This is a genomic window from Vibrio sp. 1F255 (genome assembly GCF_041439145.1).
GTDB lineage: Bacteria > Pseudomonadota > Gammaproteobacteria > Enterobacterales > Vibrionaceae > Vibrio > Vibrio crassostreae_C.
In genome coordinates this window covers 1-84580 of the sequence record NZ_JBGONQ010000025.1, presented here as the reverse complement: position 1 = coordinate 84580, position 84580 = coordinate 1, and the positions used below count along the sequence as shown (strand labels likewise).

Annotated in this window: 58 protein-coding genes and 2 pseudogenes; 34 read left to right on the top strand and 26 right to left on the bottom strand. The window is 44.4% G+C overall.

Annotation, left to right across the window (positions count from 1 at the left end):
- Together ACED41_RS14595 and ACED41_RS14590 are read left to right on the top strand one after the other, a co-directional pair.
- Nucleotides 1-18817: tandem-95 repeat protein (locus ACED41_RS14595; protein WP_371725188.1), on the top strand; the 18817-nt coding region annotated here is incomplete at its 5' end.
- A gap of 209 nt (nt 18818-19026) precedes the next feature.
- Complete coding sequence (locus ACED41_RS14590; RefSeq protein WP_017072193.1) at nt 19027-19380, top strand: hypothetical protein; 354 nt, start codon at nt 19027-19029, stop codon at nt 19378-19380.
- Nucleotides 19381-19588: 208 nt separating this feature from the next.
- On the opposite strand, the gene ACED41_RS14585 is transcribed toward ACED41_RS14590, so the two are convergent.
- From ACED41_RS14585 to ACED41_RS14565, 5 genes are all read right to left on the bottom strand, one after another.
- Nucleotides 19589-20485, bottom strand: coding sequence for an RNA polymerase sigma factor RpoD/SigA (locus tag ACED41_RS14585; RefSeq protein WP_017060509.1), 897 nt, complete (start codon nt 20483-20485; stop codon nt 19589-19591).
- 414 nt (nt 20486-20899) lie between these two features.
- A complete protein-coding gene (locus tag ACED41_RS14580) occupies nt 20900-21232 on the bottom strand; it encodes an Hpt domain-containing protein (RefSeq protein ID WP_017060508.1) in 333 nt (110 codons plus the stop codon).
- Nucleotides 21226-22815 (bottom strand): response regulator, encoded by a 1590-nt coding sequence (locus tag ACED41_RS14575; RefSeq protein WP_017064673.1) that lies wholly within the window; start codon nt 22813-22815, stop codon nt 21226-21228. The genes ACED41_RS14580 and ACED41_RS14575 overlap by 7 nt, the downstream gene beginning before the upstream one ends.
- Before the next feature lie 289 nt (nt 22816-23104).
- Nucleotides 23105-24655, bottom strand: coding sequence for a DHA2 family efflux MFS transporter permease subunit (locus ACED41_RS14570; RefSeq protein WP_017060506.1), 1551 nt, complete (start codon nt 24653-24655; stop codon nt 23105-23107).
- Nucleotides 24656-24658: 3 nt separating this feature from the next.
- Nucleotides 24659-25723, bottom strand: coding sequence for an HlyD family secretion protein (locus ACED41_RS14565; protein ID WP_017072190.1), 1065 nt, complete (start codon nt 25721-25723; stop codon nt 24659-24661).
- Between the two features lie 128 nt (nt 25724-25851).
- Between ACED41_RS14565 and ACED41_RS14560 the strand changes: the two genes are divergently transcribed.
- A complete protein-coding gene (locus ACED41_RS14560; RefSeq protein WP_017060504.1) occupies nt 25852-26763 on the top strand; it encodes a LysR family transcriptional regulator in 912 nt (303 codons plus the stop codon).
- A 160-nt stretch (nt 26764-26923) separates the two neighbouring features.
- Here the strand turns inward: ACED41_RS14560 and ACED41_RS14555 are convergent, their stop codons facing one another.
- From ACED41_RS14555 to ACED41_RS14535, 5 genes are all read right to left on the bottom strand, one after another.
- Complete coding sequence (locus tag ACED41_RS14555; protein ID WP_017060503.1) at nt 26924-27781, bottom strand: polysaccharide lyase family 7 protein; 858 nt, start codon at nt 27779-27781, stop codon at nt 26924-26926.
- A gap of 247 nt (nt 27782-28028) precedes the next feature.
- The gene (locus ACED41_RS14550) at nt 28029-30377 is read right to left on the bottom strand and encodes a glycoside hydrolase (protein ID WP_371725187.1); all 2349 of its coding nucleotides are present in this window, start codon (nt 30375-30377) and stop codon (nt 28029-28031) included.
- 103 nt (nt 30378-30480) lie between these two features.
- Nucleotides 30481-31293, bottom strand: coding sequence for a DUF2861 family protein (locus tag ACED41_RS14545; RefSeq protein ID WP_371725186.1), 813 nt, complete (start codon nt 31291-31293; stop codon nt 30481-30483).
- The gene (locus ACED41_RS14540) at nt 31293-31940 is read right to left on the bottom strand and encodes a response regulator transcription factor (protein ID WP_371725185.1); all 648 of its coding nucleotides are present in this window, start codon (nt 31938-31940) and stop codon (nt 31293-31295) included. Before ACED41_RS14540 ends, ACED41_RS14545 begins: the two co-directional genes overlap by 1 nt.
- The gene (locus ACED41_RS14535; RefSeq protein WP_017066450.1) at nt 31918-33327 is read right to left on the bottom strand and encodes a DUF3404 domain-containing protein; all 1410 of its coding nucleotides are present in this window, start codon (nt 33325-33327) and stop codon (nt 31918-31920) included. Before ACED41_RS14535 ends, ACED41_RS14540 begins: the two co-directional genes overlap by 23 nt.
- Before the next feature lie 243 nt (nt 33328-33570).
- On the opposite strand from ACED41_RS14535, the gene ACED41_RS14530 reads away from it, so the two are divergent.
- On the top strand, nt 33571-34104 hold the full coding sequence (locus ACED41_RS14530) for a YbhB/YbcL family Raf kinase inhibitor-like protein (protein WP_017060498.1): 534 nt from the start codon (nt 33571-33573) through the stop codon (nt 34102-34104).
- Between the two features lie 56 nt (nt 34105-34160).
- On the top strand, nt 34161-34958 hold the full coding sequence (locus ACED41_RS14525) for a helix-turn-helix transcriptional regulator (protein ID WP_371725183.1): 798 nt from the start codon (nt 34161-34163) through the stop codon (nt 34956-34958).
- 14 nt (nt 34959-34972) lie between these two features.
- Here ACED41_RS14525 and ACED41_RS14520 read toward each other — a convergent pair whose 3' ends face one another.
- Nucleotides 34973-36166 (bottom strand): MFS transporter, encoded by a 1194-nt coding sequence (locus tag ACED41_RS14520; protein WP_371725182.1) that lies wholly within the window; start codon nt 36164-36166, stop codon nt 34973-34975.
- Between the two features lie 132 nt (nt 36167-36298).
- Between ACED41_RS14520 and ACED41_RS14515 the strand changes: the two are divergent.
- From ACED41_RS14515 to ACED41_RS14485, 7 genes and pseudogenes are all read left to right on the top strand, one after another.
- Nucleotides 36299-36928: pseudogene (locus ACED41_RS14515) on the top strand (D-serine ammonia-lyase); the annotation flags it as partial.
- 209 nt (nt 36929-37137) lie between these two features.
- Entirely contained in the window at nt 37138-37938 is an 801-nt protein-coding gene (locus ACED41_RS14510; protein ID WP_065583740.1) for a hypothetical protein, read from the top strand.
- A 226-nt stretch (nt 37939-38164) separates the two neighbouring features.
- Entirely contained in the window at nt 38165-38626 is a 462-nt protein-coding gene (locus ACED41_RS14505; protein WP_029235242.1) for a hypothetical protein, read from the top strand.
- 356 nt (nt 38627-38982) lie between these two features.
- Complete coding sequence (locus ACED41_RS14500) at nt 38983-39846, top strand: delta-class carbonic anhydrase (RefSeq protein ID WP_017072180.1); 864 nt, start codon at nt 38983-38985, stop codon at nt 39844-39846.
- Nucleotides 39847-40080: 234 nt separating this feature from the next.
- Complete coding sequence (locus ACED41_RS14495) at nt 40081-40707, top strand: LysE family translocator (RefSeq protein WP_017066602.1); 627 nt, start codon at nt 40081-40083, stop codon at nt 40705-40707.
- A 226-nt stretch (nt 40708-40933) separates the two neighbouring features.
- Nucleotides 40934-41788: pseudogene (locus tag ACED41_RS14490) on the top strand (DUF1254 domain-containing protein); the annotation flags it as partial.
- A 413-nt stretch (nt 41789-42201) separates the two neighbouring features.
- Nucleotides 42202-42765, top strand: a complete 564-nt coding sequence (locus ACED41_RS14485; RefSeq protein ID WP_081008980.1) for a type II secretion system protein — start codon at nt 42202-42204, stop codon at nt 42763-42765.
- A gap of 97 nt (nt 42766-42862) precedes the next feature.
- Here the strand turns inward: ACED41_RS14485 and ACED41_RS14480 are convergent, their stop codons facing one another.
- Nucleotides 42863-44245, bottom strand: coding sequence for an MATE family efflux transporter (locus ACED41_RS14480; RefSeq protein ID WP_371725181.1), 1383 nt, complete (start codon nt 44243-44245; stop codon nt 42863-42865).
- A 413-nt stretch (nt 44246-44658) separates the two neighbouring features.
- Here ACED41_RS14480 and ACED41_RS14475 point away from each other — a divergent pair, with 413 nt between their 5' ends.
- The 3 genes from ACED41_RS14475 (at nt 44659) to ACED41_RS14465 (ending at nt 46999) form a co-directional block, all read left to right on the top strand.
- Entirely contained in the window at nt 44659-45252 is a 594-nt protein-coding gene (locus ACED41_RS14475) for a hypothetical protein (RefSeq protein WP_017060488.1), read from the top strand.
- Nucleotides 45253-45392: 140 nt separating this feature from the next.
- Entirely contained in the window at nt 45393-45827 is a 435-nt protein-coding gene (locus tag ACED41_RS14470; protein WP_017060487.1) for a hypothetical protein, read from the top strand.
- 338 nt (nt 45828-46165) lie between these two features.
- The gene (locus ACED41_RS14465; RefSeq protein ID WP_371725180.1) at nt 46166-46999 is read left to right on the top strand and encodes an alpha/beta hydrolase; all 834 of its coding nucleotides are present in this window, start codon (nt 46166-46168) and stop codon (nt 46997-46999) included.
- 145 nt (nt 47000-47144) lie between these two features.
- On the opposite strand, the gene gcvP is transcribed toward ACED41_RS14465, so the two are convergent.
- From gcvP to ACED41_RS14450, 3 genes are all read right to left on the bottom strand, one after another.
- Nucleotides 47145-50024 carry an aminomethyl-transferring glycine dehydrogenase gene (gene gcvP / locus ACED41_RS14460; protein WP_371725179.1) on the bottom strand — a complete coding sequence of 960 codons (2880 nt, stop codon included), beginning with the start codon at nt 50022-50024 and terminating at the stop codon, nt 47145-47147.
- Nucleotides 50025-50113: 89 nt separating this feature from the next.
- A complete protein-coding gene (gene gcvH, locus ACED41_RS14455; RefSeq protein ID WP_017072176.1) occupies nt 50114-50494 on the bottom strand; it encodes a glycine cleavage system protein GcvH in 381 nt (126 codons plus the stop codon).
- A 51-nt stretch (nt 50495-50545) separates the two neighbouring features.
- The gene (locus tag ACED41_RS14450) at nt 50546-51838 is read right to left on the bottom strand and encodes a serine hydroxymethyltransferase (RefSeq protein ID WP_371725178.1); all 1293 of its coding nucleotides are present in this window, start codon (nt 51836-51838) and stop codon (nt 50546-50548) included.
- A gap of 440 nt (nt 51839-52278) precedes the next feature.
- On the opposite strand from ACED41_RS14450, the gene ACED41_RS14445 reads away from it, so the two are divergent.
- From ACED41_RS14445 to ACED41_RS14435, 3 genes are all read left to right on the top strand, one after another.
- Nucleotides 52279-52902, top strand: coding sequence for a helix-turn-helix domain-containing protein (locus ACED41_RS14445; RefSeq protein ID WP_371725177.1), 624 nt, complete (start codon nt 52279-52281; stop codon nt 52900-52902).
- A gap of 447 nt (nt 52903-53349) precedes the next feature.
- Nucleotides 53350-54483 carry a glycine cleavage system aminomethyltransferase GcvT gene (gene gcvT / locus ACED41_RS14440; protein WP_136973503.1) on the top strand — a complete coding sequence of 378 codons (1134 nt, stop codon included), beginning with the start codon at nt 53350-53352 and terminating at the stop codon, nt 54481-54483.
- Nucleotides 54484-54762: 279 nt separating this feature from the next.
- A complete protein-coding gene (locus ACED41_RS14435) occupies nt 54763-55824 on the top strand; it encodes a trypsin-like serine protease (RefSeq protein ID WP_136981868.1) in 1062 nt (353 codons plus the stop codon).
- A 100-nt stretch (nt 55825-55924) separates the two neighbouring features.
- On the opposite strand, the gene ACED41_RS14430 is transcribed toward ACED41_RS14435, so the two are convergent.
- The gene (locus ACED41_RS14430) at nt 55925-56251 is read right to left on the bottom strand and encodes a hypothetical protein (RefSeq protein ID WP_371725176.1); all 327 of its coding nucleotides are present in this window, start codon (nt 56249-56251) and stop codon (nt 55925-55927) included.
- A 200-nt stretch (nt 56252-56451) separates the two neighbouring features.
- Between ACED41_RS14430 and ACED41_RS14425 the strand changes: the two genes are divergently transcribed.
- Entirely contained in the window at nt 56452-56769 is a 318-nt protein-coding gene (locus ACED41_RS14425) for a helix-turn-helix transcriptional regulator (protein ID WP_017059843.1), read from the top strand.
- Between the two features lie 93 nt (nt 56770-56862).
- Here the strand turns inward: ACED41_RS14425 and arfB are convergent, their stop codons facing one another.
- Nucleotides 56863-57273, bottom strand: a complete 411-nt coding sequence (gene arfB / locus ACED41_RS14420; protein WP_017059842.1) for an alternative ribosome rescue aminoacyl-tRNA hydrolase ArfB — start codon at nt 57271-57273, stop codon at nt 56863-56865.
- Nucleotides 57274-57360: 87 nt separating this feature from the next.
- Between arfB and ACED41_RS14415 the strand changes: the two genes are divergently transcribed.
- Nucleotides 57361-57966, top strand: coding sequence for a beta-phosphoglucomutase family hydrolase (locus ACED41_RS14415; RefSeq protein ID WP_102427960.1), 606 nt, complete (start codon nt 57361-57363; stop codon nt 57964-57966).
- A 63-nt stretch (nt 57967-58029) separates the two neighbouring features.
- Here the strand turns inward: ACED41_RS14415 and ACED41_RS14410 are convergent, their stop codons facing one another.
- From ACED41_RS14410 to ACED41_RS14395, 4 genes are all read right to left on the bottom strand, one after another.
- Nucleotides 58030-59934: a diguanylate cyclase gene (locus ACED41_RS14410; RefSeq protein WP_371725175.1), complete on the bottom strand. Its 1905-nt coding sequence runs from the start codon at nt 59932-59934 to the stop codon at nt 58030-58032.
- A gap of 237 nt (nt 59935-60171) precedes the next feature.
- On the bottom strand, nt 60172-61920 hold the full coding sequence (locus ACED41_RS14405) for a formate--tetrahydrofolate ligase (protein WP_371725174.1): 1749 nt from the start codon (nt 61918-61920) through the stop codon (nt 60172-60174).
- Nucleotides 61921-62214: 294 nt separating this feature from the next.
- Nucleotides 62215-63519, bottom strand: coding sequence for an inosine/guanosine kinase (locus ACED41_RS14400; RefSeq protein WP_017069885.1), 1305 nt, complete (start codon nt 63517-63519; stop codon nt 62215-62217).
- Nucleotides 63520-63648: 129 nt separating this feature from the next.
- Nucleotides 63649-64128, bottom strand: coding sequence for a CreA family protein (locus tag ACED41_RS14395; RefSeq protein WP_371725173.1), 480 nt, complete (start codon nt 64126-64128; stop codon nt 63649-63651).
- Nucleotides 64129-64376: 248 nt separating this feature from the next.
- Between ACED41_RS14395 and ACED41_RS14390 the strand changes: the two genes are divergently transcribed.
- The 3 genes from ACED41_RS14390 (at nt 64377) to ACED41_RS14380 (ending at nt 67769) form a co-directional block, all read left to right on the top strand.
- The gene (locus ACED41_RS14390; RefSeq protein WP_371725172.1) at nt 64377-64871 is read left to right on the top strand and encodes a hypothetical protein; all 495 of its coding nucleotides are present in this window, start codon (nt 64377-64379) and stop codon (nt 64869-64871) included.
- A 60-nt stretch (nt 64872-64931) separates the two neighbouring features.
- On the top strand, nt 64932-66740 hold the full coding sequence (locus tag ACED41_RS14385) for an HD domain-containing phosphohydrolase (protein ID WP_102333464.1): 1809 nt from the start codon (nt 64932-64934) through the stop codon (nt 66738-66740).
- Between the two features lie 303 nt (nt 66741-67043).
- Complete coding sequence (locus tag ACED41_RS14380) at nt 67044-67769, top strand: HAD-IA family hydrolase (RefSeq protein WP_017059834.1); 726 nt, start codon at nt 67044-67046, stop codon at nt 67767-67769.
- Nucleotides 67770-68177: 408 nt separating this feature from the next.
- On the opposite strand, the gene ACED41_RS14375 is transcribed toward ACED41_RS14380, so the two are convergent.
- Together ACED41_RS14375 and ACED41_RS14370 are read right to left on the bottom strand one after the other, a co-directional pair.
- Nucleotides 68178-69602, bottom strand: coding sequence for a methyl-accepting chemotaxis protein (locus tag ACED41_RS14375; RefSeq protein WP_017064641.1), 1425 nt, complete (start codon nt 69600-69602; stop codon nt 68178-68180).
- A gap of 148 nt (nt 69603-69750) precedes the next feature.
- Nucleotides 69751-70974 carry an aromatic amino acid transport family protein gene (locus ACED41_RS14370; RefSeq protein ID WP_017059832.1) on the bottom strand — a complete coding sequence of 408 codons (1224 nt, stop codon included), beginning with the start codon at nt 70972-70974 and terminating at the stop codon, nt 69751-69753.
- Nucleotides 70975-71420: 446 nt separating this feature from the next.
- On the opposite strand from ACED41_RS14370, the gene ACED41_RS14365 reads away from it, so the two are divergent.
- The 3 genes from ACED41_RS14365 (at nt 71421) to ACED41_RS14355 (ending at nt 73695) form a co-directional block, all read left to right on the top strand.
- Nucleotides 71421-71549, top strand: coding sequence for a hypothetical protein (locus ACED41_RS14365; RefSeq protein ID WP_017059831.1), 129 nt, complete (start codon nt 71421-71423; stop codon nt 71547-71549).
- A 205-nt stretch (nt 71550-71754) separates the two neighbouring features.
- Nucleotides 71755-72366, top strand: a complete 612-nt coding sequence (locus ACED41_RS14360) for an ACP phosphodiesterase (RefSeq protein ID WP_371725171.1) — start codon at nt 71755-71757, stop codon at nt 72364-72366.
- A gap of 57 nt (nt 72367-72423) precedes the next feature.
- Nucleotides 72424-73695: a DEAD/DEAH box helicase gene (locus ACED41_RS14355; protein ID WP_371725170.1), complete on the top strand. Its 1272-nt coding sequence runs from the start codon at nt 72424-72426 to the stop codon at nt 73693-73695.
- Between the two features lie 115 nt (nt 73696-73810).
- Here ACED41_RS14355 and ACED41_RS14350 read toward each other — a convergent pair whose 3' ends face one another.
- Nucleotides 73811-74554, bottom strand: coding sequence for a TetR/AcrR family transcriptional regulator (locus ACED41_RS14350; protein ID WP_017064637.1), 744 nt, complete (start codon nt 74552-74554; stop codon nt 73811-73813).
- A 150-nt stretch (nt 74555-74704) separates the two neighbouring features.
- Here ACED41_RS14350 and ACED41_RS14345 point away from each other — a divergent pair, with 150 nt between their 5' ends.
- The 3 genes from ACED41_RS14345 to ACED41_RS14335 are packed head-to-tail and all read left to right on the top strand — an operon-like array spanning nt 74705 to nt 79904.
- Entirely contained in the window at nt 74705-75793 is a 1089-nt protein-coding gene (locus ACED41_RS14345) for an efflux RND transporter periplasmic adaptor subunit (RefSeq protein ID WP_017064636.1), read from the top strand.
- On the top strand, nt 75793-76848 hold the full coding sequence (locus tag ACED41_RS14340) for an efflux RND transporter periplasmic adaptor subunit (RefSeq protein ID WP_371725169.1): 1056 nt from the start codon (nt 75793-75795) through the stop codon (nt 76846-76848). The genes ACED41_RS14345 and ACED41_RS14340 overlap by 1 nt, the downstream gene beginning before the upstream one ends.
- Nucleotides 76845-79904 (top strand): efflux RND transporter permease subunit, encoded by a 3060-nt coding sequence (locus ACED41_RS14335; RefSeq protein ID WP_371725168.1) that lies wholly within the window; start codon nt 76845-76847, stop codon nt 79902-79904. The genes ACED41_RS14340 and ACED41_RS14335 overlap by 4 nt, the downstream gene beginning before the upstream one ends.
- Before the next feature lie 206 nt (nt 79905-80110).
- Here the strand turns inward: ACED41_RS14335 and ACED41_RS14330 are convergent, their stop codons facing one another.
- Complete coding sequence (locus tag ACED41_RS14330) at nt 80111-80848, bottom strand: EAL domain-containing protein (RefSeq protein WP_371725167.1); 738 nt, start codon at nt 80846-80848, stop codon at nt 80111-80113.
- Between the two features lie 575 nt (nt 80849-81423).
- Complete coding sequence (locus tag ACED41_RS14325; RefSeq protein WP_029236415.1) at nt 81424-82059, bottom strand: hypothetical protein; 636 nt, start codon at nt 82057-82059, stop codon at nt 81424-81426.
- 252 nt (nt 82060-82311) lie between these two features.
- On the opposite strand from ACED41_RS14325, the gene ACED41_RS14320 reads away from it, so the two are divergent.
- The 5 genes from ACED41_RS14320 to tnpB all read left to right on the top strand — a co-directional run.
- Nucleotides 82312-82557 (top strand): DUF2164 domain-containing protein, encoded by a 246-nt coding sequence (locus ACED41_RS14320; RefSeq protein ID WP_017059821.1) that lies wholly within the window; start codon nt 82312-82314, stop codon nt 82555-82557.
- A gap of 153 nt (nt 82558-82710) precedes the next feature.
- The gene (locus tag ACED41_RS14315; protein WP_017059820.1) at nt 82711-83250 is read left to right on the top strand and encodes a cytochrome b; all 540 of its coding nucleotides are present in this window, start codon (nt 82711-82713) and stop codon (nt 83248-83250) included.
- Nucleotides 83247-83816 (top strand): YceI family protein, encoded by a 570-nt coding sequence (locus tag ACED41_RS14310; RefSeq protein WP_017059819.1) that lies wholly within the window; start codon nt 83247-83249, stop codon nt 83814-83816. Before ACED41_RS14315 ends, ACED41_RS14310 begins: the two co-directional genes overlap by 4 nt.
- 166 nt (nt 83817-83982) lie before the next feature.
- Nucleotides 83983-84300: a hypothetical protein gene (locus tag ACED41_RS14305; protein ID WP_017037717.1), complete on the top strand. Its 318-nt coding sequence runs from the start codon at nt 83983-83985 to the stop codon at nt 84298-84300.
- On the top strand, nt 84297-84580 hold a 284-nt coding region (tnpB, locus tag ACED41_RS14300; RefSeq protein WP_371725165.1), incomplete at its 3' end, for an IS66 family insertion sequence element accessory protein TnpB. The genes ACED41_RS14305 and tnpB, both read left to right, overlap by 4 nt.

The window sequence follows — 84580 nt, the reverse complement described above, 5'->3', positions numbered from 1 at the left end:
AGAAGACGGTACTTTACTGTTCACAGACGCGGATCTGCTTACAGGCGCGACAGACGTTGAAGGTGATAACCTGACGGTTGAGGGCATCACTTATGAAGGCACTGATGGCGTACTGACTGACTTGGGTGAGGGATCATATAGCTTTGCTCCAAACGAAAACTTCAATGGTGATGTGAGCTTTAGCTTCGATGTGTCAGACGGTACCGATACCGTGTCTGCAAACATTGATGTTAGCGTGACTCCTGAGAACGATCCGCCTGTTGCGGGCTCAACGTCCTACACGGTGAATGAAGATAATTCGATTACCATTTCTGATGCACAACTATTGGCAACATCTTCAGATATTGAAGGTGATGTATCGATAGACAGCGTGACTTACTCTGGTAGCGACGGTGTCCTCGAAATCAATGGTAACGGCACTTACACCTTCTCGCCAAATGAGAACTTCAGCGGTGAAATTGCACTGGATGTGGTTGTTGCTGATGAAGATGGTGCGACCGACTCAACGACCGCGGGCATCAATGTTCTTGAAGTGAACGATCCGCCGGTTGCAGGCCCTACGTCTTACACCATTGATGAAGACTCAGTACTTACCTTCAGTGAGTCTCAAGTGTTGCTTAACGCCTCAGATGTAGAAGGGGATGTTGATCTTGTTGGTATTAGCTACGATGGCCCTGAGGGTATCTTCTCAGTAAATGGTGACGGCACTTGCAGCTTCGCTCCAAATGAGAACTTTAATGGCCAAGTTCAGCTTGATGTCACCATTCGTGATGAAGATGGTGCAGAAGTGGAAACCGTCATCAATGTTGACGTATTACCAATCAATGATGCGCCAGTGTCTGGTGATTTGGCTTACAACGTTAACGAAGATGGTTCAATCACACTGAGCCAAGATCAGCTGTTGTCTCAAGCGTCCGATGTAGAAGGCGAAGATCTAACCGCAAGTGACTTAACAGTTGGTGGTGATGCGACGGTTGTAGCTAACGATGACGGCAGTTTCACGATTACGCCAGATGAAAACTTCAACGGTGACATTGATATTCAATTCAACATCACTGACGGTACTGACACGGTTCAAGCAACCGCCGATCTTACTGTTAACCCAGTTAATGACTTGCCGGTTCCTCAAGACCAACAATTCAGTATCGCAGAAGACGGTACGCTTCAATTTACAGACGCCGACTTACTTACCGGTGCCACCGATATTGATGGCGACGACTTAACCGTTGAAGGTATTAGCTATACAGGTGGTGATGGCGTACTGACCGACCACGGTGATGGTACTTATACCTTTGCGCCAAATGAAAACTTCAATGGCGATGTGAACTTCAGTTTCGATGTGTCTGATGGCACAGAAACCGTTAGCGCTAACATTGATGTGAGTGTGACTCCTGAGAACGATCCGCCAGTTGCGGGTTCAACCTCATACATGGTCAATGAAGACAATGCCATCACAATTTCTGATGAACAGTTGCTAGCTAACTCTTCGGATATTGAAGGTGCGGTGTCGGTTGATACTGTGACTTACAGTGGCACTGATGGTGTGTTCCAAGATAACGGCGATGGCAGCTATACCTTCCTTCCTAATGAAAACTTCAGCGGTGATATCAGCCTTGATGTGATTGTTGCAGATGAAGAAGGTGCAATTGATGAAACCACAGCAGGTATTACCGTTCTTGAAGTGAACGATCCACCAGTTGCGGGTCCAACGTCATACACCATTGACGAAGATTCGGTTCTGACGTTCAGTGAATCTCAGATTCTTGTGAATGCTTCGGATATCGAAGGCGATGTAGAACTTGTTGGCATTAACTACGATGGCTCTGACGGTATCTTCACTGTAAATGGTGATGGTACATGCAGCTTTGCACCCAACGAAAACTTCAATGGTCAGGTTCAACTGGGTGTGACCATTCAAGATGAAGATGGCGCAACGGTTGAAACACACATTAACGTTGATGTATTGCCAATCAATGATGCGCCAGTATCGGGCGATTTGGCTTACACCATCAATGAAGATAGCTCCATCACGCTAAGCCAAGAGCAATTGCTAGCAAGAGCAGGTGATATCGATAGCGATAACTTAGAAGCTATCAATCTATCTACTGATGAAAATGCGACCATCCAACACAATGATGATGGCAGCTACACCATCACACCGAACGCAGATTACAACGGTGACCTAGATCTGAACTTCGATATCATCGATAACGATGGTGGTTCAGTTCAAGTTGGCCTAGACATTACCGTGAATCCGGTTAATGACTTGCCACAAGCGCAAGATCAACAGTTCACGATTGAAGAAGACGGTACGTTACTCTTCACCGATGCTGACCTGCTTGAAGGTGCGTCGGATATTGATGGTGATGAACTGTCGATTGAAAACGTACTCTACACAGGTGCAGATGGTGTTCTTAGCGATAATGGCGACGGCACATATAGCTTTGCTCCAAACGAGAACTTCAATGGTGATGTTCAATTCTCATTCGATGTCTCTGACGGTACTGATTCAACATCAGCTGTTATTGATGTCAGCGTAACGCCTGAGAATGACCCACCAGTAGCGGGCTCAACATCGTACACAGTTCAAGAAGATGGCCAAATCACGATCAGTGATGAGCAATTATTGGCAAACTCTTCCGATGTAGAAGGTGATGTTTCACTGTCTGGAGTATCGTACTCCGGTGATGACGGCTCTTTTGTTGATAATGGCAATGGTACTTACACCTTTACGCCAAATGAAAACTTCGATGGTGATATTTCACTAGACGTTGTTGTCGTTGACGAAGACGGTGCAACCGCAACCACAACCGCTGGCATCGATGTTATCGCTGTGAATGACGGACCTGAAACTTCGGGAATTCAGGCTGAAGTCGATGAAGATAATTCAATCACCATTACTCAAGAGCAGTTACTCGCTAATGCGACCGATGTTGAAGGTGATGAGTTAACGGCATCTAACCTACAAACCAACGATCCAGATGCGACAATTGTTACTAATGACGATGGTTCATTCACTATTACGCACACAGAAAACTTCAATGGTGAGTTGGACTTCACATACAGCATCAGTGATGGTGAGAATGAAGTTCTGACGACACTCGACTTGACGGTTAACCCTGTCAACGATGCGCCAGAAGCGGGCGATGAAATCTTCATCCAAGCGCAAGAAGACCAAACAGTTGGTGTGACACTTCGTGAAGAACCAGCACTACGTTTAGACCAAGCGCCAGAAAACGGCATCATTGAAGCAAATGTTAATGACGAATGGGTGGTACTGGAAGTAGGACAAGAAGTTCCTGCAGATACCGAAGTGCGCTTTGTTCCAAGTGAAGATGCTCTTGCTGAAGGTACACACACCACACAAATCGGTACGTTTGACGATAACGCGAGTGTGGATGATTGGGGTACAGAAGTTGACCCTTATACGCGTGAGTTCTCAGATGGTGACTTAACGGTAACTGTTCAAAGTAACGATGACCCTCTTGGTGCCTGGAATGGCAACACCCACATTGGTCATGGTATCGGTGATACTGACCGCCAAGGCTTAAGTGGTGATGAGAAACTGACGGTTTCAGTTGAAGGTCAAGACATCAATGAAATCAGTTTCCACCTAGATGGTTTGGGTGGCTGGTTCATGGAAGAGTCTCGTCACTTTACAGAAGTAGAAATCAAAGCGTTCAATGAGGATGGCGACCTAATTGACTCGATGACTTACCACAAAGAAGACCGTGGTACTTTCGAGACAGATTACACGCTAACGGTTGATCAACCAGTGTCCTACTTTGAGCTCGGTACCGTGCAAGGTAATGGTACTTACGTCGTTCAAAACATGACAGTGTCACAAACTTGTCATGATGAAGCGGTGTTTACATCGATTGGTGTAGATGGCTCAGAGATTACTGAAACGGTTGAGTTGAATATCCATGCGGGTGACAACGAAATCGAGTTAACGGCTGATCTTCCGAATATTACTGTCGATACCGATGGTTCTGCCCAGTTTGCTTCGGTTGTGATTACCGAAGAGCAACTACTGGCGCAAGCATCTGATATTGATGGCGACGACCTTGATATTGAAAATCTAGAGCTAGTGGGTGAAAACTCAGAGCATGCAACACTCACCGATAATGGTGATGGCACTTGGACGGTAACACCGGATGAAAACTTCCATGGTGAAATCGAACTTGGTTACCAAGTTACCGATGGTGAGCTGACAGACAGCAATATCATCAATATCAATTTCGAATCAGTAAATGATGCGCCAATCGTTTCTGGCCCGATTGTTCTATCGACAGATGAAGATGAAGGTATCACGTTCAGTGCAGATGACTTGCTAGCGAACACCACAGATGTGGAAGGCGATACGCTGTCTATTTCTGACATCACTTACGGTGGTGATAACGGTGAGCTAGTTGATAACGGCGATGGTACGTTTACCTTCATGCCGAATGAAAACTTCAATGGTGAAATCGACATCGACTACAAGGTGTTTGATGGAACTGATGAAGTTGCAACGCATCTAGACCTAACGGTCGTACCAGTCAATGATGTGCCGGTTCCGGGTGAACCATTGCACACCCAAATGCTTGAAAACGGCTCCATGATCATCGAAGCGAAAGACCTATTGTCTGGTGCTACCGATGTTGATGGCGACATTCTTCATGTCGAAAACCTATTACTTGCAGACCAAACGCAAGGTACGTTAACGGATAACGGTGATAATACCTTTACCTTCGAACCTGCAGAAGACTTCTACGGTGAAGTGAATCTGACTTTCGATATCAGTGATGGCCAAGCAAGCGCACCAAGTACAGCAAGAGTTGACGTTGAAATTGTCAATGAAGGCCCAGAGGTTGGTGGTCCAATTGAAGCCGCTGTTGATGAAGATGGTTCAATCACTATCACTCAAGAGGATCTGTTAGCGAATGCGACGGATGTCGATGGCGACAACCTTGAAGCCGTTAACTTAGCGACCAACGATCCAAATGCGGTTGTTGTAGAAAACCCAGACGGTAGCTTCACTATTACACCAAGTGCAGATTTCTTTGGTGAGATTGAGTTTACTTATGATGTCACTGACGCGATCGAAACTGTTGCGGCTGACCTCAACCTAACCGTAAACCCTATCAACGATGCTCCAGACGTGCCTGACATGTCTTTCACTACGGAAGACGGTCAAGCGATTACCATTACCGAAGCTGAACTATTAGCACAAGCGACAGACATTGAAGGCGACGAACTGTCAGTTGTGAATGTGACGAGTGCAAGCGACACGGTAGAAGTCACAGACAATGGCGATGGAACATACACATTAACACCAGAGCAGGGCTTCTTCGGTAACGTTGACTTAGCGTTTGATGTGAGCGATGGCACTGATGTGGTTGCCGCAAACATCGACCTAAAAGTTGAGTTCGTCAACGATGCGCCAGAAGCGACGCCAATGGTGGCAGATGTCGACGAAGATGGTTCAATCCTCGTTACACAAGAAATGTTGTTGGAGAACGCGAGCGACCAAGATGGCGATGAGTTGTTTGCAAGCGCGCTTGAAACTAACGATCCAAATGCCAGCATTGTAGACAATGGTGATGGCACGTACACAGTGACACCTTCAGAGAACTTCAATGGCGATATTGCATTCACTTATGAGGTGAGCGACGGTGAGCTGAGCACGTCTAATGATATGACATTGACCGTTAATCCGGTGAATGACATTCCAATTGTTGCTCCAGGAATGTACCACATCGAAGAGGATGGCAGCATCCTGTTCACTCAAGAAGATCTATTGAATGCTGCAATTGATATTGATGGCGACGACCTAAGCGTTACCAGCATCAATTACTCTGGTGATGAAGGCACAGTAACCGACAACGGCGATGGCACGTTCAGCTTCGTTCCTGAAGAGCACTTCAGTGGTGATCTGCAGTTCAGCTTTACTGTGACAGACGGTACGGATGAAGTTGAACAAGACATTAATGTTCACATTGAAGCAGTTGCTGATGCGCCTGACTTAGTTATCACGGATGGTGATGGTGTTAACGTCGACGACCAGGCGATTTTGGTTGAGCCAGGCGGTATTGTTGAACTGAACATTGCTGCGGCACTTGTCGACCAAGACTTGTCTGAAACACTCACTGTTACAGTAGATGGTGTGCCAGAAGGTTCGGTTATTCAATACGATAACGAAGGCGTTCTGAATGACCAAGAGAACGGTATCACCAGTTACAACGACACTGAAATCACAGTAACGTTTGAAGGTGAGACGGCTGGCTACCAAAACGCTGCGGGTTACTACAAAGTAGACGAAGACGGCAACATCACAGGTGTTGAAGTTGTTTACGAAAACGCATCACAAGTTGGTGGTGGCGGCGACCTTGTTCCAGGGCAAGATCAATTCAGCTTCCAAGTCGAGGAAGGTGAGAGCTTTAACCTGTTCTTAATTCCAAACGGACATCAGCACAACGACTTTGATGCGATGCAAGACGGTCAGTACGAGTTCCGTGCTGAGGATGGTTCGCCTGCGAGCATGGATACGGTTGATCCTCAACTTGTCTTTGTGGCTGCTGATGGAACCGAGACAGTGATTCAAGGCCAGAATGGTGACGCGATCTTTCATGGTGGTTCAAGCTCTCAGCTAAACCAAGATGGTATCGAACATACTCGTACTACGGTTAATGAAGACGGCGAGCTGGTTTACGGATTTGAAGATTTGTATGGCGGCGGAGATGCTGACTATTCTGACTTCAACTTCACAATCGATGTCGGTGAAGTGAACAGCCAAATCTACAGCGGTGAAGTAACGGTTGGCCCTGATGGTACGGTGAACTTACCAACAACGGCTATCGAAAATGCGTTACAAATCCAGTTACCAGAAGACTTCAATGAGCAGCTTGAAGTTCATGTAACCGCAACTGCGACAGAGTTATCGAATGATGATTCTGAAACGGTATCTCAAACCATCTACATTAACGCGACAGGCGCGCACATTGAGCACGCACCTGAAGCACTTCCGGTTTCTGCAACGGTTGAAGAAGATGGTTCAATCATCATTACGCAAGAAGACTTATTGGCTAATGCGCGTGATTTAGATGGCGATCAGTTGACGGCTCTGAATTTAGCAACCGATGATGAGAGCGTTACGATTACCGATAACGGTGATGGTACGTACACATTAACGCCAGATGCTGATTTCAATGGCGATGTGAGCTTTACGTTTGATGTGTCTGATGGTGATGATGTTGTCTCTACCAACCTTGAGTTAACAGTTTCACCAGTAAATGACGGTCCAGCAGCACAAGACCACGCATTCACAGTCGGCGAAGATGGCGTGTTAACGTTCAATGACCAAGACCTATTAACAGGTGCAACGGACATTGAAGGGGACGACCTAAGTGTTGAAGGTGTAACTTACACTGGCGCAGATGGTGTCCTAACCGATAATGGCGATGGCACCTACAGTTTCGCGCCGAATGAAAACTTCAATGGCGATGTGAACTTCTCGTTCAATGTATCAGATGGAACCGATACGGTAACCGCTAACATTGATGTGAGCGTGACGCCAGAGAATGATCCTCCGGTTGCGGGTAGTACGTCTTACACGGTTCATGAAGACAACTCTATTACAATCAGCAACGAACAACTGCTAGCGAACTCTTCGGATATCGAAGGCGAAGTCGCAATTGATAACGTGACTTACAGTGGTAGCGACGGTGTTCTGGAAATCAACGGTGACGGTACATACACCTTCTCGCCAAACGAGAACTTTAATGGCGAAGTTAGCCTAGATGTTGTCGTGACGGATGAAGATGGAGCGACTGAAGCAACAACGGCGGGTATTACTGTCCTTGAGGTGAACGATCCGCCAGTTGCTGGCCCTACGTCATACACCATCGATGAAGATTCAGTACTGACTTTCAATGAGTCTCAAGTTCTGTTGAACGCTTCTGATATTGAAGGTGATGTTGAGCTTGTTGAGATCAACTACGATGGCCCAGACGGTATCTTCTCAATCAATGGTGACGGTACATGTAGCTTCGCTCCGAATGAAAACTTCAACGGCCAAGTTCAATTGGATGTAACCATTCAAGATGAAGACGGCGCTCAGGTTGATACGTTTATTACGGTTGATGTATTACCAATCAACGATGTACCAGTATCAGGCGACCTTGCATACAGTGTTGAGGAAGACGGTTCGATTACCTTGAGCCAAGAGCAGCTTCTTTCTCAAGCGAGTGATGTAGATGGCGACGACCTTACTGCTTCTAACTTGATTGTTGATGGAGACGCGACGGTTGTTGCTAACGATGACGGCAGCTTTACCGTTACGCCAGATGCGAACTTCAATGGTGACATTGACCTAACGTTCGACATTAGCGACGGTACAGACACGCTCGTTGCGACGGCTGACCTAACCGTTAATCCAGTTAATGACCTTCCACAACCACAAGATCAAACGTTCAGCATTGGCGAAGACGGCATCTTGAACTTCACAGATGAAGACTTGCTAACAGGTGCTACCGATATCGATGGGGATGACCTATCAGTTGAAGGCGTGACTTACACAGGTGCCGACGGTGTTCTTACTGACAATGGCGACGGAAGCTACAGCTTTGCGCCAAACGAAAACTTCAATGGTGATGTGAACTTCAGTTTTGATGTGTCAGATGGCACGGATACAGTTCAAGCCAACATTGATGTCAGCGTGACACCAGAGAACGATCCACCGGTTGCAGGTAGCACGTCTTACACCGTTCATGAAGACAACTCAATTACCATCAGTGACGAACAGTTACTTGCTAACTCTTCTGACATTGAAGGTGATGTGGCCGTCGATAGCGTGACTTACACTGGCGCTGACGGTGTCTTTGAAGACAACGGTGACGGTACTTACACCTTCTCACCAAACGAAAACTTCAACGGCGAAGTTAGCCTTGATGTTGTCGTAACTGATGAAGAGGGCGCAACTGAAGCGACCACCGCGGGTATTACTGTACTTGAGGTGAACGATCCACCAATCGCAGGCTCAACCAGCTACTCAGTCAACGAGGACGAAGTTATCACCATCAGTTCAGAGCAACTGTTGGCAAACGCTTCTGATATCGAAGGTGAAGTGGCGATTGATAGCGTTAACTACACAGGTTCAGACGGTATCTTTACCGACAATGGTGACGGAACATTCAGCTTCGCACCTAACGCTAACTTCGATGGCGACGTAAGCCTTGATGTTGTCGTTACTGATGAAGAAGGCGCAACTGTAGCGACCAACGCAAGCATCGATGTTCTGCCTGTTAACGATGCTCCGGTATCGGGCGACTTGGCGTACAGCGTGGACGAAGATGGCTCAATTACCTTGAGCCAAGAGCAATTACTTGCTCAAGCGAGTGATGTTGATGGCGATGACTTAACAGCGGCTAACCTAACCGTTGGTGGTGATGCGACAGTTACAGCAAACGATGATGGTAGTTTCACTATCACGCCAGATGCTAACTTCAATGGCGACATTGATTTGAACTTCGACATTACCGATGGCGATGCGACGCTTCAAGCAACGGCTGACCTAACGGTTAACCCAGTTAATGACCTGCCAACAGTCGGTGAGCCACAATTTGTGACTCAAGAAGACACCAGCTTTACCTTCACAGAAGAACAACTGCTGCAAAATGCGGGCGACATTGATGGTGATAACCTATCGGTTGAAAATGTGGCTTCAGATAGCGGTACTTTGGTTGATAACGGCGACGGCACTTACACATTCGCACCGAATGAAAACTTCGACGGCAATGTGAATGTGACGTTCGACGTGAATGACGGTACCGCGACAGTACCAGCAGAAGCGACGATTGATGTTCAATCTGTGGTTGATATGCCAGAGCTGTCGATTGCTTCTGACCTAGTGATTGCTTCAGACAACTTCGAGTCTGGCTCAAACGGTTGGAATACAGGCACAGAAAGCTCTCAAGGCTTCGAGTCGGGTGACATGCTAGGTCGTATTGGTGGAACGGGCGGTGATGAAGCCGTCAGCAAAACTTACGACATTCCAAGTGATGTGAGCGAAGTTAATATCTCGTTCAACTTCTACGAAATTGATTCTTGGGATGGTGAGTCGTTCCAAATCTTTGTCGGCGGCGAAGAGCTAACGACATTAGATAATTCTGCGTTCCGTACTCAAGATGGCACAACAACGCTTTACGATTCAGAAGGAAATGAAGTCGGCGAAGTGGTTCACGGCGTATCGCAAGGTGAGGGCTTCAGTGGTTGGAATGACCAAGCACATCAAATCAACCTAACGGTGCCAGTAGAAGACGGCCAACTTGAACTTGGCTTCGGTTCAACCCTGAATCAAAGCGTCGATGACGAGGCGTTTGGTATCGACAACATCGAAATCACAGTGTCTGACGCGGATTACCAAATCATTGGTACTGAAGACACACCTGTACCACTTGATATTGATGCAGCTCTAACAGATACCGATGGCTCAGAAAACCTTGCTATCTTGATTGAAGACGTGCCAGAAGGCAGCTCGCTTTCTGCAGGTACCGATAACGGTGATGGCACTTGGTCATTGCAACCAGGCGAGCTAGAAGGGCTAGAGTTTATCCCTTCAGGTGACTTCAATGGTGATGTGGTTCTAACTGTGAATGCAACATCAACAGATGTTGATACCGGTACAACCGCAACAGCTACGCAAGACGTGACGATTCACATCTCACCTGCGAACGATGCTCCAGAAGTTGACGGTGATATTAGTGCCGTTACAGCCGAAGATAACAGCATCACGCTAACTCAAGAGCAGTTGCTAGAGCACGCTGTTGACATTGATGGTGATGATTTATCAGCAATCAACCTAACTACCAATGATGAAAATGCGACCGTTCAAATGAACGACGATGGCAGCTTCACCATTACACCGAGTGAAAACTTCAACGGTAATATCGAATTTAGTTACGATGTAACCGATGGAGAAGACATGGTCGCGGCTGGCCTAGACTTGACGGTAACACCTGTCAATGATGCGCCAGAGCCACAAGACCAAGCATTCACTATTGGTGAAGATGGGGTTCTTAACTTCACTGACGCTGACCTGTTAACGGGTGCGACGGATGTTGAAGGTGATGACCTAACAGTCGAAGGTGTGACATACACTGGTGCTGATGGTGTGCTTACCGACAATGGTGACGGAAGCTACAGCTTTGCGCCAAACGAGAACTTCAATGGTGATGTGAACTTCAGCTTTGATGTGTCAGATGGCACGGATACGGTTCAAGCCAACATTGATGTGAGCGTGACGCCTGAGAACGATCCACCAGTGGCGGGTAGCACGTCTTACACTGTGCATGAAGACAACTCAATCACGATCAGTAACGAACAGCTATTAGCCAACTCTTCAGATATTGAAGGTGAGGTTGCGATTGATAGCGTGACTTACACTGGCAGTGACGGTGTGTTCGAAGACAACGGTGACGGCACTTACACCTTCTCGCCAAACGAGAACTTCAATGGTGATGTGAGCTTAGCGGTTGTTGTTACCGATGAAGAAGGGGCAACAGAAGCGACCACCGCGGGAATCACCGTACTTGAGGTGAACGATCCGCCAATCGCAGGCTCAACCAGCTACTCAGTCAACGAAGATGAAGTTATCACCATCAGTGCAGAGCAACTGTTGGCGAACTCTTCTGATATTGAAGGTGAAGTGGCGATTGATAGTGTTACTTACACAGGCGCTGACGGTATCTTTACTGACAACGGCAACGGCACATTCAGCTTTGCACCGAACGCAAACTTCGATGGCGATGTTAGCCTCGATGTAGTGGTGACAGATGAAGACGGTGCGACAGTAGCCACCAGCGCAAGTATTGATGTTCTTCCAATTAATGATCCACCAGTATCGGGTGACTTGGCATACAGCATTGATGAAGATGGTTCGATTACTCTGACTCAAGAGCAGTTGCTGTCTCAAGCATCTGATGTGGATGGCGATGATCTGACCGCAAGCAACTTAAGCGCAGGCGATAATGCAACCGTTGTTGATAATGGCGATGGCACCTTTACGGTAACGCCAGATGCGAACTTCAATGGCGATATCGACCTAAGCTTTGATATTTCGGACGGCACCGAGTCGATTGTGGCGAACGCCGATCTGACGGTAAACCCAGTCAACGACTTGCCAACGACATCTGATGTTTATGCGAACGTTGATGAAGATAATGTCATCACTATCACGCAGGAGCAGTTACTTGCGAATGCCGCTGATATTGAGGGCGATGACCTTGTCGCTTCCGACTTAACCTTAGTGGGCGACGATGCAACGATTGTCGACAATGGCGATGGCACGTTCTCAATCACTCCAAGCGAAAACTTCAATGGCTACATCGATGTTGCCTACAGCATCAGCGATGGCGACACACCAATTGCCGCTAACTTAGGCTTAACCGTTGACCCAGTTAACGACGCGCCAATTGTTTCTGCTGATGTGGCGATAACCATTGAAGAAGACGGTTCATACACCATTACTCAAGAAGAGCTCCTACAATTCGCGACTGACATCGAAGACGATGACATGACCGCAATTATCGGAGAGCAGGGCGATGAAACAACCGTAACCGGTACAGTGTTGGATGCTGAAACTGGCAATCCAATCGCAGGTGCGGATGTTACGCTAACCGACAACGCAGGTCATTCTTACACAGCGGAGACGGATCAATCTGGTAACTACTCTGTGAGCGGTCCAGTTGTTGACCAAGGTACCGTTACGATTGAACAAGAAGGCTCAATTACTAGCAGCTTCCTAGTTCCAGCAGGCGAAGATACCAATGGTGGCGTGACTGCAATATCTGAAGTCCTTGAAGAAACAGATATGCGTATCGTGGTCACATGGGGTGACAGTCCACGTGATATGGACAACCACCTATGGCTCTACGATACAGAGAATGGCAGTGAGCTAGACCATATTTACTATCGCGACATGAGCCATGATTTGGGTGAAGGTAATGTCGTTCAGCAAGATGTAGATGACACGAATGGCGGTGGTCCTGAAACCATCACTATTCCAAATTATCAAGATGCTGACATGCACTATTCAGTACACAACTACACCAGCAGAAGTTGGGATGTAGATGGTGTTGAAGATGTACAGGTTCAGGTATTTGTTGGCGATACATTGGTTGAAACCTTTAGCCCTGATTTATCTGAAAGCCCATCGGGTGACCACTGGCATGTATTTGATATCGTGAACGGCGTTATTGTTCCAAGCCAAGATGTAGGCAGCGAGAATGCGTTTGATTTACCAACGGCAGAAGAAGCGCTCGCGAATGAAAACGGCATTGATATCTCTGAATTGCTAACCGGCGAGGAAGGTGATGATTCTGGTGAAACGGGTGGTAACGAACCAAGTGTTGGAGATGTTTCCATTGAGAACGCTCTTATCACTGACAATGGTGATGGTACTTACACCATTACACCGGAAGAGAACTTCAATGGTGAATTCTCGATTAGCTACAACGTAGACGATGGCAACGGTGGGGTTACTCCAGCGGAACTAGACGTGACCGTAACAGCAGTTAACGACCTTTCTGTAATTTACGACCACGACTACACCATTAATGAAGATGGTTCGCTGACCTTTACCGATGAACAGCTATTGGCTGGTGCAACGGATATTGATGGCGATGACCTTTCTGTCGAGTCGGTTAACTACGAAGGTACAGACGGTGTGTTCACGGATAACGGCGACGGTACTTATACCTTTGCTCCAAACGAGAACTTCAATGGTAATGTCGACCTAACTTACGATGTGAGTGATGGTACAGATGTTGTATCGGCGAATATTGATGTTCAAGTGGTTCCAATCAACGACGTACCGGTAGCGGGTTCTACGACTTACAGTGTTGAAGAAGACGGCAGTATCACCCTAAGCGATGCACAACTTCTAGCGAATAGCTCGGATGTTGAAGGGGAAGTGTTTGTCAGCGATGTAAGCTACAGCGGCACTGATGGTGTATTCACTGATAATGGTGATGGTACTTACACCTTTGCTCCAAACGAAAACTTTAACGGTGACATCAGTCTTGATGTCTCTGTTATGGATGAAGATGGCGCAACCGCTGAAACAACCGCAGGTATCGACGTCATTGCCGTTAATGACTTGCCAGTTGCAGGTTCAACGACCTACAGCGTTGACGAAGATAACGTGATTACCATCTCTGAAGCACAGCTTCTTGCGAACAGCTCAGACATTGAAGGTGATGTATCCGTTAGCGACGTTTCCTACTCAGGCGCAGACGGTATCTTTACTGACAATGGTGATGGTACTTACAGCTTCGCACCAAATGAAAACTTCAACGGCAATGTCAGCCTAGATGTCACCGTTGCTGATGAAGAGGGTGCAACGGCTGAAACCACTGCGGGTATTGAAGTTATCGCGGTTAACGACGCGCCAGTGTCAGGTGACTTGGCTTACTCAGTGGATGAAGATGGTTCAATCACACTAAGCCAAGAGCAGCTGCTTGCTCAAGCATCGGATGTGGACGGCGATGATCTTACCGCTGCCAACCTAACCGCCGGTGATAACGCGACCGTTACGGCAAACGATGATGGTTCATTTACCATTACCCCGGATGCTGACTTTAATGGCGATATTGACCTAAGCTTCGACCTTTCTGATGGTACTGAAACGGTTGTTGCAACGGCTGACCTTACTGTGAATCCAGTGAATGACATCGCAGTTGTAGAAGATGTCGCTTACACCATTGAAGAAGACGGTTCGCTTACCTTTACGGACGAGCAACTGCTAGCAGGTGCTTCTGATATTGATGGTGATGAGCTTTCAGTTGCCGACGTGTCTTACACTGGCGCAGAGGGTGTGTTTACCGACAATGGCGATGGAACCTACACCTTTGCACCGAACGAGAACTTCAACGGTGACGTAAGCCTAGACTTCTCAGTATCTGACGGTACAGAGACGGTCGATGCTAACATCGACGTAACGGTAACAGACGTTAACGATGCACCAGTGGCAGGCGCAACGTCTTACCAAATGAACGAAGATGGCACCATCACATTGAGCCCTGAGCAGTTGATTGCTAATAGCTCCGATGTGGACGGTGAAGTGTCGCTTGATAGCGTGAGCTACTCAGGTGCAGACGGTATCTTGGTTCAAAATGAAGATGGTTCGGTAACGTTCGCACCAAATGAAAACTTTAACGGCGACATCAACCTTGATGTGACGGTTATTGATGACGACGGTGCAACGGCTCAAACCACCGCTGGTATTGAAGTTATTGCTGTTAATGACGCACCAGTGGCCGGAAACGTGGCTTACTCGGTTGATGAAGATGGTTCAATTACGCTATCTCAAGAGCAGTTGCTGGCTAACGCATCCGACGTTGATGGTGATGCACTGACCGCAAGCAACCTATCTGCAGGTGACAATGCGACTGTAACAGCGAACGATGATGGTTCATTTACTATCACTCCGGATGCTGACTTCAACGGCGACATAGACCTAAGCTTCGATGTTTCAGACGGTATCGAGACAGTCCAAGCTGGCGTAGACCTAACCGTTAACCCAGTGAACGACTTACCAACGGCTGCTGACCAGAGCTTTACCGTTGAGGAAGATGGTACGTTAACCTTCACTGACGCTGACCTATTAGCAGGCGCTGCGGATATTGATGGTGATGACCTATCTATCACTGATGTGTCTTACACGGGCACAGAGGGTGTGTTCACTGACAACGGTGACGGCACTTATAGCTTTGCTCCGAACGAGAACTTCAATGGCGATGTAAACCTTGGCTTCACAGTGACTGATGGCACTGAGACAGTCGATGCCAATATTGGTGTGACGGTAACGGATGTTAACGATGCGCCGGTAGCGGGTTCTACGTCTTACCAAATGAACGAAGATGGCACCATCACAATCAGCCCTGAGCAGTTAATTGCTAATAGCTCTGACGTTGATGGTGAAGTGTCACTTGAAAGCGTGACTTACTCAGGCTCTGACGGCACCTTGGTTCAAAACGATAATGGGTCTGTGACCTTCACGCCAAACGAGAACTTTAATGGTGATATCAGCCTAGATGTGGTCGTGACCGATGATGACGGTGCAACGGCAACAACAACGGCAGGTATCGAAGTTCTGGCTGTGAACGATGGACCTGAATCTGAGGATGTGAAACTAACCACAGCCGAAGACAGCACCATTCTTATCACACAAGACATGTTGTTAGCTCAAGCTACCGACATCGATAACACCGCAGACGAGCTGTCGGCTTCTGGTCTACAAATCGACCCTAGCTTGGGTGAGTTGCTAGATAACGAAGATGGTACTTGGTCATTTACACCAAACGAAAACTTCAATGGCGATGTGCCAATGACGTTTAACGTTAGCGATGGCCAAGAGACAATTTCAGTCGACGGCAACATCGATGTCACGCCAGTGAATGATGCACCTGAAGCACCAATGATTGAGATGCAAGGCGAAGAAGATGTGTTCATGGTGATTGACCCTGCATACATCGCGGGTCAAGTGACAGACCTTGATGGCGACGAGATCAGCATTGAGAGCATCACAGTTCGAGCTCCAGCGAACGCGACCTTAACTCAGCAACCAGACGGCATGTATCACTTAGTGACTACTCAAGACTTCAATGGCTTAGTAGAACTCGGTTATCAAGCGACTGACGGTGAAGAAGTGGTTGATGGCTCGCTGAATGTGGATGTCATTCCGGTTAACGACGCACCATTCAACGTCGGCAACGCAATGATGACCACCAACGAAGATGGCGCGTTCACCTTCGATGCTGGCGACTTGATGAACTTGTTCGGTGACATTGATACCGCAGACCTTGTTGTTTCTCGCATTATCACCGCAGACGGTGAAGATGGCGGAGAAGTTACAGACAACGGTGATGGTACTTGGACATTCACACCAACAGGCGACTTTGCGGGTGTTTCTGACCTACAAGTTGTCGTGAGTGACGGTGAGTTCGAAACGGTTCTCGATGTTCCTGTGTACGTACGTCCTGTCGCAGATGGCGCGGTTATTTCAACTGACCATGACGGTCCATTAGTCTTCGGCGAAGATGAAACGGGTCACTTGGGACTGAACGTTGGCCTAGTCGATGATTCAGAAACACTAAGTAACTTGGTGATGACAGGTTTCCCTGTTGGATTCGAGGTAACAGATGGTGTGAATACCGTGATGATCACCGAGCCGGGTCAATACATCGACCTGTTCGACTGGGATATCTCAAACATTCAAATGACGCCGCCTGAAGACTTCCATGGTGAGTTCTTCGTAACCGTAAGCGCAACAACGGTTGAATACGGAGATGAGCCGGAAGCGTTTGATGATGGTATCGATTCAGGTGATTTCGAAACTGTGGCGGGTGATTTCATCATCCTAACGGCGGACGACCTAATTGCTTTGGCTGAGAATGTGGATGCAGACAGCGATGATGAAGTGAAACTGGTTCATCTTGCCGACCGCAGCCAAGGTGAGATTGTCGATAATGGCGATGGCACTTGGACGTTCACACCAGCACCAGGCTTCACGGGCGAAGCAGACATTGCGTACGTAGTTGATAAAGATGGCGTGCTTCATGATGAGCAAACTGGCGTAGTCGTGAAAGAAGGCGACTCACAAGAGAATGCAGCACCAGAAGTTAACAGCATCACAACGACGGAAATCGCAGCGGATGCAACCTTGTCGTTCACTGATGAAGACATGTTAGCGAACCTGAGCGATGCAGAAGGCGATAGTTTGAGCATTGAGTCAGTAAGCTTGATGGAAGGTCAGGGCGTAATTGAGAGCGATAACCAAGGTAACTATCAATTCACACCTGCTGAAGACTACACCGGAGATGTTCAAGTTGGGTTTATAGCGACCGATGGCGAGAATCGCATCGAAAGCTTCTTCAATGTGGATATCCAAGGCGGAGATGAAGCTGCGGCGAGCGAAGGTTATGCCTTAGCTGATGATGGTTCACTAACTATCACGGATGCACAGCTGGTGGATGAGTTAGGCGTGAGTGATTCTGCACAAGTTGTTGATGTTGCAGACGCGAACGATGCTGGCTTCTTTGCCGAATCAGGTGAAGGTGAGTGGACTTACTGGCCGAACGAAGACTTCGATGGCAATTTAGCGATGAATGTTGAAGTTAACGACGGCGGTGAAGTATCAAGTCACAGCTTAAGCATCCAAGTTGAAGATGATTCAGTACAAAGTGATGAACCACAAGTCCAAGCTGCTCAAGAAACAGAAGAGCAACAAGTGGAAGTGGCTCAACAAGCTGATGACCAAGCTCAAGATGCTGAAACTGAAGACAGTACAGCCGATGTAACCGCGGCACCGGGCGATACCATCTCTATCTCGATTCCAGATGAGGTGAGTGGTAACGAATCGGTTGATTACGCTGATATGTCTGGCTTACCTGAGGGCGCTACTGTGAGCAACGCACTGGATAACGGTGATGGTAGCTTCACAATCAGTGGCAACCTAGAGCAGCCTGTATCCGTTGAACTTCCAGAAGGTTATGAAGGTACTAGCGAGATCCAATTCCAAGGTTACGACGAATTGGGTAGCTCAATAGACGGTGCTAGCGGTTCTGTTGAAGTTGAGGTCGATGATCAATACACCATGCAAGGTTCTACGCAAGAACAGCAACCGGACATGGCGGGTATGGAATCTGGTGGCAGCGACTGGACAAGTTCAGGTGGTCAAGACCAAGGTGTTGACTTCACGGACGACTCTGGAAGCTTCGATTCAGATTCTCAAACTGGAACTGATCAAGGCAACGACTTCGACCAAAGCTCGATTTAATCGAGAGAGCTTAGTTTTAGTCTAAACCGACATTTAGTCTAAGCCAACAAGGAGATAGGGCAGCGTAAAGTTGCCCTCATTAAAGCCATGTAGAGTTATTGATACATGGCTTTTTTTAATTTTTTTGTTGTTTGTTTCGATAAATAAACTTGAGAACAGGTAAATATGTCCTTAATTATTAGAAGGGTCAGTTAGACAGGAGTGAGGGCATGTATCGTTATGTCAGTTCACCGCAAGCGTCGAAGTACATAGTGCCACCACCTCAACATCGAGAGTTGTCGAGTGTGGATGTGCCTGAGTCCGAATTAGAGATGCGAGAAATATTGAATAATTGGTTTGCTGATGGTTTAGCGCCCATTATTGAAAGTGAAGATGACTACATCTCTGCGAGCGATCACGTTCGATTTGAAAAGCTTAGCCGCACCGTTGGGATGTTGTTGAGAAACAAAGATTATTATTTTGCGGCTAAACGGATTTTATCAGTGTGGGAACAAGATTGTCTTGAAACCACTTATATCAATTATCTCATTTTGCGCAGTGAGCGAGTCACTTCTTTAAGGTAAGTTAATGGTGTGGCATTTGTCATTTTTCATTAGGCATTAGGCATTAGGCATTAGGCATTAGGGATTAGCGACTTAGGGTTCGTGTGCTTACGATCTTTTTATTTTTCTAACGAATCAGCAAACAAAAAGGGCAAGCTTGGAGGCTCACCCTAAAGGTCTTTGTTTTGGCTTAACGTTATTTTCAACTAATTCTCAACTGGGTTACGACTTACACCCAACCATCAAATTTGAGTCGTTTTTGAATTCTTTCGACCGCTTCTTTCTGCATTTGTCTAACACGTTCATTAGAAACATTCACATCCAACATTTGTCCGACCTCAGACAGCGTTTTCACCTTGTTATCAAAGAAACCAAAACGGTGGATGAGCACCTTTTGTAATTTTGGAGGAAGTGTATAGATGATTTGTTCTAGAGCTTGGGTAAAGGATTGATCCTCACAATCTTGTTGAGGGTCTGGGATATATTCACTTTCGCATTGATCAAGCACCATAGGCGCATGGCTAGTTCCAACCGTTGTCGTCACGTCAATAAACCCGCTTAACGCCACCAGTTGATCGACGCGTTCGGCCTTTACACCTGAACTGTCTGATAGCTCAGAAATTGAAACCTCTTTACTCATTTTTTTGCTTGCATCGAGCTTTTTTGAGGCGAGGCTGTTTATTTCTTTACACACGTGGGCTGGCAATCGAACGGTTCGACCCGTGTTCATGAGTGCGGCTTCAATGTTTTCGCGGATCCACCAAACAGCATAGGTTGAAAAACGATAGCCTGGTTCTGGATCGTATTTGTCGATGGCCTTAATCAAGCCAATGTTGCCTTCCTCGATCAGGTCGAGCAGGGTGAAATTATTGCCTTTACGTTTTAGGTAACTCTTTGCGATTTTCACAACAAGGCGCAGGTTTGATTCGATCATGACATCACGCGCTTTTTTATCACCCGCGCGATTCAATTTTGCGTAATACACCTCATCTTCACGCGACAGCAGATCAATGCCAACAATATCTTTCAGATAATGAGCATAAGGGTCAGCACTGGTAGAAAATGATTCGGTAATGGGTGTTTCATCCGTGAGCCCCTGAAACGCAGCAAAACTATCGTTGTTCATTTCCTTGTCCTTATCTAGCCGACTGAACGTTTTAGTTTTTTTTATTATGCCACCAAGTGATTAACGCTTGGTTTCATTAGAGTGTAGATAACAATTTCTTCTTTACCAATAAATAAAATGCAATTTCGTATGTTTATGTCACAAAAAGATCTACAAATATTTAACTATTTTGCATCTCATCAAGTGTGTTGGTTTTTCGTTTAAAACATTAAGACGGATAGTTTATAAAGCATGTGTTATACATCGGTTTATCTAGATAAATGACGTGAATTTATAGGTGTGGGTTAGAACTATAATTGAGAGGAGAAATGATGAGAAAAATGTTAAGAGTCGAGGTTCAATGTTTCCAAGCACCTCAACTCTTTTAGCTGTGTCGGCTGTTAAGTATCGCCATGCACGTTTTAATTCTATCGACTAATAAGTGCTAAGAACCTCATCGATTTGCTGATTAATGATCTTCATTTCGCTGTAGATAACCGAAAGATCATCATCTTGCGGCGCAAGCTTATTGAGTGTGTTTTGTTCTACTCTTTCTAATGCAACTGTGGCCGTTTCTTCACCAAAGCTGGCTAAAATGCCTTTTAAGGTGTGCACGGTAAAATGAAGCTTGCCCCAATCTTGTTGTTGAACCAACTCTTCGATCTCTTGTAGCGAATTGCCATGGTCTTCTTGATATGTAGACAAAACGGCGTAAATGACGTCTCTGTCATTGTCTAAATAGGCGTTTAAAGCATCAAAGTCTAGCATGTGGACTCCTGTCGGCTGAATGTTGAAAATGGGCTAGGCGGCTTAGTGGAAAAACCATACCTTGATGAATCACTAATCCATTGATTCCATTTTGGAGGAAGTTCTAACTGTAAGATTTCTTCTAGATAGTCGTCGCTAAGTTTCTCATCTATATGAGCTTTATTGACGGCGTATATATAGTCAAGTTTGGCGGCAACTGAATATGGGTAACTGTGAATGTAGTCCTTTATTTCTTGGATCGAACCCAAATTTTCAATGTTTATACACGTTGAAGGGTCGACATTTTTGGACTCAAGTTGGTGATTTATGGCTTCTCCACGAGATTTGAGACATTCCACTGTTAAATGATAAAGAGAGTACTCACCAAAGTGGGCGAGCATGGGTAATAACTGAGTGAGCAAATAAGTCGGTTGGCTGTGGAAATTGTTCGCTAACAGTGTCGAAGCTCTAATCACTTTTTTGTGGGCAATCTGAGGGCTATTTTCGATGAGCAATATGCTGCTCTGAAATAGGGCAAGGCTGGCCAAAACTTGCTGCTGTTGTTTTACCGGAAGTTTCAGGTTTACCAACTCGGTGAATTGGTTGGCGTGCTCAAGCAAAATACGTTTGTACTTTAGTTGCGTCTCGCGCTGATACGTTGCTTTTAAGGAATTAAAGTGCGCACCAATGGAATGGATGACATCAATGTCAGCAGCTGAAATGTGGGTTGCATACATCTCACCTAACTTTATGATCATATGTGTGTTATCTGCGTTCTCAGCTAAGTCGATGGCCCTGATTGCACGATGGCTGATGCTGGGAGTCATCTCAAATGCACGAATCGCTAATTTAAGAGCAGGCAGCAGCATTTTATGTTTTTCATAGATACAGCTTAAGCAGTCAATCACGCTCAATGAGAGTGGCTGTGCTATTAGAAAATTGTGGAGCTTATCTATGGCTAAATTTGGCTTGCCTAAGCTGTCGAGAATCAGCGCCTCAGCCACCAATTTGGTTGGGTGCATGTTGGTTTTGGAGTTGTTAATGACGCTAGAGAGTAACTGCCATTTCTTACCTGCAATTAAATGTTCAATCAATGTCGCTTCGAACTGAACGCTAGTACCATTAGGGGAGATCGCCAAAGCTTGAGCTAATCTCTCTTGACTGGCAATGGGATACAAATCATTCAGTTGGGTGAGTTTCTTTGAAACGGACACGGCACTTTGGATCTTTTTACCCAACGTTTGAGTATTAATCGGTTTAGAAACGAAGTGGTGTGCTTCACCTGAAAGGGCGGTTAATACTGTTTCCTGACGCATATCCCCAGAGAGCAAGATTGTCGCCACAGTATGATCGATGAGGCGGTTTCGATACAGAATGCCCAACAGCTCAAAGCCAGTAAAAGACTGTTCTAAGTGGTAGTCAATGAGGAGTACATGAAAAGAGTGTGTCTCGACCGCTTTAATGGCTTTTCGATAGTCGGTCGCAATAAAAATACAGTCGCGCGAAACTCCCAAACTAGCCAGTTGCTGCTTAATAAGTATTGTTGCGCTTTTAGAGTCGTCGACGATCAAAATTCGAAGGTCTGTTGGTAAGGTCAAATCCATTTTCCTTAATACCAAATGTTATTTTTTAATTTAGGTGTCAAGTTGCACATTGTCAAGGTGCCTATATCACATACAAACACTCAATAAACTATTGGTAATTAAAGAGTATTAGATAACATTTATGAAAGCCTTCAAACGCAGGTGACTTTTACCTGATTTTAGTGGGGTTATACGTGTTTTAGAAATAAAAAAGAGGCAAGCCGATAAGCTCACCTATCTGTTTTATTGTTCGAGTTTTTATTCGAAATGTTGTTCTTTGCTTGAAGTTTTATTTACCGAAACTCTAGCGTTAATCACGCATGTTTAGAATCAATACTGCCGCTAGAGCCAAGAACGCCGTCATCATTAAGAACACATCGTTGTAAGCCATGATGGCTGCGTCACGTTGCATTGTGCCGAGCAAACTTGCTTGTGCTTGTTGCATCGCAGTTGCGGCATCACTTCCTGACTGAATGAAAAACGCTTGTTGTTGCTGAAGCGTCTGCCAACCAAGTTGACTCACTGAAGGTAGCGACTCCTTGATGTGTGCTAAGTGCTCACGGGTTTTGTTATCCAATAGCGTAGCGATAATCGCGATGCTGAAAGCGCCCCCTAAGTTCCGCATTACGTTGGTTAACGTTGATGCGTCTGGCGTGTCCATTTTGCTGATGTTCTTCATGGCAACCAAAGACAGCGGAACCATGATGAACGGACTACCAATAGCACGCAGAACCATAGATAAAATCAGCTGTTGCCCGCCAAAATCGATTGTCATGTGTGTATTTACGTAACAACTAAAACCGAACATCGCGAAGCCAAAGGTAACCAAGTACTTAGGCTTAATGATCTGTGTTAGCTTTGGCACAATTGGGAATATCAGAAGCTGTGGGAAACCCATCCACATTAGCACTTCACCAATTTCCATCGCGTTATATTGCTGAATTTGAGTGAGATACATCGGTAGAACATAGATAGAGCCGAGCAATGCCATTCCTAGAATCAAATAGGCGATACAAGACATCGCAAATTGCCCATCCCGCAATAGCCGCAGGTTAACCAATGGCTTCTTGTGTTGGAGTTCGTTTATCACGAAGTAAACCAAACTCACCGCCGACACGATACTCAAGCCAATAATAAAACTCGAACTGAACCACTCTTCACGGTTACCTTCTTCTAACACCACTTCCAAACAACCTAGCCCTAATGCCATGGTGGCGATACCAAACCAATCGGCTTTTTTCAGCGTGCCAAGGTCGAGCTTTTCATCGTCCAAGCCATATCGGATCATGGTGATCACAAGCAAAGCTGGCGGAATATTGATGTAGAAAATATAGTGCCACGAGAAGTTCTCCGTCAGCCAGCCACCAAAGGTAGGGCCAATCGATGGAGCAAAGGTCGCGGTTACACCAAACAGTGCCATACCCACAGCACGCTTGTTGACCGGCAATAACTGAATCACCAGCGAGAAAGCAAGCGGGATTAGAGCACCACCACTGAAGCCTTGCATCGCGCGGAAAACGATCATCGAGGTCATGTTCCAAGAGAACGAACACAACAAAGATGAAATGGTGAAAATGGCTGTCGTCCACGTGATATAACGGCGTTTACCGAGCGCTTTAGAAAGCCAACCACTGAGTGGGATAGCGATCATCTCTGCGACTAGGTAAGACGTAGAGATCCACGAGCTTTCATCCAAGGTGGCTGATAGCGCACCTTGAATATCTTTGAGAGACGAGTTGGTGATCTGAATATCCAAGATCGCCATAAACGCGCCAATCAAGCCGCCAAATAGGGCGATCCAATGGCGTCTCGAAACCTCGTCATCATCATTTGTTTGGGTGACAACACCAGCGTTACTCATGGTCTAGCCTCGTTTATCGATGGTCGCTACCACAGACAAACCAGGAAGCAGTCGACCTTTCAACTCTTGCTGATCTGGAATAGTAATTTTAACCGGTACACGTTGAACGATTTTAGTGAAGTTACCGGTCGCGTTTTCTGGTGGTAGGAGCGCAAATTTAGCGCCAGTCGCAGGGGAGAAACTGTCTACCACACCTTCAAGAGGCTGCCCCGGGAACGCATCCAGCTCTACTTCAACCGTCTGACCTTTGTGAATACCACTTAGCTGTGTCTCTTTGAAGTTGGCTTCAATCCACACTTGGTTGTTTGGTACCAAGCTCATCAGTGGTGCGCCTGCTTGAATCAGCAAGCCTTCACGTACGCTGCGTTTACCAATCACGCCATCTGCTGGCGCGTAAATTTTGGTGTAATCAAGGTTAAGCTGTGCTTGATCTCTCTGGGCTTGAGCTTCGGTCACGGATGCATTTGCTTGCTCAATCTCACTAGCGATAACGGTTAATTGGTCATTGGTTGCAACGAGGTTTGCTTTTGCTTCTTCTAAATCTGCCTGAGTTACTTTTTGTTGTGCAACCATGCTATCGACTTCATCTTGAGACGCGTAGTTACGCTTTAGTAAGCTACGAGAACGTACCACTTGTTGAATCGCGCGTTCGTATTCAGCTTGTGCAGAATCAACGCGGCTTTCTGCTTGATTGATCTTGCTACGTTGTAACGTTTGTTGTGCCACTAGATTTTTGACGTCTGATTGCACGACGCTTAAATGGGCGTTTGCTTGAGCGAGTGCTGACTGGTAATCACGGTCATCGATTTGAACCAGCAAATCACCTTCTTTAACCGATTGGTTATCACTCACATAAGACTTAACAATATAGCCAGAGACCTTAGGGCTAATATTCGTGATGTCGCCTTGTAGGTAGGCATTGTCGGTAGATTCAAAGTACTGGCCATAGCCGTACCAGTATCCAGCACCGGCTAAACCCAATGACAGCATGATCGCAGTAGCAATAAGCGGAGCTTTTTTACGTTTTTTTGTGCTTACTGTTTGCGAAGCGTTGTTGTTCTCTGTCATTTTTTCTTTCTCATTTTGTTTTTATTTAGATGTAACGAATTGTAAATGAATTCGATTGATTGATAAGATAGGAAAAAAGGGAAACACTGTTGCAAAAATCTAACTAATGGCGCTTTGGGAGAAGTACGATGGACTTAAATGCTGTGACTGTTTTTACACAAGTTGTTGATTGTGGGAGTTTCACGCACGCAGCTGAAGCATTGAACATGACCAAGTCGACCGTCAGCCGAAAGCTAGACGAGCTGGAACAGCATCTAGGTGTGAGGTTGATCACTCGTTCGACACGAAGTTTAGTCTTAACGCCAGAGGGTGAGCGCTTTTATCAGTCGAGCATGCAGATGCAAGAGATCATGAACCAAGCTGAGCTAGAGGTTTCAGCCAATCAGGATTTGATCCGAGGGCAGTTGAATGTTGTGTTGCCTGTCGAATTGGGGCATCAAGTATTAGCCAAATACATCCACAGCTTCCTAAAAGAGCACCCAAACGTGACTTTGAACTTAGAACTGTCGAATCGAGAAGTCGACATCATTGCGGAGGGGATCGATCTTTACGCACAAATTGGTGAGCTAGTGGACTCGAGCTTGGTTTCTCGCTACCTCACAACATCAAAGCGTGTATTGGCAGCCAGCCCTGAGTATTTAGAGCAGTTCGATGACGTCTCTTCACCCGATGATCTTGAACCGCCATTCAGAATGATTGAGGTGGTGAACAAGGCCGCGCGTCTACCCAAGTGGCATTTACAATTAGAAGGCGGTGAGTCGATTTTGATCGATCTGCCGTGTCAGTTACGGGTGAATACCATCACGGCATGCCTAACAGCTTGTGTAGATGGGCTCGGCTTGGCGGTGCTTCCTGAATTCATTTGTCGTGAGCACTTCAAGACAGGCAAGTTGATTCGTTTGCTACCTGAATATGAGATGCCGGAAGTTTCAGTAAGCCTAGTGTATGCAGACAGGCAGTTGATGCCGAAACGTAAGAAGGTCTTTATCGACTATCTACTGACTGCTTTTCAAAATAGAGCCAATCAAATAACGAAATAAAGGCATATTGTATTGGGAGCAACAGAAGGAATCGGCTGCCTAACTGTTGATTAGTTGTAATTCATTGACAATGACCAATAACATTGAAAAGAAAAAAACGAACTTGTTAACAAGTTCGTTTTTTTCTGATTGCTAATGTAGTTGTAGGCTAAGTACCGAACTAGCTCTTTTTCTCTGTGTACTCTAGCTTGTAGAAGTGAGCTTCACTTTGTCCATTCGTAAATTGGTTGTATACGCCAGCTTTGAAGTAGCTTAATAGGTGACGCCAGTAGTCAATATCCTGCTCAACTTTACGTTCACCGTTTACGTCAACAATAAGTTTCTTATCACCCACGATTAAATCAAATGCTGTTGGTTTGCCTTGTGGTGCTTTGCCTAAATCATACTGAGAATATGCTACGTCTGATTTGCACATTTCCTTGTCTTGGTTTTTCTTGCCGAACGATCCTTTACAAATTACAGCGTTGTTTTTAATGATTGCCCAGAAATGCCCTTCAATACCATTATTGTCACGTTTCCATACAACACGAAGCAAAGGGTGGGGGACATTGTGAGTACCAAGATCATCTAAGCCTTTGTTATGTACTTGTAGGAATGTAATCTCGTCTTGCTTAGAGTCTGAGTTCTTCATCGACTCTTCAGGTTTTATGATCTCCACCTCCGAACTTAATGTGTATGTTTCATTTGTTAAGTCTGTGCGGAAGTTTTCCTGAACGCGTAGCTCGTTGCGCAGGTGGTCATTCTTCATGGTAAAGACTAGCGCTTCACTTTCTTTGTCGACATAGAAGTTGTTGTTCACAATGCCGTCGTAGTTATTATCGAGCGCAAAATAGTCTTTGTTGCCTTTCTTTCCGTTTGGATCTGAAATTTGAAGTTCAGAAACTGACAAAACATTTTGGTATTGAGAGTAATTAGAAGGTTCGCCTAAAGCTCCTTCTGGATTCGAAAACTGAACATTAGCGATTGCCGAAGAAGAAAAGGCAAGAAGGGCACAGCAAGTGAGTAGGGTCTTTTTCATCAAAAATATCTCTTTTGTATTATTATCATTCAATATAAGCATTGATATCACTTTTGAGATTTATGTGAAAACATCTGTGTTTGAAATTGTGGTCGGCACCCAATTTTCTTGTACAAAAATAGAGAGAATTAGGTGTCGATTGGGATTGGTACCTGAGTGTCAAAGGTGTGGATTTTTGCTCGTTAACAACACTACCTGCTAACCCGTAATAGTGAATAAGGTGAGGCTTAAAAACGGCACGTTCAAACTAGTTAGGCTCTGATTTCCACTCTAACGTTTGTCCGTTGCTCAATACGGCTTTTATAGCGCTCGGCGAGACTTTAAGGCCTCTCTGATGAAAGGTTTGATCTGAAAAATTGGCAATGATCTTACTTCCGTCACTGAACTCAGTTTGTTGAACATCGCCGCTCTTATCTAACCATTCGGAATCGACTAACTGTTTATCCCATAACTGTTCGTGCATTGGTTCAAAGCCATCTTGATAGTGTTTGAGTGCTTTGATTCTCTGGCTTGAACTTGATAAAGCTTCATCTCTGGTCAAGTGAACCATCGGTGGTGTGTTGTACAGCATGGCGGTTAAGTCACGTTCTGCTTGTACATTAGTGAACTTAAGGCTGTCTGAATGCCAATGGTGCGTATTGATTACTTCATCATGGAAAACGGCTTGGTAAAGTGGAATTCGATATTGAGGCGAAAACAGTAGCGACTTATAGGGCTCTTTAACCTCGGCCGGCTTAAAGAAGAAGTCGGGCTTTTGGTCTGGGTACCAACGACCTAAGTAATAGGGAGATTGGCGGTTCTCTTTCATGTCTTTGTCTGTCCAACCAAAACCAACCGTTTCTAAGCCGTGTGCAAACGCGATGCCTTTTGTTGTTAGGCTGTTGCCGTCTTCAGAGCCTAATACTAACGAAGGTTGCTCGCTAAGCCACTTCATTCGGTTGTTGAACGCAGAAAGCATGTCTGATTCGTCGTTTGTATTGCCATTACTGTCTATAGAGACGCGGTAATCTTCACGTGCCATGGCGGTTGCATCAACATCTAAGAACAAGCTGTTGAAGTTGCCGAATCTCATAATGTCTTGAGCACGCTGTTTTACGTATTCTAAATGGCAGTTCGGGTTTAAGTAAAAGCCGTTTCCACGAAATCCTTTTTTCAAACTCCCATCCGCTAGTTCAATGGCACAACTTTGACGCATCGGCTCTGGTAATTGAGCGGTTAGCCAGTTGTCATTGAGCTTCGCAGGAATTGCGGTGTTGTAGGAATCGTAAGTACCGACCAGATATCCGGACTGTTTTGCCAGACCCACAGCGTTAGGTTGATAGAATGCTGGCATCCAATTATCGAATCCAAGCCACAGTTTGTTTAAGCCTGCCTTATTTAGATTAGCGACCATGTCTGAAGACAGCGCTTGTCCCCAAGTCTCTGACGAGTTTAGGTAAGGGGAAGCGTGCTCTAGCAACCAGTTCTTCTTATCCTGTGCTGCTTTATATTGCGCTTTAATCGTGTTGTCTTCGAGTGTCGGATTACCAACAGGATATAACACCTGCAATGACTGGCTAATAGAGTCCAACAATAGTTGTTTGTGGTACTGACTGAACCAATCTTTCCCCTTGGAGAGTGACGATAGCTCTCTTTTCGCTTCCGCAGAAACATTGAGTTTAGAGCCCTCTAGATACCATGTTTTCAATCCCCACCAGTCACTCACATCTTGGATGCTTAATGGGTCTTTGCCAAATAGGTAAACGTGGCTCGCGCCGATCAACTTAGTCACATCTGGATTGCGCTTTTGCTTTGCTACAAGCGTTTCAGACTGGTCATTATTGATGCGCCAATCTCGGTATTGTTTGGCACCATCTAACCACGAGTCTCCGAGGGTGATACGAACAAGAAAAGGTTGTGACTGATTGAGCATCGTAAATTGGTGTGCTGCCTTCATATCAATTTTGGTTTTTGTATTTGAGGAAGCATTAGAGGATGCATCTGAAAAGAGCAGTTGATTGTTGGTTGCATTAACCATTTGATAGCTAATGAAATGATTGTTTTGCTGTACTGTCCAAAAAGGCATCTTCAAGTCTTGAGTAGTGTTACTTCCAGAATGGTTACCGACGAGATAACTTGCCCAAAGCTTGTTGTCAGTAGGCACGCGCATACCTTCACTAAACGGAAGAAATAGTGTCTGAGTTTGTTGTTCGGCAAGATCAAACCACGCCAATTCGATGGGTTTGTTTCGTTTCACCTGTATATTTGAAGGTAAGCTGAACTGAAAAGTGAGCTGGTCTTGATTAAGCTCTGCCTTAACGTTTATTCCACTGGGTACTAAGGTCCAAGTGGCGATTTTTGCTGAGTCAGCTTTATCGGAAAAGCCAATGACCAGATTGGTCGCTTTCTGTGGTTGGCTATCAACGGTGAGAGCAGCACTGTTAACGCTTAAGCCGTTCCAATCGACCTCTAAAGTATTCGATGAGGTAGCGACGGTATTGTTGTTACTGGTGAGCGTTATTTGGCTCGCTTGTGCGTTGGATGAAAACAGACAAGCTGTTGTTAAAGCCACAATGGCAAAATTAGAAAGATTGAGTGGGTGACGTACGCTGAGCATATTTAGATTCCGTAAAGGGTAACTACGGTTATTACACCTAAGTAGCGCTAGTGCTTTGTCACCTATATGTCTCTATTTTCTGTTTGGCTTTAGTGGTTTTCCATTAGAAAGGCACGGCGACGCGCTGCACATATTGGACTTCAATAGCGCCTTGGTATTCAAACATTTCAACCGAAGCACTCAAGTGCTTGGCTTTGGTTCCAAGTGGACTTTCTGTGGGAACGGGTGCTTGCGCTGTTTTGATTGGCACTTTGTAACCCAGCAGGTTGTAGTTTTCATCAAACCATTGCCAACTCACGTTAGCGTCGGGGCAGTTGTCGATCACCTTTGGAGGCGAGAGCACGATATGTGGTTCGCTGAGTTTACTTTCGAGCGTCAGCCATCGATTACTGTTATTTAAAGCGACAATAATAGGGTAGTGATTTGAACCTATCTTTAGTTGATAAACACCAGATTCGGGTTTGATGAACATTTCATTGGTTTCAATCTCTTGATACTCATTGTTGGAAGTGAGTTGCCCATCGAGAAGGACTTTACCTTTAGGCGATACCAAAGAAAGAGTTTGAGTTTCTGAGCCTTTGCTGAGTTGCTCGGCAGAGACTTTGATTTGATAACCGTGCGATGACAGGCCGTAGCGTCGAATGAAGCTAACTTGAATGTGATGTTTCGTCTCAGTGTCTTGTCTTAGTGAAGTTCCGCATTGAGTTTGGCTCAGTATCTCTTGTTTAACTGGCAACCAAAGCTCACTATCAAGTGTTTGTTGATTGAGTGCGATTTGAAGCTCTTGCCACGCGACTTGAGGTTGTTCATCAAGCAGAGATTGATACGTATGTTGTAATGGCGTGTTGGTAAACCAAGCGGCGTGACACGCAAACTGCAAAGCGCAGATCAATGCGATTAACGAAGTGACTCTCATTATGATTCCCCAGCTAAGCGGTAACCAACGCCGCGATGTGTTTCGATCTTTAGGGTTGGCAGCTTCTGGCGCAAGCGCAGTATGTGATTATCCACGGTTCGGGTACTTGGAAAGGCTTGATAACCCCAAATCTTATTGAGTAACTCATCACGATGAAACACACGACTTTGGTTCTGAACAAACAAGACCAATAACTGGAACTCTTTAGGTTTTAACGTGATCGGGCTTTCATCCAAATAAGCGATTCGTTCAGACAAGCGGACTTCAATGTTGGCGTAATTTAGTTGGCTCACACCTAACGGACGTAGCTGGGTAATGACTCGAGCGAGTAATTCGTCGTTCGAAAATGGTTTAGTCACATAGTCATTGGCACCCGCCATTAAACCTTCAACACGTTGTTGAACTTCTACTTTAGCGGTCAACACAATCACAGGCAGCGCTTTGAGGAGCAACCAGTTTGGAAGGTGTTGCAAGCTGTCCCCATCTTCAAGCTGTCGATCCAGTATCACAAGATCGGCTCGAAACCATTTCTTACTGGCATTCTCTGAATCCTTCGCCCAAAGGCATTGGTAACCATTGGATTCAAAGAAGCTGACGAGGCCTTGTCCAAGCAGTTGGTCGTCTTCAATCAGCAGTAGGGTGTTCATAAGCAATTTCCAAAATACATCGGGTTGGGTTACGAAGAATAATGAGGCGGCCATTCGCTTGCTTCATCAAGTGCTCGACAATAGTCAGGCCAATGCCCATGTTATCCAGTTCGTGCGTTTCACTTGGCGTGACACCAGACATGAGCCGTTGTATCGGTGAAGGGAAGTGCCCCTCGTCTTGTACCTCAATCGTCAGCTTGTCACCGAGTTCGACCTTTACCAAAACCTCACCTTTACCATGTTGTTTGGCATTCTTGATTAGATTATCCAAGCAGATGGTTAGCCAGTAATAGGGAAGGTTCAGTTCAACTTCACGCGCTTCACATTGATAAGAAATATTGTGCTTTTCACAGACATGATCGAGCCACTCTTCTAATGAAGCGTTTTGCTTCAACAAAGGCTCTGACTGATCCGAACTTAGGTACACTTTGCTGTTTTCGGTGAGCTGAGAAAGCCTTTGATAGTCAGATATTAAACGCCAAACCGCACTTTGAGTTTCATCAGAAAAGTCATCGTAGCGATTTCTAAACATTTCGACGGTTAAGCCTAGGCTAGTAATAGGCGTGCGCAGTTCATGAGTAAGAAGCTGTAAAACGAACTGCCTCTCTTTTCGTTGTTTTGTTCTTAGGTATAAGACTCTAGCGAGCCCGGAAAGCAACGTTAGCAGCAATGTAAAGATCAAGGTTTTCATGATCAGATTGTCATTGCTAGGCTCGTTTAAGCACACGTTACTGTAACGAAAAGTACAGGTTTCACCTGCCAAAGATACCTCTTGTTGCTCTGCGATAGGTTGCCAAACATCTAAGGGAATAGCTTTCCAGCCTTGTTCGCCACTTAACCAAAGCACATCATCTTGTTGCCAAGCGCGGTATCCATTGAGCAGTGCTTCTCTGCCTTGTGCACTTAGGCTTTCTAGTTTGTTATATAAAGGGTGCTGAGGGTTGGTAAGACTCAAAAATGGGCGTATCTGCTCGGTCACATCTGGGTAAGCGGCTAAATAACGACCAGCAAAGCTGCCACCGGCAGGGTGACGTTTGGAGTGTGCTGCAAACCAAATCGAATCCAATGTTTGTTGCTGACACAGAGCGAGCTCGAACTCGATGGCTTCATGTAATGAAGGGTTACTGCTTTCAATCGCTTGGCAGTGATCTTGTATTGACGCTAACGCTGCGATGTCGTCCCAACTGAATTGGTTGAAATCAGGATAGCGGCTATTTTCATGGAGCAGAACTTTCGGATACTGAGCCAACTCTTGTTGAGATACTAAGAGTGGGGATGATTGCCAGCTCAGTTGATACAGAGTTTGCCACTTATCTTGCAAACTTTGGGCATTGACTAGGGTTGGGAGCCAAAAGATCAAGCAAAGAGCTAATGTAAACCTGCGCATCCAATCATTCTCGTTAAAAGTCGTGGGGCGAGTCTAAAGAGTTTTGGGCGCGATTTGTAACCTGAATGTCAACAAGTGTTCTTTTAACAACAAATTGTCGAGTGGGTCATGCTTTTAAATAATAAAGTACAAATACAGTAAGTATCATTTATTTGAAATAAAATAGCTAATTGTGTACTTACTGTCATTATTGGGCGAAATGAGGGGACTATACTGGGCTCATACCTAATAAGAGGAACCATCATGAAACTCATCATCAAATCAGTATTGGCAATCAGTATTTTGGCTACAGGCTCTGCTCATGCGTTCGAATTAACCAGCAACGATATTCAAGAAGGTCACCCAATGGCAAAGACTTTTGAATACTCTAGTTGGGGTTGTGACGGCGATAATCAATCACCACAATTGATGTGGAAAGATGCACCAGCAGGTACCAAAAGCTTTGCTATCACAGCTTATGATCCAGATGCACCGACTGAAAGTGGCTTCTGGCATTGGGTTGCGTTTGATATCCCTGCAACTGTGAACGAGCTACCTCGCGGTGTCGACATCTCTAAAGTCGGTGGCAAAGAAGGTCGCATTGATTATGGTACAGTTGGCTACGGTGGCGTTTGTCCTCCAGAAAAAGATGGTATGCACCGTTACCAGTTCACGGTTTGGGCATTACCAACGGACAAACTTAACCTCGACGAAAATACGCCGTCGGCTGTGGTTGGATTCACGTTGAACAGCATGGCTTTAGACAAAGCTAAACTGACCGCAACTTATACACGTTAATAGCTTATGTACGTTAAAGCTTATACACGTACATAATAAGTAAATAAGGGGATGAGATGAATCATCAATATCAAGTGACGATCTTTCGTGCAGAGCAGTTACAAAAGCTGCGTAATGTGAGGATTCTATCCCCTAGTATCATTCAGATCATTACAGGAAGTAAGCGCCTGTTTTGGAAAGATTCAGTGGCAGAGCTCTCACATTCTGATCTGCTGTTGTGTGAGGCATCAGCTTCACTAAGTTTTGAGAACATGCCCCACAAAGGGCGCTTCTTGTCGCGAGTGTTCAGCTTTCAATTCCAACCTTCTCAGGCGATGCTTGATTTAAGTGAGGAACGGTCGAATGATCTGGGACTGCCTACGGTGAAAGTGGATCGAAACTTACAAGACTCACTCAATGCGTTGTTTTCGTTTGATACACAGAGCATGAGCAAAGAGACTCAACAGTTTTGGCTGCAGGGCTTGTACCAGCAATTGGCTGAAAAAGGGGTGTTGCATCTATTGTTTGCCAGTGCCAACGTCTCGTTTAGCCAAAAGCTTAGCCATTATCTTTCACATTCACCAGATGAGAAACATCCGCTAGAGTCGGTGGCGGAGCGTTTTGCGATGAGCCGAGCCACATTGATTCGGAAGCTCAAACTGGAAGGCATGCAATATCGAGAGGTACTGGCTGAAGTTCGCTTGAGTCACGCGCTTTATCTGATGCAAAACGGACAGCAGAATGTGGCGATGTTGGCTCAGTCTTGCGGTTACCAATCGGAAGGGCGTTTTAGTCAGCGCTTTAAAGGCAAATTTGGTTTGTCGCCAAGTGAATACATCAAAACCGTCGTCAGCCATAGAGTCGCGACGCCATAATCATTCTGTTTGGCCTAAACGCTTACTTTCTTATCTCGTGCTGCCAATGCCGCGAAAATCGTACACGCAAAGGCAACAGATGCGATCAGCAGAATCGGCACACTCCAAGAATCTGTCTGGGCATGAAGCTTACCCACCAATGTTGGACCAGTGGCAGCCAACGCATAACCGATTCCTTGCGCCATACCCGACAGCGATGCGGCTTGGCTGCTATTCGAAGTTCGCAGGCCAACAAAAGAGAGAGCGATAATAAACGTAGAGCAGTTGGCTAATCCAAAGAGTCCCACCCAAAAGATCGCAAACTCAGGCAAATACAGCAGCCCAATCAATCCAATAAATACACTCGAAGTACAAAGCGTAATGAGCCATTGTTGGTTATCGCTTTTACCTAAGAACGGCAGTAACAGTAATCCCGGAACCATAGTCGAAAATTGTAGAAATCCGTAGATATAACCCGCATCGATTTCGCTGTAGCCAAGGTCGTTCAAGATCTGTGGAAGCCAGCCTGCCAAAGAGTAGAAGGTAAATGAGTTAAGCCCAAGAGCTAGTGTCACTTGCCATGCAATGCCACTCTTGATCATCTTCTTCATCGGAATCGGCTTTTCTTGATGCTTGTTATTGGTCGATGAAGAAGAGCGCTTTTTGATTTTAGGCAACCAGATCATCAAAGCTAATATTGGGAATATTAGGTTCATTAACAGTGCTAATTGCCAACCCGTGATCGTGAATAAGGTTAGATTTGAAAACGGCACCATCAAACTTGAGCCTAACGTCGACCCGATGCCCATCGTAAAGATGTACAGAGAAGTCACAGTAGCGATGCGTGTCGGGAAGCTAGCTTTCACTACTACAGGCAACAACACATTACCAATCGCGATACCAAGCCCGATCATCACCGTGCCGATATACAAGGTTGGGGTTAACCCAGCAGAGCGCAGTGTAATACCCGTAGTGATCAGAACTAAGCCTAATAACAGGCTAGGCTCTAGACCAATTCGTTGGGATATCTTGGTGACTAATGGTGAGAATAAGGCAAAAGTTAACAGTGGCAAAGCTGTTAAGAAGCCTGCAGCCGATGACGTAAGGTTGAGGCCTTCCATAACCTGAGAAAGCACAGGAGCCAAGCTCGTAAAAGGCCCACGAAGGTTAAGTGCTAGGAATAGAATCCCTAACATCACGAAAATGCTATTACGAAGAGAGGCGCTCATAGGTTGTTCTACTGTTTGCTTATGAGAAGACAGGCTAGCCTACAGATCATTGAATGATTACACAAATACCGTTTAAATAGGTTTACTAATGATTGAACCTGCGCAGTACGCGCTTAGCCAGAAAAGTCACCCATGACTGTATTAAATATCGACAAGCTCATCTCGGACTTCCCACTGCTTCAACAATTGATTGCATTGGAAGAAGTGGTTTGGTTTAACCCAAATGTGACGTCTCTGGAGCGCGGTTTGCTTTATGTGGGATTAGGCGAACAAGATATTCACGATGCGAGCATGAGGCTACAAAGGTTTGCTCCTTATCTAGCCAAGGCGTTTCCTGAAACTCAAGCGACCAATGGCATCATCGAGTCTGAGCTTATTGACATTCCATCTATGAAATCAGTATTGGAAGCGCATTATCAGCAGTCTATAAAAGGGCGTTTGATGATGAAGAAAGACAGCCATTTGCCAATTTCAGGTTCAATCAAAGCTCGCGGTGGTATTTATGAAGTACTAACGCATGCCGAGAAGCTTGCGATTGAAGCCGGGTTACTGTGTGAGAGCGATGACTATAGTAAGTTGCTCGAACCTGAATTCCGTGACTTCTTCCAACAATACAGCATTGCGGTAGGATCCACGGGTAATCTAGGCATGTCGATCGGTATCATGAGTGCCAAATTGGGTTTTACGGTCTCTGTTCACATGTCGGCAGACGCGAGAGCTTGGAAGAAAAGCAAACTTCGTGAGCATGGCGTCAACGTTGTTGCAAATATGAGCTGCTAAAAAGATAAGTCATGATAGAAGAGTGTTGTTTATAGCTTGTACACACTCTTTCTCACCTCTAAATCCCACCTTAATTCAAACAATAACTTGCACAGATCGTTATCCAAAACACACATTTTATAAATTAAGCTTCTTAGATGTTCTAACTATCAGTTAGGTTGAGTGGCATTCAACTTGATAGGGATTGAGCAATGCAGACGGACAAAGTGATACAGACAAGACACATAAACACACCAGAAAAATTACTCCAGCGTTTAGATGCTATTGGGGAGTCTTTGGAAGCATCGGGTAAGGCTCATGCTTTGCTGGGATTGGGCTCAGTAGGTATTGAAACAGAACGACTTGATCAGTACTCAGATGTCGATTTTTTCGCAATAGTGCAAACAGGGCACAAGCAGTATTTCTTAGACAGTTTGCATTGGCTATCTGATATTCACTCAATCGACTACGCAGTGAGAAATACCGTCGATGGCTATAAAGTTCTGTACGCTGACGGAATCTTTTGTGAGTTTGCAGTGTTTGAACCCCACGAGTTAGCGCACATTCCGTTTGCTGAAGGGCGTATTGTTTGGCAGCAACATGAATTTGATACACAGTGTTGTGTTTCACCAATAAAAGGGGAGACAGACACTAATTCCCAAGATTGGATCATTGGTGAGGCTCTAACCAATCTTTATGTGGGTATGTCTCGTTATAACCGAGGCGAAAAGCTGTCGGGCAGTCGGTTCGTTCAATCTTACGCACTCGATCGTTTGATCGATCTTGTGGATCAAACTGAACAGTCTGAGCCTGAATTCGTTGATGAATTTATGTCGGATAGAAGGCTAGAAGCACGCTTCCCTAAGTTTGCCCAATTGCTACCAACCTTTACCCAAGGCTACGAGCGCACCGCTGAATCGGCACTTGCCCAACTAGCATTCCTCAACACCCACTTCGCAGTCAACCAAGCCATGTGTGACCGAATCTCTGAACTGTGTTCCAGTAAAGATTAAGCTTATAGCGTGTGAATCCCCAAGCCTAACTGACACCACCTTTCAGATGATAAGCGGCGGGCAACCTAATTGAGCTCTCGAATTATTATTCTTAAGCACTAAACCCGTACGCTTTTGTTTACTCTTCAAGACCGTGACTGTTCGTGTTTACTCCGCTTATCACTGGATGTCGTCAGCCAAATAAAATACAATCGAACAATGTTTTATTAATTCGTGCTTTATCATTATGATGAGAAACTTACTCATATTCATCGTTAGCCTGTTCTTCTTAACAGCCTGTTCTTCAACGAGTAATCATCAGCTAGACGACGAGACATTGAGCAACGAAGACGCTATGTCGAAAAGTATAGAGGGAGAGAGTAATCTCGAGACTTCAAAGGATACAAACGCTGAGACCAGCGTTGATTCTTCCCATGATTCAATCGTTAATCATCAACCACTCACTAACCTTGATTCAAATAAAGACACGATAGCTCACGCCAATGCAGAGCCAGAATCAGTGGAGCCTTCTCAAATAGAAGCGACAGAAACAACTGAAAGCGATGCTAAGAGTGGCGGTGAAAAAGGCATCGGAAGCTATTTTATTCGTCATAATAAACCGACTAAGACGGTGATTAAATCACTAGAGGGCGTGACAGATGCATTGAACGTCATGACGTTTGGGATATTTGCCACCGGTAACGGTTAAATCGTTAACTTAGAACCACAACCTAATAGATAGAATGAAACGTGAAGGCGAGCCAGATGGTTCGCCTTTTTTGATCTTCTAAATCTGGCCACCATTCTTCCTAAGAATCGTGTTCACTTATCTGAGCGCTGAGTCAGGCGACGGTTAACGAAAATAGGAATTATTAGTTCTGGAAGGGAGTCGCCGAATTTACCCTGTTTGACTTGTTATATGCATCAAGGGTTCTAATACTCATCCCAAAGTAAGCAATGAAATCTAATCTTATAAAGACAACTCTTATATTCACTTACGAGCATAGTAAGATGTTTGCTGTTAAGTAGGTTTAGGTTTAGTTATCAATATTCTAGGGAAGAAAAATGAAGAATAAGAGTGTGTTTTTAAGTGCCGCATTGGTGATGTTGTCAGCTCATGCAAATGCATCAGATGCGAACCATGAGTCTGTATCAGATGGAGTTATCGCAGAACAAAGAGCGAAGCTTTCTGAAAATACCCAAGGACAAGGTTTTGGACCGCAAGCTCCACGAGATTTGGGTTCATTAGAAGGTAAAAATACTAGGCTGTTCTCGGATGCCCCTGATTCAACAGCGATGAACTTATGTAATATTCACTTCCATAAAAATGCTGAGCATAAAGGTGGAGAGTTTACTCAATACGCTGGTAACGGTGATGGTAAGGGATTCCAGAGTGGCTTTAAATACACAGGCAAGCTGAGTTCTGCTGAGCTGAAACCATTTGAGGGCAAGGTTTGTCCGAGCGAGCATGGTTCTTTGCATTCGGGTGACACCATTGAAGTTCACTATGTTTATTCAACGGCGCAAGTTGAACCGGGTGAAACACTGGGTGCTTGTTTTAACGATGCGATTACCAACCCGCAACTGCGTGTAGAAACCCAAGTTTACGTATTAGTGAATGACGACAAAGCACCCGACTTTGAAGCGCTCGCTAAACATTCAAAAGTGAACGGCTTACACCAAGCACCAAACATCCCACAAGATACGGGCTCAGCGATCCAATACGCAGGCTCTACAACGGGTCCTGGTTATAATGAGCAAGGTTCACCTTTCCAAGTAACATGGAGCGTTAGACCACAAGTCGCGAAAGTAAATATCGCGACAGTAGGTAGCTGGTGTGAAGGCAATGACTTTAACGAAGATCACGCCCACGGTGTGAGAAATTTGGTGGTTAACCCTGAGTTGTTATCACCCATTCGTAACGACTAAACGATTCTGGCGAACAAAATGATTAAGGCGAGCCAATAGGTTCGCCTTTTTTGTGCCCTAACGAAAAGTACTTAGGTTTAGGTTTAATTAAGTCTGGTGGGTAAATTACGTGCGACACTTATTCAATACATGAGTTGTGTAAATCGTATTTAGTAAAAAACGTTCTTTACCAGAATCGAAGCTCCATGATACGTTCATGATCAATTATGTTGGGTTATAGAAAAGGACAGTCCAATGTCATTAGAAAGTGCGATTACATTCTTTATTGCCATGTTTGTATTTGGTATTACTCCGGGGCCTGGCGTCTTTGCCATTTTAGCTCGTGCTATGGTTCAAGGATGGCGAAAGTGCGTCACGCTTTCGTTAGGTATGATATGCAGTGATCTTATTTACCTTGCGCTTGCCTGTTTCGGTCTAGCAACGATTGCCGAGAATTGGTCGATTGCGTTTGAGGTGATTCGCTATGTTGGTGCAGCTTATTTGATTTACTTGGGCTACAAGATGTTTAAGAGCCTGCCTGAAGTGCAAGGCTCTGCGGAACTTGCGGCCAAACAGAGTCAGAAATCTGAACTCGCGAGTTTCGCGCAAGGCTTTTTGATTTCAGCATCGAACCCTAAAGTGATTCTGTTTTATATTTCGTTCTTGCCGACTTTTATTGATCTGACTGTTCTGCGCTCACAAGATATCGTATTAGTTTCTGCTTTAGCATCTGTTGCTCTGATGTCAGGCTTAATGCTTATCGCTGTGGGCGCGGGCAGAATGGCAGGTTTGTTAAAAACGCCACGCGCACATAAAAGGTTAAACCAAAGTGCTGGTGGAATAATGATTGCTGCTGGCTCATATTTGGCGATCAATCGATAAATACGAATCTTTAAACAAAAAGGCGAACCGATGGGTTCGCCTTTTTAGTTGGATATAAATGCCATCGTTTAAACAGAGACTTGTTTGTTAGTCACAATGGTGCAATTATTTAACGAGTGATATTACTCAGATGCATGTCTTATGATGACTATCGAACAACAGCTTTCTCGGCTGGATTTAAACTTATTGGTGTCGTTAAGTGTTTTAATCAAAGAGAGGAACGTAACGCGAGCTAACGCCAACAGATGAACAGGATGTGGTTCGAATGAACCGAGACACCTACTACTCAATGGCAGTAATTAATGTATCAAAGGGGGCGACCGTCACGTTACCTGAGATCCCTGAAGGCAAGTACATGTCGATGGAAGTGATTACTGAAGATCACCGCATTCAGTCAATGCAATACGGTTCAGGTACGTTTGATCTTTCTACTCATAGCGGTGATCACGTTTACGTCATTGTTCGTACCGACGCGACATTCTCGAAAAATGAAGTTCATGAAATCCAAGATAAAATGAGCATTGATGCAAAAGCAGACGGGAAATTTATGGCAATGCAAGTGGATGAGAAATCATTCGATGAGGTAGAGAAAAACCTTAAAATGGAAATGCCGAAACTACTGAAACGCGATGGTGCTCAGGCGACGTTTGGTATGTTTACCAGCCCTGAAGATGCTTCAAAAGAGATGTTTACCAAAGAGAAGTACGCAGTGGGTGCGGCTATCGGTTGGGGTGGCGCGCAGTTAGATGACAATATTTACGAAGTCTCTGGTAACTTCCCAGCAGACACTTGTCATCAGGCAACCTTTGATGATCCTAAGAACCAAGCGTTTTGGTCGGTAACGGTCTACAACAAGCAAGGTTTCATGTTTGGTGAAGTGGCGAACGTAAGCTCAAACACGGCTGAGAAAAATGCAGACGGCACTTACACCGTAAGCTTTGGTTGTGGTGATGATGCAGTAAACAACATCAAAACAGAAAACGATTCTGGTGTGTTTAACTTAGCTTTCCGTCATTACATTCCAAGCCAAAAAGTACGTGATGGATTCCGAGTGCTTCCTTACGTGAAAGCAGTGAACTAATGTTGCGATAGTCGTACAACGATTATAGATGCGCGTTATTACCAAATGGCAATAACGCGCTTTTTTATGGATTCTATTTCATTTCTTGCTTTCTTAAGTGTAGAAACACAAAGGGCAACTCAAAAATGGTCTAACTTTGATTATACGCAGCGAGCCTCAGTTCAAATAAATCAATTAAACCTTCTTCCATCGATACTTTCAGTTGCACCACGCATTTGATCGAATTTAAACCCGCTGACACCTTATGTGATAACGCTTCCAGTTATCTTTTCAGCCTCTAAAGGGAACAAATACCACAACCAGCGTTATAAAAAGCGATAGCCGTGGAGTGTTATGAGTCCTATTTGAGGTGTATAGTTATAGGTAATTCATTGGATTATTGAATATTTAAGTTATCAAAAGATGCGGATGTCATGAAGAAAAATGGATTTACTTTAATGGAATTAATCATTGTGATCGTGATACTTGGAGTATTGGCCGTTACAGCAGCCCCGAGATTCCTCAATATTCAAGAGTCAGCAAGAGAAGCGGTACTTGAAGGTGTTGCTGGTGCGATGGAAGGTGTTATCACGCAGGTGACTTCTAAAGCCATTATTGTTGGGCTTAATCCGGACGCAACAAACCCAGGTGATCAGAGCAACTATGTAATTGATTTTGGTATCGGTAGCGTTGAAGTCGATTGGGGAACACTTTGCCCTGAAAGCCGAGGGGAGTCCGGAGACAAGTTAAAAATGCTCGATTTCCTTACCTTGTCAGATGATGACAGTATTATCTCAGATTATGGAAATAGACATACGGTAGTCGGATACAATCAACCTTTTAGTGACGCAGACCTGAACAGCAATAATATTACCGACGATGCCTTACCTTCGGGTTGTTATGTTATCTATGATTCTTTTGGCGGCAGGACAAGTGGAGACACATGTCCAGTAGATGGTTGTGAGTGTACAGTTCGCGTTATGAACGATGAGTGTTAAACCAAGCACATCATCTGGTTTATAGAAATTCAATAAAAAAGCGCGTTATTGCCGAGTAGCAATAACGCGCTTTTTTCTACTAGCTTATTGACCTATCTTAGTTTGCCAATGGAGCACTTGCTGGTGGCAAGTCACGTTTCTTAATCACGTGTCGTAAGCGAATTAACATCAGCGTCGCTGAAACGCTCAAGCCCGTCAGGATACCAATCCAAAAGCCTTCTTCACCCATTGCTGGAACAATGTGGTCTGTTAAGCCCAACACCATACCTAATGGTAGTGCTAAGCCCCAGTATGAAGCGATAGCTAAGATCATCGGGATCTTAGTGTCTTTATAGCCACGCAGTGCGCCGTTAGCAGACGTTTGCAATGCATCGCTGAATTGGTACATTGCCGTAAAGGTCAACAATACTGCTGCTGTTGCGCTAATTGCAGGGTCGGTTGTGTAAAGCCTAATGATCCACTCTGGGAACAGCAAGAACATCGCAACCGAAAGTAATGAAATTAACGCTGCAACCAAGATACCGACTTTGCTGCGTTCAATTGCGCCTAGTTCGTCTTTCTCGCCTAGTGCGTGTCCGACACGAATCGTAATACCAAACGAGATACTCATTGGAATCACGTAAGTTAGGCTCGATATATTCAGTGCAATTTGTGCTGCTGCTACGTTCTCTGCACCAATACGGCCAATCATCAGAGCGATTACCGCAAAGATACTGCCACACACCGCGATGTTCATACCGATAGGTAAACCTAACCTTAGAAGGTGAAGCATCTCTTTTGCTTTTGGTTTAGCGTCTGCAAAACTAATAATGATTTTGTAGTGGTGATGACCTTTAATGTAGGAATACAGCATTCCTGACATTAACCAATAGACCAAGCTTGTCGCCCAGCCACAACCCACAGCGCCCATTTCAGGGAAGCCAAACTTACCGTAAATAAGCACGTAGTTGACCGGAATATTCACCAACAAACCAACCACAGAAATGATCATCGGCACTTTGGTGTTGTTCATACCCTCACAGAAGCCATTCAAGGTGTAGAACAGGGCAATACCCGGCACACCAAAGGCGAGGGCGAACGCATAATCACTGCCAATTGGAATGATCTCAGCGGCAACACCAATCCATTCTAAGATCGGTTTCGCACTCACTAAGTAAGCGATAAGTAGCACACTCGCGATTAATGCCAACCAAACCATCTGGAAGAATTCAACAGAGATACTTTGAAAGTCGCGTGCACCGCGGTGGTAAGCAACAACGGGTGTTAAGGCCATAATCACACCACGTAGTAGCAGCAATACAGGAATCCAAAGGCTTGTGCCGAGTGCAATAGCGGCGAGGTCGGCAGGGCTTACTTGGCCAGCCATCGTCGTATCGACAAATCCCATCGCTTGGGTCGCTATTTGAGTCAAAATGATTGGAACCGAAAGATGCATAAGTGCACCCGATTCACGAGTAAAAGGACGAAGTTTCGTTAGCATGGAAGTTCACAACACCAATATAAATACACGAATGATGGCAGGATGGCCGGTGTGCATTTTAGGATGTGCCCGTTGGGCGGGCGACAATATAAACACCTTACCGTATAGGGTCAAGCATTAGATTTATAGAGTTCCACTTGCTCAGAGGTACGGATAGGTTCTGATGGTCAAAACACAGGGTTAACGCACGTAAGTTTATGATTTAGTGGAAATTATACTCGACCAGTAAATTCTATATTTGCCACGCTAATCACTAATGCTTCGGTATAAGTAATTGTTATGGAAAGATAAAAGCTAGTACAATTGATGGCATAAAAACTAGATAGAAAGATTCTGTATTTAAATTCCGGGATTTTCCAGTCTAATAACTGTTATGCCTACAGTTAATTTCTAAACTAAGAATGGTGTTAATAGTGTTAAAAATTTTTAAGCTTTTCGCTGCAGTATTGGGAACCATTTTAGTTGGTGCGATTGGTAGTGGTGTCTGGGAAAAGCTGCTTTCACCTTTACTGAGCTATATTTCAGGGGTAATTACTTACTTTTTCTCATCAATATCAAGTAGCTATGAAAATGCAATTTATGCAAATGCTTCTACTGTTGAGTATGGTGGTCAGTCAAATAGTGTTATTTTTATTCTTCTATTTCTCATTGGCTTTGTATGCTTATTTAACGCAACCAAATCGATTAAAAATAGTTGGTTTACGAGGGCGGTGAATGCTTGGCTTTTGACATATGTCGAGGGCTGGACAGGCGTGTTTACTAGTATATGTTTAGTTACTTTGTCTTTGTTTATATTTTCTAGTCAATCGTCAACACTGAAGGTTAGAAAGTACTCATTTGAGAATATGCAAATCCTCCGTCCGTACATTGGAGATAATCAGTATCACTTTTTGTATTCCAGTTTCGTTCAAGTTAAAAGTAAAAGTGATTTCGAAGAATTTGTTTCTGAAATTGAAAAATATAGTGCGGAACATAAACTCGAAATCTCGAAATTCACGTTGAAATAGGCTTAGCAATAATTGAAGGATGATTCGCAACGAGTGGCGTTTTTACTATGGGTTGCGCTTAGTGTTTTAAGGTGATGTGCGTAAGCATCCTATTGCTTTACTTACCACTTACAGCAGGCGTTAGATTTTAAGGAGGCATTATGAAATCAAGTATGGTTGCTTTGTATTCACATTGGTTAAATGCAGACGCTGTAAAAGTTGTTATCAACTCTGATATTCCGACAGATGAGGGCTTTCCTAACGAGATCCAAAAAATATCTCAGCTGTATTCTTCGTTTCGTCGGGTTTCTGTTTTTTATTCTTTGTTGTACGTCGTAGTTGAAGGTTATCGGGAGCTAAAGAGTTCCGATGAAAAAGTCGATTCATTACTGGAAGCAGAAGATTTTGTTGATTCTTTGCGGCTTTTTCGAAATGCTACATTTCACTATCAAAAAGCGCCAATCCCAGAAAAAGCTATGAAGTTTCTGGAAACGGATAACAGTGAATACTGGATTCAAGAACTTCATAGTACCTTTCGTCAGTACTTCGAACAACAGCTTCTAATACAGGAAACAATGGCGATATTAAAAACCTAACAAACTATAATGGCGCCATTTATCTTTTGCTTTCCATCACTTCTTAGCTTCTAATTTAGCGCCATATATAATCCTACTGCCACAACGCCAGCAGAAACACGAAAAGTCCAATCCCAAGCGTGACTTTTAGAAGCAAGCCAAGAGGGGCGCCACCTTTTGGCGCTTTGTTACAACATCCCATCATCGTTTCCTCATTCATCGTTGCATTCATTTCACCTTAAACCTTTCCCTTACGGTAAGGTCAATGAGTTTATAAAACTTCACCAAATTAACCTTTCTTATCGTGTTGGATTCGTTATGATAAATCCAAATTCTGCGATTAGAAGTGAGAGGGTAATGTGCTGATAGAAAAGTGGTTAGAGATTGATGGTGACCAGCTTTATTGCTTGTCGACCTACATCAAAGAGTCTCAGGAAACACTGGTGTTGATTCATGGGTTGGGTGAGTCACATTTATGTTTTGCCGACGCGTTAGATTGGCTCCCGAATTACAACTTAGTCATGTTCGACCTGTGTGGTTATGGCTATTCTCCTGCTTCAAATGTATCCCACTCAACAGAAAGCCAAGCAAAGCGAATATTGAAAGCACTCGACCAATTGAACATCCATGATTGTTTTCTACTTGGGCACTCTTGGGGAGGCGATACATCGACGTTGGTCTGTGAATACGATACGAAAGGTATCGTGCGTGGTTTCATTAATGCTGAAGGCGGGCTGCATGAAGAAAGCATCATCCTATCCCAGATTATTGCAGACACATACTCTGAACTAAGCACTGACAAATTTGCGAACTGGGTGAAAGGAGAAGGTTTCGCAAAACGTTTTGCCATGGTTTGGGGGCACGGAGCGGGTGTTAAGTATCTTTCGTCAGTTAGACGATGTGAGCCAGAGGTTCTTGGGCAAACCGCCAGTGAAATCTACGGGCAACATGCGACTCAAGATATCCGTGGCGTGGTTGGCTGGGGACAAATCTTCGAAAACTTATCCATACCTAAAGTATATTTTTGGGGTACTGACAGCCTAGAGAGTTGTGAACGTGCGAAAGTGTTTATTAGTACGTTAGACAATGTTTCATTCGAGGGCGCAAACCACTGGGTGCAAAACGATCCGGCCAAGTTCTATACGGAAGTAGATAAGTTTATTACTGGCGTTACAAATAGCACCAAAACTTAGATATTCAACAACGATAATAAAAGTCAATATGTGAATTGTTGGTTAGCTGGCGCGATCTTTACTTCTCAGCTTGAAATGATTGATTCTCCAAAAACAAAAAAGCGAACCAAGTGGTTCGCTTTTGTTTATCTAAAATCTACAAAAATTAGTCTTCGTAGTTGTCGATGCTTGGGCAAGAACAGATTAGGTTACGGTCGCCGTATACGTTGTCTACACGGTTAACAGTAGGCCAGTACTTCGAGTTCTTCGTTGCTTTCGATGGGAAGCAAGCCAGTTCGCGAGAGTAAGGGCGATCCCATTCTGCGCCTGAAATGTCAACTTGTGTGTGTGGTGCGTTCACTAGAGGGTTGTTGTCTAGTGGCCATTCTCCGGCTTTCACTGCTGCCATTTCGTGACGGATTGCGATCATCGCTTCACAAAAACGGTCTAGCTCTTCTAAATCTTCAGACTCAGTTGGCTCGACCATTAGTGTGCCTGCTACTGGGAAAGACATAGTAGGTGCGTGGAAACCGAAGTCCATTAGACGCTTAGCAATATCTTCTTCGCTGATGCCTGTGTCTTCTTTAAGCGGACGAATATCGATAATACATTCGTGCGCTACGCGGCCGTTAGTGCCACGGTAAAGAACAGGGTAGTGAGGACGTAGTTTCTCCATCACGTAGTTCGCGTTCAGAATCGCTACTTTCGTTGCGTCTGTTAGGCCAGGTTCGCCCATCATTGCGATGTAAGCCCAAGAGATCGGTAGGATTGAAGCACTACCTAGATCTGCAGCTGATACCGCGTAGTCAGAACCTTGTACACCGTTTTCGATGTGACCTGGTAGGAAAGGTGCTAGGTGCGATTTAACACCGATAGGACCCATACCCGGACCGCCACCACCGTGTGGGATACAGAATGTTTTGTGTAGGTTCAAGTGAGATACGTCTGAACCGATGAAGCCAGGTGAAGTTAGACCTACTTGAGCGTTCATGTTCGCGCCGTCTAGGTAAACCTGACCGCCCGCTGCGTGTACTTGTTCACACACTTCTTTCACTTGCTCTTCGTATACGCCGTGCGTAGAAGGGTAAGTGATCATGATACTTGATAGGTTTTCTTTGTGCTTCTCGATTTTCGCTGCTAGGTCAGTCATGTCGATGTTGCCATCTTCATCACACTTAACAACCACTACCTTCATTGAAACCATTGATGCTGTTGCAGGGTTAGTACCGTGCGCAGAGCTTGGAATCAGACAAACGTTACGGTGAGCTTCACCGCGGCTTGCGTGGTAACGTTGAATCGCGATTAGACCTGCGTATTCGCCAGATGCACCAGAGTTAGGCTGTAGTGAGAAATCGTCGTAACCGGTGATTTCACATAGCTTCTCTTTAAGATCTTTCGCTAGCGCTGTGTAACCCGCTGCTTGATCAAGAGGTGCGAATGGGTGAATTGAACCAAACTCAGGCCATGTTACTGGAATCATCTCAGCAGCAGCGTTCAGCTTCATCGTACAGCTGCCCAGTGGGATCATGCCGTGCGTTAGTGAGAAGTCTTTGTTCTCAAGCTGTTTTAGGTAACGCATCATTTGCGTTTCGCTGTGGTGCGTGTTGAACACTGGGTGAGTTAGGAACTCTGATTCACGACGACAGTTTTCTGGAATTGCCGCAAATTCGTTTGATGCAATGTCAGAAGATAGTGCTTGAACGTCTTCTTTCACCTCGAAGATAGCGAACAATGCGTTCACGTCGTCGACTGTGGTTGTTTCATCTAAGCTGATACCGATCTTACCTTTAAGAAGGCGCAAGTTGATGTCTGCTGCTTGTGCTTTCGCGTACAGTGCATCTGTCTTCTCTTCAGAGTTGATTGTGATGGTATCGAAGAAGCTGTTGTTTGTTAGCTCGTAACCCGCTTTAGTCAGGCCAGCCGCTAGGATAGCTGTCATGTGGTGTGTACGACGAGCGATAGTACGTAGGCCTTCTGCACCGTGGTAAACCGCGTAGAAAGACGCCATGTTTGCTAGAAGTGCTTGAGCTGTACAGATGTTCGATGTCGCTTTCTCGCGGCGGATGTGTTGCTCACGAGTTTGCATTGCCATACGTAGCGCTTGGTTACCGTGAGTATCGATAGAAACACCGATTACACGACCTGGCATTGTACGCTTATGCTTTTCACGAGTACCCATGAATGCAGCGTGTGGACCGCCGTACCCCATAGGAACGCCGAAACGTTGTGCTGAACCGATTACTACGTCTGCGCCCATTTCGCCAGCAGGCTTAAGTAGAGCAGATGCGAGTAGGTCAGTAGCAACGGTGACTAGAGTTTTGTTTGCTTGAGCTTTCGCAATGATGTCTGTTAGGTCACGAACTTCGCCCGTTGTACCAGGGTATTGAACTAATGCACCAAATACGTCTTGCTCTGGAAGTGTTTCAAGAGCGCCAACCATTACTTCAAAACCGATGTACTCAGCACGAGTTTTAACAACTTCTAGTGTTTGAGGGTGAACATCGTCAGCAACGAAGAATACTTTGCTCTTGCTTTTACCTGCACGCTTACACAGTGTCATTGCTTCGCCAGCCGCTGTCGCTTCATCAAGAAGTGATGCGTTTGCGATTTCCATACCTGTAAGGTCCATTACCATTTGTTGGTAATTTAGTAGAGCTTCAAGACGACCTTGAGAGATCTCTGGTTGGTATGGTGTGTAAGCTGTGTACCAGCCTGGGTTCTCTAAAACGTTACGTAGAATAACGTTTGGAGTGAATGTGTTGTAGTAGCCTTGGCCAATGAAAGTACGTTTCACTTGGTTTAGGTTAGCGATCTCTTTAAGAGAGGCCAGCATGTCCATTTCGCTTAGTGGCGCAGCAAGTGTCATTGGTTTTTCAAGACGGATTTGTGCAGGAACCGTTTCGTCGATCAGTGCGTCTAGGCTAGTCGCGTTGATCGCTTCAAGCATTTTTTGCTGGTCTGCTTTATTTGGGCCGTTATGACGAGCAACAAACTCGTTTTGAGTACCCAGGTCTTTCAGTAATTGGCTTTGAAGTAATTCAGTCATGATATGTTCTACTTTCTCTCTGGAGCCGTGAGCTAGCCCCTAAAATTAAGCTGCTCAAAAGAGCAGCTTTATCGTAATGAGGTTACCTATTAGTCTTCTTCGATAGAGCTTAGGTATTCTTCCGCATCTTTAAGGTTGTCTAGTTCAGACGCATCAGACATCTTCACTTTAACAATCCAGCCACCTTCATAAGGTTCTTCGTTGATTAGCTCTGGGCTATCTTCTAATTCTTCGTTGATTTCTACGATTTCGCCAGAGATTGGTGCGTAGATATCAGAAGCAGCTTTCACTGACTCAACTAGAGAGAAGCTTTCGCCAGCTTCGATTTCGTCGTCAGTGTCAGGCAGGTCAACAAACACAACGTCACCTAGCATCTCTTGAGCGTGCTCAGAAATACCGATAGTTACAGTACCGTCACCGTTGTCTTTTACCCACTCGTGGCTGTCTGCAAACTTTAGTGTATTGTCCATTGCTTATTCTCCAAAAATTTATGAGGTTTTAATTTAAATCTTAAAAACGGTCTAACGGTAAAGAGGGAAGCGCTTGCAAAGCTCTTTAACTTGCTTGCGAACACGTTGCTCAACTTCAGCGTTGCCTTCAGGGCTTTCAACTAAGCCATCAAGTACATCGCCGATCCATTCACCGATAAGTTTGAATTCTTCAGTGCCAAAACCACGACTGGTTCCAGCTGGCGTACCTAAACGAATGCCAGAGGTAATCATAGGCTTCTCTGAATCGAATGGTATACCATTTTTGTTACATGTGATCCCTGCACGCTCTAATGCCTCTTCAGTTACGTTACCTTTCAAGCCCTTAGGACGAAGGTCAACCAGCATTAGGTGCGTGTCTGTTCCGCCAGTCACAATGTCACAACCGCGAGTTTGCAACACTTCAGCAAGAACTTTTGCGTTGTCGATCACTGAATCAATATAAGTATTAAATTCTGGGCCAAGTGCTTCGCCAAACGCCACTGCTTTAGCCGCGATAACGTGCATGAGTGGGCCGCCTTGTAGGCCAGGGAACACTGCAGAGTTGATCTTTTTGTTGATGCCTTCGTGGTTCGTCAGAATCATACCGCCGCGTGGGCCACGAAGTGTTTTGTGCGTTGTTGTTGTAACAACGTGTGCGTGTGGTAGTGGGCTAGGGTGAGCACCTGTCGCGATAAGACCCGCGATGTGTGCCATATCTACCATAAGGATAGCGCCAACTTCGTCAGCGATTTCGCGGAATTTAGCGAAGTCGATAACGCGTGGGATAGCACTACCACCTGCAATAATCATTTTAGGTTGGCATTCGATAGCGAGAGCGCGTACCGCTTCGTAATCGATTTCAAGAGTGTCGCGGTCTACGCCGTATTGAACTGCGTTGAACCATTTGCCTGAAAGCGCAGGGCGTGCACCGTGCGTAAGGTGACCACCAGCGTCAAGAGACATACCTAGGATAGTGTCGCCAGGTTGAAGTAGGGCAAGTTTAACTGCGCCGTTCGCTTGAGCACCTGAGTGAGGTTGTACGTTCGCGTATTCACACTTGAATAGCTGTTTAGCACGTTCAATCGCAATAGCTTCTACTGTATCTACGTGCTCACAACCACCGTAGTAACGACGACCTGGGTAGCCTTCTGCGTATTTGTTGGTAAGGCAAGTGCCTTGAGCTTGCATTACTGCTTTAGAAACGATGTTCTCAGAAGCAATAAGTTCGATTTGTTCGTTTTGACGAGTGTTCTCTGCTTGGATTCCAGCAAATACTGCGTCGTCAGTCGCAGATAGGTTCGTAGAGAAAAAACTGTCTAAGCTATGGTTTTGATAAGCGTTCATTGTCGAGACCTTTCATTAAGCTAATGGTGATTGTTTTTATAGTCCATTAGGTCTTACGTTGATTTCTGCATCGGTATCGTTTGCGTTGTATAGGTGTATAAATAGTGCGTTGCTTCTTATTTATACGACCATAGCGTCAAAGCGATCGTTGTAGGGTCAATGCAGCACGAATTGGTTCCCAAAAATTTCGGGTAAAAAACAGCTCTTACAAATGTTAAATCTATCACTTGCTGCAAGCTGAAGTAGCATCTCTTCATCTAACAAGTCGATAACATAGCTCCGATAAAATCAATTTTCAACAAAAATTTCCAATAGGAAACAGATTTTCTCGTTTTGCTACAGGGAGCACGCTTTATTTCCCTGTGTGCTCTTTAATCAACAAAGCGCTTCATGCAACAATGAAATCAATAGACAGGAAGTAAGAAATGAATGAGGGACCTATGTCAGAAGACATTTATGATGAGTACCCATCTTTAACGTTGGCGAAAGAGACGTTAGATCAGAATATCGAACCACTTAGGCTCGGCCAGCGTATTAAAGATATCCGCAGCAAGCTGGGCATTACGTTAGAAGAGGCGAGCCAACGTACTGGTTTGGCGCGCTCTACGCTGAGTAAAATCGAGAACGAACAAATCTCACCGACGTTCCAAGCGATGCAGAAATTGGCTATGGGTTTGCAAATTGATATGCCGCAACTCTTTGAGCCACCAAAAAAAAAGGTTGCCACAGGACGTCGTGACTTAACTAAAGCAGGTCAGGGCAAACCTCACCCAACTCCGACTTACGAGCATGAACTGCTCGCGACAGAACTTTCGAATAAGAAGATGATGCCGTTCAAGAGCCGAGTGAGAGCACGCACCTTTGAAGAGTATAACGATTGGGTTCGCCACGATGGTGAGGAGTTCTTGATGGTGATCTCTGGTGATGTGATGTTCTACTCAGAATTCTATGAGCCGGTACCCATGAGCGAAGGTGACAGCATGTATTACGACGCCAACATGGGGCATATGTTGATTTCTACTAGTACAGAAGATGCACTGATTTTGTGGGTGACTGCAAAATAAGTTAACAAAGTTAGAATTTCTTATAGTGAATGCAAACGTTTGCTTTTGTTTCTAACGTTTGCCAAAAGACGCGATGTTGGTGTGAAAAGCATCAATATCGCGTTTTTGTATGCGACTGAAAGTTGTTTTTAAATTGTTAAATATCACATTTTGAGCTGTTTTAATCTTGTTAAGGGTGTAAAACTGACTCAGGCTTGTTTACTATAGTGAACACGGTTTACTCATGTTGATTGAAGTTTACTGAAGTGAATTCTTAGAAAGTGAGTCGTATAGCTTTTATACAGAAGCCTCTTTTTATATCGCTAGTAATAAAAGCCTATATAGAAGACATCACTTTTTACTATCTACTGTTTCTAACGTTAACCCATATCGTTAGAGGCGACTCTAAATAGAGATATAAGCGGCAGATTCGATTTGGAAAGCCTGCAACGCTTCATGGAGAATAAAATGACTCAAGAACACGCTAATCAAGACCTACTAAAAACACCTCTGCATGCACTTCACGTTGAAGTCGGCGCAAAAATGGTTCCTTTTGCTGGCTACGACATGCCAGTTCAGTATCCACTAGGTGTAAAGAAAGAGCACTTACACACTCGTGACGCTGCTGGTCTTTTTGATGTTTCTCACATGGGGCAACTGCGTCTACACGGTGAAAATGCAGCCGCTGTTTTAGAATCTCTGGTTCCAGTAGATATTATCGACCTGCCTTCTGGTAAGCAGCGCTACGCCTTCTTTACTAATGAACAGGGCGGCATCATGGATGATCTTATGGTTGCTAACCTTGGCGATCACCTATTTGTTGTTGTGAACGCGGCGTGTAAAACACAAGATATCGACCACCTAACGGCTCACCTTCCTGCAGACGTAAAAATGGAAGTGATTGATGACCGCGCTCTATTAGCACTTCAAGGTCCGAAAGCGTCTGAAGTTCTGGCTCGCTTCCAACCAAGCGTTGCAGACATGCTGTTCATGGATGTTCAAAAAGTCGATATCGACGGCGTAGAGTGCATCGTAAGCCGCAGTGGTTATACCGGTGAAGATGGCTACGAAATCTCAGTACCGAACGATCACGCTGAAGCACTTGCTCGTAAACTAACATCAGAAGCAGAAGTAGAGTGGATTGGCCTTGGTGCTCGTGACTCACTTCGTCTTGAGTGTGGTCTATGTCTGTACGGTCACGATCTAGATACAACAACAACGCCGGTAGAAGCTAGCCTTTTATGGGGTATCCAAAAAGTGCGTCGTACTGACGGTGAACGTGCAGGCGGTTTCCCTGGCGCTGATATCATCCTTGAGCAAATCGCGACTAAAGACGTTCAACGCAAGCGTGTTGGTCTTGTTGGTCAGACTAAAGCACCAGTACGTGAAGGCGCTGAGCTGTTCGATGCTGAAGACAACAAGATTGGCGTTGTAACAAGTGGTACTGCGGGTCCTAACGCGGGCAAGCCTGTTTCTATGGCTTACGTTCGTACTGACCTAGCGGTTATTGGCACTAAAGTATTCGCTGAAGTTCGTGGCAAGAAGCTACCAATGACAGTAGAAAAAATGCCATTCGTACCTCAGCGTTACTATCGTGGCTAATCTCTTTTAAGAGAAACCACTAAGCTAAATGAAAGCCTATTGTTTGCTTCTCTTTATTGGGAAGCCTAACGGTAGGCTTTTTTGATTTTGGTAGCGTATGTCTTTGGTAACGTATTGCTTTTAACGTTACCCACTAACAACGGTTACTTAAAATTCGTTTATAAAATGAGATATGTGGCGATATCGTTACAAATACTTACTATAATCACGATTGTGACGTGTTATGGTGACGATTCATCATTTTTGTAAATAAGTAGTAGGGGTTACAAGGAGTTAACTATGAACGTAAACCATACAATGAGTCCGGTTCGTAAAGCCGTTTTAGGGCTTTTAGCGCCATTAATTTACACATCAAGTGTTATGGCAACGGAAAACACGGACGAAAGTACTCCTGATTTGGGTGTAACACCCTATATTGTGAATGGTAGCGACGCTTCAGTCACGGAATTTCCTTCGATGGCAAGCTTGTTCATTGATCGTATTGATTATGACGGTGTTTACTCAACAGGCCCTTACTGTGGTGCGACAATTTTAGATAACTATCATGTACTGACTGCTGCACACTGTATTTATGGTGATGAGAATGCTCAACTTTTCACGGTAGTTGTTCCTCAATTGGAAGATACTTCTCTATTCCCTAACGGTAGCATCCAGAAAGTACGAGTATCTGAGGTGTATTATCGAACGGATTATTCAAACAGTATCAATCAACTATTAAGAAATGATATTGCGATTTTAAAGTTAGAAGCTTCTCTTAACCTTCAATCCTCAGCTGAAACTGTTATCCCTCAATTTGATACATACCTTAATGCTGCGAATGATTTCGTTGCAGTTGGCCATGGTGACATCGAGACTGATGTTGATGGTACGACATTGCTACAACAAGTTGACCTGACATATGTTGATACTCTTAATTGTAAAGCTGTTTTCGGTCCGTTAGTCACTGATAAACAAATTTGTTTCAACGGTAACGGACCGAATAATGGCTTATACGGGGGTACATGCCAAGGCGATTCTGGTGGTCCGGTGTTTTGGAAAAATGGCTCTACATATGAACAGGTCGGTATAACGAGTTTTGGGCCGACTACTTGCGGTGATGACATCGGCGTAACATCTGTATTTACAGAGGTATATGATTATAAAGATTGGATTACGGATGTAACTAAAGGGGTAAATGATAGCACGGAAACTGTCCAGTTTACCGCGACAGAGGCAAAACGAGTTGCTGTTGCTGGGACAAGTGCGTCAACTGGCTCTGGTAGCAGTGGCGGAGGTATTTCATTTGGTTTGCTAGGGATGCTGATGTTGATTGCTGGTGTTAGAAAAGCAGTTAAACGTTAGATCTTCAATGTTTTGAACAAGTCGACGCTTTATTTAAAGATAGCGTCGACTTTTTATTTTTTACTTTTGCAGGTGTGCAGTTGGTTAGTTGCTTGTAGAACTAGTTACTCAGCTCGATAACCGCTTTACGGCTGTATCTTTCTAGAATCTCATCCATCTCTTTTATCGCAGCATTGATGCTTTTAATCCCACCTTGAGCCACACCTTTTTCATTTTCGTTCAATGCAGAAAAAGCTTGCTTTAATTCCTTACCTTCCAACATGTTCCCGTGCAGCAACACCTCTTTGTACGTGAGTAGCTTATGTTGTATTGCAATAATTTCTGGGCGGGGATTGTCTGATTCTAATGCGTGACTAATGCAAGGAAATGCCAATGTATAGCGATTCGCAATTTCCAATATGACGTCTTTCTTATTCGCAATATGCAATTTTTATTATTTCCCAACACTTGAATACTCAAGTTACCTAGCCTGTACGTTCACAACTGATATCAGTGTGAAGGTTTATGAAACGTAACGGTTTTATCAAGCGAATAATATGCCTTTGATGGCTTATGTAAACCATCACAAGTCAATATGGTCTGCTTCTTGCTGAATTTAGGACATAACTGTCTTTTGAGGATGAGCTTATGTCACAAGAACCCATAATATTGGCGCTGATTGAGCGTAGGAAACAAGCCAACTTGTCTCAAGAAAAGTTAGCCTCGAGTGCAGGAATGAGCTTAAAAACCTATCAAAGGATTGAACGCGGAGAGGCGGACATCAAGATGTCTCAGTATCGTTCAATCACTAGAACCTTAAAAGTGACGGATTTGGATGTGGTGCTTGATATTGTTGGCGCATCACAAGTAACAGCGGAAGATGTAGCTGCGGTCAGTCGTCTGCTGACCAGCGAAGAGCGCCTGTTGTTGATCAAGCTGATTTTGTCGGTCAAAAAGAAGCAGTAGTCTTTCTTTCAAATAAACAGCGTAATAGATCGATTCGTTAGTCAAATTGACAGATACTTCTAGGGTAATGTGTTCTCTGAGGGCATGAAGCCATCAGCTCACTCTTCCACGCAGCTGTTTGGTGGTGCTTCTTTGTTTTTTGCTTTCTAAACGTCTTTTCTGAGAGCCACGCGTCGGCTTAGTTGCTCGTCTTACTTTTTGAACCTTTGTCGCTTCCAAGATCAATTCTTTCAAGCGCACTAAAGCATCATCTCGGTTTTGTTCCTGAGTTCTATACTGTTGTGCTTTAATGATAATCACACCGTCTTTGGTGATGCGGCTATCTTTGTGTGCGAGGAGCTTTTCTTTATAGAAGTCAGGTAGGGTAGAGTGCTTGATATCAAAACGTAAATGTATCGCGCTCGATACTTTATTGACGTTCTGACCGCCGGCTCCTTGTGCTCTGATCGCTGTTAACTGGAGTTCCCAGTCTTGAATCGAAACAGAGTTAGATATTTGTAACATAAACATCCATTTTGAACGGTAATATGGCGCCATGATACTGAATATTGGTTATGGTATCAGTAACTTTATTTAAGAGTGGTAGTAGTGATGAAAATAGATTTAACGGCATATGAAGGATTAATCTTTGATATGGACGGTACGTTGATCGATACAATGCCTGCACATGTAAAGGCGTGGGAGCGAACGGCTGAAGAGTTTGGCTTTCATTTTGAAGCGTCTTGGCTGCATAGCTTAGGTGGCATGCCGAGTTATAAGATAGCCGGTGAGGTGAACAGCAAATACGGTTTATCGCTCGACCCACAAGCGGTTTCTACGTTTAAAATGGCGTCGTTTGCGGCTATCGAAGACAAAGGAGACGTTATCCCTTGTACTCACTCTCTGTTGTTAGAGCATCTGGGTAACAAGAAGATTGCAGTCGGAACGGGCAGTCAACGTAAAAGTGCCGAACAGTTACTGGATAAGACAGAGATCTTGAGTAAGCTCGATATTCTCGTGACAGCAACAGACGTTAAGAATCACAAACCAAATCCGGATACTTTCTTAGATGCGTGTTTTGGTATGGGTTTGCAGCCAAAGCAGTGTGTTGTGTTTGAAGATACGAACTTAGGTAAGCAGGCTGCTCATGCTGCGAACATGGATTGTATTCTAGTGGTAGAGGGGAACACACTAGAGTTCTATCCTGCACCAAGCTGATTGCAAGGATTGGGTTGTTAAACCGCCAAACTAATAGCCTAGCGGAACAATACTGATTTTCTGTTAGGCGATTTCGCTCATTTCGCTGTCTAGGAACAGGCACACACTGTTTCGACCTGCTGCTTTGGCTTCATAAAGTGCTAAATCGGCGCACTTGTAGCTAAGAGCAGGGTCGTTGGTCAGGTTGGTAATTCCACCACTGACCGTCACCACGTTATCGAGCTCAATACTGACTGCGATTCTCAATCTGTTAAGTACATACTCAGCTTCTTCTGTTGTGGTATGAGGCAGAATAACGCCAAACTCTTCGCCACCAATACGAGCCACAAAATCAGTTTCTCGGCACTCTCGTTGTAATACTTGAGCAACGGTTTGAATGACGCGATCTCCATAATCGTGACCAAATCTGTCGTTGATGCGTTTGAAGTGGTCTATGTCCAAAATCGCTAAACAAGACTGTTCGCGAGTAGGGTAACGATTAACACGAGAGCACTCATCTCGCAGCTCAAGATCGAATTTACGGCGGTTCCAACACCCAGCTAAGGCATCTTTTTCACTCAGGTTTCTCAGTTTGTTTTCTAGCTCTTTGTGTTTACTTATATCCACAAATGAAGCGACATAAAACTGAATCACGTCTTTCGAGTCTTTAATGGTTTGGATTCGCAATATTTCCGTGATCAAAGACCCGTCTTTACGACGATTAACCACTTCGCCTTCCCACATGCCTTTCTCTTTGATGATGCTCCACATCTTGATGTAGAACTCTTCGTTGTAGCGACCAGAGGCAAACATGGACGGTTGGCGGCCTTTTACGTCTTCTAACTCGTAGCCACTCACACGGGTGAACTCTTGGTTTACTTTGATGATTCGGTTGTTTCTGTCGGTAATCACCAAGGCAGACATGCCATTCATTGCGGCCTTAGCAAGTTGGCTCTCGATACTGTTCTTCTTGTGGTTGCTGTTCCACAATACGAAGCCAGCGGAGATCATCGAAATCAAGAAAGACAAGGTGATGATCTGAACGACGATCGCTTGTTTTTCTTGTCGGTATTGACTGCTGAACTGCTGATTTTCAATGTGAAGAACCATGTAAATAGGGCTTTCAAACTGTTTGATTTTAGGGCTGATGTCGGAATGAAAATACCAGTTCTCACCATCGAAATAGCTCGAAGATGTCTTGTCTTGAATCGCAGTCCAAAGCTCAGGGTATAACTTTGCGTAAGTCTGCTCTGAACGTGATTCAATTACATGTCCGAAAGATTCCGTAGGATCCGGCCCCATGATTATGTGTCCGGTTTTGTTGAGAATAATAGGAACAGCAGAAGATGCACCAATTTGATAGTGAAGGCGCTTATAAATCTCAAGCATGTTCAGGTTTGCGATGAAGTAACCAATAATGCGGTTGTTTTCAGCGACTGGCGTCATAATGCGTAGCGCCGGCGTTAACGGGTGGATGATTTCTCCATTTTCCATTTCAAGATCAATGCCTCTAGAGCTGACATCGCCAATCTCTAACTTCTGTAGCATCTGGTAGTAATCTCGAGAAGATTTGTTCTGCAGTTCGCTCTCGGGGACGACAGTGGCTCGACCGTCTTTGTAGTTAACGCGGAACACTTCGTTGCCGGCTAGATCGAGATAACGAAGCTGGGAATAGTATTTTTGGCCACGAGCTAACATCACCCAAAGATCTTGCAGGGTTTCTTTATGGATAATAGAAGGTTCTCGAATCGCTCGGAGTAGTGTTTGAGAGTCGGCGATTGACGGAACAGAGTTAGAGATTTGCTCAACAATAACAGCGAGTTCATGAAAGCTGTATTCGATCTGGTTCTGGCTGGACTGTTGGATATTTAGCGTGTGCTGAGCTTCAACCCTGTCAAATTCAGAGTTAATGTAGAGGGCAGGGACTAGTCCTAGGGCAAAGATGGTACATAGAAATTGGCTGACTAGTTTTTTTATACTTGTATTCATCACTGTCCTCAAAGAATCAGCGCAATACTATATATTTTATAGGGTTTTTAATGTGATCTTGACCCAGAAGTTAAGACAAGATTCGCATATAACTACGATTTAAGTGCAACTTTTTGCAGTTAAGCTTGATTGTTGAGCAATCACTTCGTTAGTAAATGATTGCTCAATATAGAACACTGCTCCGAAACCTAAGCTAAATTAATCGCGATTAATTGCCGATTATCTAACTAAGGGCAGCTAGCTTAGGCCGACGATATTTCCATTACTATCAATATCTAACGACATGAACGCCGGTTTGTCAGGCAAGCCTGGCATGGTCATTACATTGCCGCACAACGCGTAAATAAAGCCAGCACCAGCACACAATTTTAGTTCTCTAACAGGCACGTCAAATTGGGTTGGTGCACCTTTTACGTGTGCTTCTGTCGAGATCGATAGTGGTGTTTTTGCCAAACAAACTGATAGGTCGCTATAGCCATGCAGTTTGAATTCAGCCAGTTGTTTTTTAGCCAGTGGAGATAGCGAAATACTTGCCGCGCCATAACCAACTTCAGCAACTGCCATCAGCTTTTCTTCTAGGCTTTGCTCTGAGTGATACAAAGGCTTAAATTCACTCTGTTTTTGGCAAGCTTTGACTACAGCGTGAGCCAGTTGAGTCGCGCCTTCGCCACCTTGACCAAATGCTTCGCTTACTTCAACGTTAACGCTTGAGTCGAAGTCGGTGATCATCTGTTTCAAAGCATCGAGCTCTTGAGCTGAGTCTTGTGGGAATCGGTTAATCGCAACAACTGTAGGCACTTGGTATTGCTTAACGTTGTTGATGTGCCATTTTAGGTTCTCAAAGCCTGCAATTAGCGCGTCTTGGTCATAATTAAAAATTGAATCTGGTAATGGAGTGCCGGGTCTCAAATCGTATAAACCAGAGTTGGCCTTTAATCCACGTAATGTTGCAACAACCACAGCGCAATCGGGCTTTTTGTTCGACGCTTTTGCTTTTATGTTGCACGCTTTTTCAAAGCCCATATCTGAGCCGAAACCACCTTCGGTCACGACAAAGTCACTCAGTTTTAACGCTATCTTATCGGCAATAATTGAAGAGTTACCATGTGCGATGTTCGCGAAAGGCCCGGCGTGAATTAGGGTAGGAACGCCTTCAAGGGTTTGCATCAATGTTGGTTCAATAGAATCCTTCATGGTTACGGTCATTGCGCCTGCAACGTTGAAGTCATCTGCGGTCAACGGCAAGCCTTGTTTGTTGTAGGCAAGTACCACTCGTCCGATGCGCTTTCTCAAATCTTGAAGGTCATTGGCTAGAGCAAGAATGGCCATTAGCTCTGAAGCAGCTGAGATATCAAATCCATCTTCTCGCTCAAAGCCGTTAATTGTTTTGTCTGCTTCGTTCTTGCCAACCGTGATCATGCGTAGTGCGCGATCATTGTGGTCAAGTACACGTCGCCAAACGATTCTACTTGGGTCGATATTCAGTGCTTTTAAGCCTGAGCGCGTTTCAAAGGCGTCTAACCCTTCACGCTGTTCATGATACAAACGTGCATCAATGGCGGCGGAGGCGAGGTTGTGAGCGGCCGTAACAGCATGAATATCGCCCGTGAGATGCAGGTTTAATTGTTCCATAGGGGCAACTTGAGAGTAACCACCACCCGCAGCGCCACCTTTTACACCAAATACCGGACCCATTGAAGGCTGGCGAATGCAGGCCATTGCAGATTGGTTAATCTCTGCGAGGCCTTGTGCTAATCCGATAGTAGTGACGGTTTTGCCTTCACCAAGAGGTGTCGGTGTGATCGCCGTGACTACGACTAATTTACCATCTTGTTGGTTGGCGAGGCGTTCAAGTGACGTGAGAGACACTTTAGATTTGAATTGCCCTAATGGCTGATGTTCGTTGTGGTGCAGGCCAGCTTGCTTGGCAACCTCACTGATGTTTTTAAGGGGAGTAGAGCGACAAATATCAATATCAGACAGCATATTTGATCCTTATATCAGAACCGAAAGGCGGTACGTAAACGTTTGCGTGGCGATAGTACTGTATAAATTTGCCAAGTAAAGGCAAACCACACGAATTATGTGCTGGAAGATAACAGATCTAAAGAGTCATTGCGCGAGATCAAATCTTAAACGAGCAAAATATTCGATATGATTAACTTCACCTGCCGTTATATTGGTGTTGAATACAAAAAGGGCTGCATATAGCAGCCCTTCAAGGAATGGGTAATCTCACTTGGCGTTAACCTTTAAGAGGTAACTGCCTAATATGGTCGATTAACGATCCCAGTATGTTTCTTCTAAGCTATCTTCGCGTTCAGGTAATGCACGAGAAAGGCGAGGAGAGTGCTGAGTCAACACTTCGTAGCTTACACGGTTTGCGTACTTACAAATTTGAGACAGTGAAGAGTAAGTTAGACAAGTGTGCTCGTGTTTCTCTGAGTTTGGTACATTCACGTGGTGGTAGCTATTTGCTGCCATGTCGTGAAGTAGTGCTGAAAGTGCACCATCGCCAGCGCCATTGGTATTCTTAATCTCAAGTGGGCCACCTAGGTAAGGGCCAATGTGAGAGTACACTTTTACTGGGTCTTTACAGTCTTGCTTACGCATCGCACGGCTGAATTCGTATTTATTGAACTCAGGGATGTTACCCGGTAACAATGGCAGTGTGGTTTCGCGTTTCGCTGGTTCGTCAGTGTAACCTGCCATGTATAGACCAATAGGACCTGCAGTACATAGAACTAGGTCAACCCACTCAAGTGCCTTGTTAGCAGCCAATAGAGGATCTTTTTCACCCGTTAGCGCTTCACCTTCATCTTCGTTCATCGCGACGATGGTTACGTTTTCTTTCAGGTATTCTTGCCACCATTCAGCGTTGCCTTCGATCACATACTTAGTACCAAGTGTTAGTACAACAGGCACATTGTGCGCTTTCGCGTATTCAATCGCTTTTTGTACCGCTTTTGGCATCGGATCTTCAGGTTTGCCACGCATTAGGTATGACGACACAACCAATGCAGAAGCTTTCTCGAAGACTTTTTCAGGAATGCTTTCTGGAAGAAGTTGGTTCATGTGGCCTTCGTTGATTGCAAACGTACGTTCGCCATCTTCAGAAATCAGCGTGTAACAACGACCAATTGGACCATCAACAGTTTGAAGGTGGTTTAGATTCATACGAGAAGAAGTGCGGCAAAGGTAACGATAACCAAATGAGCCAACTTCAATCTTCTTAGACATTACGCCAAGCAGGACCGATTTGCTGTCCGCAAGTACGGAATAGTTGTGCAGTGTGTTGCCGATAGTATCGCCAGGATATTGATGCGTGATCAAACCGCGCTCAACTAACTCTTCATACAGCGCATCTGCTTTACTTTCTTCCAATACCAGTGAGTGACCTTTACTCAGCTCGTATTTTTCTAGGAACTCGTTGTCAACACGGGCTTCGATATCAACAATCGTTTGGCCAACACCCACAATCGTTGCGCGGTGAAGCTTAGGCGTTTGTTGAATTTGGTTGACCAACGGATCACGTGCGTGAGTTGGAAAGTAGTGCTTAGATTTACGCTGTCCAGGAAACTTCATATGAAAAATACAGTGAAAAAATTTTGCCGCATGATATCACATTTTGTTTCTGTTTCTTTCATTTTTATTACATTTTGAATCACCTGCACAATGTCTGTACAGGTGATTCAACTAACTATATGTTTGAAACTACTCGGTTGGCTGTACTAACGCCGCTGGATCAACGTAAGCCTCTGTACCCCATAGTGGAACAGTTGAAAGGCTGTGTTTGAAGCTACCTTCTGTTTCTTTGGTGGTGTAAGACAAGTAGAGCAGCGACTGATTCTCTGCATCGTAGATACGACGAACCTTCATTGTTTTAAAGAAGATACTTTTCGATTGCTTGAATACCACTTCGCCAGACTTACTCTTGTCTATTTGAGCAATCATTTCTGGTGTAATTTCACCTGTTTGACGACAAGATATAGAGCTATCACTTGGATCAGAAAGGCTAAGGTTTGCTTCGATTGATGCGATATGACAGGTAACACCCGCGATCTTATCGTCATCTAATGAAGACATCTTGATATCCTTCATTGTGAAGAAACCCAGTGAGACGTCGCCAACCTCGTTGTCCGAACAGCCAGCTAACATTGTCACGATACCTGCTGCTATTAAGGCTTTTTTCATAAGAAGTCCTTTTTATTTATATAGTTCTGTTTACTATAAGGATATTGAAAGCTTGGATACGAGTGTAGAGCTTTTCGTTAAGTTCTTAAAGGATGTTGTTGGATAATGAAAAATATGAAGCATTTAAAGTACTTGTTGGCCTTGGTCATGCTCTGTATGCTCTCTGCTTGTAGCTCGGCACCTCAGCCGACCGTATGTCTTCCAAATAACTGCGATATTTGGGGATACTAACCGTAGGTACTAAAAGAATGAATAACGAAATACCTGAAATTGCACACAAGAAAAACCAATGGCTATTTAGTCAGCTCGATATTGCTTACCCCGCAAAAGAGAGCCTCCTCGGCCGTGAACTTTATCAAAGCAAACTTCCATCCAAGACATACCAACTCCTAGCACAAGATCAAACTCCTTCCCAAATTGATGAACTGCATAAAGTCGATTTCCATAAATTGACCGTGCTATTTTCACTCAACCAAGCAAGCGTTTACCAAGATGAAATCGAAAGGGCACACATGCTTGAGTTCTTGAGCCAAATTATGCTTTCTGACGATCATGTATTATATATTGGTACTCAAAACGGTGAAGTTGTGGCGAGCGCTATCGTCACAGAAGCGGATGGTTCCCTATTGATCTCGGATGTCGTTGCTGAAAATGGTCAAAGTATCAACAACTTTGCTAAGCAGTTACACGATTTTTGGGCACAAGATCATGCTTCTCGCGATAAAGTATGGATCGAGAACTAAAGATTCTTTGACAAAGCGTTAATCTAAGTACAATACCCCGTCTTATTTAAAGGGTATTGTATGTACAAGCTATTGATATCAATCGCTGTATTATGTGTTAGCGCTTATTCTTCACTCAGTTTTGCTAACGACTGGGATATTAAACGCATCCTAGTTTTACACTCATACGAACCTTCTTATCAATGGACTGCTGACTTCCAAAAAGGGATAGACAGTGCGTTCAGCCAGTCTCAAACCGAAGTTAAACTCTCAATAGAGTATTTGGATTCAAAGCGTGTCCACAGCCCAGAGTATTACGACTCTCTCGCGAACTACTTACGTGCGAAGTATGCAGGTTATAAATTTGATGGCGTAATTGCGACGGACGATAACGCAGCCAATTTTCTTGAATCTCTGCCTAATTTGATTGATCGCTCCACACCTGTCGTTGCAGCCGGCATCAATGATTTCAGCACCGACATGTACGCGGTGTCTGACAGAGCAACTGTGCTTTACGAGAACGATCAGATAGACGTTAATATTAAGCTGATCTCCAAATTAAGACCTAATCTAAAGAATCTCTATTTTGTAAATGATTACAGTGTCACGTCTGAATTGATTCATAAAGAAATGAACAAAATGATGGCTGAATTTTCAAATATCAATCTCGTAGAAATTCGCGACTTGTCGCTGGAGCATACGAGTCAATTTTTGGAAGGGATCTCTGCGGACGATGCGGTATTGCTCAGTCATTACAACACCGAGTTAAAGCAAGGGGTTTATCACACTTACCAAGAGATTGCGGATACGTTGTCAAAAGCGAGTGCTGCTCCGGTGTTTGCTTTATGGCAGTTCTATATTTCGGGTGATGTACTCGGTGGTTACGTTAATCACTCACAAAGCATGGGTGAACAGGCCGTCGATGCGTTGGATAAATACCTTCCACTTGGTTTTACTACACCGTTAACTCCCGGAGACAACAAACGTTTTGTATTCAATTACCCTGCAATGAAGAGATACGGGATTAGTGGAAACGCGTTACCTGACGAAGCGGTTTTCATTAACGAGCCTTCATCCTTTATTCGCAAAAACTTCCAGTTGTTATTGGGGCTGTCGATGGTGATTGCGGGTTTGAGCCTGATCATCTTGATGCAATTTGTCACTCTGCGCCAAAAGAAAGAGTTGGCGAATAAGAACAAACGAATCTTAAAGCTTCAGAAACAGACCTTGAATATCCAAAAGGATATGATTCATGTTCTCGGAGAGGCAATTGAAACCCGCTCTGGCGAAACTGGTAATCATGTTAAGCGTGTAGCCAAGTTGTCTGCACTGCTTGCTAAGTATCGTGGCTTGAGCCATCGCGAGGTCGAGATGATTGAGATCATCAGCCCAATGCACGATGTGGGTAAGATTTCAGTCCCTGAATCAATCTTGGATAAACCTGGGAAATTAACCGACCAAGAGTGGGAGGTGATGAAGCTTCATACTACGGCTGGCTATAACTTACTAAAGAGCGGAGCGGGTGATATTACCAACCTCGCGGCAATCATTGCTAACGAACATCACGAGCGTTGGGATGGTGCTGGATACCCGAATGGAAAAGTGGGTGATGAAATACACCTGTTTGCTCGTATCACTGCCGTAGCCGATGTGTTTGATGCGCTGCTTAGTGCACGTTGCTACAAAGAACCGTGGCCGTTAGATATGGTGGTCGATTTGTTTGAGCGAGAGTGTGGCTACCAGTTTGATCCTCAGCTAACTAAATTGCTACTGAAACACTTATCCGAGTTTGTCGCTATCCGAGATTCGTACCCCGATACTGGAACTGTAGAATATGCGTCTTCACCTTCGCTTGAAGCTAAGGTCTTAGAAGAGTCGGTTGTTAGCTAATTGTCGCTCTATCTGAGTAGCCTATAAGCCATTTTTTTTATCGATTCACCACGATCCGGCTAGGAAGTAGTGATTTATATTTTCTCCTGAAATTGAGTAGCTTATGTAAACCTCGCAGTATTTGGTTTCGTAGAATCTGGGTTAATTTAATGAAAACTGTTGCTTATGCTGAGCGATAAAGTGATCAACTCCATATTTCGCGAAGAGAAATAAGCCTGTATCTGCAAACTGTTACCTCAATCATCTCGCGCATTGAAAGAACACTATAGGATAAAACTTGGATTCAATCTAAGTGAGATACCTATGCGGTTAGAACAGACTAAATGTGTGATTTTCGATTGTGACGGAACACTTATCGATAGTGAAAAGCTGTGCTGCCAAGCTTTGGTGAACGTTTTCACTGGCTTTGGAGCGGAGCTAAACGTCAACGACTGCTATGCGCACTTTCAAGGCGGGAAGCTAGCCGACATCTTAATGGATACACAAGAACGTCTTGGGTTATCTATCTCGATTGATACACTTGAGCCGTTATATCGCAATGAATTACAAGCACTGTTCCAGCGTCATTTAAAACCGATGGATGGCGCTATCGAACTTATTGAATTCCTCAAACAACAAGACATCGAGTTTTGTATTGCTTCCAATGCACCGAAATCTAGGGTTGAATCTTCATTGGCGATGACAGGCATGCTAGACGACTTCAAAGGCAAAGTGTTCTCAGCTTTTGATGCTAACAGCTGGAAGCCAGAGCCTGATCTAATCATGTACACGGCCATGAACATGGGCTTTCTGCCAAATGAGTGCATCTACGTGGATGATACGTTGAAAGGGATTGAGGCTGGTGTTCGCGCGGGTATCCAATCGTTTCGATTACGCCCGAGTATTGATGAAGCAATCGTAGATCCCGAAGCCGACTCAGCAGAACTCGCGGCTCAGGATATCTACAGTTTAGAAGAAATTTCAGTTTGGATTAATGGCAAGCACTGCTCAAATGGTGGTATATCGAATTCTGCAGCTTTGGTGGGGTAGAGCTTAGTTGAAGGCTGACTACCTTACTAAATTGTTTGGTGTGGAAACCGCAAGATGCACAAGTAAACTTTTCTCCACTTTCTGAAAGCAGATACTCGTCGTGTTGGCATAAAGGGCATGTAATGTCGTCGGTGTTTGGTGTTTCTGTTTTATTCATTATGTGTCACCTGCAGCAAGGGGGTAAGCGAAAAAAGACCCGTTCAATTAGATTACTCCTAAGCTCGAATATTAGACAGTTCTGACACTTCTTAATCTCTCCTTTGCGACTTGCTTCATGGTAATTGATAATGTCATCGTTATTGACCATGGTTCTTGTAATGTTATTAAACAAAAGCCAAAAAGAAAGGACCCATTACGAGTCCTCATTAGTTTGTTTTCAATTCACGCCGCTAGTTCACCAGTTGATCCTTAAGTTCGGTAGCGTGCCAATGTCTGAGATAGAGAAACCGACGCTTCTGTTAGCCTAGATACGCCATTTGAAGAATTCTGAGCCACGTCTTTAATCACATCGGATTGGCTTCGAATATCGTTAAGCTCTGCTGCAATCGTATTGGCAACGTTACTTTGCTCATCGGCTGATGTTGCGATTTGGATACTCATGTCCATTAGTGCTTGAGCTGAATCTGCAATCGAGTTTACGTCGTGACCAATGTTTGAAATCAACTGGCTACTGGTTTGCGCTTGGTCAACCGTCTGTTCGGTGATCTTCGCGATATTTTGGCTCTCTTGCTGTAAGCGTTCAATCATCGCTTGGATTTCTACAGTAGCCGACTGAGTGCGGCTTGCCAGTGTTCTTACTTCATCAGCAACAACAGCGAAACCTCGGCCTTGCTCGCCCGCACGAGCGGCTTCAATCGCGGCATTTAAAGCAAGTAAGTTAGTTTGCTCTGAAATAGCATTGATCGTCGTGATGACCTCGTTAATTTGGCTCGTATTCACATTCAAGCTAGTAACAGAAGATGAGGTTTGCTCAATCAAAGAAGAAAGGGTGGTGATTTCCGAGATTGCCTGTTGAACCTTCGCGTGGCTATCGTTGATTTGCTGCGCGTCTTGTTCTGTTTGTTCAGTTGAGCGTGCAGAGATGTTAGAGACTTCATTTGCCGAAGCTGTCATCTGATCCATTGCTGTCGCTACAGAGTCTAGAGAGGCATTTTGGCTCATGATTTGTGTTTCGCTGCGCTTCATCTCAGTTTCGAAAGAAGCCGATGTTTCGCTTAGCGTTGCTGCACTGTGGTTTACGTTGTTGACTAACTCACTAAGCGTGTCCATTGAACGGTCAAGCGCACAACCAATCGTGCCGAACTCATCACGGCCAGGGTGGAAGCCAAGGCGTGATGTTAAGTCACCATCACCAATCTTTTGAGTCGTTGAATAAAGAACCCAAAGTGCGCCGCCTAGGAAAGTCGCTACCCAGTAACAGAAAAGACCAAAAGGCACACACCACAAGAAGCTCAGTAATAAAGTGTACAGTGCTTGCTGCTTTTGATTCTGTATATCGTTAGTTGAAACGGTAAGTGAGTAGTAGTTGCCATCTTGTGCGAGTGCTGTGGCAGTCACAGAACCATTATTTGAAATAGTGGTTTGTTGAGCGCGAGTTTGCTGGCTAACAGAGCGAACAGATGCCGGGGAATCTGATGCTGATAAAATGCCTTGCAGTTGATACTCGACCTGCTGTTTTGCAGTTACGTCAATGTGTTCCATTTTGTTGACGTAGTTCAGTCCAGCTAGGCTTGCCAGAGCGGCAAAAAAGATTAAGAAAATGACCCAAAACTTGTCGTTGATCGACATCTTAATAAACAGTTTGTCTATCGTTCGAAATTGTACTTCTTTCATAAAAACTCCACGGTAAATCCTTTACCGTGGACTCTAAATAACCGACCTCAATAAAAATGTGACTTCAATCGACTAATTGTGAAAATTAATGATAGTGATATGTCATTTATGAGATCTGAATCAAGTAAATTAGTTCTGTATAGGTTTATTAGCCTAAAGAAGGCAGTAACCCTACTGAAATAAGAACTTGAATCGCAATGATAAATACGCCAACGCTACCTGCTAAAAACAACGCTTTGCTACCGCCTAACACTTGGTAACTGGCTTCTGAAGATTGTGGTTTGACAGAGAAATCAGTGTAACGAACCTTGTAGACCATCACTGTTGGTAACAGAATCGCGAGCACTGAAAGTGCAATGGCTGCGTAGCCTAAAGCCATGATGAAGCCTTGTGGGTAAAATAAGGCAAACCCCAGTGGCGGTAAGAAGGTGATAGCAGCTGTCTTAACACGTTTTGCGTTACCTAGTTTCTTGCTCAGTGAGTCGCCCATGAATTCAAATAAGCCCAAGCTCACACCAATAAAAGATGTCAGCAGTGCAAGGTCTGCAAACACACCGACGATCACGCTTAGGTTGGATTGATGAACCGTTTGCGATAGCGAGACTAATAGCGCGCCCAAGCTTGTGTCAGACAACAACTGCTCTTGGCTAATCACGCCCAAAGTAACACTTTGCCAGAAAACGTAGATAACCAGAGGCAGTGCCGAGCCAATAATCATTACCTTACGTAAAGAACGAACGTCACCATCTAGGTATCGAACAATTGATGGGATGCTGCCGTGGAAACCAAAAGAGGTAAACACAACCGGAATAGCCGCAACAATCAGGCCTTGCTGTAAAGGCATGCTCATTAAGTATTGAGAGGTAATGTTTGGCGCTAGGAAGCTGAGTACCAAAACCATCGCGATAAGCTTTAAGCCAAACAAAACGCGGTTAACTTTATCAACACTGTGTGTACCAATCGTAACAACGCCGGCAACTAATAGCGTAAATAGAAGCGTGGTGATTTGAGCATTAAGTTCGATACCCGCGATATCCGAAATTCGTTGGTTAAATTGCGCACCGCCGCCAGCTATGTATGCCGCACACAGAGCGTAGAAAAGAAACATCACCGCGAAGCTCGCAATCCACTTTCCTTTTGTCCCCAAAATGGTATGAGCTAACGTGTGTAGGGTAGCGTCAGATTCTGCGAATTGGTGAAGCTCTACCATTAATAGCGCAGTAAAAGCCATTAACGCCCATAAACCCAGCATCAAGAAAAGTGAAGTTGAAAAGCCAATACCTGCAGAAGCAAGTGGAAGAGCGAGCATGCCAGCACCAATGGTTGTGCCTGCAATGATCAAAGTACTACCAAAAACCTTTGATTTATTCATTGTATATAATTCTTTACGTTAGGATGTGTTTTCATTGTAATTCTTCTAGCTTAAGCGCATAAACCCAAAGAATATCTCGATTTTGAAGTATTCTGATTGAGTTTAATTCCAAATGCAATTCTTATTGTAATTAAAAGCATCCACTGTAAATTAATATTTACACAAAGGGGCGTGTCAGCATTCAAATGAGCAAAGCAAACGTTTGACCATGATCGGTTTCAAAATTTATAGAGTAATTTGTTGTACTTGGTGTAAGGTGGCAGTACATATGTCGTTCGCGTATACCCCTTTAGCGCAAAAAAGCGTTAATGATCGCGAGTAGCTTTAAGCTATGAATATGGAATGGGTAGAGTAGAGTGCGTTCATCAAAGTGACATAATATAAGTCCAAGATGGTGCACTAGTTAATCGGACATCATGTCCACATCAAGGAATAGAGGGGGCACAATGAGTGACCAATCTTATAATGACGAAAGTCTAGAGTTGTTAGATGCTATGGAAATTGGCATTGATTTGTCTGACTATGAGCAGACAGTGAAACAGTTAGCAGAAGAGCTTTTCAAGTCTTCGAACTAAGCTTTTAAGATCTTTAATTCAGTTTCAACTGAAACGTTTTAAAGCTAAAAGTTTTCTTAGCTAAAGTTTCTCAAAGCAAACAATTCTAAACTGAGCAAATCGTATTCGCTCACACGTCATACCAAAACTATCCTCATTAAAGTTCGCGAAGATAAACGAGTACGTTTACCATGTTACTTAGTTCTCGATACTTTAATGAGGTTCAATGAACTTTCTCGCACACCTTCACATCGCCAAGCACTGTAACAGCAACTTAGCAGGTAACCTGTTAGGTGATTTTGTTAAAGGCGACCCTAATAAACACTATTCTGATTCCCTTTCTGACGGTATTAGGCTTCATCGATTTGTTGATAGCTATACTGATCGTCATGATGTATCTCGTTCTGCAAAATCACTTTTCTCAGACCAAACACGACGCTTTGCGCCTATCGCACTCGATGTATTTTGGGATCACTGCTTAGCCAATCATTGGGATCAGTTTTCACAGCAGACATTAGAGCGTTTTTGTTTAGATAGCCATGAGCAGATCTTTGAACATCAAGAGCCACACTGGCCTGAAAATTTCGTTATGGTTCATCAGAAAATGGCTGAGCATAGATGGTTAGAGAGCTATCAAGACATGTCATCTATAGAGGTGGTGTTGCAGCGAATGGCGTTGAGAAGGCCTAAGCTCGGTATGCTCGAGGCATGTTACGATGACCTCGAACGTCACTATGATACGTTGCAGTGTCACTTTAATGAGCTTTATCCCAACGTTTTAGAGGAAGCTAAGCAGTTTAATGCGCTTCAAATCAAGAAAAATCAAAAGGAAAGGTAAACAGCGTAATGCAGGTTTGCTACAATCCGCGCCTATTTAATCTTTGAGCATCATACTATGTCTGAATCTACAAAATCTTTTAACCAACTAGGATTATCTGAGCATCTTCTTGCCACGTTGTCTGAGCTTAATTTTACGGCTCCTACCAGTGTTCAAGAACAAGCAATTCCATTGGTATTAGAAGGCAAAGATGTACTGGCTGGTGCTCAAACGGGTACAGGTAAAACGGCTGCGTTTGGTTTACCGATTATTCAAAGATTAATCGAGACAAAAGACAACGTTATTCCGAACCCTAAGCTCGTTCGTGCGCTTGTATTAGTGCCAACTCGTGAATTGGCACAACAGGTTTTCGATAACTTAACTAGCTACGCAAAGGGCACCGACATTAAAGTCGTGGTGGCTTACGGCGGCGTTAGCATGAAGGTGCAAACTGATAACTTACGCGGTGGCGCAGATATTCTTGTCGCGACGCCTGGTCGTCTTATTGATCACATGTTCACTAGAAACATCATGTTGAGCCAAACGGAAGTACTGGTACTGGATGAAGCTGACCGTATGTTAGATATGGGCTTCATGCCTGACATTAAGCGTATTCTTTCTCGCATGAACGAAGTGCGTCAAACTCTGTTCTTCTCTGCAACGTTTGATAACAAAATCAAAGCGATTGCACACCGTATGATGCAGAAGCCAAGTGAAATCCAAGTTACTCCAAAAAACAGCACCGCTGAAACCGTAACACAGATGGTTTACCCGGTAGATAAGTCGCGTAAAAGTGAGCTATTAGCGTATTTGATTGGTTCAAAAAACTGGCAACAAGTGTTGGTGTTCACAAAGACTAAGCAGGGCACTGATGCTCTCGTTAAAGAGCTTAAGTTAGACGGCATTAAAGCGGCATCAATCAATGGCGATAAGAGCCAAGGTGCGCGTCAAAAAGCCCTAGACGATTTCAAGTCAGGCAAAGTTCGTGCGTTGATCGCAACCGACGTGGCAGCTCGTGGTATTGATATTCAGCAGCTAGAACAAGTTGTGAACTATGACATGCCATTTAAAGCAGAAGATTATGTTCACCGCATCGGACGTACTGGCCGTGCGGGTAACAGCGGCTTAGCGATCTCTTTGATGAGTCAGAATGAAGCTTACCTATTGGGTGATATTGAGCGATTACTTGATACGCGCTTGCCTCAAGAGTGGCTAGAGGGCTTTGAACCAAGCCTTGAAAAAGATCTAGCGCCCGATCGTGGTGGTCGCAGCAAGAGCCGTTCATCAGAAAAACGTAAGATGAAAGCGAAGCTTAAGATTCACCAAAACCGCGGTAAAGCACGTCGCTAATAAGCTGTACAAAGCTCCAGTTTAAAGATCTATACATATAAAAACGCGCCGTTACAGTGACTTCTGTAACGGCGCGTTTTTGTATCTTATAAGCTCATAATGGTTATGAACCCGATTAAGCTTTATGTTCTTGGTTACACTTCCATTCACATGGCACTTCATAAATCAGCTCTTCAATCGAGGTTGGATTTAGAGCCCACTCTTCATCAATATTGAACTTGCTGACCATCTGCGTGTTGAAAAGCTGCCAATGCTTAAGTAGGGCGTCTTCGGGTGAGGTGACCATATCACCTTCATTCCAAGTGCTTTCCATAAAGGGAGTGAGGCATACAGCGCCGTTTGCGTACATGATCATTTGCCATTTAACTTCGTAAATGTTGATCATTTTGTCTGGGTTAGCTGCATTGTACTCAGCGGCAAGCCCGTTAATCTCTTTTTCAACATCGCCGACATTGTCGATGAAGTAATCAACTAGGTTGTCTTCTTGGCGAACAGAGTCTGAAATAAGCTGCATTGGCCTACGTGAGTGAATCATGTTGGTGAACAGACGCATGCTAAACAGGTAGATAGCGATATTTGGCGCAACATCTTTTGGCAGCTCTTCCATAATCTTACTGATGTAAGACTGAAAATAATCGTGTAAACAATCACTTATTGCATGCCAAATCTTTTCTTTGCTACCAAAGTGGTGGCGGATAAGGCTATGCGAGACGCCTGCCTTTTCACTGATGTTTCGCAGTGATACACGATCGTAGCCAAAGTCACAGAACATGTCTGCGGCAACGCTCATGATCAAAAAACGCGTCTCTTCGGCGTCTTTTGCACTTCTTCTACCTTGCTTCTTTTCGGTCATCTTCATTTCACATAATTACCTGATTACAACATTCTACACTGTTTTTACTGAAATAAAAAATACTGCACAAGTGGAAAGTAAAGCTTGAGAATTATTTAATATTAAATATACTGCCCACCTGTGTAATAAATCATAATAATTAAACGGAGAGGCATCATGCAGTTCAATTTGTCGATCAATGCCATATCGAGCAAGCGCATGGGAGCTGTTATTGCAGCACTATTGCTCGCAGGCTCTCTAACTGGATGTGACAAAGTTCAGTCAGAGGAAAATGTGCAGGTAATCAAGCCAGTCAAGCTGTTCGAAATCCCACAACAGACTGATATTGATCTCGATAGCTTCATTGCAAAGGTTGATGCAACCGACCGTGCGGCACTTTCTTTCCAAGTGGGTGGAGATATAGAAACCTTCGATGTTCGTATGGGACAAGAAGTGAAGAAAGGTCAGGTGTTAGCCGTATTAGACGCGACGGATTACCGTATTGCCGTTGACGCAGCCCAAGCTAAATTTGATCTGGCGAACAGCCAATACAAACAAGCTTCTGAGTTGTATGCGAAAAAACTGGTCAGTACCGATTACTACGACCAAGCCGTAAACACCTTTACTGCCGCTGAAGTTGAGTTGGACCAAGCAAAAACAAACCTTGGCTACACTACCTTAGTTGCTCCATTCGATGGCGTGGTATCGATGGTGTTTGGAAAGCAATATCAATTGATCGCAGAAAAGCAGCCTGTACTGAATATTTTGAATCACAGTGAAATGGATGTGACGTTTTCAATTCCAGTATCAAAGCTTGAAGACCGTTCTATTCAAGACCTAACGAGCTCAAACATGTGGGTTGTGATGGACAGCCACCGCGGCATTCGTATCCCGACTCGCTTTAAAGAAATCTCAACGCAACCAGATGAAGATACCAACAGCTACCAAGCGGTTGTGTCTATCGAAAAGCCAGAAGGCATCAATCTACTTTCTGGTATGACAGCGCAAGTTGAAGTTCAGAAAAGTAAATCTGACTACGGCATTGGTATTGTGGATTCAGCTTGGTTAAACAAAGACGTAGGCCATGGTGAACTATGGCGTTATAACCCTGACTCTCAACTGATTTCTAAAGTACAAGTCCTTCTTGATGAGCAAGGCAAGGTTATCGACGGATTGTCGTCTGGTGACCTTATCGTTGAAGCGGGTGTGGATGTGTTATCAGACGGACAACAAGTAAAAGCTTGGCTTCGTGAGGGCGGTATTTAATGAACCTTTCAAAATTATCAGTTGTTGTCGCGTCGGTTCTGTTACTTCAAGCCTGTAACAATGAAGCTGTACACCGTGAACAACCACCTTTGTTGGTTTCTACCTTTGAAGTTGGCGCACCGCTTACTAATCAGTTCAGAAATTTTAATGGACAGGTGATGCCAGCTGAATTGACTCCCTTGGCATTTAAGCTAGCAGGCGAGATTCAACAAGTATTAGTAGAAGCGGGCGACAATGTCGAAAAAGGGCAGTTATTAGCCACCTTAGATAACGCAACGTACGTCCAAGATCTGACTGATGCTCAATCTCAATTCAAACTGGCGAGCAAACAGTTGGCCCGTGGTACTGAGATGTTTGGCAGCGAAATGTTATCGCAATCAGAACACGACCAACTGACGGCTAACTACAAGCTCGCATCGGCGAATTTGGCGGCGGCGAAACGCAAGCTGAGTTACACAGAACTTTTAGCGCCGTTCTCAGGAACAGTTTCAACTGTCGATAAGCAACGATTCGAAAATACGACGCCTGGAGAAACACTACTGAGTGTGTACCAGAACGACAAGGTGTATGTGCGAATTCAAGTATCAGATTCGATCTTGGCGTCAATTAGCCCAGACATGCGTTCAAATAGCTATCGTCCTGAGGCGACCTTTGGCGGTCACACAGGCCAATATCCACTGACGTATCTAGAACACACCAGTGAACTGCACCCACAATCCCGTACCTACGAATTTTGGATGCAGATGCAGCAGCCTGAAAGTGAAATCCTGCCAGGCACGAGCGTTACGGTCAATGTAGATATGGCGAAAGCGGGCCTGAGCGATGTTCAAGGCTACCAATTACCAATGACAACGCTAGAAGCGGGCTCTGAAGCGAATCAGTTCTATGTGTGGAAAATGGAAGACGGACAAGCATTCAAAAGCGAAGTAGAAGTCGACAAGATCAGTGGCCAAGGCGCACTCATCGCTCATGGTGTTGAGCAAGGTGAGCTACTCGTAAATTCGAATTTAAGAAAACTCCGTGACGGAATCCAATTGTCAGGAAAAGCAGAATGAACATCGCAGAATATTCAATAAAGAACAAAGTAATCAGCTGGCTGTTTCTAGTCATTTTGGCCATTGGCGGTGTGACGTCTTTTGGTAATCTATCCCGTTTAGAAGACCCAGCTTTTACCATTAAAGATGCAATGATTATTTCAACTTACCCTGGCGCTACGTCAATGGAAGTTGAAGAAGAGCTGACTTACCCACTAGAAAAAGAGATAAGACAGCTTCCGTACATCGACAAGATTACCTCGACATCATCGAACGGTATGTCCCAAATTATGGTCAGTATGAAGATGGACTACGGTCCAGACGAGCTGCCTCAGATCTGGGATGAAATGCGCCGTAAGATCAACGATCTACAACCAACACTGCCAAGTGGTGTAAATTCCGTTCAGATCATCGATGATTTTGGTGATGTGTTTGGTGTGATGATCATGCTGACCGGTGATGGTTACGATTACGTTGAGCTCAAACAGTACGCAGATTACCTAACGCGTGAAATCGAACTGGTCGACGGTGTCGGTAAAGTTAGCATTGCAGGTGACCAACAAGAACAACTGTTTGTTGAGATGTCACTGGAACGCTTAGCCGCATTGAACCTAGATATGTCGACGGTTACGTCACTGCTAGCACAGCAAAACAGTGTGGTATCGGCAGGCGAGGTGATGCTGAATGGTCAAAGCCTTACGATCAAGCCAAACGGCACCTTAAGCACGGTTGAAGAACTAGAAAACCTGATCATTCATGGTCGCGATACAGGTAACCTGATTCGCTTGAAAGATGTCGCTGAAGTAACTCGTGGTATTCAAGAAAAGCCGGGCAATGTATTAACGTACAACGGTAAACCAGCAATCAACTTGGGTATTGCGTTCTCTTCTGGTGTAAACGTGGTTGAGATTGGTAAAGCACTGGATGCGGAACTGGATCGCCTAGAAAGCATTAAGCCAGCGGGTGTAGAACTGAATTACTTCTACAACCAAGCGCAAGAAGTAGACAAATCTGTGGCTGACTTCTTAATCAGCCTAGTTGAAGCGGTAGCCATCGTTATCATTGTATTGTTGTTCGCAATGGGCTTACGCAGTGGTTTGATCATCGGTTTGGTTCTTCTATTGACGGTATTCGGTACCTTCATCCTGATGGATTACAACGATGTTGAACTGCACCGCATCTCTCTGGGGGCACTGATCATCGCGCTGGGTATGCTGGTGGATAATGCGATTGTTGTCGTTGAAGGTATTTTGGTGGGCTTGAAGAAAGGCAAAACCAAGCTTCAAGCAGCGAAAGACATCGTCAAGCAAACACAATGGCCACTGTTAGGTGCGACCATTATCGCTATCACAGCGTTTGCACCGATTGGTTTGTCGAAGGATGCGACAGGCGAATTCATGGGTTCACTGTTTTGGGTACTGTGTTTCTCACTGTTTTTGAGTTGGGTAACTGCACTAACACTAACGCCATTCCTTGCCGAGATGTTGCTTAAAGAAGAAGACAAGGTTGATGAGAACGAAGACCCATACAAAGGCATCCTGTTTGTGGTATTCGGTGCGTGTCTGAAAGTAGCACTTCGATTTAGATGGCTTACTGTAGTTAGTATGGTCGCTCTATTAGCAGTTTCTGTCGTCGGTTTTGGTATGGTGAAGCAGCAGTTCTTCCCGCCGTCAAATACCCCAATGTTTTACGTAGACATGTGGATGCCAGAAGGCACCGATGTTCGTGAAACGATCAAGCAGACAGAAAAAGTTGAAAGCTACATTCGCCAGCAAGACGACGTGGAGTTTGTAACGACAACGGTTGGGCAGGGCATGCAACGTTTCGCACTGACTTACCAACCAGAGAAAAGCTACGAAGCGTACGCCCAGTTACAAGTAAGAACCACTGACCGCGACACTATGTTTAAGGCTCTAGCGGCGCTAGACAAAGACTTAGCGAACGAATTTGAGCAACCAACGTTCCAGTTCAAGTTGATTGAGTTTGGTCCGTCACCCGCTTCAAAAATTGAAGCGCGTATTATCGGTGCCGATCCACAAGTACTGCGTAACATTGCAGTTGAAGTCGAAGACATCTTGCTTGCCGATCCAGGCTCTCGAAATGTTCGTCATGACTGGTGTGAACGCACTAAAGAACTTGTACCACTGTTCAACGAATCTAAGGCTCGTCGCCTAGGCATTTCAAAAACTGACTTGTCTGAGACATTACAGATGGCGTTTGGCGGTTACAACATCGGCCTACTGCGTGATGGTACTCATATGTTACCTATCGTGGCGCGTTTACCGGAAGAAGAGCGTTTTGATTTCGAATCGCTAAACAATGTGAAGATTTGGAGCCCATCACTACAAACTTACATCCCAGTTGAGCAAGTGATTGATGGCGTAGAGCTTCAATGGTCTGAGCCACTGATTCAGCGTCGCGACAGAAAACGTACGCTAACAGTATTGGCTGACCACGATGTTCTTGGTGATGAAACGCCAGCGAGTCTGTTTGCTCGTGTGAAACCAAAGGTAGAAGCATTAGATTTACCAGAAGGCTACAGCATTAGCTGGGGTGGTGAGTACGAAAGCTCTAAAGATGCGCAAGAATCTCTGTTTGGCTCACTGCCAATGGGTTACTTGCTGATGTTTATCATCACGATGCTTCTGTTTAACTCGGTTCGTAAGCCACTTGTGATTTGGTTTACGGTACCACTTTCTATCATTGGTGTTTCGATTGGTCTGCTAGGGACTAATATGCCATTCAGTTTCACGGCGTTCCTTGGCCTACTGAGCCTAAGCGGCATGATTTTGAAAAACGGTATCGTCCTGCTTGACCAGATCAACACGGAACTCTCAACAGGTAAAGACCCATACCTAGCGGTTGTAGACAGCGCGATCAGTCGTGTACGACCGGTATCTATGGCAGCACTGACGACTATCTTGGGGATGATTCCCTTGGTATTCGATGCATTTTTCGGCTCAATGGCGATTACCATCATGGCAGGCTTAGGCTTTGCTACCGTACTAACGCTAATAGTAGTACCAGTGATGTTCGCTATTCTATATAGAATCAAACCGTCCACTGCGGGTTATTAGGGATTGATATAAAACAGATTCTTTTAAGCCAGCCCAGTCAATTTTGACTGGGCTTTTTTATGGGTGTGACTTGGCGATACAAGATCGTGCTAAGAGACTATAGCGTCAGCGAGCGTTGCGTTAAGAAAGAGATAGGTATCAAAAAGCCGCTAACCAATGGTAAAGCGGCTTCCTGTAGAATAGAGAATAGAGAATAGAGGGCAGTTCTAGATTGCGAGGCGAATATCCAACTCAATCGGCTTTGGCATGGCTAAGTGATAACCTTGATACATATCGAAGCCTAAATTTTGCATCGCTGCGAGTTGTTGTTGGGTTTCTATCCCTTCGGTTACCGTCTTCGCACCGATTTGAGTAGCAAGCTTTAGGGCCAACTCCATTTCACGTGTGTCGCCTTGTTCAAAGTCCAACATAACCGAGCGGTCTATCTTGATGATATGCGGGTTAATGTGACGAACGCGCTGTTCGGTTGATGCTTGTGTACCAAAATCATCGACAGCGATTTGAAAACCATTTTCCGCTAATGAATGGGCTGCGTCTTTCAAACGTTCTTCACTCTCTACATTAAGCTCGACCAACTCCATCACAATTTGTTCACACGATAAGTTAAGCTCATGCAGGCGCTTAGCTAACAAGCTATCGCTCACTTTCTCTGCGGCAAATAACTCGCCAACATTAGGAAGAACATTCAAGAATAGGTGTAAATGACGAATAGTCGACTGTGCGAAGTTGCGTATATGAATGGCTCGGCTCAGCCTCTCGACATTAATTTTGTCTGTGCATGAGGTTTCGTCGGAATGAAAGAAGTGATCAGGGCGAACAATGGCACCTTTGCTGTTCGAAATTCGAACTAAAGCCTCTACACCTATCTGAGTCATAGAAGAATCAAATATAGGTTGGTAGACACTTCTAAGTGTTAGGTCTTGATATTTCGCAATAAACTGCATATCGGCATCCACAGATATACAGCTAATAAATTCACTTCTGTCTGATAAAATCATAGTCGCTAATAAAGGTGTTTATTTAATGACGAGAATATACGTCACGGCTGTCACAATATTGACAGGTGTTACTAAATTGTCAATTAATAAAAATTCATTTGTAACGTCAATATTTGAATTAATATAACCAACGAAAAATCAGCATGATAAATGACATTAATCATTAAATTTACTTATCATTGACTGCGTTTGATAGTTTAAGTGAATCTAATGGCTGAGTGACGTCTCACATATTAACCCCAACCAATATAAGGCTAGAACGCTGATACACCAGAGAAAAGTAGGGTTAATGGCTTAAATTATGGGGGAGTGTCAAAGTTATAAAATAGATTGACTAAGCGAGTTACACAGAAATGATATCTATCTCTCAAAATCGAGACTGTGATTCGATTGGCTATTAATAATTAAAACAGGAAGTTCGAATAATTAATGAACAGGGAATGAGTTGCCTTTTATAAAATACTGGGATAGAGGTCTAACAATGTACTTTCAAAACTGATTGAAAAAGTTGACCCGTATTCTTACTGCCATTGAAGTACCGCATAAAGTTGCAGGTATTTACGAACCAGTTGTTGATTTCCTGACCGTTTTAAAGGGTGTCCAAATTTAATAAAGCAAGGGCTGATTTTAAAGTTGTTATTTAACTCAGTGGCGAATTGAGAATCACTCTCTCTTAGCGTGATACCTTGTTGACTATATTCCGTGATCTCATCTGGGAGTTCACCCATCCACCAATGCAATAATTCGCCACTGTTTTTACTTCGGCTAATCCAATGGTCGGAGACAATGATCAAAACGTCATTGGGTTGAATGGAAAATCCATACTCTTGTTGCCAATTATGGATGTCCAACATCAACTTTCTACGACATGTTTTCCCGGCGCTCACCATATGATGACTGATCATCCAAACGGTACCGATTTCGGAAGATATTCGGAAGTGTCGAGGCGTTTCTCTAGAGGAAAGCATTTCAAGTGGGCTGATGTTGCTTGCATGATTAAAGCTAACGAAGGTGTGCTCCATTCGGCGAGCAAATGCCTTTCCTATATGGTGCTCACTGATCCCTTGATTGTGCACCGTAGGGTAGTGGCGTTCACAGAGCTTTAGGCAATCGTCTTGAAATTGATTAACGCTTTTAATCACTAGATCTAATAACAATGAAGTCCCTTATACACAGCTACTATCTTATTGATGGGCAATAGTACGGTAATTGCGGTTCCGTTACCTATCGTCAAAGTGCGAGTTCTTGATCTCTCTATCAAAATTAACCATTGCTGAGTGATTTTATGGATAGCACTGGCGCTCTACAGGTCTGTATTCTAAATTATGAGGAATTCTAGCTAGTTACCTCGACTATAGTCTAGTCAGCAAATCACAATTGATCTACTTACTCTTTATTTGGAAACATTCATGACCATTCAATTAGATTCGAAACAAAAGTCTGAGCTTACTCATACGCTCCAAAAGTACCTGCAGGATGAACTCGATGTGGAGCTTGGTCAGTTCGACACAGAATTCTTGGTCGATTTCATAAGTAAAAAGTTTGGGGCGGTTTACTACAACAAAGGGATAGAAGACGCTCAAAAAGTCATGGAACGTAAAATGTTAGATATCTCAGATGAGCTTTACGAGATCGAACAAATCGTTGAAATCTAACGTTTAGCCCAAACTTGTTCAAATAATTTGAATAACTCGTTTAATTTGAAATGATGTTACCAATGTAAAGCTTGGTAAATAATATGTTACACAAACTTGGTGTAGGGTACGCTTTTCGAAACTACACTACTCGTTAACATTCGGAAGAGATGCATGGACAACAACGTTAGAAATTACAACCCTTTAGCAAGAGCGATGCATTGGATTTCAGCTCTCGCGGTATTTGGCTTATTTGGTGTAGGCCTGTGGATGGTTGATCTTTCATATTACAGCGAGTGGTACAAAACAGCGCCAGACTATCACCGCTCGGTAGGCATTCTTTTGGCTACTGTTACTGTTATCCGCTTGGTTTGGAAACTAGTTACCGCGTCACCTAAAGTAGAAGGTAAAAGCTATGAAGTTGCAGCAGCGAAGATCGCTCACGGCTTTATGTACATTAACTTAGCGGTTTTATTTATTTCAGGTTATTTGATTTCAACATCAGATGGCCGCGGGATCGACGTATTCAATTGGTTCACTGTACCAAGTATGGGTGAACTGTTTGCAAACCAATCTGATCTCGCAGGAACGATTCACTACTATGCTGCATGGGTACTGATCATCATGGCATCAGTACACGCCTTAGCGGCGATAAAACACCACGTTATCGACAAAGACGATACGCTACGAAAAATGATAGGAGCTTCAAAATGAAAAAGTCAATTATCGCTACAGGATTAGCATTTGCAATGGCAATGCCTTTCGCTGCGAACGCCGCTGATTACGTGATTGATACAAAAGGTGCGCATGCTTCAGTTAACTTTAAAGTTAGCCACCTGGGTTACAGCTTTATCCAAGGTCGTTTTAACACATTCTCAGGTGACTTCTCATTTGATGAAAGCAACGTTGAAGCGTCTACAGTAAACGTAACGGTTGATACTACAAGCCTTGATTCAAACCACGCAGAACGTGATAAGCATATCCGTAGCGGCGATTTCATCGATGCTGGTAAGTTCTCTGATGCGACATTCAACAGCACGAAAGTTGTTGATAAAGGCGACGGCAAACTTGAAGTAATGGGTGACCTTAAACTTCACGGTGTAACTAAGCCTATCGTTATCGAAGCTGAATTCATCGGTGCTGGTCAAGACCCATGGGGCGGTGAGCGTGCAGGTTTCGTTGGTACAACTCGTCTAGAACTTGCTGACTTCAACATTCCAGTAATGGGCGCTTCAAGCTATGTAGATATGGATCTACACGTTGAAGGTGTAAAGAAGTAATCTAGCTATTGTTGATCGCTAACTAGTATCAATCTCTTATGTAACACCAAAAGTTAAATAGATACTTAGAAAGCAACAGTTAGAAAGTAAGCGTGCCATGAACACCGCATTCTAATCCTTCAGCACGAAGAATAAGATCAACTCTCCAACCCAAAGGAGAGTTGAAATGGCAAAACGACGTACCAACCTAGAATGGCAATCACTGTTTGAGCAATATGAAAGCAGCAGTGTTACCCAACGCGCTTTTTGTGAAGAGCATGGACTGAGTTTATCCACGTTCTTTGCCAAACGGCGTCAACTCCAAACAGCAAACCAATCGGAATCTGTCGGATTTGTTAGAGCCGAAATCGTTGAAAAGACAACCAAGTATCAGGCCCAGATAGCTACGGCGAACATGACACTTCTCATCAATGATGTGGAGCTGAGCATTCCTCAAGGCACGCCAGCCACCTATCTTGCTGAACTCATTGGAGCGTTGTCATGAAAGGTATGCTCAGCGCTCCAGACATTTACCTTTATCGTGAAAGCGTCGATTTTAGAAAGTCCATCAACGGCCTTGCAGCGATTATCGAAAATGATACTGACTTGCCTCTTGGCAGCGGTGCGCTGTTCCTGTTTACCAATAAACAGCGCGATAAGATTAAAGTGTTGTACTGGGATAAAACAGGCTTCGCCCTCTGGTATAAACGCCTTGAAAAAGCCAAGTATAAGTGGCCTTCAAAAGAGAAAAATCAGGTGTTTACCCTCACTCAATTTGAGCTTGA

Excerpts from the sequence above, each read along its gene's own strand:
- ACED41_RS14590 (WP_017072193.1), top strand. The coding sequence starts at position 19,027 with ATGTATCGTTATGTCAGTTCACCGCAAGCGTCGAAGTACATAGTGCCA.
- ACED41_RS14585 (WP_017060509.1), bottom strand. The coding sequence starts at position 20,485 with ATGAACAACGATAGTTTTGCTGCGTTTCAGGGGCTCACGGATGAAACA.
- ACED41_RS14580 (WP_017060508.1), bottom strand. The coding sequence starts at position 21,232 with ATGCTAGACTTTGATGCTTTAAACGCCTATTTAGACAATGACAGAGAC.
- ACED41_RS14575 (WP_017064673.1), bottom strand. The coding sequence starts at position 22,815 with ATGGATTTGACCTTACCAACAGACCTTCGAATTTTGATCGTCGACGAC.
- ACED41_RS14570 (WP_017060506.1), bottom strand. The coding sequence starts at position 24,655 with ATGAGTAACGCTGGTGTTGTCACCCAAACAAATGATGATGACGAGGTT.
- ACED41_RS14565 (WP_017072190.1), bottom strand. The coding sequence starts at position 25,723 with ATGACAGAGAACAACAACGCTTCGCAAACAGTAAGCACAAAAAAACGT.
- ACED41_RS14560 (WP_017060504.1), top strand. The coding sequence starts at position 25,852 with ATGGACTTAAATGCTGTGACTGTTTTTACACAAGTTGTTGATTGTGGG.
- ACED41_RS14555 (WP_017060503.1), bottom strand. The coding sequence starts at position 27,781 with ATGAAAAAGACCCTACTCACTTGCTGTGCCCTTCTTGCCTTTTCTTCT.
- ACED41_RS14550 (WP_371725187.1), bottom strand. The coding sequence starts at position 30,377 with ATGCTCAGCGTACGTCACCCACTCAATCTTTCTAATTTTGCCATTGTG.
- ACED41_RS14545 (WP_371725186.1), bottom strand. The coding sequence starts at position 31,293 with ATGAGAGTCACTTCGTTAATCGCATTGATCTGCGCTTTGCAGTTTGCG.
- ACED41_RS14540 (WP_371725185.1), bottom strand. The coding sequence starts at position 31,940 with ATGAACACCCTACTGCTGATTGAAGACGACCAACTGCTTGGACAAGGC.
- ACED41_RS14535 (WP_017066450.1), bottom strand. The coding sequence starts at position 33,327 with ATGCGCAGGTTTACATTAGCTCTTTGCTTGATCTTTTGGCTCCCAACC.
- ACED41_RS14530 (WP_017060498.1), top strand. The coding sequence starts at position 33,571 with ATGAAACTCATCATCAAATCAGTATTGGCAATCAGTATTTTGGCTACA.
- ACED41_RS14525 (WP_371725183.1), top strand. The coding sequence starts at position 34,161 with ATGAATCATCAATATCAAGTGACGATCTTTCGTGCAGAGCAGTTACAA.
- ACED41_RS14520 (WP_371725182.1), bottom strand. The coding sequence starts at position 36,166 with ATGAGCGCCTCTCTTCGTAATAGCATTTTCGTGATGTTAGGGATTCTA.
- ACED41_RS14510 (WP_065583740.1), top strand. The coding sequence starts at position 37,138 with ATGCAGACGGACAAAGTGATACAGACAAGACACATAAACACACCAGAA.
- ACED41_RS14505 (WP_029235242.1), top strand. The coding sequence starts at position 38,165 with ATGATGAGAAACTTACTCATATTCATCGTTAGCCTGTTCTTCTTAACA.
- ACED41_RS14500 (WP_017072180.1), top strand. The coding sequence starts at position 38,983 with ATGAAGAATAAGAGTGTGTTTTTAAGTGCCGCATTGGTGATGTTGTCA.
- ACED41_RS14495 (WP_017066602.1), top strand. The coding sequence starts at position 40,081 with ATGTCATTAGAAAGTGCGATTACATTCTTTATTGCCATGTTTGTATTT.
- ACED41_RS14485 (WP_081008980.1), top strand. The coding sequence starts at position 42,202 with ATGAAGAAAAATGGATTTACTTTAATGGAATTAATCATTGTGATCGTG.
- ACED41_RS14480 (WP_371725181.1), bottom strand. The coding sequence starts at position 44,245 with ATGCTAACGAAACTTCGTCCTTTTACTCGTGAATCGGGTGCACTTATG.
- ACED41_RS14470 (WP_017060487.1), top strand. The coding sequence starts at position 45,393 with ATGAAATCAAGTATGGTTGCTTTGTATTCACATTGGTTAAATGCAGAC.
- gcvP (WP_371725179.1), bottom strand. The coding sequence starts at position 50,024 with ATGACTGAATTACTTCAAAGCCAATTACTGAAAGACCTGGGTACTCAA.
- gcvH (WP_017072176.1), bottom strand. The coding sequence starts at position 50,494 with ATGGACAATACACTAAAGTTTGCAGACAGCCACGAGTGGGTAAAAGAC.
- ACED41_RS14450 (WP_371725178.1), bottom strand. The coding sequence starts at position 51,838 with ATGAACGCTTATCAAAACCATAGCTTAGACAGTTTTTTCTCTACGAAC.
- ACED41_RS14445 (WP_371725177.1), top strand. The coding sequence starts at position 52,279 with ATGTCAGAAGACATTTATGATGAGTACCCATCTTTAACGTTGGCGAAA.
- gcvT (WP_136973503.1), top strand. The coding sequence starts at position 53,350 with ATGACTCAAGAACACGCTAATCAAGACCTACTAAAAACACCTCTGCAT.
- ACED41_RS14435 (WP_136981868.1), top strand. The coding sequence starts at position 54,763 with ATGAACGTAAACCATACAATGAGTCCGGTTCGTAAAGCCGTTTTAGGG.
- ACED41_RS14425 (WP_017059843.1), top strand. The coding sequence starts at position 56,452 with ATGTCACAAGAACCCATAATATTGGCGCTGATTGAGCGTAGGAAACAA.
- arfB (WP_017059842.1), bottom strand. The coding sequence starts at position 57,273 with ATGTTACAAATATCTAACTCTGTTTCGATTCAAGACTGGGAACTCCAG.
- ACED41_RS14415 (WP_102427960.1), top strand. The coding sequence starts at position 57,361 with ATGAAAATAGATTTAACGGCATATGAAGGATTAATCTTTGATATGGAC.
- ACED41_RS14410 (WP_371725175.1), bottom strand. The coding sequence starts at position 59,934 with ATGAATACAAGTATAAAAAAACTAGTCAGCCAATTTCTATGTACCATC.
- ACED41_RS14405 (WP_371725174.1), bottom strand. The coding sequence starts at position 61,920 with ATGCTGTCTGATATTGATATTTGTCGCTCTACTCCCCTTAAAAACATC.
- ACED41_RS14400 (WP_017069885.1), bottom strand. The coding sequence starts at position 63,519 with ATGAAGTTTCCTGGACAGCGTAAATCTAAGCACTACTTTCCAACTCAC.
- ACED41_RS14395 (WP_371725173.1), bottom strand. The coding sequence starts at position 64,128 with ATGAAAAAAGCCTTAATAGCAGCAGGTATCGTGACAATGTTAGCTGGC.
- ACED41_RS14390 (WP_371725172.1), top strand. The coding sequence starts at position 64,377 with ATGAATAACGAAATACCTGAAATTGCACACAAGAAAAACCAATGGCTA.
- ACED41_RS14385 (WP_102333464.1), top strand. The coding sequence starts at position 64,932 with ATGTACAAGCTATTGATATCAATCGCTGTATTATGTGTTAGCGCTTAT.
- ACED41_RS14380 (WP_017059834.1), top strand. The coding sequence starts at position 67,044 with ATGCGGTTAGAACAGACTAAATGTGTGATTTTCGATTGTGACGGAACA.
- ACED41_RS14375 (WP_017064641.1), bottom strand. The coding sequence starts at position 69,602 with ATGAAAGAAGTACAATTTCGAACGATAGACAAACTGTTTATTAAGATG.
- ACED41_RS14370 (WP_017059832.1), bottom strand. The coding sequence starts at position 70,974 with ATGAATAAATCAAAGGTTTTTGGTAGTACTTTGATCATTGCAGGCACA.
- ACED41_RS14365 (WP_017059831.1), top strand. The coding sequence starts at position 71,421 with ATGAGTGACCAATCTTATAATGACGAAAGTCTAGAGTTGTTAGATGCT.
- ACED41_RS14360 (WP_371725171.1), top strand. The coding sequence starts at position 71,755 with ATGAACTTTCTCGCACACCTTCACATCGCCAAGCACTGTAACAGCAAC.
- ACED41_RS14355 (WP_371725170.1), top strand. The coding sequence starts at position 72,424 with ATGTCTGAATCTACAAAATCTTTTAACCAACTAGGATTATCTGAGCAT.
- ACED41_RS14350 (WP_017064637.1), bottom strand. The coding sequence starts at position 74,554 with ATGAAGATGACCGAAAAGAAGCAAGGTAGAAGAAGTGCAAAAGACGCC.
- ACED41_RS14345 (WP_017064636.1), top strand. The coding sequence starts at position 74,705 with ATGCAGTTCAATTTGTCGATCAATGCCATATCGAGCAAGCGCATGGGA.
- ACED41_RS14340 (WP_371725169.1), top strand. The coding sequence starts at position 75,793 with ATGAACCTTTCAAAATTATCAGTTGTTGTCGCGTCGGTTCTGTTACTT.
- ACED41_RS14335 (WP_371725168.1), top strand. The coding sequence starts at position 76,845 with ATGAACATCGCAGAATATTCAATAAAGAACAAAGTAATCAGCTGGCTG.
- ACED41_RS14330 (WP_371725167.1), bottom strand. The coding sequence starts at position 80,848 with ATGCAGTTTATTGCGAAATATCAAGACCTAACACTTAGAAGTGTCTAC.
- ACED41_RS14320 (WP_017059821.1), top strand. The coding sequence starts at position 82,312 with ATGACCATTCAATTAGATTCGAAACAAAAGTCTGAGCTTACTCATACG.
- ACED41_RS14315 (WP_017059820.1), top strand. The coding sequence starts at position 82,711 with ATGGACAACAACGTTAGAAATTACAACCCTTTAGCAAGAGCGATGCAT.
- ACED41_RS14310 (WP_017059819.1), top strand. The coding sequence starts at position 83,247 with ATGAAAAAGTCAATTATCGCTACAGGATTAGCATTTGCAATGGCAATG.
- ACED41_RS14305 (WP_017037717.1), top strand. The coding sequence starts at position 83,983 with ATGGCAAAACGACGTACCAACCTAGAATGGCAATCACTGTTTGAGCAA.